Here is a 101,891-nt window from a genome sequence, read left to right on the forward strand (position 1 = left end):
TCCTAATTTGCTATTACGAGTATTAAAATCTTCAAATAGTCCTTTAAAATCTTTTTCTGATTGCTGTCCGATAGTTGAAGCTTCGATTTCTCTAAAGACTTTTTCAATTGTTTCGTTTAAATTTTCGTTGCTGTGAGCATTTTTACGTACATTCATAAAAAGCTGCGAAGGATACATAAAATATCCTTTTTCAGGTAAGCACATTTTCTTAATTTCTTCAATATTTTGACGCACAACTGGATCTGAGTCATCAAGTGCTGCATAATCAAAATCAGGCAGACCACGCTTACCAATTGCATTAATATGTTTTACTAAACTTTCAGAAATATAACGGTAAAACATGGTAACAAGTACGTAAGATTTAAACTCTCACCCATCTACTTGTCCACGTAAATTGTCCGCTATATTTCAAATTGTTTTATGTAATTCATCTCTTTCTTGTTCTTTTTTATTGTCCATTTTCTGTTCCTTGTATTTATGTATCTAGTAATTTAATTAAAAATTAAATTACATTATATATTTTTAAAATTATATAAAAGTTTTTTGCTCCTTAGTAAGATACTTAAAAATATAAAAAAATACTTTAGAAATTTCTAAAGTATTTAATCTATTATCATTATAAATATTTTGAAACTAATTCTAGAACTTCAGCTTCTGAATCTTTTTCAATTGCTTGGTTAGCTAAGTTAGTCATTTCTTCTTTACTTAATTTTGCAACAAGTTCTCTTGAAGCAAGTACGTTACTTGCACTCATTGAAAACTCATCAAGTCCTAAACCAAGTAATAATGGAAGAGCTCTTTTATCACCAGCCATTTCACCACACATACCAGCTCATTTACCGTGTTTGTGTGCTCCATCAATAACCATTTTAACTAATCTTAAAATTGATGGGTTAAGTGGTTGATATAAGTATGAAATATTTTCGTTCATACGGTCAGCAGCCATTGAATATTGAATTAAATCATTTGTTCCGATTGACACAAAATCTGCATATTTACAAAATTGATCTGAAAGAACAGCAGCTGCTGGTGTTTCCATCATAAGTCCAACTTCAATTTGGTCAGCAGGAGCAATATTCTTATTAGTTTTTGCAACTTGTTCATATGCATCAAGGTACATTTGTTTTGCTTCTAAGAATTCAGGAACGTTAGTAATCATTGGGAACATAATTGCAACTTTACCAAATTCACTTGCTCTAATTAATGCACGTAATTGAGTTTGGAAAATGTCTTTATTTTGTAAACAAAATCTAACAGCACGGTAACCTAAAAATGGGTTCATTTCTTCAGGGAATTTAAAGTATTTTAAAGTTTTATCTCCACCAATGTCAAGTGTACGGATAACAACTCTTTTACCTTTCATTCCTTCAACTACAGCTTTGTAAGCTTGGAATTGTTCTTCTTCTGTTGGTCAGTGATCATTATCCATGTATAAGAATTCTGATCTAAATAAACCGATTGCTTCAGCATCATTTTCAAGCACAGAATCTAAGTCTTTTGGTGTACCAATGTTAGCAGCAAGTTCTACATGGTGTCCATCATTAGTTACTGATTCTTTTCCTTTAAGTGTTTCTAAACGTTTTAAGTATTCGTGATATTCAGCTTGTGCTTTTTGTGCTTCTTGAATTTCTGTTTCATTTGGATTTACGATAACTTTACCTGTTGAACCATTAAGAGCAATTAAATCACCAGTTTTAGCATTTTCCATAATGTTGTTTGTTCCAACAACTGATGGAATCCCTAAGCTACGTGCCATAATTGCTGTATGACTTGTAGGTACACCAATATTTGTCACAAAACCTTTAACAAATTTTTTGTTAAGTTGAACTGTTTGGCTTGGACTTAAATCTTCAGCAACAATTACTACTTCATGATCAATAGCAGTTAAATCTGGTTCTTCAATTCCGTTTAATGCAAATAAAAGTTTTTTTAGAACATCTTTAATATCAGCAGCTCTTTCTTTAAAGTATGGATCATCTAATTGCAAGAACATTGCAATAAATTCTTCATAGCATTCTTTTGTAGCGTATTCTGCTGTTACTTTGTTTTTTTGAATGTTATCTGTAATTTTTGAAATAGCAGCAGGATCGTTAACAACCATCATGTGTGCATCAAAAATTGCAGCATGTTCTTCTGTATCCGCAAGTGCCTTAGTTTTAGCTAATCTATCTAAAACTTTGTTACGAGCATTTTCATATGTTTGTAGTTCTTGTTCTACATCTTTTGCTTCTTTGGTAATTTCAACTGGAAGTTCTTCAATTTTAAAAACTTCAGCAATTGCAACACCTTTTGAAGCACCAATTCCTTTAATAATCATATTTATCTCCTTCTTTTAGTGTAAAAGTTATTTTACATGCTTTTTAAAACCTTTTTTATTGTCGATAAATTGTAAAAAATAAAAAGTGGAATTAATTACACTTTTTATTATAAAAAAATGATTTTTACACTAATTTTGCAGCATCTTTATCAATAATAAAAGTCACATCAGGGTGATTTTGTAAGAAACTTGCTGGTACTTTGTCAGTAACTTCTCCTCAAAAAGCATCATGAATAGCTTGAGCTTTGCTTTCACCACTAGCTAATAAAATAATTTTTTTGGCTTTTAATATTGTTCCAATTCCCATTGAAATTGCTGTTTTTGGTACATCAGCTTCACTATCAAAATAAATTTTATTTGAGTTAATTGTGCTTTGAGTAAGCTTTACTTCTCTAGTTGCTTCAGTTGGTTGTGAGCCAGGTTCATTAAAAGCAATATGAGCATTTGTTCCAATTCCTAAAATTAAAAAGTCAATACCACCATCAGCAATTTTAGCTTCATAATCTTTCGCGTTTTGAATTAAATCACCATTTCCATTTGGAAAATTAATGTTTTCTGGTTTAACATTAATATGATCAAAAAGATGATGATGCATATAGTAATGATATGAACATTTACTTTCAATTGGTATTCCAACATATTCATCTAAATTAAATGTTGTGACATTACTAAAATCAATGTCGCCTTCTTTATATTTAATTATTAACTTTTGATATGTTTCAATTGGTGTTCCACCTGTTGCAAAACAAATTCTTAAGTTTGGATTTGCTTTAATTTCACGTGCAATTGTTCGTGCAGCTACTGTGGACATCTCGTCGTAATTTTTTGTAACTTTAATTTCCATTAGTTCTCCTTATTTCATTTCCGTTTATATAAACATTCAAAATTTTAAACTCTTTTGGTTCTAATAAGACAAAATCTGCAAATTTGTCTTTTGAGATATATCCCAATTTATCTTTTTTAAGGTATTTGGCGGCGTTATAAGAAGTCATTGCTACTGCATCTTCCAAACTAATACCAATTTTAATTAAATTTCTAAATGCATCAATTAAAGCGATCCCGCTACCAGCTATTGTTTTAGTTCCTTTTAAATAAATTGCTAAACCTTCTTTTGTTACAGGAATATTGCCTGATATATTATCACCATCTTCATAATAAGCTGGTTTAATAGCATCGGAAATACACATAATTTTATCAACACCTTTGTTATGAATTGTAAATAAAATGCTTTCCTTTGAAACATGAAATAGATCACAAATTAATTCAACATAAGCATTTTCATTCATTAGTGCTGCCTGAAGCATTCCAGGATTACGTGAATCTACTCCGCTCATTGCATTTCATAAATGACAAACGGAGGTACAACCGTTATCAAAAAACTCTTTGCTAAGTTCAAAAGTAGCTGCTGAGTGGCCGATAGAAGGAATAATATCTAGTTTTAACATATATTTCATTACATCAAGCGATACTACAGTAGGATCAAAAGAAATTTTTTTCAATTTATTACGAGATTCAAGATACATTCGTTCAATTCTTTTTTCAGTTCCTTTTAACAGATACTCAGTTTTATGAGCACCTTTTTTAGCTTCACCAATAAATGGTCCTTCAATATGTAAACCTAAATTACGTGCTGTAAATTTCTTTGCTTTGGACATTTGATTTAAAGAATTTAAAATTTCACTTCAAGATCTAGTCATAGCCGTTGGCATAAATGAAGTGGTTCCATTTTCTGCAAGTTTTTGAGAAACAATTTCTAAATCACTAATTCCATCCATAACATCATGATTATAAAAACCGTGAATGTGTGTATCGATGAAACCAGGTACCAAAATAGCTTCAGGAGTTCCTTTTATTTCTTCAATTTCAGTAATAATGCCATCTTCAAAAGTAATGTTAGCATTTTCAATAGTTGAATCAAAATTGACTATTTTAACATTATTAATTTTCATTAATCACCTTTCTTAAATGTCCGTGATTACGTTTTAATAATGCTCGTGCTTCATCATATGAAATATTTTTTGAAGCCATAACAACAGCTATTTTCACATTTTGTCTAGCGTTGTGATAAGCTGTCCGTGCAACATCTTCAGAACACATGGCAATATCTGAAATAATATCAATGCTACGTTGAATTAATTTATCATTAATTGGTGTTAAATCAATCATGTGCTGGTCGTATACTTTTCCCATTTTAATTGCTGTAATTGAAGAAATCATATTAAGCACAATTTTTTGAGCAGTAGCAGAATTTAATCTAGTAGAACCTAAAATAATTTCAGCACCAACTTCGATAATGAGTTTAAAATCACTATATTGCTCTATTTTTCCATTTTTACGATTAGCAATTAAAGCTGTTTGTGCACCCATGTGCTGGGCTTGCTTTAAAAATCCCATGCAATATTTAGTATTTCCAGAAGCACTTAGCGCGATAACTAAATCATTTGGACCGATTTTCTTTCTTATTGCATCAGATTCACCTAGTTCAAAATCATCCTCAAAACCTTCAAGTGATTTTAAAACCGCTTTATCACCACCTGCCATTGAGTAGGTAAATCATTTTTTCTCGCCAAAAGTTGGTAATACATCTAGTGAATCTAACATTCCAATTCTACCACTAGTACCTGCTCCGACATAAACTACTTTACCACCATTACTAATGCAGTTAATAGCTTCTTCTATAATTAACATTAAATCATGATTTTTATCATTGATTGCTTTAAGAACAATTTCATTTGAGTTTTCAAATTTTCAAATTAAGTGTTTTACACTATAGACATCTAACTTTTCCATATTTAGTCCTAATTAATTTTTTTATATCTAAATTTTAAAACTTTTCACAATCTCTTATTAAAAAGAACAACTAAAAAATAAATTTTTTTATTTATTTTCAACATAAAATAACTTTTTCCTTTATTTTATAGACTTTTTTAAGTTATATTATTCATAATAAAAATTTTCATTTTTTATATTACGAAATGAAATTTTTTTTCACAATTCTGAAACGTTCCACATTTTTAGTTAATTTTTAAAGTTTTAAAGCTGATTTTTGTAATTGATAAAAGCGCTTTAATTACAAGTAAATATAATTACTATGAGCATCCAAAATGCTCAAAAGAGGCTTTATGTCAAAAAAAGTTGATAGTTTTATTAAAAAAATTAAACAAATGCACAAAGGACAAAAGCTTTACACCGTTTTATGGAGTTTATTTGTGATATTCCTTATAACTTCCGTAATTATCGTTGCAGCTTATCCAACACCAGTTTACCCAAGTGGTAATGGTGCTGTATTGTCCGATGGGTTACAAGGTCAGTTAGTTGAATTACAAAAACAAAAAGTTGCTTTGATTAACAGTCAAATCGATGGTATTACTAACTACCTAACAGGTGACAGCTCTTCAATTACTTATGCAGCTTTAAATGATAAAGTTGCAGCACTTAATGTTGCTATTGAAAAAAATGGATACTTTCTTGGTGAAGAACCATTAAAAGCACTTAAAGCATCTGTAGAAAGCTTCCAAAAAGCTCTTAAAGAAGGAGAAAATAACTTACCCGGAGCACTTGCTGATATCAAAGCAAATATTTTCCTTAATGTTAAACCAGAAGGAATGGTTGATATTGTAAAAAGTGCAACATCTGTAAAACAATTAGACCCAATTACTCTTGCTGAATTAAGTGAAAAAGTAAAACAAGATATTGTTAATGATAACGTTTACTTTAAATCTTTACAAGCAACAAGAGCAAACATTATCGCAACAATTGGATTACTTATGACTATTTTCATGTTCGCATCAGTTATTACAACAGTATATGTAAATGGTTTTGTTTTAAAAGGTAAAAAAATGTTCAGAAAGGCAGGTAATTAGTTATGGTTGCTAGCGTAGCAAACTCAAAACCTGCTAAGTCTGGTTTTGGAAGAAGATTACTCCAAAAACTTGGTAAAATCGGTGGAGCTTTAATGTTCCCAATCGCTGTATTACCATTAGCAGCTATTTTACTTAGAATTGGAGCAGATATTCCTAACACAACAACTTTCAGTTCAGTTGTCGGTTCTTTAATTTTAAAATCTGGTGGTATTGTATTTGATAACTTACCAGTTCTTTTTGCGATTGGATTAGCATTCGGATTCACTAAAGAACGTCGTGGTGAAGCCGCCTTTGCAGGATTTATTGCTATGACATTACTTATGGCAATAGCTCCTGTGCTAACAAACGCGTACTATAATGGAATTAACTTTGGTACAGAAGCAAGCCCTATTATGGGATTTTCTGGATTATTTGGTTCAAAATACAACGCAGTTATTGCAGGTAACGTGCTTAACGGTATTATCATTGGTTCAATTATCGCTTGAGTATACAACCGTGCAAACAGTGTTGAATTACCTAAAGTTTTAGGTTTCTTCTCAGGAAGAAGACTTATTCCTACATTAGCTATTATTGCTACTGTATTATTTACAATTTTATGAACAATTGTGTTCCCATGAATTGGATATGTAATTTACATTATTTCTAAAGCAATGAGTGACGCAACAGGTTCAGGACAAGCTCAAGATGCTAGCGTTTTAGCAACTCGTGCTGCTATTATGGGTGGATATGGTTTCTTAAACCGTCTACTTATCCCATTTGGTTTACACCACATTATTAATAACCTCTTCTGATTCCAACTTGGAGAATTTGGAGGAAAAACAGGAGATATCTTCATTTTCTTACAAGCTCCTGCAAAAGGAAACCCTGGAGGATTATTCCAAGCTGGATTCTTCCCAATGATGATGTTTGGACTTCCAGCTTTAGTTGCTGCTTTCTGATTTACAGCAGAAAGTAAACAACAAAGAACAAGAGTTATTGCTTTATTTGGTTCAGCTGCTGTAGTAAGCTTCCTAACAGGAATTACAGAACCAATTGAATTTGCTTTTGTTTATGTTTCACCTTTACTTTACTTAATTCACGCTATTTTAACAGCTGTATTTGCATTCATCACTGGAATGTTCGGAATTCAATTAGGATTTGGATTCTCAGCTGGTGCAATGGATTACTTATTAAGTATTAACAAATCACTTGCAATTATTAGAGAATCAGAATTCGAAGGTGCAAGAAAAGTATTTGCAAACCCTGGATGAATCGTTCCAATTGGATTATTATGTGCTTTAACATACTTTGCTGTTGGTACATTAATGATCAAGAAATTAGATTTAAGCACACCAGGACGTAAAGATGGTGTTATCTTAAGTGAAAAAGAAAATGACAGCGACACAGCTACAACAAGTCAAGCAGGAGGATTATCTGCTAAAGCTAAAAAAATTGTTGCAGCTTACGGTGGATGAGATAACATTGTTGAATTTAACAATTGCTCTACAAGACTTAGATACATTCTTAAAGATGCTTCAAAAGTTGATGAAGAAGCTCTTAAAAAAGCTGGTGTTTTCGGTGTTGTAAAAGTTTCAGATAACGCAGTGCACTCAATTGTTGGTGTTGAAGCTGAAGGTCTTAACCAACAAATAGTAGAACACAAAGGTGAAAGTCTTTAATCTTTAATTAACTAAGGTAAGCGTTTAGGCGCTTGCTTTTTTTATAAAACATGTATAATTATTAAGCCATTAGAACAATAACCCACTAACCTGGTCAGATCCTAACCGAAGCAGCCACATGAGGAAGTGTTGTGTCTAGTGGTTTTTTATTATTTTTTTAAAATATTATCAAAATAGTGTAAAATAATTTTGCGTGGTCGCGTAGCTCAGTTGGATAGAGCATCAGCCTTCTAAGCTGGTTGTCACAGGTTCGAATCCTGTCGTGATCGCCATTTTTTTATTTTCTTTTTTAAACTAAAACAAAAGTTTTAATATTTTTAAAGTTTTTGTTTTAGTTTATTTTTTATTTTTTTTAATTAAAAGCACAATTATGCAAAGTTTAGTTTTAAGACTGTATAATTTACTATTATTAACAATAATAGTAAGGAGTTATTATGCTACAAATGTTTAAAATTTTGCCATGAAAAATTAAATCGTACTTTGGAATTGGAATTATTTTTGTTTTAATCAATGTTGCTTTAACCATGATTATTCCAATTTTAATTTCACAATTTATTCCGCTATTAATTCATGATGATAATGCAATAGCACACTCTTTTGATATTAAGCTATTTAAAAACGTAGTGCTTTATAGCTCGCCTGAGAGACAATCTGCAATTAATTTTTTAATTATCACTTCACTAGCGGCTATTTTGATTGCAACATTAACATCCATTATTAGCGTACTGATAATTATTTGAGCCGGTGAAAATGCATCAAACTTTTACCGTAATACTCTTTTTGCTAAGTACCAAAAACTTAGTTTAAAAGATATTGCTAATTTAACAACCGAAAGTTTAATTACGCGTATTAATGACGACGTAGCAGTTTTTTGAGATTTTTTAATCAATGCATCAACTGCTTTGATTAAGGCACCTCTTTTTATTATTGTTGGACTAGTTTTTGCTTTTTCAACTGATATAAATTTTGCTTGAAGTATCGTAGGAGTGGTACCTGTTTTAATTTTTGTTTTTCTTTTTATATTTATTAAAACAAAACCATTAATTAATAAAAACAGACATAACCTTGACAAAATTACTAAAGAAGCAGAAGAAACTATTATTGGAGCTCGCTTTATTCGTGCTTATAACTTACAAGAAAAACAAAAAAACAAATTTTTTAATATTAATAGTACTTGAAAAAATGTAGAAACTAAAGTTTGAAAAATATTCATTATTGGAACTCCTGCGTTTTTTGGAATTATTAATCTTGTTATTGTCGCTATCTTTATTATGGCTGCTAACTTAATTCAAAACGGAACTAGTGATCCGCAGTTATTAGCCAAAATCAACGTTTTTATCGAATATGAATTTATTATGGCTCTGGGAATCATGATATTTGCTAATTTCATTGGTTCATTCATTCGTGCTAAAATTAGTGCTAAAAGAATTACAGAAGTTTTAAATACTAAATACGATAATCTTTATGTTGAAGGTGGTTACAAAATTACTGAAAACATTGGTGAACTAAATGATGCAAGCAAGTACTCAGTAGAATTTAAAAATCTCTCTTATAAATATTTTGATACTTCGACTGATTATGCAATTAGCGATATTAACTTTAAAATTGATGGTGGAAAAACACTGGGAATTATTGGGCCAACTGGAAGTGGGAAAAGTACGATCGCAAACTTGATTGTTAATAACATGAAGTATACTAACGGAAATATTTTAATTAACGATAAAGAAGTAAAAGAAATCAACACTAAAGAGCTACACCAAAAAGTTGGTATTGTATATCAAGAGCCATTACTTTACAGCGGAAGCATTAAATCTAATATGCTGTTTGCTAAAAGTAATGCAACTGAAACAGAGCTAGAAAGAGCTTTAGAGACTGCCTGTGCATTAGAGTTTATCAAAACTTTTGATGATCGTCTTGAACATGTAATTGAACAACGTGGAAAAAATTTATCTGGTGGTCAAAAACAACGCTTAAGTATTGCGCGTACTTTACTTAATGATCCGAAAATCTTAATTTTAGATGATTCAACTAGTGCACTTGATAACATCACTACTAAAAAGCTAATTGAAAATATTAAGAAAAATTATGATTGTACAACAATCATTATTTCTCAAAAAATTAATTCAATTAAACATGCTGACCAAATCTTAGTTATGGATCGCGGAAAAATTATCGCAAGCGGAAATCACCATCAGCTTTTAAAAACTTGTGATTGGTATATGCAAGTTAATGAAAATCAATTGAAACAATAAGGAGGAAGTATGGAAAATCATGAAACACGTCAAATATCAAAAGATATTACTCAAAAACAAAAAAATAATCAGAAAACTTCTTATTTCAAAACTTTTAAGACACTAATTTCTTATTTAAAAGTAGATCGCAAAAAATTGATAATTGCTTTTAGTTTTTCATTAATCAACACTATTTTTTATATTATGGGTAGCTTTCTAATCGGAATGATTGTCCAAAAATATTTTGAACCTGCACTTAGTGGTGATGTCTCAACTACTTTTGATTTAAATAGCTTTATTGCTTGAACAATTATCCTAGCTTCTAGCTTTATACTTTATGGAATTTTTAGGTATTTAGAAAACTATATTTACGTAAAAGTTGCTTTTGGAGCTGGAGAACGTCTTAGAAATGACATTATTATTAAATTACATAAAATGCCAATTAGCTTTTATGACAAAAATAAAGCTGGTAATTTAATTTCTAGTTTAATTGTCGATGTAAATAACGTTGCAAACTCTTTATTTCAAATGCTGACACAAATAGGAAGTGCGTTATTTGGAATTTCTATTGCAATTATTTTACTGTTTTTAATTTCTTCACTTATGACACTAATTATCTTACCAATTAGCTTATTGATGTTTGGGTTAGTCATTTTACTTATGAAAAAATCTCAGCCATACTTTGTACGCGTGCAAAATGCTTTTGGTGAACTTAACGCTTTTGTTGAAGAAATGCTAGCAAATACCAAGGTTACAAATTCTTTTGATCAACAAGAAACTGTTTTTAAAGACTTAAAGCAAATTACTCGTAAAATTCGGAATTCAGCTTATGGTGGTGATGTGATTGCTCGAAGTTTTGATACTTGATATGGACTTATTTCGAACTTAATTATTGTTATGATTGCTTTTTTAGCCGCTGTCTTTTACACTCACAAAATTCCTGTTTGAGGATTGCAAGGACTGGGAGTTAATCCTGATGGAACTGCACGTCCATCACTAATTATTTTGTACATTTCAATTTCTTGAAACTATATCGGACCTTTCCAAAGCTTATTAAATACTACATTTAGCTTGCAAATTGGTATTGCCTCAAGTACTAGATTATTTAAATTATTGCAAATTCAAAACCCTAATACTGATAACCAAGTTTTAGAATTTGCTCAAGGTGAAATTAAAGGACATGTAGAATTTAAAAATGTTTACTTTAAATACAATCCTGATTCAAAATACCACCAACTTAAAGGAGCAACTTTTAGTGCTACTCCAGGGCAAGTGATTGCTATTGTTGGACCTACAGGAGCTGGTAAAACTACAATTATTAGCTTGCTAACTAAATACTATGATTATGAATCTGGAAGTATTTTGATTGATGGTAAAGAACTACGTAATATTAAAACACAAAATTTACGTGATAATATGACAATCGTTTTACAAGATTCTTTCTTATTTAACGAAACTATTTTAGACAACTTAAAACACGCTAATCCACAAGCTACGATGGCAGAGGTTATTAGTGCTGCAAAACTAACAAAAGCACATCATTTCATTATGAATATGCCTAATGGATATGAAACAATGGTAGAAAATAATGGTGCTAATATTTCACAAGGGCAAAAGCAGTTACTAGCTTTAACTAGAGCAATTTTACAAAACAAAAGTATTTTAATTTTAGATGAAGCTACTTCTAATATTGACTCAGCTACTGAAGTAGTAGTACAAAATGCAATGCTGCACTTAATGCAAAACAAAACTTCATTTATTATCGCCCACCGTCTTAGCACAATTAAAAATGCTGACAAGATTATTGTTATTGATAATGGTTACATCATCGAGCAAGGCTCACATGATGAATTAATTGAAAAACAAGGATTTTACTACGATTTATATACTTCACAATTTGGTTCATAGAAGATTAACTAATGTTAATCTTTTTTATTTTGTAATATAAAAAAGTTAAAAAGAAAATAGTAATAGCTGTGCTACTACTATTTTTTATTATTTGTTTTGCTCTGCTTGGTAACGTTTAACTTCTGAGGCACAATCATCAATAACTTTTTCAACGTCATCAAATGACTGAATAATAGCTCCTGAGGCACGTTCGTGTCCTCCGCCGCCTCATTTAATTGCAACATTACGAACAATTGGGCCATTTGAACGGAATTCTACTCTAATTCTTCCGTCTTCTTCTTCAGTGAATTGAACTCACATTGGGTAACCAGCAATATTCCCAATGCTGTTTACTCTAATTGAAGTTTGCGGTGTTTTACCAAGTTGTTTTGTTGTAGCAAGATCATTTTGAATATAAGCTACACCATCACGAGTTTTTAAAGTAGACATTAGTCAACTTGAAAATTTAATGTCTTCTAAAGTAATAGTTGATAAGTTTGTATGAATAAAATCTGCTTCCAAACCAGCTTCATAAAGTTTTGAAGCTAAATATAAAGTTCTTGCTCTAACATTATTAAATAAGAATCTACCACTATCGGTGTTAATTCCTAGATAAAGTAAATTAGCTGCTCTAACAGTAATTTTTCAGTTGTTAGCTACTGCTATTTCAGTAATCATTTCATCGGCTGCAGAATATGAACTATCAACTCAGCGAATGCATGAATCTCCTAAATCATCATCATTTGGATGGTGATCGATTCGAATGACTTGCTTAAATAAATTTTTATCTAAAACTTCTCTATATTCAATTCTTTCTTTAAAGTTAGCATCAACAACTACTCCAAGTGAATTAGCAAGGACTTCATCACTTGGGACTTCATCCATTACTAAATTTAAAAATTTAAATGAACCTTTTGCATCACCGATTGCATAAACTTTTTTATTTGGAAAATTAGTTTCTAATAATTCTTTTAATCCAAATTGTGAACCAAGACAGTCACCATCAGGACGAATGTGGTGAAAAATTACGATTGAATCGTATTTTTCAAGTTCTTTTGTAACAAGATTTAAATTACCGATTTGCATTATTTAGCTTCTCACAATCTAATTGACTCATTAAGTTCTGCTAATACTGTAGGTACTTGTTCTCAAGATTGTAAGGTGATTCCAGCAGCGTTATCATGTCCACCACCTTGGAATTTACGAGCTACTTCGTTTACAAGTGGACCATTTGAACGTAATCTACCTCTAACAGTTCCATCTTCTAATTGAATAAATAAAGCTCAGCAAGAATTATCTTCAATATTTGCTAGTTCATTAACAAATAAAGCTGCTTCAAGCGAATTCATCTTGTATTCATCAAGAACTTCTTGATGAATTTCGTAGTAAAGTACCCTACCTTCTTTTTTGAATTCACTAAGTACTTTACCAGCAAATTTGATTTCTTTGAAAGTACGTTTTGAAAGTTCTCTTAAAATTTCAGCTGGATGGAAGTTTCCTTCTTCCATTAAAAATGCAACTAATTTGTGTGTACGTGCTGATGTATCAGGGAATAAGAAACGTCCACTATCAGTATTAATTCCTAAGTAAATGTGTCCGGCTGCTTTGTTAGTTACTTTTCATTTTGCATCATAAGCAATTTGTGCAATCATTTCAGCAGCAGCTACATAATGTTCATCGATTCAGTTGTATTCATAATCAATATCAGCACTGTTAGGGTGATGATCAATTCTTAATCTTGCAGTTGTTTTTTTATCATAAAGTAAATCTGCACATTCGATTCTGTTTCCGCTTGAAGCATCCACAACAATTGCTAATGAATTGTTAAAATCAATTTGATCATATGGTGTAAATGTATACTCCATAAAATCAAATACATGCATGTTATTTCCTACTGTATAAACTTTTTTTTCTGGATAATTTGTGCGAATTAATTCAGCAAGTCCGGCTTGTGAGCCAAGGCAGTCGCCATCAGGACGAATGTGGTGAAAAATTACGATTGAATCGTATTTTTCAATTGCGTCGATAGCAACTTTTGAATTTCCAATTTTCATTTTGCTCCTTTATATAAAATATATCTATTTTAATTTTACTTTATATTCTTCTAAAAGTTGCTTAATGGTATTTTTTTCATATTTTTTTCAGAAGGAAAAGTAAAAAGAAAAAATCACCACTAAGTGGTGACTTAAAAATGAGTTTCTTCAATTTCTGTAATTTGTTTTTGCAGCTGAGCTGTATTAGCTCTTGGTTTTTTAAAAAAGATAGATTTTTTAAGATATCCCAACTTACCTTTTGCACTAATACTTAATACTAAAATGGTAAAAGTTGCAAAAAGTGTATACCAAAGTTGTGAATAATTCATGCTATTAATTTTCTTTTGAAATGTAAATCCTTCTGGAGTTGTTATTTCACCAAAAGTATCTTGTGGTTTAACTGAAATTGTGAAGAAAATAGCAACTAAAGCAACTACAATGGTTAAATAAAGTCACTTAAAGAAAATATCTCCGTTATAAGAATTTTTAAATAAGAAAATCAGCATCAATAAAACTAACATACTAGAAATCAAGGTGCAAATAAATGCTACTGTGTTAAGTGCTAGAAAAAGTGTTTTAGTTTGATAAGCTTCAGAATATTCTTGTCAATTTAGATTAACTTTATTTTGATAAACCTTTGTGATTTCTTTAGCATCTAATTCAATATAACTATTATAGTAAAGGAACTGATAAATCAGAGCAATTGCAACAGAAACTAATACTGAAAGAGTAACTAAAAGTAATACTTTGCGCACTAAATAATTAGTGGAAAAAAATGTTTTCATTAATTAATCCTATTTGTAGTTTCTTTATCAAAAATATGAATTCTCGATTCAACAAAATCTATGTTCACAAATGAATAAAGTTCATACTCAACGCTATTTGAAGCATTGACAATAAATTCAATATCTTTGCTAATTTTAACCGCTACTAATTGATCTTTACCAATTAACTCGATATTAGCGATTTTACCCTTGTGTAATTCACTATTTGTAGCTTCCTGAATTTTAATATCTTCACTTCGAAATCCAATAACTAATTTTTGTCCTTGAGTTAATTTGGCTTTAGTGGTTTCATCTGTTAAATTAATTATAACTTTTTCATCTTCAGAAATAATTTTGCCATCTTGATAATAAGCATCAAAAGTATTCATTGTTGGTGAACCAATGAATTTAGCAACAAAAATATTGGCTGGTTTAAAGTATAACTCTCTACCTGTTCCATTTTGTTGAATTTGTCCGTCATTAAAGACAACAATTTGATTACCCATTGTCATAGCTTCTAATTGATCGTGCGTTACGTAAATACTTGTAGTATTAAGCATGCGGTGAATATTTACAATTTCTCTACGCATACTTTCACGAAGCTTAGCATCAAGGTTTGAAAGTGGTTCATCCATAAGGAAAACTAGAGGCTTACGAGCAATAGCACGTCCGATTGCAACCCTTTGACGTTGACCACCTGATAAATCTCTTGGTTTACGGTAAAGATATTCATCAATTCTTAAAATTTTAGCAACATCTTTAACACGGCGGTCAATAATATCTTTTCTTTCTTTAGCTATTTTTAATCCAAAAGAAATATTATTGTAAACATTCATGTGTGGATAAAGAGCGTATGATTGGAAAACCATAGCAATATTTCTTTCGCTAGGGAGAAGATTATTATATCTTTTTGAATTAAATAACAAGTCTCCTTTAGTAATAGAGTTTAGTCCAGCAATCATTCTAAGAAGTGTGGTTTTTCCACAACCACTAGGTCCTAGGAAAATACAAAATGTTCCAGGTTTAATTTCTAAATTAATATCTTTTAAGGTGTATTTGTCATTTCCTTCATATTTTTTCGATATATTAACTAGTTGAATATGTGCACCTTTATTTGTCTGCGATACTTGTCCAACTTCAGCAATCATTTGATCAAGGTTCAATGTTTCAAAACCATCGAATAACTGCTCTTCATTGTTAGTAAAATTTTCTAAATCATTTTGTTTATTTTTTCAGAGGTTTTTTAACATATTATCCTTTCACAGCTCCATCACTAAGGCCACCAACTATGTATTTTTGTAAGTACATAAATAAAATAAATGGTGGAATTGAAGCTAAAATTGTTCCAATTGCATAAGCACCTGCTTGAACATCTTGTTGGTTATTTAAAAATGATTGTAGTCCAACTGCAAGCGTTGTGTTAGTAATGTCTGCTAGCACAAATTGAGGCAAGATAATGTCAGTAAATGGGATTAAAAATGATCATAAAGCAACCATAATTAAAGCAGGTAAAATTACTGGAATTAAAACTTTGAAAAATACACCTCAATTACCACAGCCATCAACTTTGGCTGAATCATCTAGCTCTGTACTTACCGTATCTAAGTAACTTTTAACCATGAAAGTATTTCCTGCAATCGCTCCACCAGCATAAATGAATATTAATACAACAATTGGTGGAATTTTAATCGAGTTCCCAAGCGTCACTAACATATACAGCACAATTAATGATGAAGTAGCAGGTATCATTTGAATTAACATAATAACAGTTAATGAGTGCTTTGAACCTGCGAATTTAAATCTTGAATAAGCATAACCATTTAGAGCAACAGCAACTGTCGAAATGATAGAAGTCGCAATCGCAATAATGAATGTATTTAAGTATCATGTTCCAAAATGACTTTTTTCAGAAGTAAATAAATAAACTAAATTATCAAAACCGAATTTAAATGGAGTTAGCGAAATGTAACGTGGATTTGAAGTATTAAAAGCAGCAATAATTAAAGAAACAATCGGAAAAAGAATAACAATTGCTCAACCAACTAAAATAACATAGTTAAAAAACAGTCAAATAATTTCTGGTGCCGTTGGTGGTTTGGTATCTGATTCGTTAAATTTAATTCGCTTAGGAGCAAGACGTTCAGGCGAAACTTTAACATTATCAAAAGTAAATTTATAAAATTTGTTTGACATCTTAATCCTTTCTTGACATAGATTTAACAAATCCACGTGCGGCAAGTCCAATGCTAAATAGTGAAGTCAGAGTAACAAGAGCAGCAGCAAATGCTTGGTTACCATCAATTTTAAGATTTCCGGTTGTTAATTTATAAACTCAGGAAATAATGATATCCGTTGAACCTTCACCAAAAATAGTTGGGTATGGGAATTTAGGGTTACCACCTGTAAATACAGAAATAGTTGTAAAGTTATTAAAGGCAGCAACAAATTGACCAATTAACATCGGAGCAATTGCAAGTAATAGTGCTGGTAATGTTAAATATCTAAAGACATGTCTTCCTTTAGCTCCATCAACAGATCCAGCTTCATAAATGTCTTTTGGAATTGATTGCAAGGTTCCTGTTACAAGCATAAATATATAAGCATAACCAATTCATGTTTGAACTAAAATAACTAAAATTCTAGCTGTTCCAATTTCTTCAAGTCAAGATCTAGCATTCATTCCGAATAATTTTTTTAATAAAAAGTTAATTAAACCAAACTCTCCACTAGCAAATATATTTCTCATAAATCCTAGGGTAACAAAAGCTGGTATAGCTCAAGGAAGAATATAAATAATTCTAAAGATTTTACGTCCTTTAATTCTAGTATTATTAGCTAAAATTGCAACGATAATACCAAGTGCAATTGGGAAAATTGTCGAAGTAATAGTTCAAATAATAGTTCATCCAAAAACGTTACCAATTGAGCTAAGTAAATCAGCTTTTCTAAGTGTTCATCACTTACCTCATTGTTCTAAACCAACTCAACTAACTAATTTTCCAGGTGGCTCGTGATTAAATCCTAAATTAGTAAATGAAATTAAAATAGAAGTAATAACAGGAGAAATAACGATAAATACCATTAAAACTCAACCTAAAATAGAAATAAATCAAGGGAAACCTGATGTTTGCATTCATCTTTTTGTGTGACTTCATTTGCTTGGTCGAGAACCTTGATATAAGGAAATAGCAACTCTTCGTGCACCAATTGAAGATACTACGAAATAAATTAAACAAATTGATAAGAAGATGACTGAAATAACAGCACCAAAAAGATAATAACGACTATCCGGGAAAGTGCTTGCTGTTTTTGCTGAAGCACCCAAATCAATAAATCCTCTAATTCCAGACATTGAATTTGTGTAAAAACCAAGAGAAAATGGAATTAGCATCGTTCAGCAAATCACAGTGAATAGAAGCATTAAAATACCTTTTAAGTGCTGTCTATATCAAATAATTTCTGGTAATCCAGGAAGGATAAAGCCAAAAATTGTAGCTAAAAGAGTATAATCTCTGCTTGTTTCAATTGGAATAGTTTTTTGAGCTTCGTTAATTTTGCTTTCATAGATTTTTTTATTAACTTTATTTTCAGCAAATTGACGAACAAACAATCATCTTAAAATACTTTTGTTTTTTAAGATTTTGGATTGTAATTTTACTTCATATTTAGCTTCTTGTTTTTTAACCTTAAATTCAATTTTTTTGTTTTTAAAAGCCTGCTTAGTAATTTCCTTATGTTTAACTTTTTCTTTATAAATCTTTAGATTTTCAAAATAGTCATTATCAATTCTTTTAAATGACAATCTTGCAAATTCTTTTTCTTGACTAATTGCATTAGAATTTTTTAAATCTATTAGTTCTCATTTAGCTAAAATTTCTTCATGTAAAAACTTAATGCGTGTTTTATACGAAGCAATAAAATACTCTCTTAAAGCTTTTGATTCTTCTTTTTTGTAATCGGCTTCATAGCTAACTTTTTGATAAGTTTTTGAAATTAAATCATTGTATACAGATTGAGAAATTAGCTTAGCTTCATGTTTAATTTTATTAAGGTTTCTGGTACTGTAAAAGATTTTTTTAGCTACATTGAATTTAATGGTAATAATGTCATTTTTTAAATTTGCTATATATTTTTCTAAATCATTAACGTTTTTACACAAATCATTTAGCACTATTAGTTTTTCTTTAATTAGAAAGTTTTGAAAATCTTTAAAATGTCTTTCAAGCATTCTACTTTGTTGGTTTTTTAAATATTCAGGATATTGTTTTTTAATTGCCTCTCTAGATAAAGCTGCTTGCTTTTTAATCTTTTTGATAACCACGGTGTTACGAGCTTCATTTTCTTTAATTAAAGCTTTATGCTTAGCGATTTTTTCAAGAGAACTTTGTTTATACTCATAAGCTTTTAGTTTATTTTCTTCTGTTTTTAAGTTGTATTCATTTTCTAAGGTAACAATTGTTTGCTTTGCCTTTAAAATGATATTCGCTCTTTCTTCTTTGTAAAGTTGCTTTTGTAAAGGCAAGATTTTTTGATACTTAAGTTCCAGTTGTTGTTTTTGTTTTAGTAAACTAGCTCGTTTAGTTTCGAGCTTTTCATAAGTTTCTTTTAAAAGTAAATCAGGATTAGAACTTTTATCAAATAACTGAATTTCAAAACTATCTAAATAAGGTTTTAACGCTTGATAATTAAATGAACTAGTGTTATTTGTTTTTGTTAAATGCACCAACAAAGTATTGTATAAGGCATATTTTTTAAAAAGTTCTAATTCATGAGCATTAGATTCTTGCTCTAATTTAGTAATGCTGTTAATTTTATAATTTAATTCATCAGCTGACTTTTCTAATGAATAAATAAAATCATGCACATATTTTTCATTACCTTTTTTAGCTTGCTTAAGCTTAGCTAATTCATATTTAAGAAGTGAAACTGTATTTTCAGCAAATTTCAGTTTTTTAATTGAATCTTTATAAACTTTTAGTTTATTTTTATAAGCTACTTTATGGGAACTAAGTTCACGCTTTAAATTATCATTAATTTTAGTTTTAGCTCTTAAAAATAACTCTCTTTCAATTTTGTCACGAGTTTTAATATTTTCAGATAAACGAGTAAAAACATTTTTTACTTGATGCTTATATGCTTTTAAATTCGTGGTAGTCTCTGGTAATTTGGCTTCAAAAGTTTCACCGTATCAGTTATACAGTTTTAACTTTTCCATTATTATTTTCCTTTATGAATTCTAACTCATTCATAATGATGTCTTTTCCGCTCAGCAAAATAGAGAAAAGAACTTATGAATAAGCCTATGATAACAGCGACACAAATAATTGAAATTGCAATTCCGATACCTAACTGCATTGGTTGTAATACTGCAATTCCATTAATGAATGGCATTCCTGTTAAAGCTGCAAAAATAATTATTCACGAAATGTAAAAAAGATAACCAACTTTTACTTTTCGTGCAGCTAAGAAAATGTAAATACCAAAAAAGATAATCACAAGAGAATTTCCTATGTAAGTTAAGACAATCATTGCTGTTACATAGTTTATCTTGCTCTTATCTTGATTGGTAATATTATTAACATCAATATTATGGATTTTTAGATATTCTTCGTTAATTCCTACCGTAAATGGTATCAAAACTCAAATAACTAAAAGAAACGTAAGTACAGCTGATGCTGCGAGAAAAAAATAAAATTGATGTTTACTAATATAAGTTTTATATTTTGGTATCAAATTAGTCAACTCACTTAATTGCTAAGTTGTCTGATTTAGGAATTGGTGTAAGTTTAAGTTTCATTTGATCGCTAAGTTTATCAGTCATAATATTAATAAATTCTTGTTCTGTCAATTTATGTTTATTTTTAGCTTGCTCTGAAGCAATTTGTTCATAAAGTACTTTATTACCGAAAACAAGTTCATTTCAAGTATCTCAAATAATTGAATATTGTGGGTTTGAAACACCTGGACGAGCTTCTTGGGTTCTAAATACTCCTAATCCACCTTCACTAAGAGGTGTTTTAGATGTTACTACATTAAACACTTTACCAATAACACTTGTTTTATCAGCTGATGAAATTTTTTCATTAACTTGCCCAAGTTTAAATTCTGATGGTGTATTATCAGCTTTTGCAAAAATTTGGTTTGTAAGTTCAAATTGCGCTAAACTTCTACGAATTGCATTATTTACATAATAACTCATGTGTTTGTCAAATGCAGTATCATAAGCTTCTTTACTTGCTGGTGTCTTAGCATATTTCTTAATAAATTCATAACCACTTGTCTTGTAACTGTTAATAAAATTATTAAGTTGTGTTTCGCCGTCTTCTTTAGTTGCAGATGCAAAAAGTTTTGTAGTGATTTTTTCTAATTCTGCTAAAAATTGTGCATCACTATCACCATTAACACCAAAAATTTTATTTTCAAATTTTCTAACATGTACAATTCCATTGTCAGTTAGTGCAGCAACTTCATCTACAAATTCTGTTTTTTCAGGATTTTTAAATGCTGCATCACTAAACATATCTTTATTAATTAATCAATGTTGTACATCTTTTGACATTTCTGCTTGCGAATGTGAAAGCATTGTTGCTGCTGCATTTTTAATGCCGATTGTATCTTTAAGTAAAGAATTTGTTAATGTTACTAATTCAGGAGTAATTGAAGTTGCTTGTTCTGGTGATAGACTATAAACAGTTTTACTTTCAGAAGCATCTCAACCATTTCCTACTTTTGAATCAGCAAGAGATGCTAATTTTTGACCCACTTGATTGTAAGCTTCTTTAAGCAAGCTAATTGTGTCATATCCAAGTGATTTAGCAAAACTAAGTAGTTCTTGGTTTTCATTATCTGTTGCTACTTGAACATCTGATTTTAAAGCTTCTTGTAAAAATCCTACATATGGTATCTTAGTATCTTGTTTAAAGTAAGCATTTGAAGCTTCAGGCGTATAAATAGCAAGTAAAAGATTTTTAAGTGCTTCTTTACGTTCAGGTGATGCACTAATATTTCTTTTATTATATGTAAATGATCAAGAACCTGGAGCTTGAAGGTAGGCACTGCTATCTGAACCATTTGGAACTACAAAAACAGATTTTACATTTCCATTTTTAAAGGCGTTTTGTAATTCTCATGTTCCAAGAGTGGTAAAGTTTAAAGCATTTTTACCAAATCAACCATAAATGTTGTTTGAAATTTGGCCTCAATCAAATCCAAGTGCAAGTTGTAATGCGCCACGATCTATATTATTTTTACCTCATGGTGTAGCTTTATATTCTTCTTCACTCATTTGATAAATAGCATTATAAATAGGTCATACAATCCGAGCTTGAATACTAATTGCAGGTCCATAGTATTTATAAGCAGGATCTGTTTTTACTCATCCTGATGATGGTAAACCTTCATTTTTATATAATGTTTTGTTCATTAGCTGTAAAACACTTTGATTTTCAGTTTTGTTTTCTTTTTGTAATTTTTCGAAATATCCACCTAATAAACCATTACCATATCAGTAATTTTGTGTATATAAAATTGCTTTACCATTAGCAACCAATTTTTCTAATGTGTTATTTTGTGTATCTTTAAGAACGTTACGAGCGTCGTTTTCACTAAGGTTTGACGCTAAAACAATACCTTCTTGATTGTGTCTAATAGCTAAAAACTTGCTTTCAACATCAATTCCATCCTCTTTAACTTTAATTCCTGTATATTTACCGTATTCTTTGATATCTTTAAGTTCTAAGTTAGTTAAATGCACAGAATCTTTAAGAGCAGTTAACACGGTTGGATCGAATTTTTCAATATCAAGCACTGCATTCCATTGAGCTAATTCAGTAACACGATCTGAAGGTGCATAAATCAAGTCTGCAACTTGTTTTGAATCGTTAAATCCAATTGTTTGAATAATATTAATAGCATCAAAAACAGGTTTTTCAACGACTCTAATTCTGTATCCTTGCTTAAATGAATCAGTTTGCATAAATAAGTAAAATGCATTGTGATACATATTTTTTTGTGCACCATCAATAGCAATTACAATTACTTTATCCTCTGGTGTGCTTTGTGTAGCATAAACTGGTGTTATATCTTCGTTTAAATAAGATTTAATCAAATTATCTGAATTTTTATATTCACGATTAGCTGTAAAGAAAGTACTTGAAGTTGCTGTAGTACTTGTATCTTTTTCAGGTACTTCTGGAGTTTCATCACCTTGATTTTTTGTTACACCACAAGCAGCTGAAAGAGCAAGAAAAGGAGCAACAATACTGGTTCCTAATAAAATTTTAGATTTAAATTTTGACATCTTTATCTCCTACATTCCTATTCAAAAGCTATTTCGTTTTTACTATACGCTCCAGAAAATAACACAATGCTAACTGGAGACAAAATAAAAGTTAAAGCAAAAAAACTTCCAACAATAGGTATTCACTTATTAATTTCAGTTTTACTTAAAATATAATAAGTATGAGCGACTAAAAGAATGTTGATGATTCAGGTAGTAAATAAACCAGAAATTATTATTTTCAATCAGATGTTTTGCTGAATTCCTTCTATAAAAATCTGAGTATAGCTTTGCTCTTGGTTTACTTTTAAACTAAAAGCAAAATAAATAAATCCGATTTCTAGCAAAAATACTATAATATTATTAAAAATTAAGTATAGATATTCTTGTATCTTTGGTAAGGTTTTTCGTTCTAAAGGTCACTTACCCAAGAAAAATCAACGTATTTTAGTCTTAAATGGAATTTTTTTTAGTTCTATTTTCTTCATAATTCCTACTTAAATTTTATTTTTTTCTATAACTATTAATCAAATATTATTTAATATCTTGATAATTGTTTTACACCTTACGCTTGCATAGTCAAGGGTGTTTTACTTAAATTTTATTAAAAAATCTTAAAACTTTTTTGTTTTAAGATTTTATTTATACCTTATTTATAGCTTCTTTACTAAAAACACACCGTAAAAACCATCTGATTTAGAAGAAATTATATTATTTGAAATCAAAATATCTTTTTTCATAAATGTATCTTTAAATGTGAAATTATTTTTCAGTCTAATTTCGTGTAAACCAGCAGTATTTTTATATCCATAAAAATACACTAAATAGCTACCATCTTGATTATCGCGAACCGTAATTTGCTTTTTATCACTCTCACTTAAATTAATAAACAGCTGTTCTGGATTAGTAATATATTTTGGATCTTGCTTTTTAACACTTGGATATTTTTTTCTAATTTCACTTAGTTGGTTTACTAATGCATAACCACTGTTAGGATTTTGGATATTTTCTTCAATTGTTTGCATACCAAAACTTGCTCTTTTAGCTATTAACTCACCACTTTTTGCTTCATTAAAGTAAACAACTTTTTGATTATCTTTTCAGTTGAAAGCTTCTCGAATATTGTAATCTCCATTATTTTCTCCATTTTTTGGACCACCTATCATATATTGTTCATTTCCATCATATAAAATTGGATATCCACCACGAGATAATAATGATACTAAAGCATAATTATAAGCGTCTATTTCAAAAAAATTCAGTTTAGTTGGATTTGAAGTGACATTTGATGAATTATTTTCCCAGCGAACTTTATTAATTCATCGCTCAACATCGTGATTATCTAAAAATGGCATTCATTTTGAACCTAGTTCATTTAACTTATTAATTAAATTTAATTCATCTGTGTAACTAAGAAAAACAGAGCTAACTGATTTTCCGTTAAAAATATCTTTTTTATCTTTATAATTGCTTCCATCAATTACACTACCTAAAGCTTTATTATTTAAATATCTAAAATAATTTTTTGCTGCTAATGGTTCATTTCATCATTCGCCAAACATAATAAAATCATCACTGGAACTAGAAATATGATTTTCTGTTCTTCTCAATAAACCTAAATTTGCACTTTTACGTCATTCATAAAATAACTTACTAGTTTTTGTATTACTAAAATCATCATCCGTTTTATGAGGATTATAACCGTCATAAATGTGATAAAAAGCATCATAACGAAAACCATCAACTCCTAAAGTTGCTCAAAATTGATGTACAGCTAAAAGTTCTTGTCTCACTTCGTTATTTTCTAAATTTAAATCAGGCATACCGGCTCAAAATTTAGCTGTATAAGCTTTTGGAGATAAAATCTGTTTTTGTTTCACATGCTTAAATAATGGTCTAAGTCATGCTTCATCACGTGCTTCAGAGTTCAGTTTGACATCAGAATCTACATCATAAAAGTTATAATATTTTTGATATTTTTCATCACCTGCTAAAGCTTTTTGAAATCATGGATGTTCATATGAAGTGTGATTAAACGGAACATCAAGAATTACTTTGATCCCATTTAAGTGTGCTTTTATTAAAAAATTCTTAAAAGCACTTAAACCACCTAATTCTGGAGCTACATCAGTATAATCAATTACATCATATCCATGATAACTGCTAGCTGGAAAAATTAGAGATAAATAAAGTGTATCAATTCCTAAATTAATAAAATAATCTAAATTATTTGCCAGTCCAATAAAGTCACCAATTCCATCATTATTACCATCCGCAAATGAATAAACTGTTAATTGGTATCAAACATTTGTACCTACTTTTTCAAGATTAAAAGGTGCAATTGGTTTAACATTCTCAGCGTCTGTTAAATAACTTAATTTATTTATTTGTATCTTGCTTGTAAAATCACTGCTACCTCATAACTTAAAGTTTTTATTTTTTGGTTTAACTATGTTTAGCTCTGCTAAAATAGCACTGTTAGGATCGTTAGAATACTTTGGTTTTAACAAGTTATTGCGATAAGTCGCTTTTGACAAAATTTCTTTCATTTTTGTTTCAGTCAATAAAGTTTTAATTTCATTTAAATACTTAGTTTTTTCACTAGCAGTTAAATAATTTAGTTTTTCAATTTTATTTTGATAACTGATACGTAATTTTTCTGCATTAGCACTTTTAAGTTCAAATAAAATGGTAGTTCGTAATTCTTGGTATTGCTCATCTGTTTGAACTTTTAAAATTTTATTTTGATATTTTTCTAAAAGATTACCTTTTTGATTTTCAAGCAACTTAAAAAGCTGTTCTTGAAATTCATTTTGTGAAGCAATACTTTTTAAATTTTGATTATTACAGCTTGCTGCGACAAAAATAGCGGGCATGGTAACACTAGCTAGCTTTAAAATTAGTTTTCTTGACATACTTTAATTTTAGTGTTTTGTTTTAAAAATGCAGCAAAGTCATCAAAAAACTTGATGCATCTAGAAAGAAAAACACACCCGTTTAGGTGTGTCAAGAAAATAAAATTATTTAACAACGTGTTCTGTCATTTTTTCGTTTTCAACAACAAGGTATTTATCACCTTTTTCAACTCCGTATGGAAGTAAAGCTTCAAATCCTTTTGAGTGATCTTCTTTAATTAATGGGAAAAGTGCTTCTGAATCTACTGATGTAAATACTGAAGAATAAACTCCAAATCCTTTAACCATTTTTGGTTCATTTAACACACCAATAATTGTTGTGTTTGGACGGAATTTAGCAACTTGTTTAAGTAAAGCACCTGTTCTTGAAAGAACAACTACAAATTTGTATTCACCGTCAAGAGCTTGTTTAGCAAGTTCATAAGCAATTTTTGTTCTTTTATCTGATTGGTTTGAATTTTCTCAAACTTTTTCTAATTGAATTGGGTAGTAGTGTCTTCCGTAAAATTCTTTTTCAGCACGTTTTGAAATAGCTGTCATTGTTTTAACTGCTTCAAGTGGGAAGTTTCCGTTTGCTGATTCTCCTGAAAGCATCGTTGAGTCAGCTCCTAATTCAACTGCATAGTAAACGTCTGTAACTTCAGCACGTGTTGGGTGTGGATTATTTTCCATTGAGTCAAGCATTTGTGTAGCAACAATAACTGGTTTTCCAGCTTCACGACATTTTCTTACCATTTTCTTTTGGTAGTAAGGAACATCGTAGTAAGGAATTTCTAATCCTAAATCTCCACGAGCAACCATAATTCCATCTGATGCTTCAATAATTTCATCGATGTTTTTGCATCCTAAGTGTGATTCAATTTTTGAAATAATTTGAATGTGTGAACCACCATTATCATCTAAAAGTTTTCTAAGTTCTTTAACGTTTCTTGCTGAGTTAACGAATGAAGCAGCAACAAAGTTAATTCCTTCTTTAATACCAAATTTAACGTCATTGATATCTTTTTCAGCTAAGAATGGTAATGTAAAGTCTACACCTGGAAGGTTAATACGTTTGTTTGTTTTTAATTTGTGTGTGTTTTCTGCACGTACTTTAACGTATCCTTTTCCAACTTCTGTAACAACTGTTGATAATTTACCATCATCTAATAAAACTTGGTTTCCAACTACTAAATCTTGTGCCATATCGTAAGCAACTGTAATTTCTGTAGATGTACCTTCAAAGTTTTCGAATTTTTCAGCTGTTGTGTGAACTAATAATTCTGTACCTGCTGAAATAACTTGTGCACCGTCTTTCATTTTTCCAACACGAATTTCAGGTCCTTTTGTATCTAAAAGTAATGAAACTGGAATTCTTAATTCTTGAGAAACTTTTTTAGCTAAAACAAATTTGTTTCCTTGTTCTTCGTGTGAACCATGTGAGAAGTTTGCTCTAATACATGTAACACCATTTTCAACTAATGCTTTCATCATATCATAGTTGTCACTTGATGGACCAATTGTAGCAATTAATTTGGTTCTTTTGTCTGTAATTTTCATTTACAACTCCTATGTAATATATTAATATTTTGTTTTCTAAAATATAAACATATTTTAACATTTAGGTTATAAAACTTTTATTAAACTTTAATTTTTTTATTTCGGTAATGGAAACAATTCCATAATTTTATTTTTTTGAAACAAAATTGTAAAATAAAAAGTCATTTCTGACTTTCTATTTTAGTTTCCATATAAGTATTTTAAAGTGAATTCAAATTCTTTTGTTAGAGGTAATTCAATCTTATTTAACTGTGTTTCAGTAGCTGAGCTAACAGCAATTTTTAAAACAAAATGTAAGTTTAAATTAATGCTGTCTTGCTCTCCTTGACTAATTTTTAAATCAAAATTCTTAAAGTCTATTTCATCATAATTTGAAGTAGCAAAGCTAAGTAAATCTTTTAAAAATAATTCTTTTTGCTCTAAATTATCCTTGACTTTATCATAAGCACTTTGCAATTCATTTGCGGAAGCATATTTTGTTTTAGCAGAAGTATTCACAGCAACTTCTACATTTTTATCATCAAGATATAAAACGGCATTGCCTAAATTATCACTAGAAACTTTCGCAAAACCTTCTAACTTATAAACTTTACTTGCAATTGTACTAATTGGTTCTCCACTTTTTGTAGATCTTTTAACTTCAATTTTTAATAAAAGTTCACCTAAAATATCATTCGCATAAGATTTAATTACAACTGCAAATTGAGGATATTTGCTGCGAAGTCCTGTCTTAGTATCAACTTTATATTTAAATGTTTCTAAAGCATTAAGAAGTGAACCATTATCAGGATTAACTAAATATAAATCATTACTTTCGAGCTCATCAAGAGTTGTTATATTACTTGTAGATAAAATTTTATTTCAATCATATGAATCAGAAAATGAAGTTAACGTTGTGTGATATAAACGATCGGTTTTATTAATAAATTTTGATGCAAGTGTTACATTTAACTTTTCAGCCAAAGCTGTTCCTGGAAATAATTTAAATCCATCAAGCATTTTTTGTGCAGCATAGTTATAAGTTTTTCTTTCCTGATGTAATTTAGAAATAAAAACTGATGTTGTAGCAATTGTCGCAACTCCTGCAGTTCCAATTAAGGTTAAAATAGCTAATTTTAAATTTGTTTTATTCATGCTCTTCTCCAAAAACGTTTGCTATGTAATTTGTTAATTCAAATATTCCAAATTTTGTTTCACTTGAAACAATAAAATAATTTTCAAAATTATATTCTTGATTATATTTTTTAATATTTTTTAATAATAAGGATTTGTCTTTTTGTTTTAATTTATCCGCCTTAGTAAATACTAATGTGTAAGGTAAGTTCATTTCTTCTAAATATTTTAAAATTTCAATGTCTGTATTTACTATTCCATGACGAGCATCAATTAGGACAAATAGCATTTTTAAATTTTGTCTTTTAGTTAGATATTCATGAATCATATCTAACATTTTTAATTTTTGTTCTTTCGATAACTTTGCATAACCATAACCAGGTAGGTCAACAAAAACAGCTTTATGCTCATTTTCAAAAAAGTTTAAAAGTTGAGTTCTTCCAGGTGTTTTTGAAACTCTCGCTAATTTAGAACTACCCGTTAAAGCATTAAGTAAGCTACTTTTACCAACATTTGATCTACCTCAAAAAGCAACTTCGTAGTTTGGATGATCGTATCAATTTTGAATATTAGTTGCTGACTTTACAAATTTAAACATATTTCTCCTTATTAAACTAATATATTAATTTTATTAGATTTATCAAAAAATATAAAAAATAGTGCCTAAGCACTAAAAATTAATGTGACAAGCTACATCTGGATGTTTATCAGTATAGTCTTGATGATATTCTTCAGCTAAATAATAATTTTGAAGTTTTAAAACTTCAGTAACAACTGGTTTATCGTAATTTTTCGCTAGTTTATTTACTATACTTTGAATTTTTTCACCGTCTGCTTCAATTTCATAGTAAATCCCATTACGGTATTGACTACCATAGTCTGGACCTTGAAAATTTAAAGCTGTTGGATCGATAACATCAAAAAGTTTTGTTACAATTTGTTCTAATGAAATTTTACTTTCATCATAATAAAGTTCAGTAGTTTCTACTGCTTTTGTCTGTGATGTTTTAACTTGTTCATATGAAGGATTTTCAAAAATAGAATTAGCGTAACCTACTGAAGTAAATTTAATACCGTCAATAGTTTTAAAATATCCTTGTACTCCTCAAAAACATCCTCCTGCTACATAAATTCTTCTCATTTTTATCTCCTGTTTATTAAAATAATTTAACTCATGTAATTATAATAAAAATTTATTTCAATTTATTTTAAAATCTATAACAACTTTACAGATTATTTTTTAAATAATTTATAATTATTACAATCATTTTTAAGGAGAAATTATGTATAAAACAGAAATAGAAAAAATTAATCGTGCTCGTAAAATGAATTTAGTTGCTGCAATTTTACAAGGAATTTCATTATTTTTTGTTTTAGTTAGTTTAATTTTGTTATTTTCATTTGCTTCTAATACTTCTAATTATATTGCTGGATTTGATTCTCATACACACACACACAGAAACATAGAAGCAACTGAGGGAATTGGTTTAGCTGCTATAAATGCTATTACAGGAATTTTAGCAATCGCTACTACTGTTGTTACTATCATCAGTATAGTATTTACAATTCAAGCAAATACAATTTCAAATTTAAGAAATGTACCAGAATATCAAAATTGTACAACTAATGTATGAATTGGTTTTGCATTGCAATTTGTTATTGGTTTTATTGGAAACATTATTTTAGTAGTTGCATTTAGCAAAATGTTAAAACAATTAAATGAATTAGAAGAAAGAAATAATTTTACTACAGAAACAGTAGAAGAATAAGATATGAGTCGCACAGTGCGACTTTTTTTATTTATAATATTTATAAGTAGGTGAAATGAAAAAAATTGATATTGCTTTAAAAATGTGTAGTTACATAAGTCAGATTATTGAAAATAAGGTTCAGAAAGAAAACAACTTAATGGACTTTGAAATAAAAAACCAAAAACTTTTGTTTCAAAACAAAGAAAGCAATACCTTAAATTTAAATTCAGAAAAACTAAAATACGTTGCTTTTGGAGATTCTATTTCAGCAGGTTTTGATGGTTTTTTAGAAGATGATTTTCCAGGCAAGTACATTAATAATGAAGTTGAAGGAATATCTTATCCCGCTTATCTAGCTGAAATCTTTAATAAAAATAATGATTTAGATACATTTTATAATTTTTCTGTTTCTAGTTCTTCTTTGGTAGATTGAATTAATTTTTGAAAAGGACATAAAACAGATATTATTGATACAGAATTTCAAAAGCAAGGCTATGATTATAACTTTGCTCTTGATAAACTTCAGAATGCAAATTTTATTACAATTAGCTTAGGAGCAATGGATTTCTTTTATCAATTATTTGCTGAAATTTTTAAAACGGACTTGTCCAAAATCGAGCATCAAATCAATCAAGGATATGACGCTTTTGAATTAGGTGAACAAATAATTGTTGAAAAATATCATAAAATTACCAATTCTGTCACAAAAAATATTATTAGACTAATCTTAGAAATTCAAAAAATTAATCCTAAATCTCAAATTAATTTAATTTCTTATCCAATACCTTTTTTAGGTTTGAAACAAATTATTGACAATCATTTTTTTCAAAACAAATTACTAAATATTCAAATTAGTATTTTAGATAAAGTAATTAGTCTAATTAATAAAAATATTCAAAAAATAGCATTAGAAAATAGTATTAACTGAGTAAATTTGTACAATGAAGAATATTGAGAAAGTAATATAGATAAATTTTCTAGTATTTACTTTGATATTCATCCTAGCTATCTAGGTTATAAAAAAATGGCTCAGGATTTATATATTAAAATTACAACTTCAAATTGAACTGCTAGTCTGGAAAAATATGGAATAACAAAAAAATACTTTGAAAGTGATAGTAGCAGTATAAATTTTAAAATTAAAGCTCCGACAGACTTAAATAAAATTTTTGATAATTCTTGTGAAAAATATTTAAATAGCTTAAATGAATTTGAAAAAGAAAAATTAAAGCACACAAACTATAAAAATTATGCAACAAGATTAATTCAATATAAAGGTTGAATAAAAACTAACTCACTTAATTTTACAAATAACTTTTTTAGTTCTGAAATTTACACAATTTTAGATCCTAACAAAGAGTTACTCACTTTAATTGCTTTTTACTATACATTAGAAGAATTTACAGAAAAAACAGTGAATCTTTTAGTTAAAAGTAATATAGTGCAAAACTTAATTAATTTTTTACAGGAATACTTTAAGGATGTAAAAGAAAAAGATAATTTTAGTTTAAAAAAATTTATAACAGATTTTAATAAACAAATTTTCGACTTTTCTAATTACAAGCAAATTTTATTGCTAATATTTGAAACAGAAATATTTAAAAAACAAAAGAATAATCTTTTATCAATATTTACTAACATTTTTTGCAATGCATTAGTAAATTTTGAAAGTCAAATTTTAAAACTAATTTTAAATACTATTTTTAAAAAAATTAATTTATCCCAGGATGATAAAATTCAATTGAAAAATGATTTTGGTAAATCTTTATTTCATGACAAAGACATTTTGAAAAAAATAATAAAACAACATTTAGAAATTTTAAGTCAGTTATTAGAAGATATTACCTTGCAAAATGATATAAATACTTTTGTAAATCTGCTTAGTTACTTGCAAAAACATTCAGATAAATATCAGATAGAGCAAATTTTAAATCAATGACTGACTTTTGCAGCTAACAAACCTTTTATAGGTTTTTTCAGTTTAGTGATGTTTCAAATTACCAATATGCATAAACCTATAATTTCTTTAAATCAAACAGAAAATCTGATTTTACAAATACTGAAAATTTTAAATAAGCAAAAAAATATAAAAAAATTAAACAAAATGATTTTTGATTACTCTATTCAAATTAGTAGTAGGCAAAAATTAAATTTCAAATATAAAGCTAAGTTATTATTTTTTGCTAGCAATCTCTTTGCTCAGCTGTCATTAAAAAATAAAAAAATCTTAATTATTTCCCTTATCAGTCTTAAAAAAGCTTTTAAAGATATAAAAAATAGAGAGTAAATTTTACTTACTCTCTTTTATTTTTTCTTGATGTCTAATTAGTATTGAACGATAACCTTGATACTGAAAATCAGTCAAGAAAAAAACTGTTTCTAAATCTTTATTTAAGTGTTTATTTGCATATGCTAACTTTTTTTCGTATTCAAAATCCTCAGCATTTCTTATTCCTCGAATTAAAAATTCACATTTTAATTCTTTTGCTAACTCAGCTGTCATTTTATTTTTATTTTGTAATACTTTAATTTTTGTGCTATTAATCTTTTTTAATTCATTTTTTATAAATTGATAATTAACATCATTATCAGTCAAATTGTTTTTATCTGGATTATAAGTTACTACTACATAAATAAAATCAAAAAGCTTTAATGCTTTTTTTAAAATTAATTCATGACCTGAGTGTCAGGGATTAAAACTACCTGGAAAAAGAGCAATTTTTTTATTTTCCTGCATAAACCTTTAAAGCGTTTTGAGCAATAACAAGCTCTTCATTTGTACGAATTACATAAACGGGAACTTCGCTATTATTGGTACTAATTAATTTAAATTCATCATAATCGGCTGTATTTAGTTCTTGGTTAATTTCAAATTTCTTGAAAAATAACTTATTAACGATTTTATTTCTAATAACTCCGTCGTTTTCACCTATTCCTGCTGTAAAAACAATAGCGTCAATTTTTCCACCTAATTTGTTTGCATAACTAGCAACATAATCAGCAATTTTTTGAGCATAAAGTTCTAAAGCAAATTCAGCTTCAGCATCACCTTCTCTAGCCGCTTTATTAATATCACGCATATCGCTTGAAATTCCAGAAACTCCTAGCATTCCGCTTTTTTTATTAAGAATATCAGTAAATTGATCAATATCTAAGTCTGCTTGTTTCATTACAAATTGATGAATTGATGGATCAATATCACCACTTCTTGTTCCCATAATAATTCCAGCTAGTGGTGTAAGTCCCATAGAAGTATCAAATGATTTACTATCTTTAACAGCACATAAACTTGCACCATTTCCTAAATGTAAATTAACAAAAGTAACTTTATCTTTCTTTAAAATTTCAGATAATTTTCCTGTAATGTACTCGTGACTAATACCGTGAGCTCCATAACGTTTAATTTTGTATTTTTCTGTCATTTCTCTTGGAAGAGCATAAGTATAATTTATACGTGAAATAGTTGTATGAAATGCTGTATCAAAATCAGCACTTAATTTTGCTTGTGGAAATACTTTTTGAAATCCACGCATTGCAGCTACTGCACCCGGGTTGTGAAGTGGTGCATAAATACTGCATTCTTCAATTTTTTCAATATTTTCTTCATTTAATTTTGTTGTCTTATCAAAGTATGTTCCACCTTGAACTACTCTAAAACCAATATATTCAACTTCTGATTTATCTTTAATTAAGCTGATTTCTTGCATAACTTGATATAACTTTTCAACTGCAACAGCATGATTTGGCATTTCAAATTCATATTCATATTTATTTCCATTGAATTTTAAAGAAATATTACCAATAGGTAAGGTAATTCTTTCAGCAATACCACTTGCAAGTAATTCAAAGTTATCTTTGTTAAATAAACTTAGCTTAATTGAACTACTACCTGCATTAATAACTAAAATTTTTGATTGACTCATATTAGTCTCCTTTGTTGCTTTTATTAAACATACTTATATTTTAGTTCTTTTTAATTATTTTCAGATAAAATGCAATTTTGTTCCACATTTTTTTATTTAGCTTTTTTTCAAACTTCAAAATCATACTCATTTTCAGGTTTTGATATAACTTTGAAGTGATTTTTTAAATAAAAATTGAAGTTTTTTAAATATACTAATTGTTGAAAATCCATGTCTTTTTTTAAACATTTATTATTAATTTTGGAAATCATTCATCAATCACAAACGTCAGCGAAACTTTCATAAATAGTTTTTCCTCCAAAAATTATAAAAATCTTATCTAGATTAGAGCTAATTTCCGTTTTAATTCTTTCGTAATCCTGAGCTGTTTCGATTACTTCAAAACTATTTTTGTAATTCTTTTTTCAATAAAGTGGTAAAAAATTAAAAGTATTTTTTCCAACAATAATTTTTGCAAAATTCCCTTGACTAGTCAACTTTTCAATCATTTTTTTTAAATGAGATATTTCTGTTTTTGATTCTCAAGGTAAACCATTTCCATAACCAATAGCAATTTTGTTATTAATTACAGAATACGCTAAAATTGATATAACCATACGTCTCCCTTTGCATTTTAAAAGGAGCTAATGCTCCTTTCTATTCGGTAAAATAAATTAAGTCTAAACAATTTTTACTGAAACTTCTTTAGACCCACTTTTTCCTTCTAAGTTATTTCTCTCAACGTGAATGATTTCGATTTTTTCATTACCTTGAGTATGTTCACCTCTTTTTTGACCTCTACGGAATCCTTTAATCATTCCTTCAAGTTCTTCTAATGTGTTTGCTTGTGCAATCACTTCATTGCTGGCTACTAATTTTGCTTTGTATTTGTACATAAGCACCTCCAATTAAAAAATTAATTAAATTTTCAACTTAGAAGTATTTCATAATTAAAATACCTTAATATTGACGTAGATTAAAATCTACTTTTAAAATTTTACCTAAAAATTTGTTTTATATTTTTTATTTAAAAAATAATATAAAAAAATAATTTTATAATTAAATGAAAGGACATAAAAATGATTAAAAAAATCTTAAAAATTTGAGCACCTATTTCAATAGTATCTATTCCGCTAATTGCAGCTAGTTGTCAAAAAACAAAAGAAATTGAAGTACCAGAAGTAAAACCAAAACAAGTAAATCATGATCTTTTAATAGAAAATCAAGCTTTTGTTGATATTCTAAATGACTGACCGATAGACTTATCTTTTCTTTCTCGTGATTTAAATTCAAAAAATTTTAGTGTAGAGATTGAAGGAGATAATATTCCATATATTCAATACCAAGATTCTAGAACTGGTATTAAATTTCGTGAATATCCTTACAAAACTCTTGACAAACAACACTATTATAAATTCGGAAAAGCAGGTTTATTAATTTTAGCTAATGAGTTTAATAAAAAAGTTCCTTATGCTGCTGAAGTTTATGATTTACATTCAATAAATATTAATTTAAACATTCTTTCGGATTTAAAAATTAATGGTTACTATCAAACAGAAACTAAAACAATTAATTTATTCTTAAATGAACTAAATGAACAAAATATTGAACCTTTAAAGCTAATAGCTAACTTAATGCCAACACTATTTCACGAGTATATTCATCATTTTGCTCAATCATATATTTCGAATAATAATTTTTTAAACCCAATGGATACAGAAAAATTACAAGGAAATTACTTTAATACTTCTTTTATTGAGAAGTTTGTCAAATTACTAAATTATAATAGTGAAGCTAAAACTAATTTCAAAGATTATAGTCAACTTAGTGATTTAGTCAGTCAAAAAGAATTATTTGATTTTGCAAACTATAGAGAACTTTTACCAATTACTGAATCAGATATTCAATCAGCTCATTTTAGTCATTTAATTAAACAAGATTTTAATTCAGAAAAATTAAGTTATACTTATTCACTTCATGAATTAATTGCACGTGAATACACAAAATTTGCTTTTGAAAACTATTATTCTGACTCAGTTAAAAATGAAGATGCTAATTTTTTATGGTTTAAAAATGGTGATAACATTTATTACTATCCTTATATTTATGATTGATCTAGAACATTGGATTTAAGTAAAAAAAGTTACTTAGAAACACCAAAAAATTATTTATCTAGCCTTGAAAAACTATATCCATACAATATTTATGAAGGAAATAATTCAGAAAAATTTTATGATTTATTTTTAGAACAAATGGGTTATGGTTTTAATGTTAATCAAATTTATTACAAAAATAACTGACATTATTATTTCAAAGGAGACAAGAAAAATAATAAACAAATTTTTATTGAAAACAAAGATTTTAACCTTATTAAATTTACAGGTTTTTATCAAAATAGTCAAAATAAACCAGATGGAATTGTTGTCTTTGATAAACAAAAAAAGAAAATTATTGATTTTAAAAAATTAATTTGAGAAACTGTTTTTAACTTTTTCGGACGCAGTAACTATGATTCAGGTGGTTATAAAGATAATTTAAGTCAAATTTATGATTCTGCTAAGGATAGAATTTATCCAAAAACAAAGTATAATCAATATCAAACAGACGGATTTCTAGATTTAAAAACATTAAAAGATATGAATTCCGCAAATATTTATTTTTATCAAGATAAAAATCACAATCAAAAAGTTGAACTTGATGAAATTTGATTTAATTATAAAGTAACAATACCAAATAGATATATCACTTCTTTAAAAGGAAGTTTAAATCAAAAAGAATACCATCCATATGTGGTATTTGAAGAAAATAACGAAACTAAAATTAAAATGATTTAGGAGAACAATGAGTTGAGATTTTAAAAATATTAAAACAGGACAAATAATAAATGTACAAGCATACAAACACAATGGTTTTTTATATCGTCAATGAAACGGTGCAAAAGTTATTTTTCACAACAAGCGTCACATTGTTTTATTTTTAAGAGGCACAAGAGTTACTGAAAGTCACAATGAAACTAATGGTTGAAGATACACTGAAAGTGCCATCTGATTTTTACCAAAAGACAGCTTTTATAATGCTATTGTTTTATTTAAGAAAAACGTAGGTAGCTATTATTACATTAATATGGCTTCCAAACCAATTTTTGAAGATAATACTTTAAAATTTATTGACTACGATTTAGATATTAAATGCTACCCAGAAAAAGACTTACAAATTGTGGATCGTGAAGAATTTGGACAAAATTCAAAGCAAATGGATTATCCATTAAAACTTAAAGAAAAAATTCATGAAGAAATTAAAAATATTGTTTCAATGTACAATAATTATGAGTATTTCTTTAATACCGAAATTTTAGAATATTACTTAAAAATAGCAGTGCAAGATAAATTAATCACCCAAAAAACAATTGATGATTTCGTTATACTTAATCGCAAAAAATACTCAGAAGAATCAGAAATTTTCTTGCAAACTTCAAAAGTAAAAAATTTTAACTACAAGAAAGCTAAACATTAAAAGTAAAAAGTTGACAAATAAATCTTTGTCAACTTTTTATATATTAAATTCATGATTTTTTGTGTCTTCTATAAAGTCGCTAAACCAATTATGATTGTTGTCACCAACTACTAATAACGCTGATTTTTTTACTGATTCTGTTCCATTAGACATAGCTGCACTCATTCCAGTAATTTCAAACATTCCCTGATCACTATCAGCATCACCAAATGAAATAGTTTTTCCTAAGTCAAAGTCATATGTTTTAGATAATCACTCTAACGCCTCTTTTTTTGAAGCATTTTTAGGCATTAAATCTAGCATATTGTCTTGAGATCAAACTGAATAAACATTTTTTAATTCTTTGATTTTCTTTTTAAGAATCTGTAAATTTTTTAATTTTAAATTATCAGTGAGAATTAAAAATTTATTAACAGGTAAAGTGTTAATTCCCTCTAAAATATCATTACCTAAATAATACTCACCTAAATTTTTCTTATAATTTCTCTTTTTTAAGAAAGTACTATTACCAGCTTTATTTTCAAATAAACCTTGCGGAGTATACATAACAAAATCAACTTTTAAATCTTTTAATAAATTAAAAATATTAAGTGCATCCACTTTGTCAATTTGTTTTTGATAAATTACACTTTTACTTTGAATATCATAAATCATAGAACCATTTGAATTAATTAATGGGAAATCTAATTTTAAATCTTTTAAAACAGGTAACGCGGTAAAATAAGGTCTTCCGGTAGCGATAATCATTTTTTTATCATACGATTGCAAAGATTTAATTTCAAGTAAATTTCTAAGCGAAATTTGCTTTTCCGAATTCAGTAAAGTCCCATCTAAATCGAATACAAAATTATCAATGTTTTCCAGATAAATTTGTGCTCTTCTTATGTGAATAAAATTATTAGGTCAAATCTCATAAATTTTTACTAGAACTTCTTGTTCTTTGTTATAAAAAAGCAGCAAAGTATCCTCTTGTATTTTTTTACCAAAAGAATTCTCTAAAATTGTATAACCATCAGCCATTAATCTTTCAATATCTTCTTGGCTGACTTTTCATCTTTTTTTCATAACTTCTCCTAAACATAATATCCATTATCTAAAATTAGGGCTTTATACATATTACAGATATAAAAATTTAATGTAGCACTTGTAACGAACATATATTTTCCCATATCATTAAATGAATATCAAATAGATTGTAAATATTCAACTTTTTGAATTGGAACATTTTCGTGTCTGCGACATATAAAACCACCATTTTGTAAATCAAAATTAATTAAATCGCGTTCGTTTAAACAAATATTACAGCTTCTAAAGTTTGGACAAATTCCAAAATAAATCATACTTTGAGCATATAGGAAAGTCAAAATGAAATGACAATTAACCGTATCGATTAAATCATAAATTAATACACATTTATCAAAAATATGATTTACACCTTGAATATTAGTAAGTAATTTGACATACTGAAAAGAAAATTCTAAAATCGGTTTATCTTGCACATCAAGTTGTTTTACAATAGTTGCTTTTTTGAGCTTCCCTACTTTATCTTGCAAACGAGCAGCAAAAAATTCAATTTCTACTAATGCTCCAATTTGAAGGTTACTTTTGTTTTTTGATAAAGATTTGTTAAGCCCTTGAGCAGCCAACCTTAAAAGTCCTTTTTTGGTTAAAAACGTAACTAAAAATAAATTTGTATCTTCCTGGTAAATTTGTAAAACGATACCTTGAGTGATTGTTTCTGCCATAAATTAATCATATAAAATTTTGATTTTTTAGTGCTAAAAATGAAATTTTTACCACAAATTTTGCTACTAAAATATAAAAAAAATAATGTTAAAATATTAATACTATATTAATAAGCAAGATTTTAGGAGCAAAAATGACCACTTTAGAAATTAAAGAGATTTTTTATAAAACCTTAATTTCCACAATTGGAATAAAAAAAATTCATCCAATGTCATATGATGAGAATTTTACACTTGATCAAGATGTCAATCTTGATGATGCAAATGTTTTAGATTTTTTACAAGCTAATGAAACTGAAAAAGGTTGAACCTTGCAAGTAGCAGTTACTATTTTAGATGGAGTACAAACAAAATTTATCGCATCACAATTACACAATAACATCACTAAAAAATTTAAGCAAAAGAAAATTCCATTTTATAAACTAATCATTATTTTTAAAGGAGTAATCAATGAATAATCAAATCACAGGTAAGCAACTTGCAGAAGCAATTATTTCAGGTTCACATGCGTTATCAAATGCAAGACAAAAAATTGACGCATTAAATGTTTTCCCTGTTCCAGATGGTGACACAGGAACAAACATGTCTTCAACTCTTGCGTCAGTAGTGGAAAAATTACAAAAAATGGATAATCCAACAGTTGAAGAAGTCAGTCAATCAGCTGCACTTGATATGATTTATGAAGCACGTGGTAATTCTGGTGTTATTTTGTCACAAATTTTTAAAGGATTTGCTTTAGCTTGCGAAGGAAAAGAAACTTTAAACATTAATGAAGCAATTATTGCTTTCGAAAGTGCTTCTAAAAGAGCTTATAAATCTGTATTTAAACCTGTTGAAGGTACTGTTTTAACAGTTATTCGTGAAACAAGTGAAAAGCTAAGAAACGAATGCTTTAACCAAGATATGACTGTTGAAGAATTTTTCACTAAAGTTGTAGAATTTGCTCGCAAAAGCTGTGATGAAACACCAAATAAGCTTAAAACATTAAGAGAAGTCGGTGTTACTGATAGTGGTGGTGAAGGACTTTATACAGTTTTATTTGGGATGCTTGCTTATTTTAAAGGTAATCCTGTTGCTATTTCAGATCAAGGTGACCAAATTAATAACTTCATCAGTGAAAGCGAAGTTTATGAAGGTGAATTTGGTTATTGTACAGAAGTACTTGTAAAACTTAATGATTATCAAAATTTTAATAAAGATACCTTTTCTAAGGCATTACAAAAATTTGCTAATTCACTAGTTGTAGTTAATGATGATGATATTTTAAAAGTTCATGGACACGTATTACAACCAGGTAAATTACTTAACTATGCACAAAAATACGGTGAATTTATTAAAATCAAATCAGAAAATATGACACTCCAAGCTAATCAATCAAAAGCTAATGCTGATCGTTTAAGCGAAATGTCACAAACTGAAGATCGTAAAGAAATTGCTATCATTTCTTGCAATCTAGGTAGTGGAATTATTAAGAGAATGAAAGAACTTGGATGTGATTACGTCATTGAATCAGGTCAAACTCAAAATCCATCAGCACAAGACATTATTACTGCAATTAAAAGCGTTAATGCGGATAACGTTTTCGTTTTACCAAACAATGGAAATGTAATTTTAGCAGCACAACAAGCAGCCCAAATCTATCAAGACTCAAACATTGTGGTTATTCCAACTAAAACACAAATTCAAGGAATTACTGCAATTATGAACTTTAGTCATTCAGTTAGTGCTGAAGATAATGTTGAAATGATGCAAGAAGCTATTGCAGAAGTTGAAAGTGGTGAAGTAGTTAACGCTGTACGTGATACAACAATTAATGGTGTGAAAGTGCGTACTGGTGAATACCTTGCAATTTTAAACGGTAAAATTATTAGTTCACAAAAAACAGCAGTGCAAGCTGCCAAAAAACTTATGGCTGAAATGAACTTAGATAAAAAAGAAATTATTAGCATTTATTATGGTGAAGAAGCTTCATTAAATGAAGTAGATGAACTAACAAACCATATCGAAAGTCAATACGATCTAGATATCGAAACAATTGAAGGTAATCAACCTACTTACATCTTTTACTTAGGAGCTGAATAATGAATTACAAAATTGTATTTGATTTAAATGGAAATGATAACGGTCAAGCTAGCGGGATTGCTGCTGCTAAGCAATTTGCAAAGCAAAATCCCAATTTTCAAATTTCTTTAATTGGTGATTTTCAAAAAAAATCAGATCTTGAACTTACAAACATAAGTAATATTAAACTTTTAAACAATCCAACAACACCAACTAATCCAAAAGACTTACGTGGTTCTATGATGGAAAAAACTTCTATGAACCAGGCTATTGATTTATTAAAAAATAAAGAAGCCGATGCAATTTTATCTAGTGGAGATAGCGGATGCTACATTTCTAGTTTAACTTTTAAAATTGGAAGACTTAATAACGTGTCTCGTCCAGCATTTATGCCAATTTGTAATGCAATTAATGGACAAAAGTTTTTATTCATGGATGTCGGTGCTAATTTAGTGGCTAAAAGTGACTTTTTAGTTGAGTGAGCTAAGTTAGGATCTGCATTTTATGAAGTAATGTTTAATAAACCTAATCCATCAGTAGCTTTATTAAACATTGGAACAGAAGATTACAAAGGAAATGAAAATGCAGTTGAAGCTAACAAGATTTTAAAAGAAGATTCTAATTTAAACTACGTTGGTTTTAATGAAACACGTGATTTATTCCGTGGTTTAGTTGATGTTGCCGTTATTGACGGTTACGGAGGAAATTTAGTCTTAAAAAGCTACGAAGGTGCTATTTTTACTTTTAAAGACTTATTAAAAGAAAAATTTACTAAAACTTTTTTACGTAAGCTTCATGCCCTAGCTCTTAAAAAAGCTTTTAAAGAAGCTGGTGATGTGCTTGATTACCGCCAAGTAGGTTCTGCCTGAGTTATTGGTATTGATGGAATTGCAATTAAAGCTCACGGTTCAAGCGATACCTTATCATACCTTTCTGCATTAAATACAATTAAAACAGCTTTAGAAAAAGATTTATTAAATAAATTAAAGGACAAACTCAATGATTAAATCTAATAGTTTGACCGAGTTTTTTGACAATCATAAAATTACTCCAAATAACACAATTACATATTTTGAGGCTTTAACACATTCTTCATTTAATCGTGGTGATACTTCTAAAATTAAAAATTATGAGCAACTGGAATTTTTAGGTGATGCTGTTTTACAATTTGTTTCTAGTTCTTATATTTATTTAAAGTATCCTGAGTTAGCACAAGGATACCAAACACGCTTGAGAGCTAAAGCGGTATGTACTGAAACACTGAGCAAAATTTCAGTCGAAATGGGACTTATCGATTTACTCAAAACAGGTCCAGGACAAATGGAAAAAGATGTTAAAGATTCACATAAAGTACAAGCTGATATTTTTGAATCTATGGTTGGTGCTATTTATGTTGATCAAGGTATTAAAAAAGCTCAAGAATTTATTTCACAATACATTTATCCTGTGATTGACGAAGTACACCTAAATAATAATAAAGATTCAAAAACTGAATTACAAGAATATTTCCAAAGTTTTAGCAAAGATAATATTAGTTATATAACAGAACAATTACCAAATAAACAATTTAAAGCAAAAGCAATTCATGATAATCAAATTTTTGGTTCAGGTATTGGAAATACCAAAAAAGAAGCAGAATTAGAAGCTGCCAAAGATGCTTTAAGCAAACTAAAATAGAGATGAGGTTGATATGAAATTAGTAAAAATTGAAGCACATGGTTTCAAATCTTTTGCTGACCCAATTGTACTAAGATTTGATGGAGGTGTAGCTGGAATTGTTGGACCAAATGGTTCAGGAAAAAGTAATATTAATGATGCAATTCGTTGAGTGCTTGGAGAACAAAGCTCAAAAGAACTTCGTGGTGATAGCATGGAAGATGTTATTTTTTCTGGTTCTAAAACAGTTCAACCTATGAATCGTGCTACTGTTACGCTGACTTTTGATAATCGTGAACGTAATTCAAGTATTAACACCGATTACATCACAATAACTAGATCTCTAGAACGTGGAAAAGGAACCAATGAGTACTTTTTAAATGGTGAACCTTGTCGTCATAAAGATATTAAAGCAATAGCTATGGAAAGCGGAATTGGAAAAAGCTCATTAGCTATTATTTCACAAGGTACTGTTGCAGACATTGCACAATCTAGTGATGAGCAAAGACGTTTAATTTTCGAAGAAGCAGCCGGTGTATCTAAATATAAATTACGTAAAACAGAAGCTTTAAGAAAATTAGAGCGTACCGAAAGTACCTTAAAACAAATTGAAGCGGTAATTAAAGAACTTCAAAAACGTTTAGAGCCACTTAGAAAGCAAGCTGAAAAAGCATTGGCGTATAAAGATAAAAATAAACAACTTAGAGAAGTTGAAATTGCGTATCTTGCAAGTGAAATTGTCCGTTTAGAAAAACTTTATCAAGAATTACACGAAGACTTAGCTGGTGTTGAAGACACTAAAAGAGATTACCGTAATCAAATCGATCAATTTTTAGTTTTAATTAATGAAAAACGTACTGAACTAAATAATTTAAGTTCAGAGTTAGCTCAGCTCCGCGGCCAAAGAGAAGCTATTAATTTAAGATTAGGTGACTTAAAAGTTACCCAAGCAAGAGAAAATGAACGGCGTGATATGATTGCACGTGGTGAAATTCAAGCTTCTTCAGATGAAAAAATCGAAGCTTTAATTAGTTCTATTAAAGAAATGGAACATAAAATTAACTATTTTAAAACTACTAAATACGATTTAGAAGTCAAAATGGATGCTTCAAATAGCCTACTAGTTCAGTTAAAAAAACAAATTAACGAGCAGTACATTATCGCAAATGACGCTGAAAGAAAAATAGAAAATTGTAAAACTCATTTAGGGATTTTATTAGAAAAGAAAAATAAACACACTAATTTATTTAAAGGAACTAAAACAATTGTTGAGAACAAATTAAACTTTAAAGGTTTTAAAGGTTTAGTTAGTGATTTAATTAAAGTACAACCAGATTATGTAACCGCAATTGAAACAGTGCTAGCTAATGCTGTCCAACATGTTGTAGTAGATCGACCAGATACAGCTGTTGAAGCTGTAAATTTCTTAAAGAAAAATAATGGTGGAAGAGCTACATTTATTCCGCTTTCATCAATTAAAGAGAAGTTTGTACGTGACGATTATTTACTAGTTGTTCGTAATTACGCAGGTTTTATTGGACTTGCAAGTGAACTAGTTGATACTAAACCAGAATACAACACTTTAAAAAGTTTTTTATTAGGAAACGTTATTGTTGTTGATGATATTAAATCAGCTGAAAAAATTTCAAATATTTTAGATAAAAAGTACATGGTAGTGACACTAGATGGTGATATTGTGCGTGTTGGTGGAATTATTGTTGGTGGTACTGCTCAAGAAAGTGATGATAACTTAGGAATTGAAAACAAAATTAAAGATTTACAAAACTTAATTCCAGGTTTAGAATCAATTAAAAATAATGCTACAACAAATATTTTAAAATTAAAAAATCAGTTACAGAGAGAAGAAACTTTCAACAAACAGCACACTAGTGAATTCGCAACAATTAATGTACATTTAGCTAATTCACAAACTCAACTTGATGAATACAAAGCTCATGCTGCTCAGCTCAATGCTCAAAAACAAATTCAAGAAGAAAAAATTGACATAACTCCATTGCTGCAAAAAGTTCAAGAACTGGAAAATCAGGTTCGTTTAATTGATTTTGAAATTAAAACAAAATCAAAAATTGAAGATGATTTACGCGGTGAATTAGCACAATTAGAAAACGATAAAAACAAAACTACTTCAATGCTCTTGACTTTAAATGATTCATTTAATCAAAAAATTAAACTTTATGAAAATTCTAAATTTTACTTAGAAAAACATAAAGAACGTTTATCACAATATTACAAATTAACTCTAGAATATGCACGTGAAAACTTTGCACTATCAATGTCTCTTGAAAGTGCCAAAGAATTAATTTCTGAACTTAGAAGCGAAATTGAAGCTTTAGGAAATGTTAATTTAGAATCAATAACTGAGTTGGAAGAAGTTGAAGCACGCTACGATAATTTTAGCGAAAATTTTGAAGAGTTAACCGATGCACGAAATACTATTTTAAGTGCTATAGCTGAAATGGATAAAATTATTATTACAAGATTAACTAATATTGTTAATGATGTTAATAAGGAGTTTTCAAGAGTTTTCAGCTCGATGTTTGGTGGTGGAACTGCAGAAGTAAAATTTGTTGATCAACACAATGTTCTTGAAAGCGGAATTAGCATTTATGCTCAGCCACCAGGAAAAAGTATTAAAAACTTAAAACTATTTTCAGGTGGTGAAAAATCATTAATTGCAATTTCGTTGTTATTTGCAATTTTAAGAGCAAGACCACTACCTCTTTGTATATTAGATGAAGTGGAAGCTGCTTTAGACGAATCAAATGTAGTTCGTTACGGTGAATATTTACAAGAACTCAAAAAACAAACTCAATTTTTAGTTATTACACACCGTGTTGGAACAATGACTAAAGTAGATGCTCTTTTTGGAGCAACCATGCAAACAAGAGGTGTGACAAGCTTCTTTAGTGTTAAACTTGAAGATGCAAAACAAATGGTTGAAAATGATAAATAATAAAATACCTTAAAGGGTATTTTTTATTTAATATTTGTAAAATAAAAAATTAAAAAAACATAAAAAGTTAATAAAATACATCTTTTTTGAAAAAATAATTATTTTTTCTAATTTATAAGCCTATTTTATAGTGATAAAAGAAATTAAACTGATTGTGAAAAATTTTTTCAGAAAGCAATTCGCAACAACATATATGATTTTAAAAAAGATATAATTATATATGAAAAACAAGCTATATTTCAAATAGCTAATATATATATATATATATTATGCAGTGAATGCATTGATATATTTACAGAAAAGGAAGAAAATGAAAAAATACTTAAAGAAAGCAAGTAAGGTTGTTTTACCTGGTACTGCTGTAGTTCTTACGCCGCTAATTTCTGCTGCTTGTTCAACTGATAAAATACAAGAAGATAGAAATAATGCTAAAAACGAATTAAACAACTCAAGATATTTAAATTTTTTACAAACTTCAAGTTTTAATGACAAAATTCAAAGTGCTAAAACAAAAGAAGAAATCAAGACAATAATAACTGAAATTAAAAATAAAAATTTTGAAGCTGCAAAATTAAACTTTGCAAATAGTATTGATAATCTAAATAGATTAACAACAGAAGAAAAAGCAACTGCTAAAAATGTTTTAATGCAAGCTAATGACTTAGAAAACTTATTAGCAGAATTAAATAAAATAATTGTTAAAAATGAAACACCAATTTTAGAAGCTAAACAAAAAATAGAAACATTTAATGATTTATCTAAAGAAGAAAAAATGTTTTTTGAAAAATCATTACATATAAACTCAACACTTAATCACATAGTGACTGTTCTTAATGATGCAAAGCATACTAATGATGCAAATCAATATGCAAGAGAAACTACAGAAGCAGCACCAAAACTAGAAAACTTAAATAAACAGTTACTAGAATTACAAAATCTTTTACCTGAATTAATGGTTTCAGAAGAACTTAAAGCACAAGTATCACCAATTGTTAAAAATGGTTTAGAAGCTAAAGAAGATAAAAGTAATGATGAATTAAACTCACCACTTAAACTTGTTAATTACAAACAAAATAAATTAAAAGAATCTACTGATTTACTATTAGCAAATCTTTCAGAACAATTACAAAATAACTTTAAAGCTGTTGCATCAAAAACTATTACAGAAAATGCTCAAATTTTAGCAAAAGAAACTTTTACAGAATTTAAATCAAGTTTTGAAAAAATAGCAAATTTACAGTTAGTAAATAATGTAAGTCAATTAAACACTCAATTAACAAAGTTAAATGCAGAGTTACCACAATTAGTGTTGGACTTTAATAATCTTAAAAAAGCTGAAACTGATAAAGTTGTTGCAGCAATCAATAATAAAAATACAGAAATCGCAAACTTTATTGAATTAGTTAAATCTTCAAGCTTAGAAGAAAATGAAAAAAACACTTTAGAACAAGAACTTGCAAATATTAAAGATCTTGAAATTAGTAATGAAAATCCAATACTTATTGATTATGAAGATTTACTTAAAAATAAAACTGAAAGCTTAGCTAGTTCAAAAGAAAAAGCTTTATCAAAAGCAAACCAATTGTATTCTAAATTAATTAGAGATGTTGCTAGAACCACAATTTCACAAGCTCACGAAAATATATCTGAGTTTTCAAGAAATTATTTAACAAATGTGTTAAATTTTGAGCTTGAAAAAGATTTTGAAAAAGTTGAAGAACAAATTTCACACAATAAAGATTTAATAACTGCAGAAGTAAAAAGTGTTATTAAGTATTCATTTGATAAAATTAAAGATTTTGAATTTGATATTGAAAGATATATAGAATATCACCCTGATAAAGAAGAAGATACTGAAAAAGCAAGAAAAGAAAAAGAATTCCACGCTACACTTAAAACTTTTGCTGAAAAAATTAAAGCATTACAAAATGATTTTAAAACTGTTGAGCAAGCATACAATAAATATGTTGAATTAAAACAAGAATTCTTACCTTTAGAAGCACAAATGAATAAAGTTGAAACAGAAGAAAGAACACAAAGTGGTTCTACTTCTAACGTAGTACTAAAAGATACTATTAAAGAAAATAAAATTAAATTTAACGAAGAAGATAAAAAGGCATTAGGTAAGGCCACTGAAGCTCTAGATGCTGTTGCAACATTAAATGCTGAAATTGCAAAATTAAATGAAAATCCTGAAGCTTCTGCGGAAGAATTAAAAGCTAAACAAGAACAACTAAAAGAAAAATACAAAGAAGCACAAAACTCATTAAAAGAAATATTACAAAGTAAATGAGATACCGCAAGAGCAAAATACTTTGATTTAGCACTATTTACAGCTCTTCCAGGTGACAAAATATGAAGTTTAGCTTACTGAAATGATTTAGCAAGATCATTTTATGAAACACAAATTTTAATGAATGAAGCACAAAAACTAATTGATGATGAAAATGCTAAAATTGCTTCTTCAGATAAAAGTGAGGCTCAAAATACTTTATTAGGAAAAATTGAACAACTTATTAAAAAACTCGAAGAAGTTCAAAGCAATGTTGATAAAGCAAAACCTGTTTTAGTAAAAGATGGTTCAAAACAATTTCCAGCTTACCAAAGTATTGCTAGATGATCAGCACAAGTTTATGCAAACTGAATTGAAAAACGTTTAACAAAATATCCAGATATTTCTAGTGATGCTGAATTAACTCAGTTAAAACAAGATACAAAAACCTTATTTGATGATTTTAAAGCATTTTCAGTTAAATGATCAAATGGTGATAATTATCAAACAAAAGCAACAGCTCTTGCTAAAGCGTATGATGCTCTTTACCAAAAAACATTAGAAAAGAAAATTACAATTGATAAAAAATTCGAGACACCAAAATTTGCTAGAGAATATATTGCTATAAGAGATGCATTCTTTAGTTCTCTTACTGATGAAAATCACTGAAACTAATTCGGATTATTATTTATCAAAGACGAAAAACAATGAAAGTTGACAAAAATGTCAACTTTTTTTGTGAATACTTTTCTGATTTGTTGGAAAATTGTTTTTTAACGTCGAATTCAAAAAAACATATAATTATTAAAAAGTAATATTTAAAATATAAAATCAAAAGGTGTTGAGGTAAAAAATGTCTGATGAACTAAAAAAGAAAAAAATTTTAAGAATTTGGTGAGTTATAAATATATTTACTTGATTTTCATTAATTTGCTCTTTTGTACTTATTGTTCTTTTTCAATTTAATTCAGTAATACTTTTTAAGCAAAAAATAAATAGTGAAATGATTGTTTTTTCAATATTAGCAATAATTTTATGAATACTTTTTTGTGTGTGTTATTGATTCGCTACTGTGTATTGTTTTTTCAACTTAGCTATACGTTGAAATAAATCATTAAGAAGTATACAACAAAGATTTCCGGTTAATAAATCTGGTATTATCCTTTTCATTTATAAATACGTGTATTTATTACCAATCCAAGAAAAAGATGAAGTGAAATTTAACAAGCCAAATGAGAAAATGAAGAAAATAATTAAAGCTTTCATAGTTTCATTTTACATAATTACTATATTATTATCTAGTGGATTTTTAGGATTAGCAATTTATATTTTGGGTACAAGTGATGATATTTTAATTTTAGGAGTTTTCCAATTATTTACTGCTATTTTTATAATAGTTTATGTACATATAATGATAATTCCAGTAATTATTTATCAAACAATAAAATGAAATTCCCTTGAAGAAGAAGACTTTAAAAATAAAATTCTTTGAGTACTATTTAATAGATATGCAAAAGAATATCCTTACTGATGAATGAAGAAAAATATTAATATTCATATAAAAAATAAAAAAGGTTATGACGAAGAAATTTTTTGAAAATAAAAATCAGCTTTTGGCCGATTTTTTAATCTTTAAAATATTAATTAAATATTATTTTCAGAATTCTTCTTTTCATTTTACAACTTCTTGTGGAGTCGCTAAAACATAATGATCATCATTTATTTTAATTCATTCTGGTTGAATTTCATCAGTATAACCGTGATCTAGCGGGTTATATACATACCCAATCAAAGAACCTTTTGTTCCGTGAATTGAAGGCACAGCATCAAGTAAGCTCTTAGTATAAGGGTGTAATGAATGATTCATAATTTCTTCTGTTTTACCAATTTCAAGAAGTCTTCCACGGTTCATAACAGCAATACGGTCAGAAATATATTCAACCATACGTAAATCGTGGGCGATAAATAAAATTGTTAAGTTATATTTTTCTTTTAGTTCATTAAAAATATTAACTACTTGAGCTTGAATAGAAACGTCAAGAGCAGAAATAGGTTCATCGGCAACAAGAAGCTGTGGACGTAAAACTACTGAACGAGAAATACCGATTCTTTGTTGTTGTCCTCCAGAAAATTCTAATGGATAACGTCTTAAAACTGCTTCATCTAAACCAACACTTTTAAGCATTTCCACTACTAAAATTCTCTTGCATTCTTTTTCACTTAATTTTGAAAGCTCTTCACGTTCTGCTTTTTTATCAGTAAGTCATTTTGCCGCTTCATGTAAATTTGCTTTCGCTAAATCATTAAGCATATTTACATATAAAGCTTCAAAACTAGCTACTTCATTTTCAGCAATTTTAAAGCCTAAATTTCTTTTGTAATCACCAAAGAAATTTGGATGTTTTTTAGCATCAAGAAAGTTTTGATAAAGCTCTTTTTCAATTTCTTGATCTATATTATATAAATAGATTTCTTTTGAATTTTTAGTATTTTCTAATCCTTCAGAAACTACTGCTTCAACGTTAACATGCGGATTTAAAGAGTTAGCAGGATCTTGGAAAATCATTTGAACTTTATTAACCATAAAGTTTTCGATTTCCTTATACTCTTTTAAAGCTTTACCAAATTTAAATCCACGTTTGAGTTTTTTCGGTAAGGTTTTTTCAAGTAATTTGATTTCACCAAAACTATAAGGAACAAGACCAACTAAAGTTTTACCAATAGTACTTTTACCACTTCCGGATTCACCAACAAGCCCTAAAACTTCACCTTTATAAATATTAAGTGAAAAATCTGAAACAGCTTTAAAAGCTTTTGAACCACTACCATAAGTAATATCTACATTACGTAATTTAACCAAAATTTCTTCATCATGCTTTGGTGTAAGCATGTCTTCAATTCCGTTAGTTAAATAACGATAATATGTCACTTCACCTAGTAACTTACGTTTTGTTTCAGTATACATAGGTTTATCTAAAATAACTTTTTTATCTTCCATAATTATTTGGCTTGATAAATAATTTTCTTGCTTCCTGTTTTTGGATTAGTAGCAACAATTGTTTGAAAATTATTTTTAGCTAGATATTCCTTTCATAATTTAGCAATAACTTTTGGTGGTTCATATGTTGGAGCATTAACATCAAGTAATGCACTTTTAACACGGTGTGTATCAGAAATATAGTAAAAATCTGGTTCTTTTTCAAAATCAATACCTAAAGCATAATCATTTCTAGGTGCAAAAGCATCACCTACAATATTATTTAAGCTAGCAGGAACACTTCCACGAATTGTCTTTAATCTTGTTCCTGTATTAACATCAGGCATACTTGAAATCAATCCTCAAGTATATGGGTGTTGTGGGAACTCAAGAATTTCTCTTGCAGTTCCTTCTTCAATAATTTGACCTGCATACATAATTGAAATGTAATCACTAATTGAAGCAACAACTCCTAAATCGTGAGTAATAAAGACAATTGATAATTTTAATTTTTCTTGTAAATCTTTAATAACGTCTAATACTAACGCTTGCACTGTTGGATCAAGTGCTGTTGTCGGCTCGTCCATAACTAAAATTTTAGGTTCAAGAGCCACAATAGCAGCAATAACAACACGTTGAATCATTCCACCTGACATTTCGTGTGGATATAACTTCATAACAGCTTCTGGATCAGCAATTTTAGTTAACTTTAAAAACTCAATAGCTCTAGCGTATGCTTCTTTACGATTTTTAACAACTTTGTTAATTAGCATACCTTCCATGATTTGTTCTCCGACTTTCATGGTTGGATTTAAAGTTGACATTGGGTTTTGGAAAACTGCTGAAACTACTTTTCCTCTGTATTTTGAACGTTCTCAATCCTTTAAAGTAAATTCTTCTACGTTGTTATTATAAAGTTTAATTTCACCAGCATCTATCACAGAGTTATCACCAGTTAAACCATATAAAAGTGAAGTAATAACACTTTTACCACTTCCTGATTCACCGATGATAGCGTGAACTTTACCTTCATAAATTTGAATACTTGGTCCACGAAGAACTTTATTTTTTTCTCCAGGACGAGCTGGGTTAGTAAATGATAAATAAATATCTTTAATCTCAGCAGCTATTTTTAATTTTGTTCCATCAGCAAATTCTTTATATTGCACATCTTTTGTAAACTCTTCTCAGTTGAAAACTTTTTCTCTTTTGCTTGAAAAATTCAGAGAATTTAGAAAACCTTTTAAGGCAGATACATGTTTTTTCTTGTTTTGTGACATTATAACTCCTATCTTTGTCTTCTAAGTGCATCTTGCACGCTAGCTCCAATAAGTTGCACGCTAGCTGTAATTGCAACTAAGAATGTTGAAGGAACAAAAACGTATCTTAAGAATGTTGGGAATATTTTTTGTCCTTCTGAAATTAAGTTTCCAAGAGTTGGCACATCATCAATAGCTAAACCAATGAAGGCTAAAGAAGTTTCTGATAAGATAACACCAGGAATAGTGAAAACTAACTGAGTAATTAAAATAGGTAAAATAACTGGTACATAATTTTTTAATATTTTGTACATTGGAGTACCTAGCACTTTTGAAGCCGCAACTCATTCTAAATGTTTGGCACGTTTAACTTGAGCACGAATTTGGTTTGCCATTCCGATTCATCCTGTTAATGAAAGAGAAAAGACAACAACTCAAAAGCTAGGGCTTAAAATAATAGTAAGAAGAATTAAAATAATAATACTTGGAACAACAGAAATAATTTTAATTATAAAAGTCATGATTTTATCAAATAACTCAAATTGTCCCATCATAATACCGATACTTAATCCAATTACAACTTCAATAGCAGTAACAACTAGCGAAAGAGCTAGTGAATAACGCATACCTCATCATAAACGAGCTCAAAAATCTCTACCTACACTATCTGTCCCTAAAATATGGTAAATTTGACGTGAATCTGTTTCACCAATAGTTAAATTTTTATCAAGAACATATGAAGAGTTAGGATCTTGAGTGGTAAACGGAATAATTAATGCAGCAATAATAATTGAAACTAAAAGTAAAAATCCAAATACTCCTGCGAAATTTTGAGAAAAACGGTAAACAAATTCTTTGAATAAATTAGTTTCTTTACCTAAATGACTACCTTCGTGGTATTCAAAAGTTTCACCAATAATTTTTCAAGCCTGATGGTTAAATGGTTGAGCAAGTGCACTAGGTCCATCTGCTGGCATTTTAGCTTCAGTTTGCTCTTTTTGACGTATTTTATCAGCTTTAACTTTTAATCAATTTGTAAGCTTATTATTTTTAGCCATTATTTACCTCTCCTTCTAACTCTAGGATCAATTGCTTCATATAGAATATCCCTTGTTGCATAAGAAAGAATTGTAAGTAAAGCAAAAATGATAATTAAGAATAAAATAACGTTGTAATCCTTAGTTTGGATCGCTTGTAATAAGGTTGCTCCAGAACCAGGAATGAAGAAGATTTGTTCAATGAAAATACTTCCAATAAATGAACCGAAAATTACAGCCGGGAAGAAAGTAGCAATTGGGAAAAGTGCTGGTTTCAGAGCATGTTTTCACACAAAACGACTTTTTGTCAACCCTTTTAAATAAGCAAATTTAGCATGTACTGAATTTAACTCACGGTTTAATTCAGTACGGATATATTTAATGTACACGATAATACTTCCAAGTGATAAAGCAATTCCAGGAAGAATATAAGTACTAAAATCATTTGCATCAAAAACATATGGTAAGCCAATTACACGTCCAATAAAAATTAAAAGCAGTGCAAAAATAATTGATGGAACTGATGAAAAAATACTTACAAGTACAGTTGCTACGTTATCCACAATACCACCTGGATTTTTACCAACTCAAATTCCAAGCGAAATACCAATTGTCACAGTTAAGAAAACTGAAAAGATACCAACAAGGAATGATTTATAAAATCTCGTTCAGATGAAATCATTAATTTCTTGTCCTGGGAATAATGATAATGAAATACCAAAATTACCATGGAATAATTGATAAATATAATTTAAATAACGCTGCATTAACGGTAAGTTTAAACCGTATTTTTGTTCGATTGCTTGACGAATTGCAGCATCTTTTGCTGACGCTACTAAAGAGTTAGAACCAGGAACAGCATTAATTAAGAAAAAGGTAATAGAGATAACAATTAAACCAATAATAAGAAACTCTGCAATTATTTTAATCATTTTTCAAAGTCCACGTAAAATTGGTGAATCAATTGCTGTTAACTTTTTAAATAAAGTAAGTTCTTGATTACGAGTAGCTTTAAAAATTACTTTGTTATCGCTATGAATCATTTTATTTTTTTTACTCATTAACTGTGTCCTCCTACATTTCTTGGTAATCCTGGTCTTGGTGGTTTAGTTACATCATAAGCATATTGTAAATCGAAAGTGAAGACAGATGAAATACCTGCAATTTTACTTACTTCTCAGTTAGTGTCAACTTCCATCAGTGGCACTACAAAGCTTGCATCACGAACAATTTTTTCATATGTTGCTATTAAACCGTAAATGTAATCTTGTGATCATCCTTGTTCAATTTCCTCATTAGTAAAGTTACCTGAAAAGAATGCGTTAAGACGATCTGAATATTGCTGTGTATTTTCTTCTAATCTTTGGTATCCTAAATCAATTGCTTTAAGTCAGAAGTTTAGTTTTTTGCCTGCCTTAGTTTCAACAATACCTTCATGTAATCTTGTACGTGCTTCAGCTGTTAATTGATCAATTTTTTCAACTCCATACTGAGTTAAAATTCAGTAAATTGCTGCATGACGTAGTTTAGTTTCTTTAATATTAGCATTTTGAGTAGCTAAATATTGCAAGATATCTTTAATAAACTTATTAGTATATGTCGCTTTATTTACAATATCTGAACTTGCAATTTCATTTGCAAAAGTATCAGTATATGTTTCGGCAAATTTAATAATTTCTGGTTTTGATTGTTTTTTATAAACTTGATCAAATTGTGACTTAATGTCGTTATTACTATTAATTTTTTCTTGAATTACATTAATTTCTGTTGCTAAAGCTCTTTCTAGTGAACCTTCGAATAATTTATCCACTACTAATTTTGTGAAGTAATCACCGTAAGTATAATCACCTGTCGGATTATCTTTGAATCCAAATTCATTTCCTTCTAATGAGTTAATTCCATCACGTTTAAAGAAAGCTGAAATATAATCCTGTGGTGAGTTACCACCAATTTTATCGTAGTTTTGGTAAACAAAATCAAATTGTCCTGTTTCGTAGTAACTTCCAAAAACGTTTTCAGGTAAGCTCTTGATTTCTACACGAATAAATCCGTTACTCATAGCTTCAATTTTTTCTTTTAAGAATTGTCCAGCTTTCTTTTGTTCATCAGAAGAATTATTTAAGTATTTTAAAGTGATTCCTTCTAATCCAGGGTGAGCTTTTTTAAACTCTTCAAGGTAAAATTGTGCTGTTTTTAAATCAAAAGCGTAATCTTTTCTCACTGTATTTTCAAAGTTATAGCTTTTTGATAAGTGAACTATGTAATCATAGTTAAGTAAATCAAAAGTTTTACCATTTTTAGCATCAATTTGCTTTTGATTAAAGAACATTTCTAAGTTTCTTCCATCAAAAGTTTTATATTGACCGTATGCTGTTCAGTTATTAACTGGGAATGAGAATTCTCATCCAACATATCTAAGCATTTCTTCACGGTCGAGAGCATAATAAATTGCATTACGGATATTTTGATCTTGAATATAGCTGTTAGCATTTGTTTCAGGGTCTAAGTTAAACCCAAGAGCAATAGTTCCATATCCATTATTTTTCTTTAAATATTCTTTAGTTGCTGGATTAGTTCAAAAGTTATTGATCTCTGTTCCAGGAATAATAGTTTGTGAAATATATCCATCTTTAAAGAAGATTGCATTAATATTTTTTTCAGTTGAAAATAAAATCTTAATTTTTCTTGGGATAACATTTTCTACATCAAAATAATCTTTATTTTTTGTTAAAACAATATTTCCTTGAGGACCAAGAACAACATCACTTGGTTTCATAACAAATGGGCCACTAGTTAAAAATTTCTCAGCAGTAGTTCCATAATCAGAAATTCCACCAGTTTCAGTTTCGATGTACTTACGGTTAACTGGATATAACTGCATTAAAATGTGCCCTAGCAAGAAGTTTAAATCAGGTGTTTTATTTTCGTCAAAAACAACTGTAAATGAATTTTCATCAAATGCTAATGTTTTAATTTTTGGTTTTAATTCACGATTTACTGTATCTAAATCAAAAGCTTGGTAAGGGTTTAAATACACATTTTTGACTAATTTAACAGTAACAATTTTATTTGCATCACTTGAATCACGCATTCTAAAATCTTGCGTCTCAGCTGTTAAGCTTAGCTGTGGATTTAAATCTAAGTTTTTAATAATATCTTCATTAGTATAATCAAGGAAAATTTGTCCAGTGTAAAAAGAGAATTTTAAAGCTGCATCTTTAATAGCTTGAACTTCTTTTTCGTCTCCTGGTACTTGTGATTGTCAAACTTGATAATTAGGATCTTGAACATATCTATATTTTGATAATTCACTTTTAATGTAAGGACGTCTACCTCATGGATTTTTATAAAATTGTCCATGTTTTTTATTGTAATCTACTTGAGCGTTAGTAAATTCTTCTGCTCCTTGAATTGACATCTTTTTGATTTGGTCGAATTTTTCTGAACCATTATTGTAATCTAAAATGTATTCAAGATAATCACGCATATCTTGAGCAGTTACAATATCACCATTTGATCATACGTTTTTACCATGATTAGTAATACCTGTTACAGCCATGTAATTATTTGAGTTTTTAGGGTTCGGAAACGCATAAGTTGTTGCACCTTCTTTATAACCTTCACCTTCAGTTGCTCTTCCAAGACCACCAAAAATTTGGAAATCGTGTAGTCCATAAACTGAACCTGGAACTTTACCATAACCGTTATCATCAGCTAATGCTGATGAACCGTTTGGAGCAGATGGATTTTTCTTAGTTTTATTGAAAAAGTTATCAAAATTTGATGATCCTTGCCCAAGTCCTGTATCCATCACTGACATATTAAATTTAGAAGTATTTAAAACTGATTTTAGAGCATCTGTAGGTCCATTTTTTAAAAAGGAATCAACTAAAGAAGGAGCTATTTTATTAACTGACTGTTTTAAAACGTAGTTTAAATTATTAAGTGGTTCAGTAGCTAAACCTAAATCATAGTCAGCTGCATCTAATTTATTAACATTGCTTGGTTGTGTTTCTTGCTCTTTTGTTGTAACACAAGCAGCAGAAACAGCAGCAAGTGATGTAGCTGTAGCACTTAATAATAAACTAAAAAGTAATTTGCTTTTTTTCATAACTCTCCTTTCTATCCTAAGATGTTGAACTGATAATCAATTGTGAATAATGTTTTACCAGTGCTATTCCCATTTTCATCAAGCTCTTGTTCTAATTTAATTGGTGCTTGTGAAACTAGTTTTCCGTTTTCCGCAAGCACAGGAACATTTCCTAGTGTCATGTCAGTTACTGTATTTTTATCAGCATCCGCAAATTCTACATAGTATGAAGATTTTGGAGCTAATAAACTACCACGGTATTTTCCCATATAATCAAAATCAGAAATTCATGTTGAATATCCATAGTCTGCTAAAGTGCGTTTTGAACTAGCATCACCTTGTTTTGTTAAATAGAAAATATTATTTGTGTTACTTATGTTAATTGATAAGTAAGCAACATCTTTTGGATTATCTTTATTTGTAAATTTTAAGTATTTAATTCTATTTGCATGTTTAGTTTCAATATATCCATAAAGAGCTAAAGCATCAAAGTTTTTGTTTCTGAAAATTCCTGTAACGTTTCTATTTCCAACTCCAAAGTTTAAAAGCTGAGAAACAAAGAATGCTTCAGGAACATTATCAACTAAAGTTTCTCCATCAAAAGCTGTTAAACGACGATCGTTTTCAGGAATTTGAACTGGATTTCCATAATCATCATAAAGTTGCATGTCAATCATAGCTTTTTCTCAACGATCTTTAAAGTATCCGTTTGAATTTGCGATAAATTTACCAAAGTATGATGAATCTCTTTGTTCAGTTTGATCATTAGATAAGATTTTTGAATCAAAAATAACAAAATTTGAATGATTATCAATAACTCTTTGAATGTCGTCTGATAAGTCTGATAAGAATTTTAATAACTCTGCTTTTGCTGTTTGTAAGTTTGAAATTAAAGCAGCAGAAAGTTCATGATCTGGTTCGTTTTTAGCATCCTCAATTGCTTGATTAATTGCTGCTAACTGAGGTTGTAATTTAGCTTGAGTTTTAAATGATTCACTACGCATTTTTTCAATTTCAGTTTGAGTTTTATTGAATAATTTTCATTGACTAATTGCAATTTGAGCTAAATTAATTTGGTTATGATTTAGCTTTGTATCATTAATTTTATCTAACTGAGTAGCATCAACAATGTAATCCAGTCCTGTTGTAGCTTCATTAACATTATTTAAATAACTTGGTAAGTTACCAAAATTTTTCACACTTGGAACATAAGTTGTTTGAACATAATCACGAGTTAATGTTTCTGGTAATGAATAAATATAATCAGTAAATTTATCGTTAATTAGAGGTTCAATTCTACTTAAGTTGTAACTTAAGAAATCACTTGAAGGCATACCTGTTGATGGATTACCAAAAGTAATGTTGCCATAAAAAGGACGCACGTTAACACCACGATTTCTAAGTTCCATAGTATTACCAATTAATTTGAAAAGATCAAAACTATTAATATTATTTAAATCCACTTGTTCAGTGATTCCTGCATCAATTGCAGTTTGTTTTATTAATTCTTGAAGTTTATCAGCTGTTAAACTAATTCTTTTATCTTTTTCAGGAATAAAAGAAGCATCTTCATAATAGTTGTTTGCTAATTCAGGACTAAAAATCTTAAATCCAAATTCTTTAGATAAAATAGCTTGATTTTGCACTAAATCTGTGGTTGGATTAAAGTCTTTAACACCCAGTAAGAATGATGAAAATCTCATTCTTCTTATAATATCATTAGCAATTTCTTGATTATTAGTTAATTTATTAGCGTTAGACTTATCATCTTTAATTGCTGCTTGGACAAACTTATCAAAATCAAAGTAATTTTGTAAGTAATCAATATTAGCATTTCATTTAACTTGTTGATTATCATTATCAAGCTCTTTTTTAGTAAATTGACTGTAATCAATTGTGAAAAAGTCTAGCATCTCTTCGAAATTTTTAAATACTAAAGCTTTTTCTTTATTTCCATTATTTTTAATTTCTTGAAGGAATTTAGAAGCTGCTATTAATGGTGAAGTATCTGACATATTCACAGCACTAGGACGCACTACAACTTTTGAATCAGCAGCAGTTGGTTCACCGACAAATTCACCATGCGAATTTAAGTAACCGAAACTACGTAGTTGTTCACGGTTATGAGTAAATACTCATGAATCAAAACCTGTAAAGAACGCTCCGTATGGAACTGTTCATCTATATCTTTCAGCTGTTTCTTTAATTGAAGGAATATCACGGTACATATCCATTAATGATTTAGCATCAGTTGCAAATGGAAAACTATAACGCTTGTGACTACCATCTTTCTTACTAATTGAAACTACTGGGTTAATTCCAGCAAGTGCTCCATCGAAAGAATTACTTTTAATTTTAGCTGCATTAATTGAATCAATTTTATCAGGTAAACCATCATAGTTAGCTTTTGAGAAAAATTCTAAACGTGTAATGTATTGGTTTAAAGCGTTATTATCTTCACTTAAAGCTAAGTATGAATATGCTTTACGAGTTTTGTCGTTAATTGTAAATCCATATAAGTTATTCATTACATCAGTTTCAACATCATTTTTTCTGTTTTTAACTTCATCTCTTCACTCATTAAAGGTGTCACCTGCAGTAACTGAAGTTCAAGCAATTTTTGGATTACCACCAAGTACGGTTGCTGGTCCATCCCAACCGCTATCATAACCATGATCACGAACAAGGTTCATAATACTGTCGTTAATTACTGCGATTTTCTTATTAACATACTCATATGAGTTATGATCTAATAATTTGTAAAGTGGCACATCAATAACAGGTGTACCGTCAGCATTAAAGACATTAACTTTAGTAAACATTGTTCTACCATTAACAGTAGTACTTTCCACAATTTTTAAAGTCACATGTCCAGCATCATCAACTGTGTAAGGAATGTGTTGATTTACACCATCAACAACAATGTTCATAATTCTTTCTTCTGAAATTGGCTCGAATTTAGTTTTTTGTCTACTATCAAATGATAAAATAGTTCCATCAATAAATGGGTTTAATGTTCCTGAGTTACGGTCAAAAGAGTTTGCGATAAATAAATCACCAAGACGTACATCTCTTAATTTCGCCACTTCTTTCATTGATTCATAACTTTGTAAAAATCTACGAGCTTTATTATCAACTACATCAAAAACATTGTCAGTTTTTTCAGCTGAACCTCATACATCAGCTTCAGTTTCTTTATATCAATCATTTGAGCTAACTTTCTTAAATTTAAAGTTAATGAATTCACCATTAGGTTGCTCATTCCCTAACGCATCGACACGAACAATATCTAAGTTTGTACGTGCTTTAAGATAGTTCATTAATCCTTCAATTCCGTAGTAAGATTGAATATTTACACCACCACGTGTACTTAATCCACCTACAACAACTGAATTATTTTGATTATTTAAAGCTTGTGTACCTTCAAGTGTATAGTGGTGTCCATATTCATGGGCTCCAACGTATTTTAAAAAGTCCGTTGAAATTCCTTCATACTCATCAATAAAAGCATTAAGCACTAACGGAAGACCAATACGATCACCATCATTAAGTCCTTTGTATGGACCATCAACTACTTTATATTCATAGAAACCTTGATCATTAAGAACTTGTTCAACGTGTGGTCCATTATATTCTTTAACTAAGTGTGGATACTTAGTTAAAATAATGTCTAATAAACCTGAGTAAACTTCATTGTAAAGTTGATAGTTACGTGCTGCTAAACCACGAATTTGATTTCCGTTAGCATCTTTTAATGTAATATTTTCAGGTCCAGCTGATAGTACTGTTGGTCTAATTGCACCTTTGTAACCTAAAGCTTGTTTGAATTGGAAAAATTCCATTTTTGCTTCTAATTCATTTAAGTCTCCAGAGTTAAATGCAATAACTTTTTGTTTTGGACTTTCACCAGCTGTTTTTGAATTTTGCTTATCTAAGTAAGCGTATAAAATGTAGTTTCCATCAGAAAGTTTTTCTTTTTTGAAGTGATTTACTTTATACGCAATTGACTTATCTAAATCTTTGATTTTTAATGAATCTTGTGCTTTTGCTAAAGAATCATAAAAGAATCTTTTACCATTTTTTTCATAAACATAGATGTTAGCACCTATAAAGTTATTAAAATCATAAAAATCTAAAAAGTTTTCAATTTGTGATTCGACAGTATTTTTGTATGTTTGCAACGAAACTAAATCAAAGTAGGTATCAGGAACTTCTTTGTAATAGTGATCAAAACCTGCAGTATTTTCACCTTTATCAAATGAAACTTTCATAGTAATAGGTGTTTTTCTACCTGAAGGATCAAAAGTTGCTTCTTTTGTTACGTCTGCAACTTGATAAAGTTCAAATTGATCAAAAGTTACATTTTGATATAACTCTGGGTTTGCACTAGCTATCTGGTTAAATTGCTCTGCTGTTGTATCTTTTGGTAAAACTAATAATAATCCTTGCGAAATGGAATTTTCACTACTTAAAGCAACTTTACGTAAATTTTCTTCTGAATCATTACGGTAAACTAAAAATTCTTTGTCAAGTAAACGACCAGGCATTAATAGTCCATTAAAGAATTCGATATTTGGACGACGATCTCTAGCTGCATTGCTATTGCTATCTAAATATGACTGAGTAAATGAGTTTTCACGGTTATTTAAAATGGCACTAGCAAGTGGAATATTAGTTAAAAATTCTTCTAATGTCTCTAAATTAACATTTGATTGGAAAGCACTATATGTTAATGAATCAGGAGCAAGTCCTCGTCCACCAGCTACTGAGAAAATTGGTAATGAACCAAAGAAAGCATCAGGGAAGAATTTAATTTCACTAGATTCTTTACGATCAGTAGAGTGTGAACCAAGTGTAATTGAGTTACCATGTTGCTCAGCTCCACGCACAATTCTAAAGCTTTCTAATGTTAGAATATCAGGTCCTCAAGCAACATTATTCATGAATCATTTAGTAAAATCAATAAATTGTTTTGGACGAACAGCTAAAACATACTCATCATAAAAACTAAATGAAGCATATTTAACTTCTAAAATAAAATCTTCTTGATAAATTTCGTAGTATTTCTTAAAGAAAGTATCTAAATCCATTTTTTCTTCTGGATTGTCTACAAATCAATAAAGAGTTCCATCTTCATTAATGTCAGCTACTTTATGGTTTTTAAGTGGGTTAAGGATAGCTAAAGTAGGTGTTAAGTCACCTTTTTCATTTCTAATTAAAGAGTAGTTATTTGCTAACTCTTCTTTTGTATATGGATTTTTAGAACCTTTAACCTCGTCAGAATTCTTTGAATAAGCATACATCGCACCATAAGTTGCACCAAAACCAATTCCGATTAAACCAAGCGAAATTAATGTTTTAGTTGATAAACTTAGTTTTTTTGCCATAGAATTCTCCTTTCAATTAGGTATTTAATAAAAAGCAACAAACCATATTAACAAATATGGTTTGCTAATTTATTTATTTAATATATTCGTTTTGTAAAAAGTCTAATACATCATAGCTAGCAAGCTCAGTAGCGTATAGACTAGCAAGTTTTAAAGGACTTAAGCTAACTAATTTTCCACTTTCATAATGTGAAGTATTAAATTTAGCATAAGCTGAACGTGAAAATGTATAGTGTTTGTCATTTAAAACATCATAGTATGCTTTTCTAGCATTATCAAGTGCTGTTTTTAATGCATCTGTATTTTCATTTTGCACTTTTGCTTGATAGTAAGCTTCGTATGCTTCAAAGTATTCTTTTTCTTTTTCCAGTACTAAAACCTTGATTTTATCTGAAGTGTAAGCTGAATCAATTTCATCACCATTGTATGCAGCATCTGTTGGATTAATATCATCAATATCTAAGTTTGTAATGTGGATATATGGTTTTGTTGAAGTGTCTTCGTGTCCAAATTTTCATTCTTTTGAATATTTTTTGAATAACTCAACAGCTTCACGATCAGGATCTTTTTCAGAATCTAAATCAATAGCAGCTAAATTAGGACGATATTTAATGTTTCATTGTCTAATAAATGCATATAATTCTTGGTTTGGAACTGTATAGTATTTTGGATTTGCATCAGTAGAAGCTGAATCATAAGCTGCTTGTTTTTGTTTCAGTTCTTCTTCTGCAGCTTTTAAGTCCGCGATAACTGTATTTTTTCTTTGAACGGATATGTCATCTTTTAAATCTGCAGCAAAAGATTTATCACTGTAAGAGAGTTCTGTTTTTGAGTTTAATTCTTCATAACGATTTTTAATTTCTGAATATTTTGTTTCATAATAATCTTCAAAAAAGTACTCGTATTCAGTTCAAGATTCATATTTTGAATCCATGTTATTTTGGATATCTTGAATTTTGTCAAAAGCTTCTTTTAAATCTGTAATAAATTTTTTGTAAGCCGCTAATTTTTCTTCATCACTAGTAGAAGAACTGTTTAAATCAGGTAAAACAATAGCATCAGTAATTGGATAAATTTTTTCTTCAAAAAACTCTTTTGCTAATTTTTTATCATTAAGATCTGATTTTGCTTGATTTAATCTTTTAAGTAATTTTTCAGGTTTAGATTTTAAATTAAATAAAGCTTCCATTTCATCTGATTTCGGATCAATACCAACAAATTCTCAGTAATTGTATAGCTGACTCATGTGAGTTACATAGCTAAATACTAAATTTAAAGCAATAAATTTATCAAAAGCTTCTACATAGTTATTTTCTGTCATTCTTTTTGCAGAATTAAAGTACTGATTGATGTTATCTCTTAAATCTACAAAAGGAGTATAAGAAGCATCATCCGCAAATTCTTTATTTGCTTTTTGGTTAATAGGCTTCATTAACTCATTAATCTTTGTTAAAAGCTCAGCATTTTTATTTTTAATTTCAGTAGTTTTGCTTTCCACTTCACTGCTATTAACAGCTAAAGTTTTTACACCTTCAGTTGCTTCAGTAAATGTCCCAAGTACTTCATAGTAAGTTCTTGCATCTGCATTGTATTTGTAATTTAATGAATTTTCAACAAATTTATCTCATTGGTTATAAACTTTTCTAAAACCAATTGAATTTAAGTATTTGTGTCCTTCATTTCTTTTGAATGCTCCAAGTTGAGCTAGTACGTTGTTGTAGTAAACGTCAAGTTTTGCTGTTTTTTCGTTTTCTAATAAACGACTATAAAGTGGATATTCAGTCATTTTTAAAGAAACTTTTAAAAATGGAGCAAATTCATCATTAACAAATTTATTTAATAAGTTTGGTAATGTGTATTTTTCTTCAATTGAAATATAGCTAAATAATTGATCAGCATAGTTTTTAGCTTTAGCTTTACTATCTTCATAAAGTTTTTTAACTTCTAAAATAGTTAAAGCAATTCCGTTTTGGAATTCTTCTGCTGTTTTTTCATTTTGAGTTGCGATTTCTGAATATACATCAGAATTATTTGCAACTACTGCATCATGTAAAGCTTGTAAGTTATAAATTCTTCAATCATATAAAGCTTCTAAAAATTTACTTTTTGGAAATGGTACATCATAAGGGAAAATAGACTTATATTGGCTAGCAAGCTTTTTAATTCTATCCATTGTAATAGCTAAATCCACTCTAAAGTGCTTTCTAGTAGCAAAACGTTCTTGAGATTTCTTAGTTTCTTCTAAAGCTAATTCAGTTGATGTTTTTAAACCTTCTAAAGTTTCCTTTAAAGAATCAATTGCTTTTTGTGTTTCTTCATTTGCTGTTGGAAACTTACCTAAAAATTCAATTAGTTCACCATATCAAGTAATTAAGTATTTTTGAGCTTCAATAAGTGCTAACTTTCCTGAAAGTTGTCTTGGTAAAAAGTTTTTAGTAATTTCTTCGTTTTCTGTAGCTGCGCCACTAGATGTATTTTGTGTAGCAATTTCTAACTCATGTTGTAATCTTTCAATTTGATCTTTTAATTTTTGATTAGCAAGCTTTTGACTATTTAAACTTTCATCAATGACTTTTAAACTGTTTTCTAAGCTAGTTGAATTAGTATCTTTTTTAGATAATTCTTTTTGTGATTTATCGATTACAGCAAGTAAGTTATCAGCTCATTCTTTCATTTTGCTATCATTGAATTTTTTTAGTGAACTTAAAACTTCATTTTTTTCGTTTGAATTTTTTGCATTTTGATACTTAATTTTTAGCTCAGCATATTTACTGTTTGCATCAACAAAAAATTCAGGACTAATTTCTGAATTATTCATTGAATTTAAAAAATCTTCAGTACGTGCAGATTCGTTTTTGAAAGCATCATCATTTTTTTGTGATTGAGCGTCATCATTTATACATGATGTTAAAATAGGTGAAAGTGCTAAAAATGAAGCACTTATAGATGTTAAAAGCATTTTTTTCTTCATAATTTCCTCTTATTTTGTATCTAAATTAATTATTAATTTATTATATCAAAAAAGTCATTTTTTTGCTTGACAGCAATTAGTCCCTTTTACAAGTTATTTGTAAACCTATTTTTGTTTATTAAAAGTTTAAAAATAGTATTTTGAATTTAAATTTTGTTAAACTAAATAAGTTTTATAAAATTTATTTTTAATTTCATTTTTGCTAATTCATTGATAAATTTGTTAATTCAAATTCTTATTAAAATTTTTAAAATAAAAGGATTTAGTTAGTAGTTTTACTATTTAAATTGCATTAAAAAAATAACTTTAATAGTTGCTAAGTCAAAGTAAAATGAAAACATTTTATATTGACTATACAACCTTTAATGTAATTATCAATCATTCAATGACAGTAAATCAGAATGCAGTTAAATTTTCATTAATAAGTAAAAAATAATTTTTATGTAGGTTTAAAAGATAAATACAAAATTTAAAATTTAATATAATTTTTATATTACAGGAGGTAATATGACGACAATTATTTTAGCATCAGTATTTGGATTACTTGGTTTAATTATTTTAATTTTAATTTTTAGTGCAATTAAAATTGTTCCTCAAACACAATTTTGAATTGTTCAACGGTTTGGAAAATACCACAAAACATTAACAACAGGAATTAATTTCATTATTCCTATTGTGGATAGAGTAGTAATTAAAGACACAATCAAAGAAAAAGTTTTTGATTTCCCAGAACAATTAGTAATTACAAAAGATAACGCGACAATTAAGGTTGATACTGTAACTTATTTAAAAATAGTAGATCCAAAGCTTTATGCTTATGGTGCAGAACGTCCTATTTTTGCGATTGAAAACTTAACAGCAACTACTCTTAGAAATGTATTTGGTGAACTTGAATTAGATCAATCTTTAACATCAAGAGAAGTAATTAATAGTAAATTAACAAGAATTTTAGACGAAGCCAGTGACGCATGAGGAATTAAGGTAAATCGTGTAGAAATTCAAAACATTGTGCCACCAAAAGAAATTCAAGAAGCAATGATACGTCAAATGCAAGCTGAAAGAGACAAACGTGCTCAAATCTTAGAATCTGAAGGAATTAAGCAAAGTCAAATTTTAAAAGCTGAAGGAAATAGACAAGCAACTATCTTAAACGCTGAAGCAGAAAAAAGTAAAATTGTATTAGCAGCTGAAGCTCAAAAAGAAAAACTTATTTTAGAAGCACAAGGACAAAAACAAGCAATTGATATTATTAATAGTGCAAAATTGAACAGTGATATTTTAAGCTTAAAAGCAATCGACAAACTTGGTGAACTTGCTGATGGTAAAGCAACTAAAATTTTTATACCTGGAAGCATTAAAGATTTTGCATCACAAATCGCTGGTGCTAGTGAAATTTTTAACTCAGTTACAAAAACAGAAGAAAAATAAAAGCTAGTTATAAACTAGCTTTTTTAATTAAATTTTTAATTTCAAATAGGTGCGTGAAATTTGAAGTAGATAGTAAATCAATTTTTTCTTGTTGTGATTCACTTGAATCATTAGAAGATAATAAATTATCAAATAGTTCTATTTTTTGATAAATTTCGTCAAAAATTTGTTCATACTCAGTATCAGTTAAAATATTAAAATCGAATTGATAAGTATCATAAAATCTAAGCATAATATTTTTTGTGACATCATCATATAAATCAATTATTTTTTCTGCTGCAGCAAATACCTCTGTTTTTGCTTTATTTGTCTCTATTTTTCTTTGCTCCTCTAAATTAAATCTAAACGAATTTAAAGCACTAAGAACACTTTGGTAACCTCCTGATGTATTACCTAATGAAGAGACAGTAAAATAAGGAATAATTAACAGTTCAGAGTCATAAATTGGATTAGTTTCTAAATTAGTTTTTCTTTCAGCTATATTTTCGTCAATTGCTGTTTTAATTTGTTTAGCTGAATACATTACAGTGTGCATTCCCGCAAGTAAGTTATTATAATTAGTATCTGATAAATCACCTTTTGTACTTAAATGAACTTGGTTATTAATGAGTCTGAGATTATCCATATAAGAACGGAAAGAAGCAATTAAATATTTATATTCTCCATTTTTAGAAGTATTTTCTTTTTCCAAATCACTTTGGTATTTTTCCATTTCTTTATAAAAATCTTGGTAGTCTTTTTTACTAGGTGTAAAAACACAAGCTGCACTAAGGACAATTGGTGAAGAAACAACTGCAAACCCTATTTTGAAAGCTTGGAAAAGTTTTTTAGTTTTTTTCATATTTTAATTGTAGCATTTTCACAATAAATAAGCCTTAATTATAGCAAGTAATGAAATTAGCTACAAAAAAAACACCCAAAGGTGTTTTTTAAATTATTTAACATGTGCGTAATTTTCGAAAATTGAATCAATTTGTAAATTAGCAGGTTTGGTAGTTTGAATAAAGTTGCTAATAGGTTCTTTTTTGAATGCAAATTTTTCATTAAGTAATACTTTTGGTTGAATTAATTTTCATGTGTTTCCATTTTTATATTCTACTCAGTAGGTAACTTCATTTGTAGTGGTATCTGTTCCTCTGATAATTTGCACATGGTATACACCAGCAGCAAATAGAGATCTTGCAAAAATTTGGTTTAATGAAAATTCATTACTAAATGTCTTAGCTTCTTCACGTTTAATGATTTCACTAATTCTAATTAAGTCGTTTTTAATATATTTTGTACTTTTAATATATTTATCAACCTCAGCATATATTTTATTTAGTTTTGCTGTTTCTTCTGTAATTTTAGCTTGGTTACGTTCTGCATTTTCTTTTAAATTTTCAATTAATTTTACTAATTGATCAATTTGAACTTGATAAGCTTTCATCTTAGTAATTTCCGGTAAGATTTCTCTTTTTGTTGTATTAAGTCTATTAAGTTCTTGTACTCTACGATCATAGATTTTCTTATTTGAAGCATTATTTTTTGAATTAAGCTCTTCTTTTGCTCTATTTAAATTGCTTTCGGCTTTTTGAATTTCTGAATCAACAGTAAAGTATGATTGACCTTTTTTGATTAATCCCATGTATCATAATCCAGGATTATGTTTCATGAATTCCAGTGGATTGATTGAAAAGTCTCTAATTTGTCCAATAGATAATTCTGAATCCATTGCTTTTTCAAAAATTTTGTAATTGTCATCTTCTGAATCTGAGTTATTTGATTTATTTCTTAATAAGTGAATTGGTCCAAAAGCTAATGCAGCACCATTTTCCATTCCATTTTCATTATCATATCTGAAAACTGAATGTTGTAATTGATTGTATCAAAGAGTTAAAATGTCATCTGCATTTGCATTTTCCGGTTGGTATGATTGGTATTTTTTAAAGACAGAATCTAAAAACTCTTTAAAAATAACAGTCGGTGTACCATTATGAGTTATGTAATCTGGATCTTTAAAAATAAAGTTACCTTCACCGTTTTTAATAATAAATCTTTTATCAGCTTCATCGTGGCTTTGTTTAATTAAGTAATCAGCTAAAAATGGAGTGTCTAAAATTGCATTAAGAACAACTTTATTAATTGTAGCTTCTTGTGTTGGAGCTTGTCCTTCTTTAAATAGCATGTAGCTAACAATTTGAGATTGTGCATATGCTTGATAAATTCTTTTAGCAGCTTCATCATTAGGGCTAAAAGTAGCACGAGTAATTTGTCATAATGATAACTCATCAAATTCAGGTTTTTTTGATGATTTGTATGCGTCAAAGTAAGCGGTAACAGCTGCTGTAAATTCATCAAGTATTGGTTTGATGTATTTTTCATAGTCTGCTGCATTTTTACTTTGCTCAGCTACTTTTTCTTTGGTAATAACTTCATATGTTTGATTACCTGTAATTTTAATAACATCTTTGTAGTAGTAGTTAGCAAAGTTGTTATTAATATTGTAAACATTGTTTCCGAAAACTCAGTTAAATGTTGAATAATTAAATGTTAAGTTTTTTGCACTATAAAGCTTATCTTGAAATTCAATTAAGCTTGGGTTGTTAAGTTCGCTTGCTTTAATTTTAGGTCTAACACTTTCGCTTAAACCATTTTTTGCTACATATGAGTGACCATATTTAACGTATGTTGAATCGTCGTATAAACATGAAACCATGCTAAGAGGCATAGCAGCAGCAGTTGCTGCACCTAAAGTTAATAAAAATCTTTTCTTAAAAATTCTTTTCATATTAATAGAACATTTCTGTATATTTAAGTGATTTAATTCCTGAATAAGTAATAATTGTTCCAAGAACAGTCACTAAACAACAAAATGCTAAACCTCCTATCATGTATGATTCAACTGTACGATATGCGTTTGTAATTTCTGATGCAAATGAAATAAATTTAAATAAATCTATTGTTGAACGAATTAATGAAATCCCAACTGAAAGTCCTATAACTCCGAAAATAGCAAAAACTGTTAATGCTATTCAAATAATTAATTTTCTTTTGTATGATTTCATATTTATCCTTTAATTGCTGATCCTTGTCTACTGATTGCTCTCATAATATTCTTTCTAAAGATTAAGAAAGCAAGGAACATTGGGATAATAGAAATTACAACAGCAGCAAGTCTAATGTTTGTAGTTACAGGGATTTCACTTTGACCATCAATTCTACCAGCGTTGAATAATCATACTGACATAACATCAAATGATTGTCCATCACCTTTAATTGTTGAAATAAGTTGTGGTCATAAGTATGAGTTTCATGAAGCAAGAGAAGTTAAGATAACAATTGTAAGTGTAGTTGGCATAACCATTGGGAATGCGATTTTAAATAAGTACTTAGCTCCACCAGCACCATCAATAAGTGAAACTTCTTTAATTCTTCCTGGAATTGCTTCAAAAGCATTACGGTACATGTTAGTATTAAAAATACTTGCAGTGAATGGGAATGCTAAAGCAAGAAGGAAAGTAAATCAGTTTTTGTAAAGCTTAGTCTCTAAAATCATTTTATATTGTCCAGCTAGTAAAGCTACTTCTGGAAGAACTAAAAGTGCAAGAGCAAAGAATCATAAAAGGTTTTTTCCACGTCAGTTTCTTAATGAAAAGGCATATCCCATTAAGAAAGTAATTAAAATTTTGAAGAAAACTGAAACTAAAACGTTTGAAAATGTTAATGCTACAGATCTAAAGAACTGTGCATCAAAAGCTCTTTTATATGTATTAGCTACAACTTGAGCTCAGCTTAAGATTTGTTGTCCTTGACTTTTAATTGAACCGTTATCATTATAAGTAATAACGTAAGTTAATCCTTTACCAAAGTTAGGTAAAAGTTGGAATGAGGTTTTTAAACTTTCAGATTGACTATCATCCATAAATGAAATTGAAAGCATAAGGAAGAATGGGAATAAAATAATTACTCCAAAAAATGATAATAGCAGGATTTTAAGTAAAGAGCTAGCAATTACTCTGCTAACAGTGGTTTCATGAACTTGTGAAGAAACACGTTCTTGGTTTTTCTTAAGTTTACTTCTTAGAAACTTGTTCTGAATTTTTAACTTTAACTCAAACATTTCTCTCTCCTAAATTATTAAGTGTAATTTGTGCCATGAAGAAACCACCACGGATAATTGATGAATATGTAACACCAATGATAAATAACGCAATTGATGCGGCTCCTGAAACCGAAATATTACCTGCTGTAGTTGTATAGTAAACATAAAGCATAATTGATGCACCACCATTTTTGAATGCATCAGCGGCAGCGTTATTGAAAAGTGCAAGTGGGAAGACTTTAAGTCCACCGATAATTGCAAATGTAATTAAAAAGTTAATTGTGCTTTTAATTGATGGTAAAGTAATTGCAAAAAATTGTTTTACTTCTCCACACCCATCAATTGAAGCTGAACGATAAAGGTTCTTATCTACACCAAGCATAGCCGTTGTATAAATAAGAATGTTAAAAGCAAGACCGCTTCAAACACCATTAGAAACCATTGGTAATAATGCATTAAATGAAAACTTATCATTTGAGTTTAATCAATCATTTTGTCCGCCAAAAATACCATTAAATAATCCTGATGGGCTGAACACTTGAATGAAAACAAGTGAAACAGCAACAGCATTAGTGATATAAGGCATGAAGAAAACTGATTGTCAAAATCCTTGCACTGACTTACGATATAGTTTTGCAATAACTGATGAAACAGCTAATGAAATTGTCATAGTTAGTGGAAGAACAAAAATACCATAAATAAATGAGTTTCTAACTCCAACTGCAAAGTCCTGATCAAGGAAAACGTATGAATAGTTTCTAAGTGTCAAACTACCATCGCTTGTAGTTAGAGAATTATAGATGTTAAAGAACATAGGGATTAATGTGAAAAGAATAATTAATGTCACACCAGGTGCAAGCAAAATAAAAGGTTTTCACATCGGAGTTCTTCTATCTAAAATTGAATGTGAAAGTTCAAACTTTCTAGAAGCATCTTTTTTGAGCTTACGATTATACAAGAACGGAATTCTATCTATAACACCATCAAAGAAGCTGCTAAATTGTTTCATATTCCACCCTTTCTTCTGTATGAGCATCAAAAATGTGAAGTTTATCTTTTGGTAAATTGAAGTAAATTTTATCTCCAACATGGAAATCAAATTTATTATTAAGTAAGAAGTTAATATTTCCAACTCCAGGTAAATTAACAACTAATTTACTTTCTTTACCAAAGTTTTCTTGAACTACTACATCACCTTCAAACATGTAATCGTCGTTTGCTGTTTTAATAATGTAATCTTCTGAACGAACACCAACATTAAGTGAAGTTCCATCTTTTACATTAACTTTAATACCTTCGATTGTTTTACCAGCAACTACTAATTCACCATTAATAAATTGTGATGAAATAAGTCCCATTTCTGGCATACCTAAGAAACGAGCAACAAATTGGTTTTTAGGTTTTCTATATAGTTCAATTGGTGAGCCCATTTGTTGAACTTTTGCCATAGACATACATACAACAATGTCACTAATTGACATAGCTTCTTCTTGGTCGTGAGTAACAAAAACTGTTGTAATACCAAGTGATTGTTGAATTTGTCTAATTCATTGACGTGTAGAAATACGTAATTTAGCATCAAGGTTTGAAAGAGGTTCATCCATTAATAAGATTTCTGGTTTTTTAACAATAGCACGTGCAATAGAAACACGTTGTTGTTGTCCACCTGATAAACGTGTTGGTTTCTTTTGTAAAATTGGAACAATTTCAACACGGTGTGCAACTTCCATAACTTCGTTGTGGATTGCTTTTTTAAGTGGAATATTGTCTTTTGAAAATTCTTTAATAACAGCTTTATCATCTTCACTAAGTTGTAATTGTGATTCGTTTTTTGTTAAAGCTTTTAATTCTTGTGAAAGATTGTATTTCTTTTCGAGTTGTCCAAGAATATTTTTAAAGTTTTTTTCTGCAACAATTGGTAATGTTTTTGAATCTTTTAATAATTCTTTGTATTCAACATTATTTTTAATTAATGTTTTAAATGCAGCTTTTTCTTCTAAGTATTTTTCTTTTAATTTAGGTAATAATTCTGCATATTTTTTAGCAATAGCTTTTCTTTTTAATTGATGTTTGTAACGAATTTCTGTTTTAAGAATTTTTTCTTCTAATTTAATTACAGCAATTCTATCTTTTAAATTTAAGTTTTCAAAATCTAAAGAAAGAAGTTCAGCAGCAGCATCACCTAATTCTTTAATTCTTGCTTCAATTAATTTTTCTTCAACTAATCTCTTAAATTTAAAGTTATATTTTTTATCTTTATATTTAGCAAGTAAATCTGAAGATTTAGTTTCAGCGATTAAACCAATTGAAGAAGCATTTTTAAATTTATCTTTTGCTTCAGCAACTTTATGTTTTGTATCACTTTTTAAATTTTTAAGAACTTTAATTGTGTTTTTAGCTAATACAGCGTATTCTGAGTGTTCGTGAACTTGAGCAACTTTATATTCTGTATGTGCTTTTTCATATTTATCAACTAATTGAGCGTATAACTCATTTAATTTGTGTGAATAAAGGTTGTGTGTTTCATTTCATGAATTGAAAGAATCTTTTAAGCTTTTAATTTCTTCATTTGAAGCATTAAGGTTTTTTAATAAAATAGCCTTAATTTCTGTTTGAGCTTTAATTTTCTTTAATAAAGTATTTTTTTGTCAGTTTTCATCATTTTTAAGTGGGAATGCAATGTTGTCATATACACTCATGTGTGGATATAAAGCGTAGTTTTGGAAAACAAAACCTATTTTACGTCTTTGTGGTGTAAAATCAGTAACATCTTTACCTTTGAAAAGAATTTTACCTGATGTAACTGTTAAAAGTCCAGCAATAGCATTTAATGTTGTTGTTTTTCCACTTCCTGATGGTCCTAATAAAGTAACTAATTTACCTTCAGGAATTTTGAATGTAGCATTGTCAACAGCTAATGTTTCACCAAAATCAATATTTAGGTTTTTAAGTTCAATAGCTGGAGCAAGCTCTTTATCTTGATTATCATGCAATTCTTTTACATACATTTCAATACGCTTTAAATCTTCATCAGTAACTTTAGTAGTTACAGTATTGAAATAATGTGTCAAAAGACTTGTTAATTTCATATATTACCTTTCTTTATATTCAACTTTTGCCTATTTAGTTTTTAATTTATCCAATGCTTTTTGAACATTGTTTTCACTGCCACTTCAAAATGGAGTTCAAGCAGTATTAGTTTTACTATCATAAATATATGATTCAGCAAATTTAAGGTTGTCACCTGAACCTAATCATTTGAAATATCCATTTCTTTTTTCAATGGCTTCATTAAATGCATTGTAAATTGCTGGATAAACTACTGATTCATATGAATTTTCTTCAGCTAAATCATTTTCTCAAGCGTTTGTATTTGCAGCATATGGGAAAGTGTAACCAGCTTTTGTAATTTCTACACTATAAGAAACATCAAATTTATTATCTTCATTTCCGTAGAAAATATCACCTACTACTCTTTTATAAGCATCTGAAGTACTTGAAATGAAAATTCTAACTTTTCTTCCAACCGGGAAAGTTTTTTGTGCATATATTGTTGATAGAAGTGCAAATTGATATTCAAATGGTGAAGATTCAACTGATTTTTTATTATCACCAACTGCTTTTTCCGGTGTATCAATTCCAGCTAAACGAATAGTAATTTGATTGTCTTTGAAATTAAATACATCTCTGTTAATGTTGTGGAAGGCAGGATCAACACCGTCTGAACCGATAGGAGCTAATTTCAATGTTACAGTATCACCATCAGCTACACTCTTAACAACTCCATCAATATATTTAGCTTTAGTTCAATCAACGTCGATATGAGTGTATGTTTCTGGTTTGATTTGAACTTCTTTATCAGCAACAGCGAAAGTTGGGTTTACACTAACTTCTGATTCTAATGAAAGAGAAGCTCTAAATGGTTGGTATTGACCTTCTGTAAAGATAGTTACGTTTCCTAAACTTGAAGAACCAAAATAATCAATTCTTGCTGAACTACCAATTTTATTTACTTCTGAAAACATTTCGTGTGTTCATTTTTGGTCTGGAAAATTACGTTTAGCATCATTTTCTTTATAACCATAAATTCCTAAATTTAAATTTTTACTTAAATTTTGGAAATTAAAATCAATAATTAATTTTTTAGGTGTAAGTTTATTATTTACGTTTTCAAGTACATCAAGTTCTAATTTAAAGTTTTTAAATTTTTCAGGAATTGTATTTTTTTCAATATTTAAGAAAATGCTATCTGTATTTTCGTAATTAACAGCATCTTTTAAAGCATTTTTAATATTTGCATTAATGTATTCGTTTAATTTGTTACTTAAATGTTGTGAAAATAAACCAGATTTTTGAACATCAATTCTATTTTTCTTTAAAGAATTAGCAATAAATACATGGTATCCATTAATTGGATTTTTATCTTTTTGGAGTACTAATTTAAAGTTTTTTCAAGAATTATCATCTTTATTAACATTTAAGTCTCTTAAAAATGAATTAAAATCATATTTTAAATCTGCTTTTACTTGTGATTCTTGAGAACCATCTGAAACTGTAGGTGTTGTACCATTTTTAGTTGAATCATTAGCTGTTGTATTGCTGTTTGTTTTAGTGTTATCACAAGCTGCAGCTACTAAAAGAGGTGTAGTAGTAGCAATAACTCCTGAAAGTCCTAGTAAGATTTTTTTGTTAAATTTAAAGTTCATAAACTCTCCTTTTTAGACTTAATAAAAATATAATTTGCCTTTTTGCAAATTATATTTGTGATTTCTTTTTCAGAAATAACTATTGTCTTGGAGCTTCTTTTTTAAGTCCTGAGATAAATGTTTCAAATGTTGGAGCGGCTGATTTTGATGTTGCTGCTTTTTGAAGTGAATCAAGTCCTGCTCTAATTTGATCTCTAAATGTATCTGAATATTCTGAAGCTGGTTCTTCGTATAATTTAACTTTTGAATCTTCAGCTGCAGTATCTTTAAATGATGCGAAAGCTTGTTTTAAGTATGAGTTGTGTCCAAAAATTTGATTAATTTGTTCTTCTGTAGCTTTATCATATCCTTTAACAGGAATAATGTAGCTAAATGCATCTTCAATAAATTTAATAGGTGTAGTAACTTTATCTTTATCTAAACCTTTTTTAACATCTTCTGGGTTAGCTTTAAATGTAACATCTGTTTCTGTTGTTAAAATTCATTTAACAAATGCACGAACAGAATCGTCTTGCACTTTGTTTCCTGAGCTAACTCCAATAAGTGATGGTCCTTGTCCAAATACAACTCCTGTTTTTGTTTTACTGTCTCAGAAGTATGGTGTTGGTAATACTAATAATTCATTTTCATTAAGTACAGTAGTTGAATCTGTTTTTTCTAGTGTAAATTGTAGTGATTTAAGTGCTTCTTGGGTTGCTTCAGTCATATCACCATTATTAAATTTACCTTTTGAATCTGCGTTAGGTAATCCATTAGGAATGATTAATAAGTAACCTGCTGAATCTGCATTACCTCCAAGAGTAACTTTTCCAGCGTAATATTTAGAGCTTGTAAATGTATCTAAATAAGACTTCATTTTATCGTTTTCTTGGATAAATAAAAGAAGCGCTTTGTCACCCATTGCTTCAAATTTTTCTTTGAAACGTTTTGTGTCTTCCGGTGTGCTTAATCTAACTGCATGTTTTTGATCACTATCTTGTAATTGTTGTGAAGTTACTGTATCAGGGTAAATTGGATTATTGTAACGTGATGATTCAGCTAAAGCTAATGAACCAAATTCTTCTTTAAGATCTTTGTTGAATTTTTCTAAATTAACATGACGGATTGAACGGAACATTTTATTGTTTTCAGCAATATCATATTTAACGTCACCAAGTGCTCTTGATGATAAGTTTCATCCATTTGATTTTTCTAATGGAACATAGTTGTGTTCAAATCCAGATGTTGAACCTGTTGAAAATGCAAATTTATGTTGAATTTGACTTGATGATGAGTAAGCTCCACCAGGTTGTAATACTGTTGCTCCTTTAGTTACTGATGTAGATAAAGCATCATAAATTTTTTGAGCATTCTTTTTAGCTGTTCCATCGTTTAAAAGAGTAGTAAAGTCAACTGTAGTTACACCATTTGTTTTAGTAATTTTACTAAATGTATTTTCAAGTTCTCCGTTACCTAATGAGAATAATGTTGAACCAAAGAATGAAGGTGGACCGTCAATTCCAAATACGTGTACTCCAGCATTTGCGGGATCTCCATTATTGTATGATTGTGTAAATAAACTTTGAGCAAATGTTGAGAATTTTAATAAATCATCGTATCTTTGGAAATATCCTTTTCTAAATACTGCTAATGATTTATCTTCTCCTTTATCCATTTCTGCTTTTATCATATCTTGAATTTTTGTAACAGGTAAACCTCAAAGTGATTTAACGCTGTCAAAGTCTTTTTCACCAACTTCTTTAAGTTTTGCGTAAAATGCTGTTGTTTCAGCATCATCCGCAACTTTTCCACCATTATCAACTATTGATTTAACGATGTAGTAAAGAACTGGACCATTAACAGCCATAACATTTGTACTCTTAAGCAATGGTAAAGAGTATGTTGAAGGGTTTTGAATATTAGCAATTGTAAAGTTTTGTTTTGTAAATGCTGCATCAAAATCATCAATATCAACATTAAATTGTTCTTCACCACTATTAAATGATAAAAGCATGTTTTTTGCAGCTAACTTTGCAGCAGCTGGTGGATAGTTAATAACAATATTAGGTGTATTTTCTGTATCTTTAGATTTTAATTTAAGTTCTAAAGTTTCACTACCTTTTGAATATCCACTACCCATGTTGATTGATTTAACAGGTAATAAAGTTATTTGAGGATTTTTAGCTTTTTCAGCTGCTAAATATTCATTGTAAGCTGCCATTAATTTTTCAAGAGCTTTACCTTTAGTATTTGTTGAAGAGAAAGTGTTACCGATTAAAATTTCTTTTCTACCTTCATTTAATTTAAATGATTGATTTGCTGCTGTAGGGTTTGCACCAGAAAGAGCATTATCGATACGTTCTTGTTCTTCGTCAGAAATATTTGAATCTTCAGTTTCAGGTGTTACTGTACCAGGTTCAGGTGTTATTTCTCCTGTTCCAGGTTCGGGTGTTACTGTCCCAGGCTCTGTAGTTTCTTCTTTGTTTGTTTTAGTGTCATCACAAGAGGCTGCTACTAAAAGTGGTGTACCAGCAGCTAGCACTCCTGAAAGTCCTAATAAAATTTTTTTATTAAATTTAAAGTTCATAATTTACTTTTGCTCCTTATAAAATAAATTTATAACAGATAATATAAAAGTAAAGTTTTATATTTTAAGTTATGATTGATTATTACTGAGTAAGAAGATTAAATTGTCTTTTACTCTCATATTTAATTATTTGCATTAATATTATATTTAATTACTTAAACTTAATAATTTTCAGTTAAATAAATGTTTAAAATTGAAAACTTTTTCATATTTTTTCCATATTTTTTAATTTTTGAAATTATTTTTCAATTTTAAAAAAGCTCAAGTATTTTTTTAAAAGTAATAAGTTTTAAAATTTACGCTCAATTTAGTGAAATTTAGTAATTTTTAAATTAGCTACTTTAAATAAGAAAAAACAAAATTTTAATAAATAAATTACAATTGAAACTAAATTTCATTTTAAAAATTAAAACAATAATTGAAATAAAAAAATGTGAGTATTATAACACTCACACTAAATTAAATTCATTATTTATATAGTTATTTTTGTTTGACAATTTCTTTTCATGGATAAGGAAACTCTTTGGGAGTACTTCTTAGTTTTTGAATTTCAACAATATAATTGTGACGTTCTACATCTTGACTAATAAATGGATAAAAATTTAACTCTGCTTTTACTTTACTTAAAATATCTTTTGCTGCTTCAATTTCTTTTGGTGCATTAAATCCTTTTAAAAGGATCATCTTACCTTGTAATTTGACTAAATGAAAAGAAGACATCAGCATAGTTTTAACATTTCCTACTGCTCTAGCTGTAACAATATTAAATAAATTTTTTTCAAACTGTGTTTCAGCTCTTTCATTATAAACAGTAACAAAGGATTCTAAATTTAGTTCTTTAATAACTAAATTTAGAAAATTCACTCTTTTTTGAATAGGTTCGTAAATTGTAATATGGTTGTTTGGCTTTGTTAGTACATAAGGAATTGAAGGAAAACCGCATCCAGCACCAATATCTAAAATTTCTAAATTCTCTTGCTTTTTAGTGATTTCTTGCATAAAAAGTAAAGATTCTAAAATCCCTTCTTCTCACAAGCGATCTCCAGTAAAACCGGTAAGATTCATTATTTTGTTTTTTTCTTCAATTAAATTTACATATTTTTCGAATAATTCAAAATCTCAGTTGTTTTCCTTACACATTTGCTCAACAATTAATTTATGTTTCATATTTTTTCCTTGGTAAATTAAAAGTGCATTTTGCACTTTTAATTATAGTTTTGTAATTTCTTCTTTTAGCTCTTTATAAACATCCGAAATGCTTCCACTATTAAGTGAGGCACTAACAACTTTTCCTAAAAAATCACCTAAAGAAACAATTTCTAATTTAGTAAATTTTTCTGCTAATTCATAGTTATCAATGCTATCTGTAATAATAACTTTATCTACATTCGGATTGTTTTCAAACATTTCAAAACCTTTAGTAAAAATTCCGTGTGTAGCAGCTACGATGACTTTTTTAGCACCGTTAGCTTTTAGTGTATCAACCGCTTTTAAAATTGTTCCACCAGTATCAATAATATCATCGACAATAACTGCATTTTGGTTTGAAATATCTCCGATAATTCCCATAACTTCAGTTTGGTTAACTCCTGTACGTCTTTTGTCAATAATACAAATTTTGACTGTATCAGCAATTAACTCTGCCAATTTTCTTGCACGGACAGTTCCACCGTGATCAGGTGAGACAACTGTAAATTTCTCATTTAATTTTTTTAATGCTTTCGCAAGAGGGTATTGTCCTTTGAGATCATCAACCGGAATATTAAAGAACCCTTGAATTGATGGGTTGTGTAAATCTACACAAATAACTTTAGTTGCACCTGCTGTTTGTAATAAGTCAGCTACTAACTTAGCGCCTATTGGTTGACGTCCACTAGCTTTTCTGTCCTGACGAGCATAACCGTAGTAACTTAAGCAAACATTAATGCTTCTACCACTTGCTCTTTTTAGCGAATCAATAAAAAGAAGTAGTTCCATAATGTTGTTGTTTACAGGTCTTGAAGTAGAAGCGATAATAAAAACATCTTTATCACGCACAGTTGGTTCTGACACCATCATTACTTCACCATCAGCATAAACTGTTCTTTCAACTGTTGATAAAGGAATATCAACAATTTTTGAAACATGCTCAGCAAGTTTTAAAGAATTTTGCATTCCAAATAAAACTGTATGATTTTTATCCATTTTTTGTCCTTTGATTTTTCATTTTTATACACAATTATTTTACTTTATTATTATTTTTTAAATAATTAAATAGCTAAAGAAAAAGAAAATTAAAAATAGTAAGCTCGTTGCTTACTATTTAAATAACAAATTTAGTAATCTTTATTTTAATGAGTTGATAATATCAGTAATTTTTTTAGCAGCAATTGAACCATCACTTGCTGCTGTAACAATTTGACGAATATCTTTAACTCTAATGTCACCAGCTGCGAATAAACCTTTGATTTTTGTTTCCATAGCTTCATTAGTTTCAATAAAACCTTTATCATTTAAAATACCTAAATCTTTAGCAAAATCTGCTTTTGGTTCCATTCCAATGTATGGGAAAAATGATGCAACGTTAACAACTGTTTCGTTTCCATCTTTATCAACAATTAAAGCTTGCTCTAATTGATTTTCACCCATAAGTTTTTTGATTTGTGAATTACGATAAACTTTAACATTTGGTAATTTAAGTAAATCGTCAACTAAATGTTGTTCTGCTGTAAAGTTTTCATCACGAATAACGATGTTAACTTCAGTAGCAATACTTGATAAGTAAACAGATTCTTCAACAGCTGAGTTACCTGCTCCAAGTACAAGAGTTGGGTATCCTTTGTATATTGGTCCATCACAAATTGCACAAAATGAAACACCAGCGTGCATAAATTTATCAATATTTTCAATAAATGTAGGTACTCTGTTTTGCATTCCGGTTGCAATTAAAACAGTTTTTGCTTCAATAACTTCACCACTAACTAAAGTTACTGCAAAATGATAATCACCAAGTTGTTTAATGCTTTCTACTTCACCGTATTTGTGTATAGCACCATACTCTTTTGCGTGATTGTAAAAGTTGGTAGCTAGTTGTCATCCTTCGATGTATTCAGTACCAATTCAGTTTTCAACTTTATTGGTAGTTGTAATTTTACCTCCAGGAGCTCCTTTTTCAATAAACATTGTTTTAACGTTAGCTCTCGAAGCATATAGTGCAGCGTTAAGACCAGCTGGCCCTGCACCAATAATTAATAAATCTAATTTTTCCATAATTTCTCTCTAATTTTCTTTGTTTAATTTTGTTTTCATTTTTAATAAATTATATTTGTATGATGTTGCTAAAACATGTGCTTTATATAGCTCTGGATTAGCATATTCATAAGTTCTAGTTCATGGTTTTTTAGCTTCGGCTTTTAGTTTGTATTCCACTAGTCCAAAGAATTGGTAGTATACAAACACCAATAATCCAATTACCGCAAAACCAACTGCTAAATATTTATAAACATCATAGCTTTCTTCACGTAGTGGTTCCATCACTAAACGAAGTAAACCGTATCATAATAAGTAAAGTCCAGCTGAAGCACCTGGCTTAGTGAAGTTAAATAAATTAAGCACTCAAACAATGAGTAAGTAACCAACTAAGTTCGCCAATCCTTCGTATAAGAATAGTGGATAACGATATGCTCCTTGCAATCCTAATTGTTCACTGACTGAATCGCTAATAAACATTTGACTGGCAAAAGTGTGTCCTCACATTAAGCTAGAAGCTCCAGATCAATCTATTTTTCCGTAAACCTCGTGGTTTGAAAAGTTCCCTCAACGACCCACAAATTGACCAATTAAAATAGTTGGAATAATGTATGAAGCAGCTTTACGCACATCAATTACTTTACGCTTAGTATATACATAAATTAAATCAGCAATTGTCGCTAAAATAATTCCGTACTGAATACTAAGACCACCTTCTCAAATTGCTCATCAACGTGCAAGCGGTTGTCCAGCAATGGCACGTTCAATAATAAAACCAAGACGAGCACCTATCATAGCACAAGGAACTGTGATAATAATTAATGTTAATAAAATTTCAAAAGGATATTTTTCACGTTTTCAAAAGTAAGCGGCTGTTAAAATCGAGCAAGTAAATCCAAGCAAAATACAAAGCGAATAAACGTTCATTGTTCAACTACCAATACTAAATAAGACTGTTGGTGTTCCTTCGCTAATTGCTTGCGATGGTACAAATGATGGTAAACTATTTGTCATTTTTCTCCTCTAGTTCTTCTTTTCTGCGATCAGCAATTAATTTTAAGATGTCATGATCTTCGCGTCATCCTAAATAAGCACTAACAGCGGCTTCAATTAAGGAAGCGGCTGAACCACCCTCTTTAATTGGTACTTTAATTTTACGGATATATCTTCCAAAAATTGGATACTTTAAAATTTGTGTTCCCAGACGATCTAAATCGTTTTGGTGTTCTTGTTTAACTAATTCAACCACTAAATCAATAAGCGCAGATTTAGCTACCGAATTTAATCCATAAGTAAATTTAATATCAATAAGTCCAATTCCACGAACTTCTAATAAATTTTGAGTTAACTTAGGAGCTGTACCTATAAAAACACTTCCACTATCTTTAATTAAAACTGCATCATCCGCAATCAAAAGATGTCCGCGTTGAATAAGTTCAAGTGCAGCCTCTGATTTCCCTACTCCACTATCTCCTGTAATAAGCACACCGGTACCACCTACAAGTACAAGAGTTCCATGTACCTGTGTTTGCTCTGCGAAATAATCATTAAGATAAGCGCCAATAGCGGTAGAAATAACAGATGAACTCGAATTTGATAATGCAATTGGAATGTTATATGTATTAGCAATTTCTAAAACCCAAGCCAATGCTGGTTTAGAAAAACCTTTTGACAAAATAACAAGCGGTGGTTTTTGTTGAAAAACATATTCTAATGATTCGATTGCACGTTTTTTTCCAATTTGGAAAAATCACATTGATTCACTTGTACCTCAAGAAATTACATTTAAATTAATCCGATCAGCGCGAACTTTTTCACTTAGTTCTAACCCTACTCTTTTAATAGCAGGTTCATAAATATCATTATATGTTAGATAAGGATTATCAGCATTAATGATATTTAAATCGAAAAATCGAATGACTTTTTCAACATTAATTTTTTTGTGACTTTTATTTGACATATTGCTCCTTATTTTATAAATTATATCGGTTTCTAAATTCTTTTCTTAGATAACCTTTTTTAAATATTCAGCAGTATATCCTCTTCCTAAATTAACTATGGTTTCTGGAGTACCTTGAGCAACAACTTTTCCTCCATTAATTCCACCATCAGGACCTAAATCAATAATTCAATCAGCTGATTTGATCATATCTAGGTTATGTTCAATTACTAAGACGGTATCACCATTATCAACAATCCGATTTAAAATGTTGACTAATTTTTTTACGTCATGCACGTGTAACCCTGTTGTAGGTTCATCGAGCACATAAATCGTTTTTCCTGTTGCTTTCTTTTGTAAGTAAGTTGCTAATTTAACTCTTTGTGCTTCACCACCACTAAGAGTTGTTGACATTTGTCCAAGTTTAATGTAGTCTAATCCCACATCAGATAAAATTTGTAATTTTTCAATAATTTTTTGCTTGTTTTCGAAAAATTCAATCGCTTCTTCGACTGTCATTTCTAGTACATCAGAAATAGTTTTTTTATGATATCTAATTTCGAGTGTTTCACGATTGTATCTTTTCCCATCACATTCATCACACGGAACATACACATCAGGTAAAAAATGCATTTCCACTTTTAAAAATCCATCTCCAGTACATTTTTCACATCTACCATCAGCTACATTAAAACTAAATCTACTTTTAGTGTATCCTCTCGCACGTGCTTCATAAACATTAGCAAAAATATCTCTAATATCATCAAAAACACCTGTATAAGTTGCTGGATTACTCCGTGGAGTTCTTCCAATTGGACTTTGACTAATTGGAATTACTTTATCTATTTCACTAAGCCCTTGGATTGAATGGAACTTAGCACGTTTATGTTGTAACCCTTCTGAGATACCTAACATTTGTTGAATTCCAGATACTAAAATTTCATTAACTAGGGTACTTTTCCCACTACCTGAAACACCTGTAACAGCAACAAATTTACCAAGCGGGATTGTTACATCAATATTTTTTAGGTTGTTTTCTTTTGCACCTTTAATTAAAATTTGTTTACCGTTTCCAGATCTTCTAACAGCAGGAACAGGAATCAGTCACTCTCCAGAAAGGTACTTACCTGTAATTGATGTTGGTTCATTAGTAATATCTTCTAGTGTTCCAGCAGCAACTATTTCACCACCATGCACACCAGCTTTAGGTCCAATATCAACAATATAATCAGCAGCAAACATAGTATCTTCATCATGCTCTACAACAATTAAAGTATTACCTAAGTCAACCATCTTTTTGAGTGTTTCAATTAACTTAGTATTATCTTTTTGGTGTAACCCAATTGATGGTTCATCAAGTACATACAGCACACCTGAAAGATTTGAACCAATTTGTGTAGCTAACCTAATTCTTTGTGCTTCACCTCCACTAAGGGTTTCGGCATTACGGTCTAGTGATAAATAATCTAAACCAACATTTTTTAAAAATGATAGTCTGTCAATAATTTCTTTAGTAATTAAGTTTGAAATTTGTTTTTCATTTTCATCAAATTGTTCAACTAATTTAGTAGTAATTTCTAAAGCATCTGAAATTGATTTCTGTGTAAATTCATAAATATTCATTCCATCAATTTTAACTGCTAGAGATTCTTTTTTTATTCTAGCACCTTTACAGGTTGAACAAGCTACTGAACCAATATATTTTTTATAATATTCTCTTTTTCTTTCGCTAGTAGTTTCGAAAAACAGACGTTCAATTTTAGTTACAATACCTTCAATTTCACTAGTACGACGGAAAGTACTTCCGTTTTCACTTTTCATTTCATAATCTACCGGACCATCAGAACCATACATAATAACTTCTAGTTCTTTTTTAGTCATTTCTTCAAGTGGTTTTTTAATGTCAATGTTGTAACAATTTAATAAAGCTTCAAATCTTTGTCACTCTAAATTGAAAGTACCAATTGTATTTTCAAAATATTTAATCGCACCTTCCTGAATTGAACGTCATTTTTCTGGAGCAATTAAATCAAAATCAGCTTTATTTTCAATCCCAAGTCCTTTACAGGTTGGACACATCCCTTGCGGCGAGTTAAATGAGAATAATCTTGTTTCAATTTTTGGTAAATTAAAGTCTTTATAAATACATGAATGCGTTTTAGAAAACTTTTTAATTTCATTTGTATCTAAAATTTCAACTGAAATTTGTCCACCAGTTAAATCACCAGCAGTGTCAATAGCTTGTGCAATTCTGCTGTAATTACTTTCAGTCAGAATTACATTATCAATCACTAAATCGATATCATGCTTTTGATTTTTATCTAAATTGATTTCATCGTCTAAAAGATAAATCACTCCATCAATTTTAACTCTTAGATAGCTTTCATTTTTAAGTTTCTCTAATAAATTCGCGTGTGTTCCTTTTTGGGCTTCAACTAATGGAGCATAAATTCTTAATTTTGAATTTACAGGATACTCAGCAAGAGTTTTTAAAATATCATTTGTACTTTGTGATGAAATTTCAATGTTATGTGTTGGACAGTAAGCTTTTCCTAAACGTGCAAAAAGCAAACGTAAATAATCATATAGTTCAGTTACTGTTCCAACTGTAGATCTTGGATTACTATGCACTGTTTTTTGTTCAATACTAATAGCAGGACTTAAACCATCAATTTTATCCACATTAGGTTTTTTAGTTCCACCTAAAAACATACGTGCATATGAGCTAAGAGAATCTACATAACGGCGGCGTCCTTCTTCATAAATAGTGTTAAAAGCCAGCGAACTTTTACCACTACCACTTAGTCCTGTAAAAACAACTAATTTATTTTTAGGAATGGTAAGAGAAACATTTTTAAGGTTATTTTCTCTGGCTCCTTGTATTGTTAAAAAATCACTATTTTTAGACATTACACCTCCTTATAATTTTTTATTCAGGTAAATCACAACCACTAACTGGTTCAAAATCAAAGTTTTGTTTGTTAACTTTAGCTAATGCTTCTTCAGAGAACAAGTCAAAGTTATCAACTAACTTAACTAAATCCATTGATTTTCCTTTTAATTTTAAAAAGTCAAAAATATTTTGCATTTGACTAACCACTAATTCTTGGTTGTCAATATTATTTTTTAACTCATTAATTTTACCTAATAATGACTCATCATTTCCTTTAAACTCTACACTTGTAATAACTTTTGCAAGTGCTAAAGCATAGCGATTTAAAATTTTTGAGTAATTACGATTTGTTTCGAAGTGATTAACCAATACTTCTTCACGTAACTCTTCATTTCAATTAACTTTATCAGCTAATTTTAATAATTTAATAAATCCTTGATGAATTGAATAAACATCAATTGTGTATGAATTCACTGAATCCACGTTGTTTCTAATTTCTGTAATTTTATAAAACATTATTTTTCCTTTTGCAATTCTAACAAAATATCTCTTAGTTGAATTGCTCTTTCATAATCTAATTCTTTTGCAGCTTGATTCATTTGCTCTTTAATTTCTTTAATTAAAGTATCTTTTGATTTCTTATCTGCTTTTTTAATATTTTTACCACTTTGCGATTGATCAAGCAATAATTGCACCGCATTCATAATATCATGCCCATGAATAGGTTCTGCAATTGGTTTGATAATCGTTTGTGGTGTAATATTGTGTTTTTGATTGTAAGTTATTTGTAACTTACGTTTAGTAGCGTTATCGTCGATACACTCTTGCATACTTTTGGTGATTTTATCAGCATATAAAATCGCCTGACCAGAAGCATTTCTAGCTGCCCGACCTACAATCTGAATAAGGCTTCTAGTATTACGCATAAAGCTTTCTTTATCAGCGTCCAGTACCAGCACCTTCGAGACTTCAGGTAAGTCGATTCCTTCTCTAAGTAAGTTAATACCAACAACAACTTCATATATTCCACTTCTTAATTTTCTTAAAATTTCATTCCGAACAAAGGTGCTATGTTCAGAGTGAATATAAGCAGCTTTAATTCCTTTTTCAATTAAGTAAGTAGAAAGTTCTTCAGCCATTCTTTTTGTAATAGTTAAAATGATTGTCCGTTCATTTTTTTCTTTTTGGGACATAATTGTGTCGTAAATGTCTTCCACCTGATTAGCTGTTGGTCGAATAATAATTTCTGGATCAATAAGACCAGTTGGACGAACATACAGAGGAACTACCTCATTTGTTTGTTCTAATTCGTAATCACCAGGTGTAGCCGAAATATAAATTTTCTTGAATTTAAAGTTACTTTCTCATTCATTAAAACGTAAAGGTCTATTTTCTAGTGCACTAGGTAATCTAAAACCATATTCAACCAGCGATTCTTTTCTTGACCTATCACCTTTGTACATCGCATTTAGTTGTGGTACAAACATATGGGATTCATCAATGAACATCAGCGAATCCTTCGGAAAGAAATCTAAAATTGTAAATGGACGTTCACCAAATTGTCTACGATCTAGATACATTGAATAATTCTCAATACCTTTACATTGTCCAAACTCAAGCATATCATCAACATCATTTTTAATTCTTTGATTTAAGCGGGTAGCTTCTAAAATCTTTCCTTCTTTTGTGAACTTTGCGACACTTTGATTAAGCTCATCTAAAATTTTAGGAGCTATTTCTTCGTAAACACTGTTGCTTGTTGCGTATTCAGTTCCTGGTGAAAGTGTATAAATTTTCACTTTTTCAATTACGTTTTTAGTTAATGAATCTACAATTGCAATTTCTTCAATTTCATCATAGAAAAAACTAATACGTACTGCTTTATCCTCACTATCAGCAGGTTGGACAAAAACAATATCTCCTTTAACTGTGAAAGTACCTGGTTTTAATTCCACATCATTTCTCACATATTGAATATTTAATAATTGATATGTAAAATTTTGTAATGAAATTTCTTGTGAAACAAAAAAACGATAAAATGAATTTTTATAAACTTCTGGATTTAATGCGCCGTAAATAGCACTAACACTAGCTACTACTATTACATCTTTTCTAGTAACAAGCGAATTAAGAGCGCTTAAACGAAGTATTTCTATTTGCTCGTTTGTTTTAGAATCTTTTTCCACATAAGTATCAGTAGCTGGTAAATAAGCTTCTGGTCTAAAATAGTCAAAATAACTAATAAAGTATTCTACTGCATTGTCTGGAAAAAATGATTTTAACTCACTATAAAGCTGACTAGCAAGTGTTTTGTTATGAGACAAAATAATTGCTGGTCTATCAAAATTTTTAATAACATTAGCAATTGTAAAAGTTTTACCACTACCAGTTACACCTCTAAGAACTTGTTGATCAATACCGTTTTCAATATTTTGTGTCATTTTGCTAATAGCTTCTGGTTGATCACCTGTAGGTTTATAATCAGCTTTTAGTTTAAAAATTCCCATCAAATCCTTTCTAGTCACAATCACTAATACATTCGATAATATCTGATAAATCGCAACTTAATGCTTTACAGATTTTTATCAAAATATCAGTTGTAACATTTTTGTTATTAACTAACTTATATAAGGTAGTTTTGCTAATGTTAGCTTTTTCCATCAAATCTTTTTTACTTCAATCTTTATCTATTAAAAGCTTTCATAGCGGTTTATAACTAAAAATCATTTTCCTCCTTACTAAAATACTTTTTTCGCATTCAAAAAGTTTTTTATCGAAAACTACTAAACATAAAATAAAAGCACGTTTTTCGTGCATGAATTATTACGCAGCAGCTTGTTCAGCTCTTCTTTTATCTCTTGCTACTTCTTTAGCAACTTTTTTAGCTCTTTTTTCTGCACGTAATTTGTTTTTTAATCTAACTACTTTACGCATAAAATATCCTCTATTAATGTTTGTTTTTTAAATAAATAAACTTAAGCTTAGTTTAGTTATTTTTTAATTTTACTATAAATTTACTTTTTAATTTTATTTTTAAAAAATATTAAAACTTTTCAGTTTTTATCATTATTAAATTATAAACCTAAAAAGAAAGTTTATAAACTAAATAAATTTTTTTATCAAAAACTTCAAAAAATGTATAAAAACAAAAAAAAAAAAAAATAAAATATAAATAATATTAAATATAATTTAATATTTTTAACCATTTTATTTAGACCGAATTTTTACTAAATAAAATTCGAAAGGAAATTATGAAAAGTAAAAAAAATAAAAAAGTTTATCTTTTAACTTCAACAGGAGTACTTTTAACAACAGCATTACCACTTGCTGTTTCAGCTGCTCCTGGAGATGGTAATAGAGAATCAATTCCAGAACCTTCGCCGTCATATAACGTCTGAACGACAGAAGAAACAGCTCAGTATTCCGATTCTTTAGGAAACAGTAAAAGAAATTGAGCCGTACACATGAATTATGATGATTCTGGAGATAATAATGTAAATGATACAAATGACGTAGTACTTAACGTTCAAGCAACAGGTGATATAAATCAAATAAGAGCGAATCAAGCAATTTTAAATAACGAAGTACAAGAATGAACTGCTAAAATTAATACAGATGCACCGTGAAATTGAGTTCCTGCTTCAAAAAACTTTCATTTTGCAATATTTATTTCTAATGATTTAGATTTTATTCCAGGCAGTTTTTATATCACCGTTTATGATAGAAAAGATAATTCTACAATTTTAAGTAGAAAGAAAATTAATGAATTAGATGGTTCAATACCAGGAACATTTGATAAGTATGCTTATCCCTTTACTGCAAAAAGCGCAGAAGACCAAGCTAAGTATCCATTATCTAAAAATAATCCAGATAACTACATTCAAAATATAATAACATCTAATGTGGCGGATGGTGCAAGACCTTTTGCTTTAATAATGGATGATATGTTAGCTTTAAGAAGTGATTCAAAAGGTTTTTATAACTTTATGAATAACTTTAATGATTTAGGTCATATTGTTTCATTTTGAACTCATTTTACACCAAAATATTCTAATGATAATGATATTTCAGATCTCCCTATTATTCATTTAGAATTCCAAACTCGCAAAAAAATTGTTAATGAAAGTAATAACGTTTTAATTAACAATAAAAAGAATTTATTACCAACAGATAAAAAATATGATTTATGACAACAAGGCGATGTCAACCCTAAACCAATGCGTTCTTTTGTCGCTGCACTTTGAGGTGAAAAAAATAAAAAAGATACTAGTGAAGGAATACATAGAGGTAATAGACGTATAAAATCTATTTTTTACGATAGATCTAATTATCAAGATGCATATGTAAATACAAATATTAAAGTTCAAGAAGCAAATAACCAACAAGTTAATAGTCAGTTTGCAGACCCTAAATTAAAATATCAATTTTATTATGATGATTTAAATACTCCAGTAGGATCAATGGATTTCACTGAAAATACATTTAACGCGCAAGATGTTGGTATCACTAAAAAAGCACTTTTTAGCTATAACGGACAAACCATAAATGCTTACGACGCAAACTCAGACAAAATAAAAAGTGGGTTAGTATTTTATAGTGATTCAAATAATCCTAGCGATATAAATTCTAGACAAAATTTATTTTTAAAAGAAGAGCAATTTACTTACGATCATTCTTTATTTACATATCAAAATAATATAAATCTTGTTTTTAATAACGAATGATACAATAAAAGACAAGAATTAATATCTGAAATTAATGCCGTTCAAAATTGAAACGAAAAATTCAAAAACAAAACTTTACAAAGTTTAAATCAACCGGGAATTTTTAAATATACCTCAAGAACACAAACTGCTACAACTTTAGAAGAAAATGATAAAGTTCAAAACGTTTTAAAACAAGCAGAATATTCTAAGAAAATTTATGATGATGTGTTAAAACCATTTATAGATGGTATTAACACTTCAGTAAAATATACAGAAGCAACGCCATCTATTAAAGAAAAATTAGACAAAATTTTATTAAAACTCGACGGTTATTATACTCAAGATAGTTCAAAAAATACTACTTCAATTATTAAAGAAGATGCTGAATTAGATGGTCCAAAAATGGAAGAACAATATACTGAGGCTCTTAATGCAATTGAAGAATTAGATGGTGTAGAAAGATTAGCTGCTGAAAGAAAAAAGACTCAAGCAATAATGGATAGTGCCCACTGAATTTCTGACGACAATTTAAAACAAAAATTGCAAAAACAAATTAATGACATTACAACAGTAAGAGCATTACAAAATTTAGGTCAACAAATAGCAACTCTAGACGGTTTCGGAAGAAATATACATGACGATTTACAAGACAGTGCTTCTATTAAAAATACAGATAATTATAATTATGCTGATCAAGACAAAAAATTAGCTTTTGATGAAGCGGTTAAAAAATTACAAGAGTATGCTGGTTTAGATAACAAAATTAATAAAGAAGACACAGCAGGTCTTCAAGAAGCTTTAAAAGCTTTCGACGATGCTAAAAATGCTTTAAATGGAAACAGTAATATTGGTGCTGCTAAAGATACTGCAAAAAGTGAAATTGATAAGTTAACTCATTTAACTGAAAATCAAAAAAAACAATTAAAAGCGAAAATTGATAGTGCACAAAACTTTGCCGAATTAAATAACACTAAAACACAAGCAAGTGATTTAGATACAGCTATGAGTGAATTAAACTCAGAAATTACAAGTGCTGAAGAAACTCAGAAACTTCCTAAATATACAGAAGCAACTAATAAAGGTAATCTGGATACTGCTTTATCTAATGCAAAAGAAGGTGTGAAAAATGCTGAAAATCAAAGCATAGATCCAAAAGCAATCAAAGAACTTAAAAAAGCATTAAATACAAAAATCTCAGAACTAAACGGAGATCAAAAACTTCAAGATAAGAAAAATGAAGTAAATAAATTTATTGACAGCTTAACACACTTAAATAATGCTCAAAAAGAAGCTCTTAAAAATGATGTTAATTCTAAAAACACTATTAGTGAAATTGAAACCATTAAGACAAATGCTCAAACTCTTGATAATTCAATGAAAACACTAAAAGAAAAAATTGATGAATTAAAACCTAAAAAATCTAATGTTAAATATGTTGATGCTGATAGCGGTAAAAAAACAGAATTTGATGAAAAACTCAAACAAGCAGAAAATTTAGTAAATATTCAAGAAGGGCAAAATTCTGATAATGCAGCAGTTCAAACATTAATATCAGAGCTTCAACAAAAATGAGATGCTCTTGATGGAGATACTCAATTACAAAAAGCTAAAGCAGAGGCATTAAAGAAAGTTGAGCCTGAAGAAGGACAAGAAGCTGAACTTAAATATTTAACAAATCCTCAAAAAGAAGCTCTGAAAGCTAAAATCGCTTCAGCTCCTTCGAAAGCAGAGCTAGCAAAAATTATGGAAGAAGCTTCTAAATTGAACGATGCTATGAAAAAACTTTCAGAACTTCGTACAGATACAAGTACAACAATTAAAGGTGTAAACTACAAAGAAGCTGATAAGCCTAAACAAACAGATTATCAAAATGCAGTAAGAGAAGCATTAAAAATTAACTCTGCAAGTGCAAATCCTACTTTAGAGGAAGTAAATGCAGTTTTAAAGACTTATGATGCTGCTAAAAAAGCTCTTAATGGTGAACAAAAATTAAGTGATGCTAAAGCTAAAGCTACAGAAAAAATAAATTCATTATCTAATCTTAATGATGCTCAAAAGCAAGAATTATTAAAAGAAGTAGAAAAAGCAACTTCTATTGGTGATCTAAATACTATACAAACTGATGCTGAAAATTTAAACACAAAAATGAATGATTTAAAAACAGCTATTGCTAAAGCTAATGAATATAAGGAAAATCAAAACTATAAAGATGCAACAGAAACACCTAAAAAGAATTTTGATGAAGCTATTTCTGGTGCAGATTCTAAAGTATCTAATCAAAATATTTCAGCTGAAGATATAGATAATTTATTAAAAGACCTATCAGAGAAAAAAGAAGCTCTTGATGGTGCACAAGAATTAACAAAAGCTCAAGAAGAAGCTAATAACTCAATTGATGATTTAACAAATTTAACTGAAAGTCAAAAAACTAAATTAAAAGATTTAGTTAACGATAAATCAACCAAAGAAGAAGTAGCTGCAGCTTTAGAAGAAGCTAAAAAACTTGATGAAGCAATGAAAGCTCTTAAAGATGCAAAAGAAAAAGCTGAACAGGCAAAAGATACTACAAATTATAATTATTCAGATGAAGATAAAAAAGAAAAATTAGATACAGAATTATCTAATGCTCAAGGTGCACTGCAAGATTCAGTAACTCAAAGCATCGATTTAGAAGAAATCAAAAGACAAACTAGTGAGTTAAATACTGCTGTTGCTCAGCTTAACGGTGATGCAAAACTCCAAAAAGATAAAGAAGCTTTAAAACAAAAAATTTCTAATTTACCTTATTTAAATGATACACAAAAAACAGCTTTAAAACAAAAAGTTGATCAAGCAACAAACACTGAAGAAGTGCAAGCAGTTGAAACTACTTCAGATGACTTAAATAATGTAATGAGAGAATTAACAATCGAAGCTCAAAATGATGCTCAAATCAAAGATAAACCTAAATATACAGATGCAGAATCACAAAAACAAAGTGCATTTGATTCAGCTTTAGAAGAAGCACAAAATGCAATTAAAACAAATGGTGATAACCTTGATCAAGCAGCAGTTACAGCACTTAAAAATAAATTATCAGAAGCTAAAGCGGCTCTTAATGGTGATGCAAAAATTAACGAAGCCAAAACAAAAGCTATTGAAGAAATCAATAAATTAAGTAATCTAAATGATGCACAAAAAGCTGAATTAATTAAAAACATTAATGACGAAGCTACAGACACTCTTGCAAAGGTAAATAAAGTACTTGAAGATGCTAAAGCTCTTGATGATGCTATGAAAGGCTTAAAAGACGCTTTACAAACTATTAAAGATGCTAATTATGCACAAGATTCAAATTATTTAAATGCTACTGAATCACTTAAAAATAATTTTGATGGAAAAATCACTGATTCTACTAATTTAACTAATTCAACTGGTAATGCTGTTATGAACGTTGCTGACATAAATAATCTTAAAGATAATTTAAATAATGCTTACAATGCTCTTGATGGTAATAAGCAACTTGAAGATGAAAAAACAAGTGCTTTAGCTGATTTAGAAAACAAATGAAATAACCTTAATAAAGCTCAAAAAGAAGCGGTTAAAAATGCAATTAATGCTTCACAACTAAAAGAAAATGTAGCGGCTGAAGTTACAAAAGCATTAGAATTAAATGAAGCAATGGGTGATTTAAATGCTCTAGTTAATTCATACAAAAATCCTAGTGTTCTTGGCTCAGAAGACTATACAAACGCGGATCAAAATCTTAAAGAAGAATTTAAGAAGCAATCTGATTCAGCAAACCAATTAGTAAATCTTGAAAGTGATGAAGCACAAAATCTTGATAAAAATGCAGTTGTTGCTCTAAAAGATGCTTTAAAAAAAGCTAGAGAAGCACTTAATGGTGAAGAAAAACTAAACACTGCTAAAACAAATGCACTAGCAGAATTAGAAAAATTAACTCACTTAAATGACGCACAAAAAGAAGCAGCTAAAAAATTAATTAATGGTGCTAAAAATGATGAATCTGTGGCAAATGCTCTTAGTGATGCTCAAACATTAAATCAAAAAATGGATGAGTTAAATAAAGCTATTGAAGCTGCTAAAAAAACAAAAGAAACACAAAATTACAAAGATGCTTCTTCAGAAAAAAGCTCAGCATTTGATACAGCTTATAGTGCTGCAAATAGAGAAAACGATAAAGAAGCAGGTACGGCTATTGATAGTGCAAAAGCTCAAGAGTTAATCAACGCTTTAAAACAAGCACAAAGCAATCTTGATGGTGTAGATAAAATTACACAAAGTAAACAAGATGCACTTGATGCTATTGACAATGCTAATAATTTAACAGATGCTCAAAAGAAAGCTCTCAAAGAAGATGTTGGTAATGCTACAACTTTAGATCAAATTGAAAAAATTAAAGAAAAAATTCAACCACTTGATGATGCTATGAAAGCTCTCAAAGAAGCAAAAACAGCAGCTGATGCAGCAAAAGCTACATCTGATTACACAAACGCAGATTCAGAAAAACAAACCGCTTTTGATGAAGCTAAAACAAATGCATCTAATGCTTTACTTCCGACTGCAAACTTAAGTTTAGAAGATGTTAAAAATGCTACTACAACTCTTCAAACAGCAACAAAAGAGTTAAATGGTGATGAAAACTTAGCAACAAAAAAACAAGAATTACTTGAAAAAATTAATCAAGCAGAAAACTTAAATAAAGCTCAAAAAGATGCTTTAAAATTAGAAGTAAATAATGCTGAATCTCTTACAAGCTTAAATAATATTAATGCTAAAATTCAACCACTTGATGATGCAATGAGTGCTTTAAAAGATAAAATTAAAGCACTTGAAAACGTTAAAAATACTAACAACTACAAAGATGCTACTCCTGAAACTAAAGAAGCTTATGATACAGCAGCACAAAATGCACAAGATGCTTCACAATACACAACTGGTTCAAACTTAACAAAAGAGGAAGTTGAAGACTTAGTAAATAACTTAGAAACTGCACACAATGGACTTAATGGTGATAAGGAATTTGAAGATAAAAAAATAAACGTTCTTGATGCTATTGATAAAATGCAAAATCTTAACGATGCACAAAAGAAAGCTTTAAAAGAAAAAATTAACACTTCAGATGTTACAACAGTAGATGATTTAGATAACCTTTTAGGTGATGCACAAAGATTAAATGAAAAAATGTCAGCATTAAAAGAAGCTCTTGATAACGCTAAAAAAATTAAAGAACAAGGTAAATATCTTGACGCAACTAATAAAGGAGAACTTGATAATCCGTTTAATTCAGGTAATGCAGCCTTAGACAAAGCAAAAGGAACTAACCTTTCTGAAGACGAAATTCAAACCTTAATTAACAATTTAAAATTAGGTGCGGAAAAACTTGATGGTGAAGCTCAATTAGCAACTAAAAAAACTGAAGCTAAAAACGCAATTGATGCTATGGAAAACTTAACAGCAGAGCAAAAAGAAGCACTTAAAAAGAAAATAGATGAAGCTGATACTGACACTATTGAAAAAGTAAATAAAATACTTGAAAACGCTAATTCTCTTGACAAAGCAATGAAATTACTTAAAGATGCTCAAAAGAGTGCTAATAGCACTAAAAATTCACCTGATTACAGAGACAGTGACGCTGATAAGAAAGAAAATCTAGATTCACAATTAGAAAAGGCAAATACAACAGTAAACAGTACAAATTCATTAGATGTAGAAGCAATCAAAAAAGAAGCTAAAGCTCTTAATAGTACTACAGAAGCTCTTAATGGTGATGAAAAATTTGATGCTCTAAAAGAACAAATTGAACAAGCTTTAGCTGAAAATCCTGCTTTTGAAAATTCAAACATTTTCCAATTATCTTCACCAGAGCAACAAAAAGCTTATAAAGATGCAATTAAGTTAGCACAAGATTTAAAAGATAACAATAAGTTAAACAACCAAGCTCAAACAGTAAGTGATCTTCAAAAAATTCTTGATGATATTAAAGCAGCTAAAGATCAAGTTCTATCTAAAATTGCTGATGCAATTAATGAAATTAATGCATTACCAAATCTTAGTGATGAACAAAAAGCCGATTACATTAACAAACTTCACAATAATCCAAATAATTTAGATGATATTTTAGCTGACGCAAAAGCTGAAAATAATCGAAAACAAGATGCTATTGATCAAATTAATAATCTTGAAAACTTATCAGAAATTGATAAACAAAAATACATTAATGATGTTAAAAATGATAATGCTACATCAAAAGAAAATGTTCAAAACATTGTTGATAAAGCAAAAGAAGCTAATACCTTAGTTAAAGACATTATTAAAGGATTAAAAGACTTAGCTAATAATTATGATTTAGCTAAAGCTAACGAGTTAAAAGATAAAATTAAGAATTTAACTGGAAAAATCACAAATCCTAGTGACTTTGAAAACACATTAAATCAAATTGAAAATAACGAAAAAACAAAAGAACTTCTTGATCAACTTAGAAATACACCTTCTGATTCTCCTGAAGCTTCACAACTTATGGAAAATATTAATAAGTTAACAAAAGAAAATCAACCTAGTGCTACAAATCCAGAGCTTAACAATCTTATTAAAAGCGAAAATACAAATAGTAAAACAAACAAAGATATGTTATCTGCTATCCAAAAAATTGTTGACGGAATTAAAAACAATAACTTTGATGACGTTAACAAAGGAAATAAAGAATTAAATAGCATGGGTGTTTCAAATAATAACGAATTAGTATTTAACATGAAAATTAAAAATGCTTTAAATATATTTGCAAAAGATCCGTCAGATGTTACATCAAAAGATATTGAAATTTTAAAATCTGTTAAATTTGACAAAGCTGATGAAATTATTAAAACAGCATATCTAGAAAAATTAAATGCTTTATTCAATCTTCATGGAATCAAACTTGATAGTGAAGAGCTAAAATGACCATGATGACTTGTTTTAGCAACAGCAACCGCTGGAGCACTTGCAACTATTTACGGAATTATCAAAAACAAGAAAAAATAAGAAAAATCTTGCTGGTTAACCAGCAGATTTTTTTATCTTTTTATTGCACTCCTTTCAATTCTTTATGTAATTTAATATAATTAAAATTACATAAAAATAGTTAAAAATTGTCAGTAGGTAAATTATGAAAAAAGAAAAAGTAATTGAAAAACTTATAAATGAATCTTTAGAAAAGATTATGTCAGATCGTTTTGGAAAGTATTCTAAGTACATTATTCAACAAAGAGCACTTCCAGATGTAAGAGACGGACTAAAGCCAGTGCAACGTAGAATTCTTTTTTCTATGTTCGGATTAGGACTAGAATATGACAAACAATATAAAAAATCAGCAAGAATTGTTGGTGATGTAATTGGTAAATATCACCCACATGGTGATAGCTCTGTCTACGAAGCAATGGTTAACATGTCACAGTGATGAAAAATGAATATGCCACTTTTAGACATGCATGGTAATATCGGTTCAATTGATGATGACCCGCCTGCCGCAATGCGTTATACTGAAGTTAAAATGTCTAAAATTGCAAACTATATTCTTGGTGATATTAAAAAAAATACAGTTCAATTTGTACCAAACTTTGACGATTCAGAAACTGAACCTATTGTCCTACCTAGTATTTTTCCAAATGCATTGGTTAACGGAGCAAAAGGTATTGCAATCGGGATGGCAACAGAAATGCCACCACATAATCTTGGTGAAATTTTAGATGCTACAATTTACAAAATTAAGCGCCCTGAAGCAACGCTAGAAAAATTGATGACTTTTGTTAAGGGACCTGATTTTCCTACTGGTGGACAAATATATGGAACTAAAGGAATTGAAGAAGCATTCGAAACTGGTAGAAACGAAAAAAATAAAATTAAACTCTTTTGTAAATACTCAGTTTTTACAAAAGGTAAAAATCAATTTATTCAAATTACTGAAATTCCTTATGGAATTATTAAGTCTAAATTAGTTTATGACATAGACTTAATAATTAATAATCATGATATTGATGGAATAGTAGAAATTAAAGATCAATCCGATCGTGATGGTTTAAATATTTTAATTACGTTAGAAGAAAATGCTAATTTAGATAGCATTTTAGGTTATTTATTCCAAAAAACACAAATGCAAATTACTTACTCATACAATAATGTTGTTATCAAAAACAATGCACCTGTGACTTTAAACTTAACTAAATTACTTGATAGTTACATTCAGCATATTTCTGATGTTAAAACCAAAACACTTGAATTTGATTTAATTAAAAATCAAATTCGTTTAGAAATAGTTGAAGGTTTTATTAAAGTTTCCGAAATTACCGATCAAATTATTAATGTTATTCGTAAATCAGAAGGTTCGAAAGCAGGAGTTATTCGTGATTTAATTGAAAAATTTGCTTTTAGTGAAAACCAAGCTAAAGCTATAGCAGAGTTAAGACTTTATCGCTTAAGTAAAACCGATAAAGAAGCATACTTAATCGAAAAAGCTCAGTTAGAAGAATTAATAAAAAACATTAAATTACTTCTTAATGACAAAAATAAATTTCACGAATTTTTAATTAGTCAGTTGCAAGAAATTAAAAAAGAATTTGCAACACCACGTAAAACAATAGTTCATGAAAAAGAATTTGATTTTTCATATTCAGAACTAGATTTAATTAAAGAAGAAGATGTTAATATCGGAATTTCACGTCAAGGATACATTAAACGTATTTCTCAGCGTGTCGCCGATAGTAATGAATTTTCAAATTACGTTTTAAAAGATGAAGATTACTTAATTCATTATGAAAAAAATAATACTTTAAATAGCTTACTAATCTTTACCAGCATGGGTAATTATGCAATCATTCCAATTTACAAGATTAATGAATCAAAATGAAAAGACTTAGGAATGCATTTAACGGATTTTGTTGACGTACATCCTAGCGAAGAAATTGTTTCAATTATTGAAGTAAAAGATTGAGACTCTTTAGTTTACGTTGCAATCGGAACTCAAAAAGGAATGTTCAAAAAAGTTTTACTTAAGGACTTTTTAGTTACTCGTTTAAACAAAGTTTATACCGCAATTAACATTGAAAAAGATGATCAAGTAGTTAATGCTTGTTTAACTAATGGAATGCAAGATATTATCATACTAACTAAAAATGGTCTTTCAAGTAAATACTCTGAAAACGAACTAGGACTTTATGGACCAAAAGCTAAAGGAAATAAAGGAATTTATCTATCATTAAAAGATCAAGTTTCTAACTTTACAGCCGCACTAAATGAAGATGTTATTACTTTTTTAACAGATGATGGATTTTTAAAGAAAATTAGATGTAAAAAAATACCTAATATTCCCAAAAACATAAAAGGAAAACCTATTTTTAAAGAAGAAACTGACAGTAAAGAATTTATTGTCTCTGACATGTATCCAACAAGAGAAGATGATCTGTTACTCATTAAAAATACTTTAGGTCAAACATTTTTAGAACCAATTAAACAATATTCTTTTTCTACAGCAAATCCGAGTTTGATTGAAGTTAAGATCCCAAACTTATTAAAAGTGAGAATTAAAAAACATTATAGTGATCAAAAAATTAAAGTGAATAAATCAGAATTATTTACTAAAGAAAAACAAGAAACTGAAGAGACAGTTTTTGTAAAAAATACTAAAAAAATTGAAGATATTAATTTTGACGAAATCGATAAAAAGTTATCAGAATTTCGTGAAAAATTTAAAAAATAATTGCATATTTTTAGCACAAATTCTATTCATAAAAATGGAATTTGTGCTTTTTTTAACTAAATTTACCTTAAAAAGCAATTTTTTTGAATATATATATATATATATATATGAAATAAATAAAAAATATTGTGCTAAAATTCTTGCACTATTAAAAATAGTAGTCAAGATATTAAAAATATAAGTTTAAAACATTTTAGTATCAGAAAAATTAAATATTAAATATAAAAAATTAATCAAGATTGTTTGTTTAATTTACGAAGGGATAAAATGAAAAATAAAAGGACACTTTTACTAATAAGTGCAACTGCCACGCTCGGCTCTCTAACTTCATTAGCATTTTCAGCCCAAACCGTTGAAACTAGTGCTAATACTAGGACAGTACCTAGTCCAAGTTCTTCAAGCGAAACAATTAACTGAA

The 101,891-nt window shown here is 28.9% G+C and carries 67 protein-coding genes and 1 tRNA gene; 19 read left to right on the plus strand and 49 right to left on the minus strand.

Annotated features, from left to right (window positions below; translation table 4 throughout):
- From EI91_RS02105 to EI91_RS02125, 5 genes are all read right to left on the minus strand, one after another.
- A partial coding sequence (locus tag EI91_RS02105; RefSeq protein WP_036452578.1) for a type I restriction-modification system subunit M N-terminal domain-containing protein occupies positions 1–459 on the minus strand: 459 nt, incomplete at its 3' end.
- A gap of 157 nt (positions 460–616) precedes the next feature.
- Entirely contained in the window at positions 617–2,317 is a 1,701-nt protein-coding gene (gene ptsP / locus EI91_RS02110) for a phosphoenolpyruvate--protein phosphotransferase (RefSeq protein ID WP_036452581.1), read from the minus strand.
- Positions 2,318–2,441: 124 nt separating this feature from the next.
- Complete coding sequence (gene nagB, locus EI91_RS02115) at positions 2,442–3,161, minus strand: glucosamine-6-phosphate deaminase (protein ID WP_036452585.1); 720 nt, start codon at positions 3,159–3,161, stop codon at positions 2,442–2,444.
- On the minus strand, positions 3,151–4,266 hold the full coding sequence (nagA, locus tag EI91_RS02120; RefSeq protein WP_036452588.1) for an N-acetylglucosamine-6-phosphate deacetylase: 1,116 nt from the start codon (positions 4,264–4,266) through the stop codon (positions 3,151–3,153). Before nagA ends, nagB begins: the two co-directional genes overlap by 11 nt.
- On the minus strand, positions 4,256–5,107 hold the full coding sequence (locus EI91_RS02125; RefSeq protein WP_036452590.1) for an N-acetylmuramic acid 6-phosphate etherase: 852 nt from the start codon (positions 5,105–5,107) through the stop codon (positions 4,256–4,258). The genes nagA and EI91_RS02125 overlap by 11 nt, the downstream gene beginning before the upstream one ends.
- A gap of 332 nt (positions 5,108–5,439) precedes the next feature.
- Here EI91_RS02125 and EI91_RS02130 point away from each other — a divergent pair, with 332 nt between their 5' ends.
- The 5 genes from EI91_RS02130 to EI91_RS02150 all read left to right on the plus strand — a co-directional run bounded on the left by EI91_RS02130 (position 5,440) and on the right by EI91_RS02150 (position 11,977).
- Complete coding sequence (locus tag EI91_RS02130; protein WP_036452593.1) at positions 5,440–6,180, plus strand: hypothetical protein; 741 nt, start codon at positions 5,440–5,442, stop codon at positions 6,178–6,180.
- A gap of 2 nt (positions 6,181–6,182) precedes the next feature.
- Complete coding sequence (locus EI91_RS02135) at positions 6,183–7,838, plus strand: PTS transporter subunit EIIC (RefSeq protein ID WP_036452595.1); 1,656 nt, start codon at positions 6,183–6,185, stop codon at positions 7,836–7,838.
- A gap of 195 nt (positions 7,839–8,033) precedes the next feature.
- Positions 8,034–8,110: transfer RNA gene (locus EI91_RS02140), tRNA-Arg, on the plus strand.
- A 171-nt stretch (positions 8,111–8,281) separates the two neighbouring features.
- Positions 8,282–10,090: an ABC transporter ATP-binding protein gene (locus EI91_RS02145; protein WP_342666443.1), complete on the plus strand. Its 1,809-nt coding sequence runs from the start codon at positions 8,282–8,284 to the stop codon at positions 10,088–10,090.
- Positions 10,091–10,099: 9 nt separating this feature from the next.
- Positions 10,100–11,977, plus strand: a complete 1,878-nt coding sequence (locus tag EI91_RS02150) for an ABC transporter ATP-binding protein (RefSeq protein WP_084177995.1) — start codon at positions 10,100–10,102, stop codon at positions 11,975–11,977.
- 87 nt (positions 11,978–12,064) lie between these two features.
- On the opposite strand, the gene nrnA (EI91_RS02155) is transcribed toward EI91_RS02150, so the two are convergent.
- The 14 genes from nrnA (EI91_RS02155) to msrA all read right to left on the minus strand — a co-directional run bounded on the left by nrnA (EI91_RS02155) (position 12,065) and on the right by msrA (position 29,739).
- Positions 12,065–13,042: a bifunctional oligoribonuclease/PAP phosphatase NrnA gene (gene nrnA, locus EI91_RS02155; protein WP_036452600.1), complete on the minus strand. Its 978-nt coding sequence runs from the start codon at positions 13,040–13,042 to the stop codon at positions 12,065–12,067.
- Positions 13,042–14,010 carry a bifunctional oligoribonuclease/PAP phosphatase NrnA gene (gene nrnA, locus EI91_RS02160; RefSeq protein ID WP_036452606.1) on the minus strand — a complete coding sequence of 323 codons (969 nt, stop codon included), beginning with the start codon at positions 14,008–14,010 and terminating at the stop codon, positions 13,042–13,044. The genes nrnA (EI91_RS02155) and nrnA (EI91_RS02160) overlap by 1 nt, the downstream gene beginning before the upstream one ends.
- Positions 14,011–14,141: 131 nt before the next feature.
- Positions 14,142–14,774, minus strand: coding sequence for a hypothetical protein (locus EI91_RS02165; RefSeq protein WP_036452609.1), 633 nt, complete (start codon positions 14,772–14,774; stop codon positions 14,142–14,144).
- Positions 14,774–16,003, minus strand: a complete 1,230-nt coding sequence (locus EI91_RS02170; RefSeq protein ID WP_036452610.1) for an ABC transporter ATP-binding protein — start codon at positions 16,001–16,003, stop codon at positions 14,774–14,776. The genes EI91_RS02165 and EI91_RS02170 overlap by 1 nt, the downstream gene beginning before the upstream one ends.
- Position 16,004: 1 nt before the next feature.
- Complete coding sequence (locus EI91_RS02175) at positions 16,005–16,946, minus strand: sugar ABC transporter permease (protein ID WP_036452613.1); 942 nt, start codon at positions 16,944–16,946, stop codon at positions 16,005–16,007.
- A 1-nt stretch (position 16,947) separates the two neighbouring features.
- Positions 16,948–19,968 (minus strand): ABC transporter permease subunit, encoded by a 3,021-nt coding sequence (locus tag EI91_RS02180; RefSeq protein ID WP_036452614.1) that lies wholly within the window; start codon positions 19,966–19,968, stop codon positions 16,948–16,950.
- A gap of 2 nt (positions 19,969–19,970) precedes the next feature.
- Positions 19,971–20,390, minus strand: a complete 420-nt coding sequence (locus EI91_RS02185; RefSeq protein ID WP_156954231.1) for a hypothetical protein — start codon at positions 20,388–20,390, stop codon at positions 19,971–19,973.
- 97 nt (positions 20,391–20,487) lie between these two features.
- Positions 20,488–23,052 (minus strand): hypothetical protein, encoded by a 2,565-nt coding sequence (locus EI91_RS02190; RefSeq protein WP_036452618.1) that lies wholly within the window; start codon positions 23,050–23,052, stop codon positions 20,488–20,490.
- 17 nt (positions 23,053–23,069) lie between these two features.
- On the minus strand, positions 23,070–23,519 hold the full coding sequence (locus EI91_RS02195) for a hypothetical protein (RefSeq protein WP_036452620.1): 450 nt from the start codon (positions 23,517–23,519) through the stop codon (positions 23,070–23,072).
- 165 nt (positions 23,520–23,684) lie between these two features.
- Positions 23,685–25,946, minus strand: coding sequence for an alpha-amylase family glycosyl hydrolase (locus EI91_RS02200; protein WP_051789172.1), 2,262 nt, complete (start codon positions 25,944–25,946; stop codon positions 23,685–23,687).
- Positions 25,947–26,051: 105 nt separating this feature from the next.
- Entirely contained in the window at positions 26,052–27,485 is a 1,434-nt protein-coding gene (gene pyk, locus EI91_RS02205) for a pyruvate kinase (protein ID WP_036452623.1), read from the minus strand.
- A gap of 180 nt (positions 27,486–27,665) precedes the next feature.
- Positions 27,666–28,619, minus strand: coding sequence for an MAG1430 family protein (locus tag EI91_RS02210; RefSeq protein WP_036452627.1), 954 nt, complete (start codon positions 28,617–28,619; stop codon positions 27,666–27,668).
- Positions 28,612–29,196, minus strand: coding sequence for a ribosome biogenesis GTP-binding protein YihA/YsxC (gene yihA / locus EI91_RS02215; protein WP_036452630.1), 585 nt, complete (start codon positions 29,194–29,196; stop codon positions 28,612–28,614). Before yihA ends, EI91_RS02210 begins: the two co-directional genes overlap by 8 nt.
- A gap of 72 nt (positions 29,197–29,268) precedes the next feature.
- A complete protein-coding gene (gene msrA / locus EI91_RS02220) occupies positions 29,269–29,739 on the minus strand; it encodes a peptide-methionine (S)-S-oxide reductase MsrA (RefSeq protein ID WP_036452634.1) in 471 nt (156 codons plus the stop codon).
- Positions 29,740–29,881: 142 nt separating this feature from the next.
- On the opposite strand from msrA, the gene EI91_RS02225 reads away from it, so the two are divergent.
- Positions 29,882–30,367, plus strand: a complete 486-nt coding sequence (locus EI91_RS02225; RefSeq protein ID WP_036452637.1) for a hypothetical protein — start codon at positions 29,882–29,884, stop codon at positions 30,365–30,367.
- Positions 30,368–30,422: 55 nt separating this feature from the next.
- Positions 30,423–32,636, plus strand: coding sequence for an SGNH/GDSL hydrolase family protein (locus tag EI91_RS02230; protein ID WP_036452639.1), 2,214 nt, complete (start codon positions 30,423–30,425; stop codon positions 32,634–32,636).
- Positions 32,637–32,639: 3 nt separating this feature from the next.
- Here the strand turns inward: EI91_RS02230 and coaD are convergent, their stop codons facing one another.
- The 4 genes from coaD to EI91_RS02250 form a co-directional block, all read right to left on the minus strand.
- Complete coding sequence (gene coaD, locus EI91_RS02235) at positions 32,640–33,086, minus strand: pantetheine-phosphate adenylyltransferase (protein WP_036452642.1); 447 nt, start codon at positions 33,084–33,086, stop codon at positions 32,640–32,642.
- Positions 33,073–34,272, minus strand: a complete 1,200-nt coding sequence (locus EI91_RS02240; RefSeq protein WP_036452645.1) for an acetate/propionate family kinase — start codon at positions 34,270–34,272, stop codon at positions 33,073–33,075. Before EI91_RS02240 ends, coaD begins: the two co-directional genes overlap by 14 nt.
- Before the next feature lie 92 nt (positions 34,273–34,364).
- Complete coding sequence (locus tag EI91_RS02245) at positions 34,365–34,868, minus strand: dihydrofolate reductase (RefSeq protein WP_036452648.1); 504 nt, start codon at positions 34,866–34,868, stop codon at positions 34,365–34,367.
- 63 nt (positions 34,869–34,931) lie between these two features.
- The gene (locus EI91_RS02250) at positions 34,932–35,147 is read right to left on the minus strand and encodes an MAG6790 family protein (RefSeq protein ID WP_036452660.1); all 216 of its coding nucleotides are present in this window, start codon (positions 35,145–35,147) and stop codon (positions 34,932–34,934) included.
- 183 nt (positions 35,148–35,330) lie between these two features.
- On the opposite strand from EI91_RS02250, the gene EI91_RS02255 reads away from it, so the two are divergent.
- Together EI91_RS02255 and EI91_RS02260 are read left to right on the plus strand one after the other, a co-directional pair.
- Entirely contained in the window at positions 35,331–37,085 is a 1,755-nt protein-coding gene (locus tag EI91_RS02255; protein WP_036452663.1) for an MYPU_1760 family metalloprotease, read from the plus strand.
- Positions 37,086–37,092: 7 nt separating this feature from the next.
- Positions 37,093–37,764, plus strand: coding sequence for a DUF402 domain-containing protein (locus EI91_RS02260; protein WP_036452666.1), 672 nt, complete (start codon positions 37,093–37,095; stop codon positions 37,762–37,764).
- A gap of 36 nt (positions 37,765–37,800) precedes the next feature.
- Here EI91_RS02260 and EI91_RS02265 read toward each other — a convergent pair whose 3' ends face one another.
- Together EI91_RS02265 and EI91_RS02270 are read right to left on the minus strand one after the other, a co-directional pair.
- Positions 37,801–38,829, minus strand: a complete 1,029-nt coding sequence (locus EI91_RS02265) for a Cof-type HAD-IIB family hydrolase (RefSeq protein ID WP_036452667.1) — start codon at positions 38,827–38,829, stop codon at positions 37,801–37,803.
- Positions 38,830–38,837: 8 nt separating this feature from the next.
- Positions 38,838–39,509 carry a recombination protein O N-terminal domain-containing protein gene (locus tag EI91_RS02270; protein WP_036452669.1) on the minus strand — a complete coding sequence of 224 codons (672 nt, stop codon included), beginning with the start codon at positions 39,507–39,509 and terminating at the stop codon, positions 38,838–38,840.
- A gap of 134 nt (positions 39,510–39,643) precedes the next feature.
- On the opposite strand from EI91_RS02270, the gene EI91_RS02275 reads away from it, so the two are divergent.
- The 7 genes from EI91_RS02275 (at position 39,644) to EI91_RS03675 (ending at position 50,075) form a co-directional block, all read left to right on the plus strand.
- On the plus strand, positions 39,644–39,967 hold the full coding sequence (locus EI91_RS02275; protein ID WP_036452671.1) for a hypothetical protein: 324 nt from the start codon (positions 39,644–39,646) through the stop codon (positions 39,965–39,967).
- Positions 39,960–41,591, plus strand: coding sequence for a DAK2 domain-containing protein (locus tag EI91_RS02280; RefSeq protein ID WP_036452674.1), 1,632 nt, complete (start codon positions 39,960–39,962; stop codon positions 41,589–41,591). Before EI91_RS02275 ends, EI91_RS02280 begins: the two co-directional genes overlap by 8 nt.
- Positions 41,591–42,577 carry a phosphate acyltransferase PlsX gene (gene plsX / locus EI91_RS02285; protein ID WP_036452677.1) on the plus strand — a complete coding sequence of 329 codons (987 nt, stop codon included), beginning with the start codon at positions 41,591–41,593 and terminating at the stop codon, positions 42,575–42,577. Before EI91_RS02280 ends, plsX begins: the two co-directional genes overlap by 1 nt.
- The gene (gene rnc / locus EI91_RS02290) at positions 42,570–43,247 is read left to right on the plus strand and encodes a ribonuclease III (protein ID WP_036452679.1); all 678 of its coding nucleotides are present in this window, start codon (positions 42,570–42,572) and stop codon (positions 43,245–43,247) included. Before plsX ends, rnc begins: the two co-directional genes overlap by 8 nt.
- Positions 43,248–43,260: 13 nt before the next feature.
- The gene (locus tag EI91_RS02295; RefSeq protein WP_036452681.1) at positions 43,261–46,200 is read left to right on the plus strand and encodes an AAA family ATPase; all 2,940 of its coding nucleotides are present in this window, start codon (positions 43,261–43,263) and stop codon (positions 46,198–46,200) included.
- A gap of 310 nt (positions 46,201–46,510) precedes the next feature.
- Positions 46,511–49,147 (plus strand): GA module-containing protein, encoded by a 2,637-nt coding sequence (locus tag EI91_RS02300; protein ID WP_036452684.1) that lies wholly within the window; start codon positions 46,511–46,513, stop codon positions 49,145–49,147.
- Between the two features lie 565 nt (positions 49,148–49,712).
- The gene (locus EI91_RS03675) at positions 49,713–50,075 is read left to right on the plus strand and encodes a hypothetical protein (RefSeq protein WP_156954232.1); all 363 of its coding nucleotides are present in this window, start codon (positions 49,713–49,715) and stop codon (positions 50,073–50,075) included.
- Positions 50,076–50,123: 48 nt separating this feature from the next.
- On the opposite strand, the gene EI91_RS02310 is transcribed toward EI91_RS03675, so the two are convergent.
- From EI91_RS02310 to EI91_RS02340, 7 genes are all read right to left on the minus strand, one after another.
- Positions 50,124–51,437 (minus strand): ATP-binding cassette domain-containing protein, encoded by a 1,314-nt coding sequence (locus tag EI91_RS02310; protein ID WP_156954234.1) that lies wholly within the window; start codon positions 51,435–51,437, stop codon positions 50,124–50,126.
- A gap of 35 nt (positions 51,438–51,472) precedes the next feature.
- Entirely contained in the window at positions 51,473–52,729 is a 1,257-nt protein-coding gene (locus EI91_RS02315) for an ABC transporter ATP-binding protein (protein WP_084177996.1), read from the minus strand.
- 8 nt (positions 52,730–52,737) lie between these two features.
- Positions 52,738–53,766 carry an ABC transporter permease gene (locus EI91_RS02320; RefSeq protein ID WP_036452691.1) on the minus strand — a complete coding sequence of 343 codons (1,029 nt, stop codon included), beginning with the start codon at positions 53,764–53,766 and terminating at the stop codon, positions 52,738–52,740.
- Positions 53,766–54,806 (minus strand): ABC transporter permease, encoded by a 1,041-nt coding sequence (locus EI91_RS02325; protein ID WP_036452694.1) that lies wholly within the window; start codon positions 54,804–54,806, stop codon positions 53,766–53,768. Before EI91_RS02325 ends, EI91_RS02320 begins: the two co-directional genes overlap by 1 nt.
- Positions 54,806–57,856, minus strand: coding sequence for an ABC transporter substrate-binding protein (locus EI91_RS02330; protein ID WP_036452698.1), 3,051 nt, complete (start codon positions 57,854–57,856; stop codon positions 54,806–54,808). The genes EI91_RS02325 and EI91_RS02330 overlap by 1 nt, the downstream gene beginning before the upstream one ends.
- 11 nt (positions 57,857–57,867) lie before the next feature.
- Entirely contained in the window at positions 57,868–63,222 is a 5,355-nt protein-coding gene (locus tag EI91_RS02335; RefSeq protein ID WP_036452701.1) for a PDxFFG protein, read from the minus strand.
- A 73-nt stretch (positions 63,223–63,295) separates the two neighbouring features.
- Positions 63,296–66,193 (minus strand): coiled-coil domain-containing protein, encoded by a 2,898-nt coding sequence (locus EI91_RS02340; RefSeq protein ID WP_036452703.1) that lies wholly within the window; start codon positions 66,191–66,193, stop codon positions 63,296–63,298.
- A 507-nt stretch (positions 66,194–66,700) separates the two neighbouring features.
- On the opposite strand from EI91_RS02340, the gene EI91_RS02345 reads away from it, so the two are divergent.
- On the plus strand, positions 66,701–67,621 hold the full coding sequence (locus EI91_RS02345; protein ID WP_036452704.1) for an SPFH domain-containing protein: 921 nt from the start codon (positions 66,701–66,703) through the stop codon (positions 67,619–67,621).
- A 7-nt stretch (positions 67,622–67,628) separates the two neighbouring features.
- On the opposite strand, the gene EI91_RS02350 is transcribed toward EI91_RS02345, so the two are convergent.
- From EI91_RS02350 to EI91_RS02430, 17 genes are all read right to left on the minus strand, one after another.
- Positions 67,629–68,462 carry a hypothetical protein gene (locus EI91_RS02350; RefSeq protein WP_036452706.1) on the minus strand — a complete coding sequence of 278 codons (834 nt, stop codon included), beginning with the start codon at positions 68,460–68,462 and terminating at the stop codon, positions 67,629–67,631.
- 93 nt (positions 68,463–68,555) lie between these two features.
- Positions 68,556–70,391, minus strand: a complete 1,836-nt coding sequence (locus EI91_RS02355; protein ID WP_036452708.1) for a hypothetical protein — start codon at positions 70,389–70,391, stop codon at positions 68,556–68,558.
- Position 70,392: 1 nt separating this feature from the next.
- Complete coding sequence (locus EI91_RS02360; RefSeq protein WP_036452709.1) at positions 70,393–70,668, minus strand: hypothetical protein; 276 nt, start codon at positions 70,666–70,668, stop codon at positions 70,393–70,395.
- Positions 70,669–70,670: 2 nt separating this feature from the next.
- Complete coding sequence (locus tag EI91_RS02365; protein ID WP_036452710.1) at positions 70,671–71,723, minus strand: carbohydrate ABC transporter permease; 1,053 nt, start codon at positions 71,721–71,723, stop codon at positions 70,671–70,673.
- Positions 71,677–72,714: a carbohydrate ABC transporter permease gene (locus EI91_RS02370; RefSeq protein ID WP_036452712.1), complete on the minus strand. Its 1,038-nt coding sequence runs from the start codon at positions 72,712–72,714 to the stop codon at positions 71,677–71,679. Before EI91_RS02370 ends, EI91_RS02365 begins: the two co-directional genes overlap by 47 nt.
- Positions 72,701–74,794 (minus strand): ATP-binding cassette domain-containing protein, encoded by a 2,094-nt coding sequence (locus EI91_RS02375; RefSeq protein WP_051789173.1) that lies wholly within the window; start codon positions 74,792–74,794, stop codon positions 72,701–72,703. The genes EI91_RS02370 and EI91_RS02375 overlap by 14 nt, the downstream gene beginning before the upstream one ends.
- 30 nt (positions 74,795–74,824) lie before the next feature.
- Positions 74,825–76,411 carry a thermonuclease family protein gene (locus EI91_RS02380; RefSeq protein WP_036452714.1) on the minus strand — a complete coding sequence of 529 codons (1,587 nt, stop codon included), beginning with the start codon at positions 76,409–76,411 and terminating at the stop codon, positions 74,825–74,827.
- A 79-nt stretch (positions 76,412–76,490) separates the two neighbouring features.
- Positions 76,491–78,977, minus strand: coding sequence for a P68 family surface lipoprotein (locus EI91_RS02385; RefSeq protein WP_036452715.1), 2,487 nt, complete (start codon positions 78,975–78,977; stop codon positions 76,491–76,493).
- A 480-nt stretch (positions 78,978–79,457) separates the two neighbouring features.
- On the minus strand, positions 79,458–80,144 hold the full coding sequence (gene rsmG, locus EI91_RS02390) for a 16S rRNA (guanine(527)-N(7))-methyltransferase RsmG (protein ID WP_036452717.1): 687 nt from the start codon (positions 80,142–80,144) through the stop codon (positions 79,458–79,460).
- 42 nt (positions 80,145–80,186) lie between these two features.
- Positions 80,187–81,161, minus strand: coding sequence for a ribose-phosphate pyrophosphokinase (locus EI91_RS02395; RefSeq protein ID WP_036452719.1), 975 nt, complete (start codon positions 81,159–81,161; stop codon positions 80,187–80,189).
- Between the two features lie 141 nt (positions 81,162–81,302).
- Positions 81,303–82,226 carry an NAD(P)/FAD-dependent oxidoreductase gene (locus tag EI91_RS02400; RefSeq protein WP_036452721.1) on the minus strand — a complete coding sequence of 308 codons (924 nt, stop codon included), beginning with the start codon at positions 82,224–82,226 and terminating at the stop codon, positions 81,303–81,305.
- Positions 82,227–82,235: 9 nt separating this feature from the next.
- Positions 82,236–83,219, minus strand: a complete 984-nt coding sequence (gene lgt, locus EI91_RS02405; protein WP_036452723.1) for a prolipoprotein diacylglyceryl transferase — start codon at positions 83,217–83,219, stop codon at positions 82,236–82,238.
- A complete protein-coding gene (gene hprK / locus EI91_RS02410; protein ID WP_036452725.1) occupies positions 83,209–84,165 on the minus strand; it encodes an HPr(Ser) kinase/phosphatase in 957 nt (318 codons plus the stop codon). Before hprK ends, lgt begins: the two co-directional genes overlap by 11 nt.
- A gap of 45 nt (positions 84,166–84,210) precedes the next feature.
- Entirely contained in the window at positions 84,211–87,054 is a 2,844-nt protein-coding gene (uvrA, locus tag EI91_RS02415) for an excinuclease ABC subunit UvrA (RefSeq protein ID WP_036452727.1), read from the minus strand.
- 19 nt (positions 87,055–87,073) lie between these two features.
- Positions 87,074–87,553 carry a basic helix-loop-helix domain-containing protein gene (locus EI91_RS02420; protein WP_036452728.1) on the minus strand — a complete coding sequence of 160 codons (480 nt, stop codon included), beginning with the start codon at positions 87,551–87,553 and terminating at the stop codon, positions 87,074–87,076.
- Complete coding sequence (uvrB, locus tag EI91_RS02425) at positions 87,553–89,544, minus strand: excinuclease ABC subunit UvrB (RefSeq protein WP_036452730.1); 1,992 nt, start codon at positions 89,542–89,544, stop codon at positions 87,553–87,555. The genes EI91_RS02420 and uvrB overlap by 1 nt, the downstream gene beginning before the upstream one ends.
- Positions 89,545–89,554: 10 nt before the next feature.
- The gene (locus EI91_RS02430) at positions 89,555–89,764 is read right to left on the minus strand and encodes a helix-turn-helix domain-containing protein (RefSeq protein WP_036452732.1); all 210 of its coding nucleotides are present in this window, start codon (positions 89,762–89,764) and stop codon (positions 89,555–89,557) included.
- A 524-nt stretch (positions 89,765–90,288) separates the two neighbouring features.
- On the opposite strand from EI91_RS02430, the gene EI91_RS03680 reads away from it, so the two are divergent.
- Both EI91_RS03680 and EI91_RS02445 read left to right on the plus strand, forming a co-directional pair.
- The gene (locus EI91_RS03680) at positions 90,289–98,763 is read left to right on the plus strand and encodes a GA module-containing protein (RefSeq protein WP_036452734.1); all 8,475 of its coding nucleotides are present in this window, start codon (positions 90,289–90,291) and stop codon (positions 98,761–98,763) included.
- A gap of 124 nt (positions 98,764–98,887) precedes the next feature.
- Positions 98,888–101,473 carry a DNA topoisomerase IV subunit A gene (locus EI91_RS02445; RefSeq protein WP_036452735.1) on the plus strand — a complete coding sequence of 862 codons (2,586 nt, stop codon included), beginning with the start codon at positions 98,888–98,890 and terminating at the stop codon, positions 101,471–101,473.
- Positions 101,474–101,891: the final 418 nt, after the last annotated feature.

This window comes from Mycoplasma buteonis, assembly GCF_000733865.1.
Taxonomy (GTDB): Bacteria; Bacillota_I; Bacilli_A; order Mycoplasmatales; family Metamycoplasmataceae; genus Mycoplasmopsis; species Mycoplasmopsis buteonis.